We start from the raw sequence: 111601 nt of genomic DNA on the forward strand, positions 1-111601 counted from the left end.
CAGCGGGTTGAGCACGATGTCGACGCTGGTGCCGTCCTCCAGGTAGGGCATGTCCTCGATCGGCAGGATCTTGGAGATGACCCCCTTGTTGCCGTGACGGCCGGCCATCTTGTCGCCCGGCTGCAGCTTGCGCTTCACCGCGACGAACACCTTGACCATCTTCATCACGCCAGGCGGCAGTTCGTCACCGCGCTGCAGCTTGTCGACCTTGTCCTCGAAGCGACGGTCGAGACGTTTGCGGGCGTCGTCGAACTGCTTGCGCAGCGCTTCGAGTTCGCCCATCGCCTTCTCGTCCTCGAGGGCGATCTGCCACCACAGGCCGGGCTGGATCTCCTCCAGCTTCTCGGCGCTGATCTCGCCGCGGCCCAGGCCCTTCGGGCCGGAGACGGCGACCTTGCCGACGAGCAGCTGGCGCAGGCGGCCCTGCATGTTGCGGTTCAGGATCGCGAACTCGTCGTCGCGGTCCTTGCCCAGGCGGTCGATCTCGGCGCGTTCGATGGCGAGCGCGCGTTCGTCCTTGTCCACCCCGTGACGGTTGAAGACGCGGACCTCGACGATGGTGCCCGAGACGCCCGGCGGCAGCCGCAGCGAGGTGTCGCGCACGTCGGAGGCCTTTTCGCCGAAGATGGCGCGCAGCAGCTTCTCTTCCGGCGTCATCGGGCTTTCGCCCTTCGGCGTGACCTTGCCGACCAGGATGTCGCCCGGCTGGACCTCGGCGCCGATCGCCACGATGCCCGCTTCGTCGAGGTTGCGCAGGGCTTCCTCGCCGACATTGGGGATGTCGCGGGTGATCTCTTCCGGACCCAGCTTGGTGTCGCGGGCCATGACCTCGAACTCCTCGATGTGGATCGAGGTGAAGACGTCATCGCGCACGATCCGCTCGGAGATCAGGATCGAGTCTTCGAAGTTGTAGCCGTTCCAGGGCATGAACGCGACGAGGGCGTTGCGGCCCAGCGCCAGTTCGCCCAGCTCGGTCGACGGGCCGTCGGCGATCACGTCGCCTTCGCGGATCCGGTCGCCCACGCGCACCAGCGGGCGCTGGTTGATGCAGGTCGAGGTGTTGGACCGCTGGAACTTCTGCAGGCGGTAGATGTCGACGCCCGGCTTGGAAGGATCGGTCTCCTCGGTCGCGCGGATGACGATACGGGTGCCGTCGATCTGCTCGACGACGCCGGTCCGGCGGGCCACCACGACGGCGCCGGAGTCGACCGCCACGACACTCTCCATGCCGGTGCCGACCAGCGGCGCATCCGACTGGACGAGCGGCACGGCCTGCTTCTGCATGTTCGAGCCCATGAGGGCGCGGTTGGCGTCGTCGTTCTCGAGGAACGGGATCAACGAGGCGGCGACCGAAACGACCTGCTTCGGCGACACGTCCATCAGGTCGACCTGGTCCTTCGGCAGCAGCGAGGGCTCGCCGTTGACCCGGCCGGGGACGAGATCCTCGACGATCTCGCCGCCTTCCAGCTTGATGTTGGCCTGGGCGATGACGTGCTTCGCCTCTTCCATGGCCGACATGTAGACCACCTCGTCGGTGGTCTTGCCGTCCTTGATCCGCCGGTACGGGCTCTCGATGAAGCCGTACTTGTTCACCACCGCGTGCGTGGCGAGGCTGTTGATCAGGCCGATGTTCGGACCTTCCGGCGTCTCGATCGGGCAGATCCGGCCGTAGTGCGTCGGGTGCACGTCGCGCACCTCGAAGCCCGCCCGCTCGCGGGTGAGGCCGCCCGGGCCAAGGGCCGACAGGCGGCGCTTGTGGGTGATCTCGCTGAGCGGGTTGGTCTGGTCCATGAACTGCGAGAGCTGCGAGGAGCCGAAGAACTCCCGCACGGCCGCGGCGGCCGGCTTCGCATTGATCAGGTCGTGCGGCATGACCGTGTCGATGTCGACCGAGCTCATGCGCTCCTTGATCGCGCGCTCCATGCGCAGCAGGCCGACGCGGTACTGGTTCTCCAGCAGTTCGCCCACCGAACGCACCCGGCGGTTGCCGAGGTTGTCGATGTCGTCGATCTCGCCGCGGCCGTCGCGCAGGCCGACCAGCGTCTGCAGCACGGCGATCACGTCGTCCTTGCGGATCACGCGCATGTCGTCGGGGCAGTCGAGCTCCAGGCGCATGTTCATCTTCACGCGGCCGACCGAGCTCAGGTCGTAGCGCTCGCCGTCGAAGAACAGGCTCTTGAACATGGCCTCGGCGGCTTCCACCGTCGGCGGCTCGCCCGGACGCATGACGCGGTAGATGTCGAACAGCGCATCCTCGCGCGCCGAGTTCTTGTCCACGCGGAGGGTGTTGCGCATGTAGGCGCCGACCGTCACCTCATCGACATCGAGGACGTCGAGGGTGGTGAAGCCCTGCTCTTCAAGGCTGGCCAGCATGGCGGCGTCCAGTTCGTCGCCGGCTTCGGCGTAGATCTCACCGGTCTCGAAGTTGACCAGTTCGCGCGCCAGATAGCGGCCCGACAGGGCCTCGGGCGCGAGCAGCAGGGTCTTGAGGCCGGCGTCGGCGAGCTTCTTGGCGTTGCGGGCCGAGAGCTTCTGGCCGGCCGGCGCCACTTCCTCGCCGGTGTCGGCGTCGATCAGCGGGAATTCCGGCTTCGCGCCGCGCCAGCGCTCGGGCTTGTAGGGCGTGGCCCAGCCTTCGCCCTTCTTCTCGTAGGGCACGGAGTCATAGAAGGTGGAGAGGATCTCCTCCCCGTCCATGCCCAGGGCCATGAGGAAGGTGGTGGCCGGCAGCTTCCGGCGGCGGTCGATGCGGACGTAGACGATGTCCTTGGCGTCGAACTCGAAGTCGAGCCACGAGCCGCGGTACGGGATCACGCGCGCGGCGAAGAGCAGCTTGCCCGAGGCGTGGGTCTTGCCCTTGTCGTGGTCGAAGAAGACGCCCGGCGAGCGGTGCATCTGGGAGACGATGACGCGCTGGGTCCCGTTGACGATGAAGGTGCCCTTCTCCGTCATGAGCGGGATGTCGCCCATGTAGACGTCCTGCTCCTTGATGTCCTTCACGGAGCGGGCGCCGGTTTCCTCGTCGGTCTCGAAGACGATGAGGCGCAGCTTGACCTTCAGCGGCGCGGCGTAGGTCATGTCGCGCTGGACGCATTCCTCGACGTCGTACTTCGGCTCCTCGAACTCGTAGGAGACGTATTCGAGCACCGCGCGCTCGTTGAAGTCCTTGATCGGGAAGACGGACTTGAAGACCGCCTCGATGCCCTCGTCTCGCCGGTCACCCGAGCGCACTTCGCGCTGCAGGAACTGTTCGTAGGACGAGCGCTGAACCTCGATGAGGTTCGGCATCGCCACAGCTTCGGGGATGCGGCCGAAAGACTTCCGGATCCGCTTCTTGCCGGTGAAGGATTGCGCCATCTTGATCCCTTGAGGGCGCCGGGAGGGACTCCGGGCGCCGAATGTCTGCATCCTGCGTCCGCCCTACGGACTCCCTTGCGGAAGCCGGACGCTGGAATGCTCCCCGTGTCGTCGGGAGCGCCCCTTCGCATGGTCTAAGGGCGACGGACCATGCCTCGAGGCCTGCACGCGCGAAGGCCGCACCGAAGATGTGAATCGGGAATTTGTTCGCGAACGGCGGCAAATAAGCGCTTTCGAGCCGCTTGTGAAGCCCCTCCCCGCTCAAAAACGCATCGGCGGCGCGGAGCCGTGTCTCCGCGCCGCCTTTGGGGTTTGCTCCGGGGTGTGTCCCCGGCTGCTGTGCGATCTATGGGCTCGCGCCGGACCAACCCGCAGTGCGCACCGAAAGTTCCGCATCGCCGACGCGTCAGGCGGCGGCTTCCTGGCGGCCGAAGAGATCGTCGAAAAGGGGCGGCAGGCGGTCGGGCAGGCCCAGCAGCGGACCGGACGACAGGAGCAGCACCACCTCATTTCCGGACAATCGGCTGAGCGCCGCGACCGCCGCGTCGGCCGTCTCGACGCCCTCGGTCGCCACGCCCGTCTTCGCCACCCGATCGAGGATCTCGCCGAAGCTCGACTGGTGGTGGCTGGCCTCGCCGTGGTGCGGCGGCGGAACGATCAGCACGCGATCGGCGCCGGCGAACACCGTATCGTACCAGTGGAGCGTCTCCTCGTTCCGCCAGGAGAAGGCGTGGGGCTCGAAGACCACGACGAGCGGCCGCTCGGGATAGTGCAGGCGCATCGCCTCGATCGCCGAACGGGCCTTCTCGTAGGACGATCCGAAGCCCTCGATGACCGGCGCGCTCGAGCGATGCGTCAGGCGGTCGAGCCGACGGCGGATTCCGGCGAAGCTGGCCACGCCGCGGGCCAGGCCGGCTTCGTCGACGAGGCCGCGCTCCAGCAGATAGGCCGAGACGCCGACGATGTTCTCGATGTTGTGGGCGCCGAGCAGCGTGGTGGCCATCGCCACCCGCCGGCCGCCGGGCCCGGCCAACGTGAAGCGCGTGGTCTCGCCGAAGACCACGTCGTGGGCGCTCCATTCGGCGCCAGGCTCGCGGGCGTACCAGACGACGCGCGCCCGGGCCGCGGGCGCGATGGCGCGCACGGCCGGATGGTCGCGCATCACCAGCAGGCCTTCGGCCGGGACCGCCGCCACCAGCCGCTGGAACGGCGCGACATAGTCGGCCAGGGTCGGGAACACGTTGACGTGGTCGTGGATCAGCGACGTCAGCAGGACGTCGCGCGGGTGGTAGAGGTCGAACTTCGAGCGGCGGTCGGCCGGCCCCACGATGTATTCATCGCCCTCCAGCACCACTTCGTCGGCGGAACCCCAGTGGCCGGTGTCGGGCAGCGATGGCGAGATCGCGCCAACCATCCACCCGGCGTCCCGGCCGGCCTCGCGCAAGACGTGGGCCATCAAGGCTGTGCAGGTCGACTTGCCGAACGAACCCGCCACCACCGTGTTGCGCCGCGCCAGGGTCACCTCACCCACGAGGTCTGGAAAGCTGGTGACGCGCACGCCCCGCGCGCGGGCCGCGCGCACTTCGGGATTGGTCTCGCCGCCCAGCTTCGCGCTGGCGCCCAGGACCAGCACGTCCAGCTCCGGCGGCAGGTTGGCCGAATCGAATCGGCGGAAGAACGGGAAGCCCAACCCCTCCACGTAGGTCGACATGGGCGGAAAGACGTCCTCGTCCGAGCCCGAGACGACGTGACCGGCCTCGCGCATCATCAGCGCCGCCGCCGCCATGCCCGCGCCCGCCAGCCCCGTGAAGTGGATGCGCATCCGCCCTCTTTTCAACCGCTTGGGTCCTGGTGATCGACTGATCCGCGGCGTCCGTCCAGCCTCGGCGGCGCACCCCGCGAGCCGGCGCGACGCGGCCTCGCCGGCGCAAGCTTCACATTAAGACAGCCTTAACCACAGAGGTTGAGACTCTGTTCGTCTTCTTTGAAGACACCCCACCATCACCGAACTTCATAAAGCCCGGCGCTCGCGTCGGGCTCTTTTTTCAGAGGCCCTGCGGCAAGTCGCCGGGCGGCCTTGATAAGCCCGGCGGGGCGCCGTATACGCCCGCCCTCTCGCTGGCCTGATCCCCGATAGCTCAGCTGGTAGAGCAGTCGGCTGTTAACCGACTTGTCGCAGGTTCGAGTCCTGCTCGGGGAGCCATCGAAGCCAGGCCAGGGGCACGCCAGACGACTACCAGGTCCCCACGTTGGGCATTGACGCCCAGGGTTCGGCCGGGGCGAGCGCCGGCCCCGCCTGGAGCAGCTCCACCGAGATGTTGTCTGGCGAGCGGACGAAGGCCATCCGCCCGTCCCGCGGCGGCCGGTTGATCACCACCCCGGCGTCCTTCAGCCGCTGGCAGACCGCGTAGATGTCGTCGACGGCATAGGCCAGGTGGCCGAAGTTGCGGCCGCCCTCATAGGCCTCGGGATCCCAGTTGTGGGTGAGTTCGATCGTGGGCGCCCGCTTCTCGCGCGCCGCCTCTTCGTCCCCGGGCGCGCAGAGGAACACGAGCGTAAAGCGCCCGGCCTCGTTGTCGATCCGCGAGACTTCCTTAAGACCCAGCTTGTCACAGTAGAAGGCCAGTGATTCGTCGAGATCGGTCACTCGGACCATCGTGTGGAGGTATCTCACTGGCGAACCTTCCTTTTACGTAGTAAAAATCTTGATCGGGGACGCGCCCGCTCGGGGCGTCTCCGGGAACCTGCGACGCTGGCCTGCGGAGGCCAATTAGACCTCCGCATTTGGTGACCGCAATTTCATTTGCGCTCGCATAACGGCGGCATCACAAGCAGGGACAAGCCGGGACACATCGGCGAGTACGCGTGGGGCGATGGGCGCGCGTTGCTAGGATTCGGGGATAACGCCTAATGCGCTTGAAGCCGCAGTACGTTTTCATTCTGGTCGTGATCGGCGCCTTCGCCGTGTACTTCCTTGTGCGCTCGATCTTCGGCGGCGACGGGGACAAGGCCGAGGCCAAGGCGACGCCGAGCGGCCCGCCCAGCGTCCAGGCGAAGATGTCCACCGAGACCATCCGGCCGATCGAGGTGGTGATGCGCGGTCGCACCGAGGCGGCCCGCAGCGTCGTCGTCCGCTCCGAGACGTCCGGCCGCGTGGCCGCGGTGCCGGCGATCGAGGGCGCGGTCGTCAAAAAGGGCGAGGTGTTGTGCCGGCTCGAGGTCGACGCCCGCCAGGCCAGCCTGGACCAGGCGCGCGCGGCGCTGAAATCGCGCCAGCTCCAGCGTCAGGCCGCCGCCCAGCTCGCCGAAAAGGGCTTCCGGTCCGAAACCCAGGTGCTGGAGGCCCAGGCTAACCTCGACGCGGCCCAGGCCCAGGTGCGCGCCGCCGAGATCGCGCTGCATCAGGTGGAGATGCGCGCGCCCTTCACCGGCGTGTTCGACCACCGCGACGCCGAGGTGGGCAGCTACCTCTCGCCGGGGCAGCCCTGCGGGACGGTGATCGAACTCAATCCCCTGCTGGTGGTGGGCGACGCGCCCGAGACCGAAGCGTCGAAGGTGCATGTCGGCGCCTCGGCGGACGCGCGGCTGATTTCGGGCGGCACCCTGCGCGGCCGGGTCCGCTACATCGCCCATGACGCCGACCCGGCGACCCGCACCTACCACCTCGAGGTGGCGGTGGAGAATCCGAAGCTCGACATCCGGTCGGGCCTGTCGGCCGACCTGCGGATCGGCGCCGGCAGCGGGCCTGCGCACCTCGTGCCCGTATCGTCCCTGGTGCTGGATTCGGCCGGCCGTCAGGGCGTGCGCTACGTTCAGGCCGACAACCGCGTTGCGTTCGCGCCGGTGACGGTGATCGAGGAAACGCCGCAGGGCGTCTGGGTGCGCGGGCTGTCAGGCTCGGTGAACGTCATCACCGTCGGCCAGTCGTTCGTGTCCGAAGGCCAGGCGGTCAAGGTCGCGCAGGTCCGGTAAGGCAAGGTCAGGGAGCGAAACGAGATGATCGGTCCGCTGATCGACGGAGCCATAAAGCGGCGCAAGGTCGTGCTGGGCGTGACCCTGATCGCCGCGATCTTCGGCTTCTTCTCCTATCTGTCGATGCCGCGGGAATCGAACCCCGACATCGACCTGCCCTACATCTCGGTGGTCGTGCCCTACCCCGGCGTGAGCCCGGAGGATTCCGAGCGCCTGCTGGTCAAGCCGCTGGAGGTCGAGCTCCAGACGATCCAGGGCATCAAGCACATGAACTCGGTCGCGCGGCAGAACACCGCGATCGTGACCCTGGAGTTCGAGCCGAACTTCAACAAGGACAAGGCCCTCAACGACGTCCGCGCCAAGGTCGACCTGGCGCGCGGCAAGTTCCCACCCGACGCCGAGCCGCCGATCATCGAGGAGCAGAATTTCTCGGGCCAACCGGTGATCGGCATCGTCCTCTACGGCGGCGCGCCCGAGCGCGAGCTCTATTCCATCACCCAGTCGCTGAAGGACCGCCTGGAAGGCACGCCCGGCGTGCTCGAGGTCTACATGAGCGGCGCCCGCGAGGAGGTGCTGGAAGTCACCGTCGATCCGGTGCGGATGGAGGCCTACAACGTCACCACCTCCGAGATCGCCCAGGTCATCGGCCGCAACAACCAGCTCGTGCCCGCCGGCAACCTGCGCTCCGGCGCCGGCCAGTTCGCGGTGAAGGTGCCGGGGGTCGTCGAGCGCCCCGAGGACATCCTGGCCCTGCCGATCAAGAAGAACGGCGACCGCCTGGTGACGATGGGCGACATCGGCGAGGTGCGGCGCACCTTCAAGGAGCCCACCTCGATCAGCCGCTACAATGGCCAGCCCGCCTTCGGGCTGGAGGTGTCGAAGCGCGGCGGCGCCAACATCCTCGACACCGTCAAGGCGGTGAAGGCGGTCGTGGCCCAAGAGGAGAAGCATTGGCCGTCGACCGTGCGGGTCGATTACACCTTCGACGAGTCGGACTTCATCGCGCGCACTCTCAACGTCCTCGAGGGCGGGCTGATCACCGCCAGCCTGCTGGTGATGATGATCATCGTCGGCAGCCTGGGCATCCGTCAGGGTCTGATGGTGGGCGCGGCGATCCCGGCCTGCTTCATGCTGGCCTTCCTGATGATCAACGGCATGGGCGTCACCCTGAACCAGATGGTGATGTTCGGCATGGTTCTGGCCGTCGGCATCCTGGTCGACGGCGGCATCGTCGTCGTGGAGTACGCCGACCGGAAGATGGCCGAGGGCCTGCCCAAAGAGGAGGCCTTCGCCGCCGCCGGCAAGCGGATGTTCTGGCCCGTCGTGAACGGCACGCTCACGACCCTCTGCGCCTTCCTGCCCTTCATGTTCTGGAACTCGATCGCCGGGAAGTTCATGAGCTTCCTGCCGCTGACCCTGTTCTTCGTGCTCGGCGCCTCGATCTTCGTAGCCCTGATCTTCACCCCGGCGCTCGGCTCGATCTTCGGACGCAAGACCGCGATCGACGAGGACCACCTGGCCGAGATCATGAAGTCCGAGCACGGCGATCCCACGCAGATGTCGGGCTTCATGGGCTGGTACGCCCGTATGGTCACGACGCTGGGCGCGCGCCCGACCCGGACCATGGCTGTGGCGCTGGCCATCGTGGTGGCGATCTTCTTCTGGTTCCGCATGACGCCGCACCGCACCGAGTTCTTCCTCGACCAGGATCCGGAGTGGGTCGCCGTCTATGCGATCGCCCGGGGCAACCTGTCGCCCGAGGCGCAGGACCAGCTCACCCGTCAAGTCGAGCAGCGCCTCGTGGGCGTGAAGGGCGTGAAGGCCATGTACGTCCGCTCGGGCGGCTTCACGACCATCGGCGGCCCCAACTCGGTGCCCAACGACACCGTCGGCCGCATCCGCGTGGACTTCGTGGACTACGACCACCGCAAGGCCCTCGGCCTGCGCGGCGCCGACATCGCCGCCGAGATCCGCAAGCGCGTGGCCGACATGCCCGGCATGCAGACCGAAGTGCGCGAGCCCCAGGGCGGCCCGCCCGTCGGCAAGGACGTCCAGGTTCAACTCCAGAGCCACGATCCCGTGGCCCTGAACCGCGCGGCCAGCATCGTGCGCGCCAAGCTGGCGTCCGATCCCCAGCTCATCGAGTTGGAGGACAACCGCACCTCGCCGGGCATCGAATACAACCTCGTCGTCGACCGTGAGGCGGCGGGCCGCTACGGCGTCGACGTGCTCTCGGTGGGCCAGGCCATCCAGTTCCTGACCGGCGGCGTGCTGATGGGCCGCTTCCGCCCCGACGACGCCGAGGACGAGTTGGACATCCGCGTCCGCTTCCCCGCCGAGGACCGCACGGTCGCGGCCCTCAACGACCTGAAGATCACCACGCCCCAGGGCCCGGTGCCGGCCAGCTATTTCATCAAGCAGGCGCCCGCCCAGCAGATCAACCAGATCCAGCGCCGCGAAGGCCAGCGGCTGATCATCGTGCAGGCCAACACCGTCAAGGGCGTGGCGGGCAACCTGAAGATCCAGCAGCTCCGGCCCTGGCTGGAGAAGGCCCCGATCGATCCGTCGGTGACCTGGAAGTTCGTCGGCGCCGACGAGGAGGGCCAGAAGGCGGCGCAGTTCTTCGTCGCGGCCATCGCGGCCACGATCTGCATGATGTTCGTGATCCTCCTCTGGCAGTTCAACAGCTTCTACGGCGTGCTGGTGACGCTCTCGGCTGTGGTGCTGTCGACCACAGGCGTGCTTTTGGGCGTGCAGATCAATTTCCTGCACACCTTCGACTACATCTCGGTGATCATGCTCGGCACCGGCATCGTGGCCTTGTTCGGCGTCGTGGTCGGCCACAACATCGTGCTCGTGGACACCTACTATCAGCTTCGCCGCAACGGCTACCTGGCCGACGAGGCGGCGGTTCGGGCCGCAACGCAGCGCTTCCGGCCCGTGATGCTGACCACGCTGGTGACGGTGGTGGGCCTGCTGCCGCTGATGTTCCAGATCCACCCCAACTACCACAACGGTCACATCGAATACCGTGCGCCCGGTTCGGAGTGGTGGGTGCAGCTCTCGGCGGCCGTGGTCTGGGGCCTGTCGTTCGCCACCCTGCTGACGCTGGTGCTGACCCCGGTGATGCTGGCCGCGCCCAAGGTCTATTCGCGGCGCTTCGCATGGCTGTTCGAGCGCATCACCGGCCGGAACCGCAAACGCGCCGTCGAGGCCCGCCCGCCCACCGACCTGCCCCGAGCCGCGGAGTAGCATGGCCGCGGCCGAGGGTCTGAGCCACCGCCTGGCGGACGAAGCCGACATCCCCGCCCTCTCGGCGGTGATGGACGCGGCCATCGCCGAGTTGCAGAAGGGCTTCCTCGACGCCGACCAGATCACGTCCAGCCGCATGATCATGGGCCTCGATCGGCAGCTGGTGGCCGACCGCACCTACTTCGTGGTCGAGAGCGGCGGCCGTGTCGCGGGCTGCGGCGGCTGGAGCCGCCGGGCCACCCTCTACGGCGGCGATCACACGCCGGGGCGCGACGCCGCCCTGCTCGACCCGGCCGTCGAGGCCGCCCGCGTGCGGGCCATGTACACCCACCCCGACTTCGCCCGACGTGGCGTCGGCCGCCTGATCCTGCAGCTCTGCGAGGAGGCCGCGCGCGCCGAGGGTTTCCGGCGCCTCGAACTGATGGCGACGCTGTCGGGCCGCGCGCTCTACTCCCAGTGCGGCTACGTGGATATCGAGACCATCGCCGACGATCGGGGCGGCGCGGCGGTCCCGCTGGTCCGCATGGGCAAGGCGATCGGCTGATCCTTCGCGTTTGACGCTTGGTTGACCCTAGGCAATTCGGCTAGCTCTGAGCGCGAAGGGCGACAAACCGAACAGCCCAAGGGGCGAGGAAACATGATCAGGACGCGCATCACCGAGATGTTCGGGGTCGAGACCCCCATCGTCATGGGCGGGATGACCGGGGTCGGCTATGCGCCGCTGGTGGCCGCCGTGGCCAACGCCGGCGCGCTCGGCTTCATCACCGCACACCATTCCAAGTCGGCCGAGGAGCTCCACGCGGAGATCAAGCGCTGCCGCGACCTGACCGACAAGCCGTTCGGCGTGAACCTCACGCTGCTGCCGTCGCTGAACCCGATCCCCTACGATGAATACCGCGAGGCGATCATCGAGAGCGGCGTGAAGATCGTGGAGACCGCCGGCCGCGCGCCGGTCGACCATCTGCCCGCCTTCAAGGCCGCCGGCGTCAAGGTGATCCACAAGTGCACCTCGGTCCGCCACTCGGTTTCGGCCGTGAAGCACGGCGTCGACGTGATCTCGATCGACGGCTTCGAGTGCGCCGGCCACCCCGGCGAGGACGACATCGGCCTGGTGGTGCTGCTGCCGGCGACGGCCGACGCGGTGAACGTGCCAATCATCGCCTCGGGCGGCATGGCCGACGGACGCAGCCTCGCCGCCGCCCTGGCGCTCGGCGCGGACGGCGTCAACATGGGCACGCGCTTCATGGCGTCCCAGGAATGCGCCATCCACGAGAACGTGAAGCGGAAGATCGTCGAGAACACCGAGCGTGACACGCTGCTGACCAACCGCACCCTGCGCAACACCAGCCGGGTGGCGCGCAACGCCGTCTCGGAAGAGGTCGTGAAGATCCAGCAGGATCCGACCAAGACCATCGAGGACGTCCGCCATCTCGTGGCCGGCGTGCGCGGCCGCACCAACGTGATGGGCGCCGGCGACACCGACGGCGGCATCTGGACCGTCGGCCAGAGCCAGGGGCTGATCCACGACATCCCGACCTGCAAGGAGATCGTGGCCAACATCATGCGCCAGGCCGAGGCGATCCTCGAACGCGACGCCAAGCGCGTGGTCGTGACGGCCTAGCTTTCGCGGGTCTGGCGCCGCCACAGGGCGGCGTACTCGCCCTGGTTCTCCAAGAGCCGGGCGTGCGTCCCCTGCTCCACGATCCGGCCCCGGCGCAGGACCAGGATCTGGTCGGCGTCGACGATGGTCGAGAGCCTGTGCGCGATCACCAGCGTGGTCCGCCCGGCCTTCACCTTGCGCAGCGTCTCCTGGATCGCCGCCTCGGTGGGGCCGTCCAGGGCGCTGGTGGCCTCGTCGAGGATCAGCAGCCGGGGGTCGGCCAGCAGGGCGCGCGCGATGCCCACCCGCTGACGCTCGCCGCCGGAGAGCTTCAGGCCCCGCTCGCCCACGCGGGTCTGCATGCCGTTCGGCAGGCCGTCGATGAAGGGCCCCAACTCGGCGGCTTCGGCGGCCGCGCGCACCTCGGCGTCGCCCGCGTCGGGCCGGGCGAAGGCGATGTTGGCGTAGAGCGTGTCGTTGAACAGCGCCACGTCCTGGGGAACCAGCGCCACGGCGCGCCGCACCTCGGCCTGACGGAGCTTGCGCATGTCGACGCCGTCCAAGGTCACGCGGCCCTCCTGCGGATCGATCAGGCGCATGGCCAGGCGAACCGCCGTGGTCTTTCCGGCTCCCGACGGGCCGACCAGCGCCACGGTCTGGCCGGGCCGGGCCTCGAAGCTCACGCCCAGGAGGCCGGACGAGCGCGCGTCATGGCGGAAGCTCACGTCCTCGAAGGCGAGCGCGGCGCCCTTCCCGCTCGCCGGCGGCAGGGCGCGGGCGTCGGGCGCGTCGGTGATGTCGGGGGCGATGGCCTTCAGCGAAACCATCTGCTCCATGTCGATCAGTCCCTGGCGGATCTCGCGATACTGGAAGCCCAGCATGCCCAGGGGCGCATAGAGGCCGGAGAGCAGGAAGATGGCGGTGGTGATGTCGCCGATCTTGAGATGCCCGCCCGCCACCTCGGCGCCCGCCATCACGGTCATCGCGGCGAGACCCACGTTGAGGATCAGGGACTGGGCCCCGTTCAGCAGGTTGAGCGAGGCGTTGGCGCGGGCGCTGGCGTCGACGTAGTCGTTCATCGCCTGGCCGTAGGCGCCGACCAGCCTGTCCTCCGCGCCGAAGGCCTTCAGGGTCTCGTAGTTCATCAGCGCGTCCGACGAGAGGCCGGCGGCGCGGTTGTCGGCCTCGTTGAGGTCGCGCCGGTGCGAGAGCCGCCAGTCGGTGATCCGGAAGGTCACCGCGGCGTAGATCAACAGGGTCGCGAAGGCGGTGAGGGCGAAGCGCCAGTCCAGGCGCACCACCATCACCCCCATGGCCAGGATCAGTTCCACGAAGGTGGGGCCCAGGCTGAAGATCAGGCTGCGGATCAGGAAGTCGGTCGACCGGGCGCCACGGTCGATGATCCGCGAGAGCGTCCCGGACTGCTTGGTCTGGTGGAAGTCCAGCGACAGCGACAGGGCGTGGCCGAAGCTCTCCACCGCCGCCCGCGCCATGGTCGACTGCGAGACCCGGGTGAAGATCGCGTCGCGCGCGTAGGGCGCGCAGGCCGCCACGAGGCGCAGGCCCGCGAACGCGACGGCCAGCCCCACGAAGTTCGCGCCGAGGATCAAGGCGCCGCCCGCCGACGGGCTGATCGCATTGATGGCGTCCCCCAGCATCACCGGCGCGATCACGCCGCAGAGCTTGCCGACCAACACCAGCACCAGCGCCGCGCCGATGCGCAGGCGCAGCTGCGGCGCGCCCGAGCGCATCACCAGGGCGGCCAGATCGCCCATGGAGGCCCAGAAGGCGAACTTCGTCTCGCGGGGGGCGACGGCGCCAGGGCCGGAGAAGCGGCCGCGCGCGACGTGGGCGTGGACCAATGCGCTAGGCCTCGCTTGGCGCGGCGAGGCGGCGCGCGGTCGAGGTGATCACTGACAACTTCACGGCTTGCTTGAAACTCCTTAACCCTAGCAATAGCTAGTTGGGCTTGCGTGGCGCTGAAGCAAGCGCCCAAGCTGTTTCCTCTTGGAGTATGCGTGATGCGGCGTGAGAGCCAGCGCCTGGAATCGGCCTGCGTGTTCTGCGGTTCGTCGGATGACGCCGACCCGCAGTTCCTGGCGGCTGCCCGGACGATCGGCAAGGGCCTGGCCGACGCCGGCGTCAAGCTGGTCTACGGCGGCGGGGGCGTGGGCCTCATGGGCGCGGTGGCGCGTGCGGCCCACGAGGCGAACGGCGACGTCCTGGGCATCATCCCGACCTTCCTGGTGGGCAAGGAACGCGCCCTGGAGACGGTGGAGCACATCATCGTCGACAACATGCACGAGCGGAAAATGCTCATGTTCCAGCGGTCGGACAGCTTCATCATCCTGCCCGGCGGCATCGGCACGCTGGAGGAAGTGGTGGAACTGCTCTCGTGGCGGCGGCTCGATCTGCACGCCAAGCCGGTGGTCTTCTACAATCCGCGCGGCTTCTGGGAGCCGCTGTTCAAGCTGTTCCAGCATACCGTCGACGAGCGCCTGACCCCGCCCGAGTTCATGCAGGCGTGGGTTTCCGTGGAAGCGGCCGAGGACGTGGTGCCGGCCCTGCTCGGCCAGGGACGCGAGCGCTACCCGTCGGAAGCCGCCGTCGGCCGCCGGGGCTGAACCCGACCTGCTGTCACCCCGGCGGAACGGCCTCCCCCGGAGGCGGGAACCGCGCGTTGATCGCCTGAGCCGCGGGATCGGTCTCGACCTGCTCGCGCAGCCAGTCGCGGAACGCCGCGATCTTGCGCGTGCGCCGCCGATCGCTCGGGTAGACCAGCCAGTAGCCGCCGCCCACGCCGATATGGAGGTCGAAAGGCTGGATCAGGCGCCCCTCGGCGATCTCGCGGGCGAACATCACCGGCGAGCCGAACGCGGCCTCGTCGCGAGCCATGCCCGCGGCCACCTCGATGATCTGGTTGTCCGCGGCCAGCCGGGGCGGGCCGCCCCGCCGCCCGGCCGGGGACGCGACGCCGGCGGCGGCGAAGAAGGCGGCCCACTCCGAGTCGGAACCGACGCGGGGCGCATCCAGTAGGGCGGAAGGGCTCGGCGACGGCCCCAGCGCGGCGAGCGCCCGGGGCGTCATCAGGACCGTCTGGGCCGAGGAGAAGAGGTAGACGACCTCCAGGCCGGGCCATTCGCGCCTGTCCGAAGCCCGGATCGCGACGTCGGCGTCCTCGCGCAGCAGGTCGACGACCCTGGAGCTGGTGTCTAGCCGCACCGCAATGGACGGGTGCGCGAGCTGGAAGGCCCCCAGGCGCGGGGCGAGCCATTGGTTGGCCAAGGTCTGCAGGGTGGTGATCGACAGGACGCCCGCATCGACGCCGGCCAAGTCGGCGAAGGCCGAGCGCAGGGCGGTCATCGCCTCGCCCGCCGCCCGCGCCAGCCGCTCGCCGGCCGGGGTCAGCACCACCTCTCGCGGCAGCCGTCGGAAGAGCGGCTGCTCCAGTCGCCGCTCCAGCGCCTTCACCTGCCAGCTCACCGCCGCCTGGGTCATGCCGAGTTCCTCGGCCGCGCGCGTGAACCCGCCCAAACGGGCGGCCGCCTCGAACACCCGGATCGCGCTCAGCGGGATCGACGCCAGCGGATCAGACATAAGCAGGCCTTATGAAAACAACAGGAGAACGCGTTTGTGACTCTGCACCTTGAAGACCATCTTCCCAAGCGACAAACAAGTCCCTCCCCCGGAGCCCGCCATGGAAGAACTGCACAAGATTCACAAAGACGTCCCTTATGGATATTGGGTGCTCTGGATCGTCCCCGCCTTCAAGGCCCTGAGCAGCCGCTGGCGCGGTCCGGGCCCAAAGCGCGCCCTGCCGCCCGGCCTCGACCAGCTTTCCGCGCCACACTGACGGCCGTCGGCGCGCAGTGTCACCGACTAGGCCCTCCCCGCTCGGGAGGGCTTCTTCTTAAGGGACGTTGGCTTCCAGCTCGTCCAGCCAGACCCGCGCCGTCCCGTCGCTGGGCGCGCGCCAGTCGCCGCGCGGGCTGAGCGCCCCGCCCGAGATCACCTTGGGCCCGTTCGGCAGGGCCGAGCGCTTGAACTGGCTGATCTCGAAGAAGCGGAACAGGAACACGCCCAGCCACTTCTTGATCGTCTCCAGGTCGTAGGCGTTGCGCGCCTCGGGCGGGAAGTTCTCGGGCCATAGGCCCCGCGCCGCGTCATGCCACGCATGCCATGCCAGGAACGCCACCTTCGAGGGTCGCAGGCCGAAGCGGGTGATGTGGAAGAGGTTGAAGTCCTGCAACTCGTAGGGCCCCACCTTGGCCTGGGTGCTCTGGATCGCGCCCGTGGCGTCGGCCGGGACCAGTTCCGGCGAAATCTCGGTGTCGAGGATCGAGAGCAGCGTCCGGTTGGCGTCGTCCGGGAACTGGCCCGTCTTCACCACCCAGCGGATCAGGTGCTGGATCAGCGTCTTCGCGACGCCGGAATTGACGTTGTAGTGGCTCATCTGGTCGCCGACGCCATAGGTGCACCAGCCCAGCGCCAGCTCGGAAAGGTCGCCCGTGCCGACCACGAAGCCGTTGTTCTGGTTGGCGAGGCGAAACAGGTAGTCGGTCCGGAGGCCCGCCTGCACGTTCTCGAAGGTGATGTCATAGACCGGCTCGCCGCCCGCGAACGGATGGCCGATCTCCTGCAGCATCAGCCGCGCGGTGGGCTGGATGTCGATCTCCTGGCCGGTGACGCCCAGTCCCTTCATCAGCGCCCAGGCATTGGCCTTGGTGCCGTCGCTGGTGGCGAAGCCCGGCAGGGTGAAGGCCAGGATGTTCTCGCGCGGCAGGCCGACGGCGTCGAACGCCTTGGCGGTCACGATCAGGGCGTGGGTGGAATCGAGCCCGCCCGAGACGCCGATGACGGCGTGCTTCGTCCCCGTCGCCTGGATGCGCTTGGTCAGGCCCTGGACCTGGATGTTGAACGCCTCGTAGCAGTCCTGGTCCAGCCGGGCCGGATCGTCGGGCACGAAGGGGAAGCGGTCCAGCGGCCGGATCAGGCCCACGTCGTCGAAGTGCGGCTCATGGGCGAAGCGCACGCGGCGGAACGACCGTTCCGGGTGGCCGGCGGCCGCGGCGGCGTCGTTGAAGGTGGGCGTGCGCATCCGCTCCAGGCGCAGCCGTTCCACATCAATGTCGGCCACCGCCATCTCCGAGGCCGCCGGAAAGCGGTCGGTCTGGGCCAGCCGGCGGCCAAGTTCGTGGATCGAGGCCTGGCCGTCCCAGGCCAGGTCCGTGGTGCTCTCGCCCGGCCCAGCGGCGGAATAGAGATAGGCCGCCTGACAACGCGTGGATTGCGAGGCGCACAGGATCTCGCGATCGTCGGCCTTGCCCACCACGATGTTCGAGGCCGACAGGTTGCAGAGGATCAGCGCGCCGGCCAGCGCACCCTGGGTCGACGGCGGCTGCGGCGCCCAGAAGTCCTCGCAGATCTCCAGATGGAAGACGAAGTCGGCCAGATCCTCGGCCTCGAAGACCAGGTCCGTGCCGAACGGCGCGCTCTGGCCCGCGATGGTCGTCTCCAGGCCGGTCACGCCGACGCCCGGCGCGAACCAGCGCTTCTCGTAATATTCCCGATAGTTCGGCAGGAAACTCTTCGGCACGACGCCGAGGATGCGACCCCGCGAAATCGCCACGGCGCAGTTGTAGAGCCGCCCGTTGTGGATCACCGGCGCGCCCACGATCAGCACCGGCTTCAGGCGCCTGCTGGCCTCGGCCAGCGCCCCGATCTCCGCCTCCACCCGCTTCACCAGGGCGTCCTGCAGGAACAGGTCGTCGATGGCGTAGGCCGACAGTCCCAGCTCGGGGAAAAGCATCAGGTCGCAGCTCTCGACATCGCCCTCACGGGCGAGCCGGAGCGTCTCAGCGGCGTTGAAGCCGGGGTCGCCAGGCCGCACCGAAGGCGTGCAGACCGCGGCGCGGACGAAGCCGTGCGTGTGGATCGAGTGGAACGCCTCAGTCACGGTCGGCTCCGTCCGGAGTAATGCTCATTTTGAGCATATATAGTCTGACGCCAATGTGCGAGCAAAGCGTCAACACCCCAGACTTGGCCGAAAGCGCGCCGCCCCGCTAGGCTCGGTCGCGGGAGGCGCCATGACCCGACAGATGCTCCGCGAGCGCGTGCAAGGCCATCACGCGAGGGTGACGACGGTCGAGCTGTTCTTCGACCTGGTGTTCGTCTTCGCCGTGACCCAGCTCTCCCACGCGCTCCTGGAACAGCACGGGCTCGCGGCCGTGCTTGAAACGCTGCTGCTCCTGCTCGCGGTCTGGTGGGCGTGGATCTATACGACCTGGGTCACCAACTGGCTCGACCCCGACAATCCGGTGGTCCGCAGCGCGCTCTTCGTGCTGATGGCGCTGGGCCTGCTCCTCTCGAGCTCGATTCCCGAGGCGTTCGGCGAACGGGCGCTGATCTTCGCGCTGGCCTTCACCGCCACACAGGTGGGGCGCACCCTCTTCATGGTCTGGGCGGTGCGCAGCGACGACTCGCTGCGCCGCAACTTCGTCCGGATGGCGATCTGGAAGAGCCTGTCGGCGGTCTTCTGGCTGTCAGGCGCGCTCGCCGGCGGCTGGCAGGCCGCCTTCTGGTCCGCGGCGCTCGCCATCGAATACGCTTCGGCCGCGCTGGGCTTCTGGACGCCGGGCATGGGCCGGACCAGCACCGACGAATGGACCGTCGAAGGCGCCCACATGGCCGAGCGCTGCGGTCTCTTCATCATCATCTGTCTCGGCGAATCGATCCTGATGACCGGCGCCACCTTCGCGGGCGGCCACTGGACGCCGGCCGACGCAGCGGCGTTCCTGATCGCCCTGCTGGGCTCGGTCGCCATGTGGTGGATCTATTTCAACGCCGCCGCCGAGGCGGCCAGCGAGGCCATCGCCAGTTCGCGCGACCCCGGCGCCATCGCGCGTCTCGCCTACACCTACGCCCACATCCCGATCGTGGCGGGGATCATCGTCGCGGCGGCCGGGGACGAGCTGGCCCTGGCCCATCCGCTGGGCGAACTGGAGCCGCGCGCGGCCTGGCTGATCCTGGGTGGGCCGGCGCTCTTCCTGGCAGGCGGCCTGTGGTTCAAGCATGCGGTGTTCAGGGTGATCTCGCCGTCGCGGGTGACGGGACTGGCGCTTCTGGGCGCCGCGGCCGTGGCCACGCCCCACCTGACGCCCATCGCGCTGCTCGGCGCGGCGACGACGGCGCTCGGGGTCACAGCGGCCTGGGAAACGTTCGTGCGCCGATCGCCCGGCCCTGCAGCCGAGGGCGTCGGCGGCTAACCGCCCGAAGGCCGGTCAATCGTCGCGGTGGACGCGCTCGCGGCGCTCGTGCCGCTCCTGGGCCTCAAGACTCAAGGTTGCGATCGGGCGGGCTTCCAGACGGGCCAGGCCAATCGGCTCGCCCGTCTCCTCGCAAAAGCCGTACGAGCCATCCTCGATGCGGCGGAGCGCCTCATCGATCTTGGAGATCAGCTTCCGCTGACGGTCGCGGGTGCGCAGCTCAAGTGCCCGATCAGTTTCCGAGGACGCCCGATCAGCTAAGTCGGGGTGGTTCTCGGTTTCCTTCTGAAGGTGCGACAAGGTCTCGCGAGATTCGCGAAGGATGTCCTCTTTCCACATGAGGAGCTTCTGCTTGAAGTACTCAAGCTGACGCTCGTTCATGAACTCCTCGTCCTCGGAAGGACGGTAGGCGGAATCCTCAGCCAGAACTGCGGCTGTCTTCATGAAAACCTCACGCCCCTGCGAAGCCTGAGACACGCGGCGGCTGTATACCAGAACAAGCCGCCGTTTCAACGCCGCCGGTTCGCCGCAGATCAAACCGCTGTGGATCACGCCGCACGGCTTGTGGACTCCAGCTTGGCGAGCTCAACCGCCGCGCGAGTCTCGATCTCGTCCAGCACCGCCTCCAGTTTCGGATCGTCCGTGAAGGCGCGCTCCTCCCGGATCGCTCGGCTGAGCGCGTCCAGCTGGGTCGGCCCCAGTTCCCCGCCCAGCAGCGCCACCTTGATGTCGTCCAGCTTGTCCAGGAGCTTGCCGGCGCGGCGCACCGACCGCCGCCGGCGCTCGATGGGAGTCTCCACCTGCTGCAGGGCGATGAGCGCCTCGACGCCCATCACGCCGCCTGCGCCCGCCACCGACGTGGCCGGCGCGGCCGCCGAGGCCGGCGCGGCGCCGGCGATCCGGAAGCCCGCGCCGTCCCCACCGCCGCCGCGCGCGGGCTTCGCGCCGGACGCCTGGGACGGACCGCCTGTTCCGGAGACCTTCATGGGAATGGACGCCTGGACCTCGACACTTCGACCGGCACCTTCCGCCCCCAAGCTTGCAACACGGTTAACGGGCGGCGCTTTCTGCCTAGTCGATCTTGCCGCCCCCCATGGCGGCCTGTTTGATATTATTGAGTTTTTCGCTTGGCACGCTTCTCGCCAGACGGGCGCTGAACATCTGCCCCCAAGGTAGCCATGCGTCCGATCCGTCTCCTCGCCGCCCTCACCCTCGCCGCCGCGGCCGCTTTCGCCTCCCCGGCGATGGCCAAGTCGCGCATCAAGGACATCGTCGAGTTCGAGGGGGTGCGCGAGAACCAGCTCATCGGCTACGGGATCGTCGTCGGGCTGAACGGCACCGGCGATGCGCTGCGGAACGCGCCCTTCACCAAGCAGAGCCTCGAGGCGATGCTGGAACGCTTGGGCGTGAACGTCCGCGACGCGAATCTCAACACCAAGAACGTCGCCGCCGTGATGGTGACGGCCAAGCTGCCGGCCTTCGCTGCGCCGGGCGCCAGGATCGACGCCACCGTCTCCGCGCTGGGCGACGCCAAGAGCCTGCTGGGCGGCACCCTGCTGGTCACGCCGCTGCTCGGCGCGGATGGCCAGGCCTACGCCGTCGCGCAAGGGACCGTGCAGACGGGCGCGATCAGCGCCGGCGGCGCCTCGGGCTCGACCGTGCTCAAGGGCGTTCCGACCGCCGGCCGCATCGCCAGCGGGGCGACGGTCGAGCGCGAAGTCGCTTTCCAGATGGCCAGCATGGGCCAACTCCGGATGACGCTGCGCAATCCCGACTTCACGACCGCGAGGCGCATCGCCGACGTGGTCAACACCGCCTATCCCGGCACCGCCTACGCCGAGAACCCGACCATCGTCGCGGTCCGACCGCCGAACGGCCAGGACATGACCGCCTTCATGGCGCAGGTGGAGAACCTCTCGGTGGAGCCCGACGCCCCGGCCCGGGTGGTCATCGACGAGGTCGCCGGCGTGATCGTGATGGGTGACGCGGTCCGCGTCTCCACCGTGGCGATCCAACAGGGCAACCTGACCATCACCGTGCGCGAGCAGCCGGCCGTGAGCCAGCCCACGCCCTTCTCCCGCGGCGGCCAGACGGCGGTCGTCCCACAGAGCGACGTTTCGGTCGAGGAGGAGAAGGGCCGCCAGTTCCTCACCGTCCAGTCGGGCGCCTCGCTCGCCACGCTGGTGGGAGGCCTGAACGCGCTGGGCGTCACGCCGCGCGACATGATCTCCATCCTCCAGACCATCAAGGCCGCGGGCGCGCTGCAGGCCGAGATCGAGGTGATGTGATGACCGACCTGATCTCCCCCGTCGCCCTTTCGCCGAGCCTGCTCTCGCCCACGGCGACGCCGACGAGCACGGCCGACCTCGCCCACTCCAAGGCCAAGGACGCGGCGCAGAAGTTCGAGGGCCAGTTCCTCTCGATGATGTTCCAGCAGATGTTCGCCGGCGTGAAGACCGACGGCCCGTTCGGCGGCGGCTTCGGCGAAGAGATGTTCCGCTCGGTGCTCACCGACGCCATGGGCAAGGAGATGACCCGCGCCGGCGGCATCGGGCTCTCCGACACGATCCAGCGCGAAATCCTCAAGATGCAGGGGCTGACCTGATGGCTATCGCCGCGAACGACGCTACCGATCGGGTCGAACAGCTCCTCATCCTGACCGACAGGCTGACCGCCCTGATCGCCGAGCAGGCCAAGGCGTTCGAGGAGCGCCGGCCGCAGGAGGCGGCGGCGTTGATGGAGGAGACCTCCCGCCTCGCCAACCTCTACCGCCACGAAAGCATGCGGGTTCGCGCCGAACCCAGCCTGATTTCCGGCGCGCCGCTCGAGCTTCGCACGCGCCTGACCCGCGCCACCGAAGCGTTCGACGCCGTGCTCGCCCGCCAGGGCCGCGCCATCGAAGCCGCCAAAATCGTGACCGAGGGCCTGGTCAAGTGCATCGCCGACGAAGTCGCGCGCCAGCGCAGCCAGGTCAGCGTCTACGGCGCCAGCGGCCAGCAGAGCGGCGGCCCCGGGACGGCCACGGCGATCACGCTCAACAAGCGGGCCTGAGCCGGCTCAGAGCCTGAGCGCCCGGGCCAGCGCCCGCCGATTGGCCGCCATGTCGGCCACGGTGTAGCCGTCGAGCACATCGAGATAGGCCTTCAGCGCCTCGTCCAGACGCCGTTGCAGCAAGCAAACCGGCATGAGCGGGCAGGTGTTGGTCTCGGGATTGAAGCACTCGACCATCTCGCCGAGGTCCTCGGTGCGGCGGACCACCTCCCCGATCGGGATTTCGCCTGGCGGCCGCGCCAGCCGCACGCCGCCGCCCCGCCCGCGGACCGTCTCCACGTAGCCAAGCGCACGGAGCCGCTGGAGCACCTTCACGAGGTGGTTCTTGGAGATCCCGTAGGCCGTGGCGATGTCGCCCGCCGTGACCGCCGGCGCGTCCGTCGCGGTCAGGTAGATCAGCGCCCGCAGCGCATAGTCGGTGTGAAGGCTCAAACGCATCCTGTCGCTCACTTGGGTCGTAGCTTGTGGCGGCCCTTAAACTGGTATATTTGGCGCCACTTCTAAAACTGGCATTTTCAATACCACTTCTGGAGGACATGTGACCACGCTCTACGAACGCATCGGCGGGACGGCCGCGGTGAAGGCCGCCGTCGACATCTTCTACGGCAAGGTGCTGGCCGACGCCCGCATCGCGCACTTCTTCGAGGGCGTCGACATGACCGCCCAGAACGCCAAGCAGCGGGCGTTCCTGATCATGGCCTTCGGCGGCCCCAACACCTATTCGGGCGCGGACATGCGCCGCGGCCACGCCCATCTGGTCGCCCGTGGCCTGAACGACAGCCACTTCGACGCCGTGGTGGAGAACCTCGCGGCGACGCTGACAGAGCTCGGCGTCGGCCAGGCCGAGATCGCCGAGGTGGCCGCGGTCGCCGAGAGCGTGCGCGACGACGTCCTGGGCCGCAGCTCGGCCGAAGCGGCCTGAGCCGCCACGTTCAAACGCTTGTTTGGCGCGAATGATCGTGCCTATCCTGTGCGCGCCGTCGGATGTTCCGGCGGTCTGCGTTCTCAGGGCGGGGTGAAACTCCCCACCGGCGGTAATGCCTCCAGCGATGGAGGACGAGCCCGCGGGCACCTGGCTTCTCCGCCATACGGAAGGTCAGGGACGAGCAGACCCGGTGCGATCCCGGGGCCGACGGTCATAGTCCGGTTATGAGAACGGTCGAGCCGCGAGGGGCGGATACCGCCCCACGTGCGCCCGGCCTCTCCCTGAGTCGTGGTCCTTTGAACCCGGTCAGGGAGAAGAGCCATGACCCACCCCACCGCCCAAGCCACGAGCGAGGCCCCCGGCGATCGCCCCGGCGTCAATGCCGCCTTCCGCCACGGGTTCGCCGCCGAGACGGTGATCTCGGCGCCGTCGCTGGCGCAACCCGCGAGCGCGGGGTGACGCCATGGACGCCAGAGTGATCGTCCCCGACGGCTTCGTGCGGCACGACCGCCGGAGCGCCGTCACCGACCCCTGGGAGCCGCTCTACCGGCGCCTCTCGGGCGACATGGTGGTGCTGGGCCTGCGCGCGGGTCCGGCCCACTGCAATGGCCGGGGCTTCGTCCATGGCGGCCTGATCTCGGCGCTGGCCGACAACGCCATGGGACTCTCGTGCGTGCGGCGGATGGGCGGCCTCTCCAGCCTGGTCACGGTGAACCTGTCGGTCGACTTCCTGGCGTCGGCCCTCACCGGCCAGTGGCTGGAGTTCGACACCATGTTCGTGAAGCCCGGCGGCACGCTGGCCTTCGCCCAGGCCTTCGTCACCGCCGACGGCCAGGCCTGCGCGCGGGCCAACGCCGTATTCCGCGTCGTGAAGAAGGCCGCGGCATGACCTGCTATGTCGTCGGCCGCATCGCGATCCACGACCGCGAACGCTACGGCCGCTATGTGGCGGGCTTCATGCCCGTGCTGCAGGCGCACGGCGGGCGGCTGCTGGTGTCGGACGAGGCCCCCGAGCCGCTGGAAGGCGAATGGGACGGACGAAAGCTCGTCCTGCTGGCCTTCGAGACGCGCGACGCCGCCCTGGCCTGGGCCAATTCGCCCGAGTACCGCGAGATCGCCGAGCACCGGCTCGCCGCCGCCGACACCATCGCGCTGCTGTCCGAGGGGTTCGGCTAGAGCCGGATCTCCCGCCCGATCCCGATGGCGTCCAGGAAGTCGCGGTCGTGGCTCACGACCAGCAAGGCGCCGTCATAGCCCGCCAGCGCCGCCTCGACCGCCGCGATCGAGTCGAGGTCGAGGTGGTTGGTCGGCTCGTCGAGGATCAGCAGGCCCGGCGGCGCGTCGCCCAGCAGCAGGCAGGCGAGCGCCGCCCGCAGGCGCTCGCCGCCGCTCAGCGCGGCCACCGGCTTCTCGGCCGCCGCGTTGCGGAACAGGAAGCGCGCCAACGCGGCGCGGGCGGCGTTCTCGCTCGCGCGCGGGTTCAACCGGCGGAAGGCCGCGACAAGACTGGACGCATCGCCCAGCAACGCGGTCTGCTGATCGAGGAAGGCGGGCGCCACGCCGCGAACGACCCGTCCGGCGGCGGGCTCCAGCTCGCCGGCCGCCAGCCGCAGCAGGGTGGTCTTGCCGGCGCCGTTCGGGCCCGTGATCGCCACCCGCTCCGGCCCGACGACGCGCAGCCCGACCCGATCCAGCACCGGCGCGGCGCCCGGATGGGCGAAGGTCACCTCGTCGAAGGCCAGCACGGCCTTTCCGGCGGCGAGGCCGGACGGCGGCAGGTCGAACGCCAGCACACGCGCCCGCTCGACCCGCGCCTGCGCCGCCGTCAGGGCGTCGGCCGCCTGGGCCGTCTGCCGCTCGGCCAGCCGGCGGATGCGCCCGCCCGTGCCCTCGGCGCGCTCCGCGCGGGCGTCCAGCAGCATCTTCGGCGCATCGCCCTTGGCCCGGGCGCGCTTGCCCGCCGCGTCGCGACGCGCCTGGCGCTCCAGCGCGGCCTGGGCCTCCCGCGCGGCCTGGGCGGCGGTCTTCTCGGCGTCGGCCAGGCTCCGCGCCGCCGCCGCCTCGGCGAGGGCCCTCCGCTCGACGTAGAGATCATAGCCGCCGCCATAGACCTGCGCGCCCAGGTCCGAGAGCTCCACGATCCGGTCCATCCGCCGCAACAGCTCGCGATCGTGGCTGACCACGATCGCCCCGCCCTTCCAACGTCCCAGCGCGTCGGTCACGAGGCCGCGGGCCTCGGCGTCGAGGTTGTTGGTCGGCTCATCGAGGATCATGAGATCAGGCTCGGCCGCCATGAGACCCGCCAGCGTGGCCCGCGTCGCCTCGCCGCCGCTGAGGCTCGCGGCGGACCGGGCGAGGTCGAGGCCGGCCAGGCCCGTTTCCGCCAGCGCCGCGTCCAGGCGGGCGGGCAGCATCCAGTCGGCGTCGGCGAGATCGTCGGGGCTCCCCTGCCCCGCCTCGATCCGGCCGAGGCGGTCCAGGGCCTCGGCCACGCCCATCAGGTCGGCCGCCGTCGCACCGGGCGGCGGGGCCAGCGCCTGGCGCAGCACGCCCAGACGGCCACGCACGGCGACGCTTCCGGCCGCGGGCGCGAGGTCGCCCAGGATCAGCCGGATCAGGGTGGACTTGCCCACGCCATTGCGGCCCACGAGGCCGGTGCGTTCGGCCCCGAAGGAGAGTGTCAGGTTGTCGAAGAGCTGGCGGCCGTCAGGACTGGCGTAGGAAAGCCCGTCGAGGGTGGCGAAGGTCGGCATGGGGGCGGCTCGTCATGGCGTGGACGTCTCGGGCGGTCGGGATGTCCAGCGTCAGCCGCATCGGCCTCTCCTTCGGATGAGGCCTCGTATCTAGGCCGCAGAGGCCGCGCCCGCAATCCCGGCGCGCCTTGCCGCCCGCCGCCATCTCGGCCAGTCTCGGCGCGGTCGGAGTGGGGCGCACGCATGGCGAGCTATCGGCGCCGCCTCGAGGCGGACCTGGAAACCTGGATCGCCGCCGGCCTTGTCGCCGCCGAGAATCGCGACCCGATCCTCGCCACGGTGAAGGCCGATCGCCGCCTCGACGCGGCGACGGCGCTGGCGGCCATCGGCGCCTTCCTGGCCGGCGCCGCGGTCATCGCCTTCATCGCGGCGAACTGGGGGGCGATTCCCCGGCTCGTCCGGTTCGGGATGATCATGTCGGCCTTCCTCGGCTCGGCGTTCGGCGCCGCGTGGGCTGCGGCGCGGGGACGCGAGGTGACCAAGAACCTCCTCCTGGCGCTCTCGGCCCTGGTCTTCGCGGCGGCGATCGGCCTTACGGGCCAGATCTTCGACATCGCCGGCGATCCGGCGACCGCGCTGCGCGCGGCGGGCCTCGGCGCGGCCCTCCTGGCGGTCGCAGGCCGCTCGCCCTGGACGGGCGCCGCCGCCATCGCCCTGCTGCTCCTGGGCGACGGGGCGACGCTGAGGGGGTCGCTTCGCGGTGGCGACGCCCCGGTCTGGTGGGCGACGCTCGCCGCGCCGGCCGGAGCGGCGCTGGCGCTGCTGTGGCGGTCGCGCCCGCTCGCCCACGCCGCGGGCGTCGCCGCGGTCATGGCGGTGTTTTCGCCGCCTTGGGCCGGCGAGGAGGCGATGCGCGGCCGCTTCCTCCTTGCGGCCGTCGTCCTCGCCGGCCTCGCCGCCGCCGCGCGGGCGGGTCGCGTCCGCTACGGCGCCGTGAGCGCCGACCTCTATGGTTGGGCGACGGCCGGCGGGCTCATCGGCTTCGCCGCCTGGGGCCTGGGAAGCGAGGCGTTCGGCGTGGCGCACGCCGTCATGTGGCTGGCGCTCTCGGGCGCTGTGGTCGCGCTCGGCCGCAACGATTCGGAGGGCCGGATCACGGCGCTTGGCGTACTGAGCCTGCTGGCCGCAGGCGCGGCCCTCCTCTTCAACCTGGGCGTGGGCCTCCTGACGACGGCGGCGGTGTTCGCCGGCTGCAGCGTCGTCGCCCTGGTCGTCGCCTTCCTGCTGCGCCGGGGGCGGCCGGCGTGAGGTTCGGACCGCCCGCCCGGATCGTCGCCGCCAGCCTCGTCCTGGCGCTCGCGCTCGGCGGCGTGGTCGCCCGCGAGGGCCTCGCCCTGGCCCACGGCCAGGAGGTCTCGCTGGCCATCAACATGTACGATCCGCGCAGCCTGCTGAGCGGCCACTATCTCCAGTTCCAGCTCCGCGATTTTCCGCCAGCGGGCTCGGGCTGTCCGCCTGGAACCGTGTCGAGCGATGGACCGCCGCCCGACTGGGTCGCGCTGTCGCCGGCCGGCGGGCGTCATCGCGTCACGGGCGCGGCGGCCACACGTGAGCAGGCGGCGAAGCTCGGCGAGATCGTGGTCCGCGGCCAGGCCTTCTGCTCCGCCCCCCGGGAAGACCGGCGCCCGGCGGTCACGCTCGAGATCGGCGTCGACCGTATCCACGCCAGCCAGGCCGAGGCGGAAGCCATTGCGGAGCGGATGGGCGACGACGATCCCGACCATCCGTCGGCGGTGGCGATCGTCTCCATCGGACGCGATGGCAAGGCCCGCCTGAAGGGCCTGATCGCCGGCGATCGCCGCATCGACCTCAACTGGTTCTAGCGGACTTCGGCCGCGTGATCCGGCGGACGGATTGAACCCGCCGCCCGACCGGCGATCCTGCGCTCATGGAACACGATCTCGACGCCTATGGCTGCGCCGTCCTGCCTGGCCTTCTCTCGGCCGACGCCTGCGCCAAGGTCGCCGGCTGGTACGACGATCCAGCCCGCTTCCGTTCGACCGTCGTGATGGCTCGCCATGGGTTCGGCCGGGGCGAGTACCGCTACTTCGCCTATCCGCTCCCCGACCCGATCCAGGCGTTGCGCACGGCGCTCTATCCGGCGCTGGCGGCCGTCGCCAACCGCTGGAACGCGACCCTGGGCGAGAGCGTCCGCTTCCCCGAGACGCATCAGGCCCTTCTCGATCGCTGCCACGCGGACGGGCAGACGCGCCCCACGCCGCTGCTGCTGCGCTATGGGCCGGGCGACTACAACTGCCTGCACCAGGACCTGTACGGCGAACACGTCTTTCCCCTGCAGGCAGCGATCCTCCTGTCGGAGCCCGGGCGCGATTTCGAGGGCGGCGAATTCGTGCTGACCGAGCAGCGGCCGCGGATGCAGTCGCGGGCCGAGGTGGTTCCGCTGCGCCAGGGCGACGCCGTCGTCTTCCCGGTCCGCCACCGTCCCGTGCGGGGAACGCGCGGCGTCTATCGCGTGAACCTGCGCCATGGCGTCAGTCGGCTTCGCAGCGGGCGGCGCCACACCCTGGGGATCATCTTCCACGACGCGCGCTGAGGCGGCCAAGATTTCATTTTAGTTAGACTCACACAAAATCTTTGCGATCGCCGTTATTCGTGTTAATGGCGCTCTCATGAAAATTGACACGCCTGAGACCGACGCCCGGCGCCCGTACCGCCAGACCGCCCGCGCCGCCGCCGCGGAGGCGACGGCCCAGCGCATCGTGGCCGCCTTCCGCGCACGCCTCGAACACATGTGGTTCGACGAGATCCGACTGGAGGACGTGGCCCAGGAAGCGGAGGTCACCGTGCAGACGATCATCCGCCGGTTCGGGAGCAAGGAGGGGCTGCTCGAAAGCGCCGCGGAAGCGATCGGCGAGGAAGTGCACGCCGCCCGCGCCATTCCGAACCCCGATCCCCTCTCCGTGGCCCGCGCGGTGATCCAGGACTACGAGCGCACGGGCGACACCGTCATGCGGGTCCTGGCCCAGGAAGATCGCCTCCCACCCCTTCGCCACTTCGCCGATATGGGCCGGGCCGAGCACCGGGGCTGGGTGGCTCGCGTGTTCGCCGGCGCTCTGGAAGGTCTCGCCCCCGACGCCGCCCAGCGCCGGCTCGACGCCCTCGTCGTCGCCACCGACCTCTACATCTGGAAGCTCATCCGCCGCGACATGCAGCGGCCGATCTCCGAGCTCCAGGCCCTCATGGCGCGGCTCATTGAAGCCGCCCTCGCCGACCCCGCGTAAAGCGTTTCCGACAACTCCATCCGGACCACCCCCATGACCAAGACCCCGAAATCGTTTCTGTTCACCCTCTGGGAAGGCGGCGGCAACGTCGCCCCCGCGCTCACCGTCGCGCGCAAGCTGGTCGCCCGCGGCCACCGCGTCCGCGTGCTGGGCGACGCCTGCAACCGGCCCGAGGCCGAGGCCTCCGGCGCGACTTTCATCTCCTGGACCCGCGCGCCCAGCCGTCCGGATCGCACGCCGGCGACCGACGCCTCTCGCGACTGGGCGTACGAAGGGCCTGAAGGCTTCGTCCAGGTGATCTCCGAGGTGTGGGCCGGTCCGGCGCTGGCCTATGCCGAGGATCTGATGGAGGAACTGGCGCGCGAGCCGGCCGACCTGGTGGTGACCAGCGAATTCCTGTTCGGCGTGCCCGTCGGCTGCGAGGCCGTGGGCCAGCCGTTCGCCATTCTCCAGGCCAACATCAGCCTGTCGCCGATCCCGGGCGTGCCGCCGGTGGGGCCGGGCCTGCCCCCCGCCCGCACCGAGGCCGAGCGCGCTCAGCACGCCGAGATCGCCGCCATGCTGGTCGAGGTGTTCGACAGCGGCCTGCCCGCCGTCAACGCCGCCCGCGCCGCGCTGGGCCTGAAGCCGCTGACGCATCTGGTCGACCAGGACAAGGCCGCCGTCGCCAACCTGCTGGCCACGGCCCGGGCGTTCGACTTCGCGCCCGAGACCTTGCCGCCCAGCTATAAGTATGTCGGGCCCCAGCTCGACCAGCCGGCCTGGGCCAAGCCCTGGACCTCGCCATGGGACGCCGGCGACACGCGGCCGCTCGTCATGGTCGGCTTCTCGACCACCTTCCAGAACCATGCGGCCGTCCTGCAGCGGGTGATGGACGCCGCGGCGGACCTGCCCGTCCGGGTGCTCGTCACGCTCGGCGGCAGCATCCCCGCCGAGGCGCTGGACCCGCCCGCCAACGCCCGCCTCGTCGAAAGCGCGCCGCACGACCTCGTCATGCGGGAAGCCGCGGTCGTGGTCACCCACGGCGGACACGGCACGGTCACCCGCGCCCTCACGCATCGGCGCCCGCTGCTGGTCGTCCCCCACGGCCGCGACCAGAACGACAACGCCGTGCGCGTCGCCGAGCGGGGCGCCGGCCTGTCGCTGCCGCCGACGGCGAGCACGGAGGAGATCGCCAAGGCGCTCCGTCGCCTCCTCCGCGAACCGGCCTTCGCCGCGGCCGCCGTGCGCCTGGGCGAAGCGGTCGCCCGCGAAGCGCGCGAGTCCCCGGTGGTCGAAGTGCTGGAAGCCGCCGCGGCCGAGGCCGTCCGAAGGGAGCCTTGCCTGGCCTAGCCTAGCCTCCGGGCTCGCGGCTTTCGGACATGTGTTGGGATGGCCACATTGGCCTCGCGCGGCGGTCGATCGATGTTCCTGGCCACAGGAGGCCAGCCATGTCGTTCACCGTTACCGGGCTCGGAGTCGAGCCGTTCCAGCCCCTGTTCGGCCTATCGGACGAGGCGCTCGCCGAACGCGGAATCCTGCGCCACACCGCGACCTCGGACCAGGGTTTCCCGTGCCGCATCACGCTGGAGGACGCCCCCAGGGGCGAGACCCTGCTGCTGATGAACTACGAGCATCAGCCGGCCGACACGCCCTTCCGCGCGAGCCACGCCATCTACGTGCGCGAGTGCGCCCGCGAGACCCGACGCACTGTCGACGAGATTCCGCCAGCCCTGGCTGTCCGGCCGCACATCTCCCTGCGCGCCTTCGACGATCACGGGATGATGATCGACGCGGAGGTCGCGCCGGGATCGGCCCTGGCCGAGCCGATCGAACGCCTCCTGGCGGTTCCCGGCGTCGCCTACATCCAAGCGCACTACGCTGGCATGGGATGCTATGCCGCCCGCATCGAACGGGCCTGAGGCGCATTCTCCGTGATCCAGGCCCCGAATTAACGGGGCGCCTGAAGGAAGCTGAAACCAAAGTCATATTAGACCGTTGCATGAGAGCAACCCCAATCGGAGGACACTCTCTTGCCCCGCTCGGCGCGGCGCATCGCCGCCGCTTTCGCCCTGACGCTCGCCGCCACCCCCGCTCTCGCGGGCGGGCTTCCATCGCAGGCGGCCAAGCAGCCCGACCGGACGAGCGCGCAGACGGAAAAGCCGGCGGTGAGACTGGCGAAAATCCCCGAGCCGCACGCACCGCTGCGCCAGCCGCTGCAGATGCGTCGCAGCGGCGCTTTCGAGGGCGGCGCGCGGCTCGACAGCCAAATCCCCGCCAAGGACGACTGGTTCGACGATCAGGGCCTCAGCCTCGACGCCAACGGTCTCGCCTACAAGATCAGGTTCTAGCCGCCCCCACGCCTTGAGCCGCGCCGGAACTCGGGGTCTAACAGGCTCCAGCGGTTGGCTTCCTGGAGTTGGGCTGAATGACGGCTTTGGCGGCGGAAGGCTCGGCCCGAAGGGTGGAGCTCACGGTCCGGGGCGTTCTGCTCGGCATCCTGATAACCCTCGTGTTCACGGCGGCCAACGTCTACTTGGGCCTCAAGGTCGGCCTGACCGTCGCCACCTCGATCCCCGCCGCGATCATCTCCATGGCCCTGCTGCGCGGGTTCAAGGACGCGACGATCTGGGAAAACAACATCGTCCAGACGGTGGCCTCGGCCGCCGGCGCCATGGCGGCGGTGATCTTCGTCCTGCCCGGCCTGGTGATCCTGGGCGCATGGACCGGCTTTCCCTTCTGGACCACCTTCGGCCTCTGCGCGATCGGCGGGGTGCTGGGCGTGATGTACACGGTGCCGCTGCGTCGCGCGCTGGTGACGCAATCGCCGCTGCCCTACCCCGAAGGCGTCGCCGCCGCCGAAGTCCTCAAGGTGGGCTCGGGCGTGCGCGGCGACAGCGCCGAAGCGGCCGCTGACGGCCAGCTGGGGCTGGCGGCGATCATCCTGGGATCGGTCGGCTCCGCGCTCTATGCGCTGGCGGTCGGCACGCGGGCGCTGGCGGGCGAGGTGGCGGGCTATTTCCGCTTCGGCGCGGGCGGCGCGACGGGCGCGGGGCTCTCCATGTCGCTGGCCCTGGTGGGCGCCGGCCACCTGATGGGCGTCGCGGTGGGCATGGCGATGCTCGCCGGCGTGATCATCGCCTGGGGCGTGCTCGTGCCCATCCTCACCAGCCTGCATCCCGACCTCGCCGCCTCGGCCGCCGACGCGGCGGGCGCCATCTGGACCAGCAAGGTCCGCTTCATCGGCGCGGGCGCCATCGGCGTCTCGGCGATCTGGACGCTCGCCAAGCTGGCCGCCCCCGTCTGGCGCGGCCTCCTCGGCGCCCTGGCCGCCCAGAGCGCCCGGGCGGGCGGCCAGGGCGTGGCGCGCGCCGAACAGGACATCCCGATCGGCGTCGTGGGCGCGGTCTCGGCGCTGTGCCTGATCCCGATGGGCCTGCTGATCGCCAACTTCCTGGGCCAGGGACCGCTGGCGCCCCTGACGGTCCCCCTGACCATCGCGGCGCTGGCCTATATCGCCGTCGCCGGGTTCCTGGTGGCCGGGGTGTGCGGCTACATGGCGGGGCTCATCGGATCGTCCAACAGTCCCGTCTCGGGCATGGCCATCCTCTCGGTGCTGGGCGCCGCCCTCATCGTGGCCGCCATCGGCGCCGGGCTCACCCTGGGCGATCCGCAGCCGTTGACCGCCTTCGCCCTCCTGATCACCGGCGCGCTCATCGCCGTCGCGGTCAGCGCCAACGACAACCTCCAGGATCTCAAGACCGGCCAACTCGTCGACGCCACGCCCTGGCGGCAGCAGGCGGCCCTGGTGGTGGGGGTGATCGCCGGCTCGGCCGTGATCCCGCCGATCCTGGACCTGCTGAACCGCTCGAACGGCTTCGCGGGCGCGGCCATGCAGGGCATCGCCAACGACCCCCTGCCGGCGCCGCAGGCCACCCTGATCTCCACCATCGCCAAGGGGGTCATCGGCGGCGACCTCGACTGGAGCCTGATCGGGATCGGCGGCCTGATCGGCGTGGGGCTCGTGATCGTCGACGAGCTTCTGCGCCGCACGAAGAAATACAGCCTGCCGCCGCTGGGCGTGGGCATGGCGATCTACCTGCCCGCCACCCTGACCCTGCCGGTGGTGTTGGGCGCCGTCGCGGGCTGGCTCTACGACCGCCGCGTCGGCAAGCGCCCCGACGGCGAGTCCGCGCGCCGCCTCGGCGTGCTGGCCGTCTCGGGCCTGATCGTGGGCGAGAGCCTGTTCAATGTCGCGCTGTCGGGCCTGATCGTGGCGACCAACAAGGGCGCGCCCCTGGCCCTGGTTCCCGAGAACTTCCCGGCCGCGCCGATCCTGGCCCTGCTGGCCTACGCGGGCGTGATGGCTCTGCTCTATGGCTGGGCGGGACGGCGGCGGGCCTAACCCGTTCCCCCTGCTGACAACGTGGTGTCAGCAGGCCGCCCTCGCGCAAGGGGCCGTCGCTTTGTTCCCTATGCGTTCCCGTGTTATGCGTGAGTCCCGTCACCTACATTAGGCGGTCTCGCCGAAGGACCCTTCGCGAGCCTTCCGTGTTTCCGGGACAGCATGGCCGACCACCAGAACTTCATCCGCGTGCGGGGCGCGCGCGAGCACAACCTCAAGGACGTCAGCGTCGACATCCCGCGCGGCGAGCTGGTGGTGCTGACCGGACTGTCGGGCTCGGGCAAGAGCTCGCTCGCCTTCGACACGATCTACGCCGAGGGCCAGCGGCGCTACGTGGAGAGCCTGTCGGCCTACGCGCGCCAGTTCCTGGAGCTGATGAGCAAGCCCGACGTAGACCTGATCGAGGGCCTGTCGCCGGCCATCTCCATCGAGCAGAAGACCACCAGCCGCAATCCGCGCTCCACCGTCGGCACGGTCACCGAGATCCACGACTACATGCGCCTGCTCTGGGCGCGGGTCGGCGTGCCCTACTCGCCCGCCACCGGCCTGCCGATCGAGAGCCAGACCGTCAGCCAGATGGTCGACAAGCTGAACGCCCTGCCCGAGGGCGTGCGGATCTACCTGCTGGCGCCCGTCGTGCGCGGCCGCAAGGGCGAGTACCGCAAGGAATTCGCCGAGTGGCAGAAGGCGGGCTTCCAGCGGGTGAAGGTCAACGGCGAGTTCTTCCCTATCGAGGACGCGCCGACCCTCGACAAGAAGTTCAAGCACGACATCGACATCGTCGTGGACCGCCTCGTCACCCGCGACGGCCTCGAGAGCCGCTACGCCGACAGCCTCGAGACGGCGCTACGCCTCGCCGACGGCATCGCCGTGGCCGAATGGGCCGACAAGGACCCGGGCGAGGAGGAGCCGCGGCGGATCATCTTCTCCGAGAAGTTCGCCTGCCCGGTCTCGGGCTTCACGATCAGCGAGATCGAACCGCGGCTGTTCTCGTTCAACAATCCCTACGGCGCCTGCCCCGTGTGCGACGGCCTGGGCGCGAAGCTGGCCTTCGACGCCGACCTGATCGTGCCCGACAAGGACAAGAGCCTGCACAGGGGCGCCATCGCCCCCTGGGCCAAGGGCCCCTCGCCGCTCTACACCCAGACGCTGCAGGCGCTGGCGCGCCACTACGGCTTCTCGATGGACGAGCCGTTCTGGAAGCTGCCCGAACAGGCCAGGCAGGTGGTGATCCACGGCTCGGGCGACGAGAAGATCCGCTTCGTCTACGAGGACAACGCCCGCAAGTACGAGGTCAACAAGACCTTCGAGGGGGTGCTGCCCAACCTGGAACGGCGCTGGCGCGAGACCGACTCGTCCTGGGTGCGCGAGGAACTGGGCCGCTACCAGTCCGAGACGCCGTGCACGGCCTGCGAGGGCTTCCGCCTGAAGCCGGAGGCGCTGGCCGTGAAGATCGCCGCCCGGCACATCGGCGAGATCTCGCGCCTCTCCATCAAGCACGCCCAGGAATGGTTCGAGGGGCTGGAGGGCCAGCTCACCGATAAGCAGATGGAAATCGCCCGGCGGATCCTGAAGGAGATCAACGACCGGCTGCGGTTCCTGGTGAACGTGGGCCTCGACTATCTCAACCTGTCGCGCAACTCGGGCACGCTGAGCGGCGGCGAAAGCCAGCGCATCCGGCTGGCCAGCCAGATCGGCTCGGGCCTGACGGGCGTGCTCTATGTGCTGGACGAACCGTCGATCGGCCTGCACCAGCGCGACAACACCCGCCTGCTGGTGAGCCTCAAGGGCCTGCGCGACCTGGGCAATTCGGTGCTGGTGGTCGAGCACGACGAGGAGGCGATCCTCACGGCCGATCACGTGATCGACATGGGCCCCGCCGCGGGCGTCCACGGCGGCCACGTGATCGCCGAGGGCAAGCCGGCCGACATCATGGCCAATCCCAAGAGCATCACCGGCCAGTACCTTTCGGGCGCCCGAGAGATCGCCGTGCCCGAGAATCGCCGGCCGATCTCGAAGAAGAAGGTGCTGCGCGTCATCGGCGCCACGGGCAACAATCTGAAGAACGTCACCGCCGAGATTCCGGTCGGGACCTTCACCTGCATCACGGGCGTCTCGGGCGGCGGCAAGTCGACCTTCACGATCGAGACTCTCTACAAGGCCGCCGCGCGGCGCCTGCACAACGCCTCGGACGGCCCGGCGCCGCACGAGCGGATCGAGGGGCTGGAGCACTTCGACAAGGTCATCGACATCGACCAGAGCCCGATCGGGCGCACCCCGCGATCGAATCCGGCCACCTACACCGGCGCCTTCCAGCCGATCCGCGACTGGTTCGCCGGCCTGCCGGAGGCCAAGGCGCGAGGCTACGGCCCTGGACGCTTCAGCTTCAACGTCAAGGGCGGCCGCTGCGAGGCCTGCCAGGGCGACGGGCTCATCAAGATCGAGATGCACTTCCTGCCGGACGTCTACGTCACCTGCGACGTCTGCCACGGCCGGCGCTACAACCGCGAAACCCTGGAGATCCTCTTCAAGGGCAAGAACATCGCCGATGTGCTTGATATGACGGTGGAAGAGGCCGCCGACTTCTTCAAGGCCGTCCCACCGATCCGCGAGAAGATGGAGACGCTGAAGCAGGTGGGGCTCGGCTACATCAAGGTGGGCCAGCAGGCGACCACGCTGTCGGGCGGCGAGGCCCAACGGGTGAAGCTCAGCAAGGAGTTGTCGCGGCGGGCGACCGGCAAGACGCTCTACATCCTCGACGAACCTACCACCGGCTTGCACTTCGAGGACGTGAAGAAGCTGCTGGAGGTGCTCCACGAACTGGCCGACCAAGGCAACACCGTCGTTGTCATCGAGCACAACCTCGACGTCGTGAAGACGGCCGACTGGCTGGTCGACTTCGGTCCCGAGGGCGGCGACGGCGGGGGCGAGATCGTGGCCCAGGGCTCGCCCGAGGACGTCTCGGTCAACCCCAGGAGCTGGACCGGCCGCTATCTGGCCGAGCTGCTGGAGCGGCAGCGCAAGCGCAGCGGCGCGAGGAAGAAGGAACTCGCGAGCGCCTAACCCGCCACCCGCGCCAGGGCCTCCATCGGTACGGGCCCGGCGCGCAGCACGGCCTCGTGGTAGTCGCGCACGTCGAAGGCCGCGCCCAGCCGCTGGCGCGCCGCCTCGCGCACCCGCAGCAATTCCAGCCGCCCGACCATGAAGGCGCAGGCCTGGCCGGGATAGACGCAGTAGCGGTCGATCTCCCGCTGGGCCGAAGCGGGCTGTTCGCCGGCGTTTTCCACCATCCAGCGGGTCGCCTCGGCGCGGCTCCAGCGCTGGTGGTGCAGGCCGGTGTCGACCACGATCCGGGCCGCGCGGAACAGCGCCGACTGCACCGCCCCGATCCGGCCGAACGGGTCGTCCTCGTAGGCGCCCATCTCGACCGCCACCTGTTCGGCGTAGAGCGCCCAGCCCTCCACGTACGACGAGAACTCGGCGAAGTGCTTGTAGAGCGGCGCATCCGCGCCCGCCGCCTTGCGGAACACCGCCGCCTGCAGGTGGTGGCCCGGGTCGCCCTCGTGGCACAGCAGGGTCTTGAGCCGCCAGGTGGGCCATTCGGCCGTGGTCTTCAGGTTGATGGAGATGACGCCGGGCCGCGAGCCGTCGGCCGGCGGAGCGTCGTAGAAGGCGCCCGGCGCCCCCGCCTCGATGGCCGTCGGCGTCCGCTGTACGACAATGTCGCGATCCGGCAGGGTGCGGAACGCCCGCGGCAGCAGGTCCTGGACGTGGGTGAGCTGGGCGCGAGCGTACTGCAGCACCCTGGCGCGGCCAGCGTCGTCGTCGGGCATGAGCAGGCGCGGATCGTGATCGAGCGCCTTCACCCGTTCCGCCACGGTTCCCGCGGTGAACCCCTGCGCCCGCAGCAAACCGTCCAGCTCGGCGCTCAGCTCGGAGAAGGTCGCCAGACCCAGCTGGTGCATCGCGGCCGGCGGCGTCGCCACGGTGGTGTTGGAGCGCAGCGCCAGCGCGTACCAGGCCTCGCCATCGGGCAGCCGCCAGACGCCGGCCTCGGACGTCGCGCCGGGCTGGAGCACCGCCAGCGCCGCCATCTGCCGCGCTATGGCGGGCGCGACCTCGGCCTGGAGGATCTTCCGGGCCCCCGCCCCGACCGCGTCCGCCTCCGCCCCGGCGCGGCCCGCCGGGCCGTCGGCCAAGGTCGCAGCCATCCCCTCGCGCAGGTCCGCGAGCTGGCCGAGCGTGCGGGCCAGGATGAAGTCGGGCGGCGCCACGCCGGCGGCGGCGTCGATCCGGATGCGCGCCGTCTCGCCGTCCAGGGCGCCCGCGAAGGCCGAAAGACGCGAGAGATAGGCCTCAGCGTCGGCGCGGCTTTCGATCCGGGCGCGCCCGAAGTCCTGCGGCAGCCAGTAGTAGGCGCCCGACATCTGGCTCACCACGTACGGCCCCGGCCGCAACGCGTGGTCCTGGAAGCCGTACAGCGGCGACATCCGCGCCAGCATCTCGCAGGCGAAGGCGGCGCAGTCGAAATCGGTCTGCATGGCCGGCGACAGCGCCGCGCGGTCGACCGCCGCCAGCTCGCCCCGCCACCGCCGGGCCGCGTCGGCGGCGGCCGCCTTGCCGGCCGGCGAACGGTCGTCCAGCTTCGCCCGCGCCGCCTCGCCGCGCGCGCCGGTCAGCAGATTGGCCGCCGCCTCAGGCGACAGCGCCAGATATTCGTCCATCTGCCGGGCCAGCAGCGCGGCGAGCCGGGCGTCGGCGTCGGGCGTCGCCGCCCGGACACCCGTGGCCGCCACGGCCGCGGCGCCCAGGCCGGAAAGGACGGAACGGCGGCTGGGCATGGCGAACTCCGGACTGGTCACTTGAAGGTCCTGCTCATAGCCTAGCCCCGTCCGCCAATCGACCGGAGCCCCGCATGATCCTCTATGGCGCGCCGAACCCGGCGCCGAACCCGCGGCGTGTGCGCATCTTCCTGGCGGAGAAGGGGATCGACCTGCCCGAAACGCCGGTCGACCTCATGAAGCGCGAGCACAAGAGCCCTGAGCACCGGGCGCGCAACTCGCTGGGCCAGGTGCCGACCCTCGTCCTCGACGACGGCGCGGCGATTTCCGAGACGGTGGCCATCTGCCGCTATCTCGACGAGTTACATCCCGACCCGCCGATGTTCGGGGCCACGCCCGTCGAGCGCGCGCTGACCGACATGTGGATCCGGCGGATCGAGTTCGTGGTGATGAACCCGGTCGGCATGTTCTGGCGCCACGCCCACCCGCGCACCGCCGCGCTCATCAAGCAGCACAAGGACTTCGGGGAATCCAACCGGGAGAACTACGCGGGTGGGCTGAGCTGGCTGGACCGTGAGCTGGCCGAACGGCCGTTCGTCGGCGGCGAGGCCTACGGCATGGCCGACATCTGCGCGCTGACGACCGTGGACTTCGCCGACTGGATCGGCCTGCCCCTGCCCGAGAAATTCTCGAACGTGAAGGCCTGGCACGAACGGGTGAGCGCCAGACCCAGCGCGACCGCCTAAAAGGCCTCCGGGTCGGCCTCGCCGGTGATCTCGCGATAGGCCACCGCGGTCGGCGCATAGATCATGACGATCTGCAACACCTGCAGCAGGAACTGCATGATGAGGGTGAGCACCGCGGACAGCGCGGTCACCACATTGAGGTGGGTCATGTCCTGCAAGGCGTCGCCGCCGCCGGACACGGCCACGAGGATCACGCTGATCACCGCGAAAACGACCCAGACCATCACATAGCAGATGGCCGCCAGCAGCAGCATGCCCAGCAGCGGCCAGTAGTGGCCCTTGGTGCGGCCCCACGCGTCGGCCAGCGAGATCTTGCCGGTCTGGAACACGGTGGGCAGCAGCAGCGACAGGCGCACGCCGACCCAGAACACGAAAGCCAGGGCGCCCAGCACCACCACCGCCGTGGCGATCGGGCCCGACTGCCTGGCCGCCTGGTAGAGCACGATCCCCACGATGGCCGTCGCCACATAGATGCCGACGCAGAGCAGGTTGGCCAGCGTCAGGCGCAGTTCGTCGCGCCCGACCTTGAGGTGCGCGAAGCCGTGCTCGGACGGCCGCAGAACCAGCCGAAGAACCCCGGCCGTCATGATCGACCAGAGCAGCGCCGATAGCCCGAGCACCAGCAGGAACGCCGGCAGCGAGTGGGCGAGCAGTTCGCTGATGTCGTCGAGGTCGCCGCTGAAGAAGCCGTCCTTGCGCGCGACCGCGATGAACTCCGGCCCCAGGGTGGCGGTCATCACCAGGAAGATCAGCAGCAGGCCGCCGAAATAGACGGCGCTCCAGGCGAGCAGCATGCCGGGGTGGGTCCTGGACAGCCGGAACCCCTCAAGGGCGGCGTCACTCGGCGAAAAGCGGCTCATCCACATCCCCGGTCGGATCTGCGCACGCGACGATTCGGCGATCCGTATGAGTGCAATCTGCTACGGCTGCGCCGTCATTCAAGGCCCCGCTCGCGATCCCGCCCGTTCGTTGCTAGTTAGCCACGCATGTCGATGAAGCCTGTTCACGTGATCGGCGGCGGTCTGGCCGGCTCGGAAGCCGCCTGGCAGCTCGCCCGCGCCGGCGTCCCGGTGGTCCTCCATGAGATGCGGCCCGTGCGCGGCACCGACGCGCACAAGACCGACCAGCTCGCCGAACTGGTCTGTTCCAACTCGTTCCGCGCCGACGACTGGGCGGGCAACGCCGTGGGCCTGCTGCACGCCGAGATGCGCGCGCTCGACTCCGTCATCATGTCGGCCGGCGACGCCCACCAGGTGCCCGCGGGCGGCGCGCTGGCCGTGGATCGCGACGGCTTCTCGCTGGCCGTCACCGAGCGGCTGGAAGCCCATCCGCTGGTGGCCATCGAAAGGGGCGAGGTCGCAGGCCTGCCGCCGGCCGAGTGGGACAGCGTGATCGTGGCGACCGGCCCCCTCACCTCGCCGGCGCTGTCCGATGCGATCCTGGCGCTCACCGGCGAAGGCCAGCTCTCGTTCTTCGACGCCATCGCCCCGATCGTGAACTTCGACTCGGTCGACATGGACGTGGCCTGGCGCCAGTCGCGCTACGACAAGGAAGGCCCGGGCGGCGACGCGGCCGCCTACATCAACTGCCCGATGGACAGGGACCAGTACGAAGCGTTCATCGACGCCCTGCTCGCCGGTCCGAAGTCGGAGTTCAAAGACTGGGAGCACGTGCCCTACTTCGACGGTTGCCTGCCGATCGAGGTGATGGCCGAGCGCGGTCGCGAAACCCTGCGGCACGGTCCCATGAAGCCCGTGGGCCTGACCAACGCCCATAAGCCCGATGAAAAGCCCTGGGCGGTCGTTCAGCTGCGCCAGGACAATGCGCTGGGCACGCTTTGGAACATGGTCGGCTTCCAAACCAAGCTGAAGCACGGCGCCCAGAGCGAGATCTTCCGCATGATCCCGGGCCTGGAAAAGGCCGTGTTCGCCCGCCTGGGCGGCCTGCACCGCAACACCTTCATCAACTCGCCGCGCCTGCTCGACGCCTCGCTGCGGCTGAAAGCCGACCCGCGCCTGCGGTTCGCCGGCCAGGTCACCGGCGTCGAGGGCTATGTGGAAAGCGCCGCCGTGGGCCTGCTGGCCGGCCGCTTCGCCGCCGCCGAGCGCCTGGGCCGGCCGATCGAGGCGCCGCCCGCCACCACGGCCCTTGGCGGCCTGGTGGGCCACATCACTGGCGGGCACCTGGAAGGCGGTTCGGGCTCGTTCCAGCCGATGAACATCAACTACGGGCTCCTGCCGCCGATGGCCCCGCCCAAGCGCGACGCCGAGGGCCGCCGGCTGGGCGCCAAGGAGAAGACCCGGATCAAGAAACGGCTGATGGGCGAGCGCGCCCTGGCCGACCTGAAGGCCTGGGCCGAAGGCGCGCCGACGCTGGAGCCGGCCGAGTAGGTCAGATCTTCCCTCGCGCCACGGCGAGCGTGAGCCGCCAGCGCTTGGCGAATTCCGACGGGTTCGGCCGCCCGGCGAGCACCGCGTGCGCGACCGCCGGAAAGGCCTGGACCCCGATCATCCGCACCGCGGTCTTGGCGGTAGTCAGCACCTTGTCGAACGCCGGCCGCAGGTCGGGCTGATCGGGCAGCCGCCGCCCCAAAGCCCAGACCGCGCCGGGCGCGTGGGCCAGGTCCGCCTTGGCCGCGGGGTCCAGGATGCGGGCGGCGGCCTCGGCGGCCCGGCCGCCCGTGTCGCGCGCCCAGTCGAGCGCCTCGGTCTCGTTCATCGGCGTGGCGTCGAGCTCGCGGTAGCGGGCGTCGATCATCGCTTCCAGCGGCTCTCGCGGCAGGCCCCGGCGTTCGATCGCCGCCGCCAGCGCCTGGGCCGCGGGATGGTGGCGTACGTGGCGGCCCTCGTAGGTCTCGTCCAGCATCTCGCGCCACCACGTCAGCCGGATTTCGCCCAGCAGCGGGTTCGACGCCACGCGCGGCGCGCGGCCCAGCTCGTGGTCGTAGGCGTAGATCGCGATCACGTCGGCGCGCGTGGCCGCGTCCTCGACGAATCGGCTGGAGAGCCAGCGGTCGGGGTCCACGCGGCGGATCAGGTCGTCGAGATCGTCGTCCATGCTCTTCCAACGAAAAGGGCCCGCCATGGTGGCGGGCCCCTCCCAAGTCTCGGCGCGCCCGGCCTCAGCCGGCGAGCGTCTGGTTCAAGGTCATGCAGACCAGCATCGGCACCGACAACAGGGTGTTGGTGCGCGAGAACAGCATCGCCGTGCGGCCCGCCCGGGCCTTGGCGTCGGCGTCGCCCTCGACCAGCCCCAGCGCGATCTTCTGCGCCGGCCAGATGAACACCCACACGTTCAGGAACATGATGGTGCCCAGCCACATGCCGAGGCCGATGAAGGTGTGGCCCCAGTTGGCGAAGCCCTCGGTGGCGCCCAGGGTGTAGGCCTGGATCAGAAAGCCGCGGTCCCAGGCCAGGATCACGCCCATCAGCCAGGTGAAGAACGCGCCCCAGCGGAACCAGAACAGCGCCTCGGGAGCGATGTACTTGCTGACGCCCGGCTTCAGCTCGGCGGGGATCTCCGGCATTTTCCGGATCTGCACGAAGTTGAAGTAGTAGAGCAGACCGATCCACATGATGCCGGCCAGCACGTGCAGCCAGCGGAAGATGGCCTGCCAGAATATGGCGTCCGTCGCGCCGTAGTGAACCCGGTAGCCCGCGATGATGACCAGCGCCAACAGGAAGCTGACGATCATCGTATTTCGGAGATTGGCGAGTAACCCAGCCATTGAACTTGCCCTCTATGTCTCCTGCCCTACGGCAGAGGTATAGGGTGTTTCGTTTCAGGCTGGAAGCGAGCCGGCTTGACCCTCAGACGGCGATCAGGGCCGCAGCCAGCCGGCGGCCTTCCGAGGTGAGCAGGTTGTAGAGCCGGGCCGCCGAGGGCGTGTCCATGAACTCCAGCCCGATGCCCGCCGCGCGGAGCCCGTCGCGCAGCTCGCGCGGCGGCAGGGCGTTTCGGGCTCCCATGCCGATCAGCACGAATTCGACGTCAGCCGCGCCGGCCTCCAGGACCGGCGCCAGCGCCGCCAGATCGAGCTCGGCGACGTCCGACACCGCCCAGTCGCGCGGCTCGTCGCCCAGGATCAGCACCGAGCCGTCGCGCCACGCCCCCGACAGGCGGAAGCCGCCGTCGCCGTAAGCGTCGATCTGGGGCGCGTCACGGGCCACTTGGGCCTCCTAGGGCCGGGCGTTGGCGGGCTTCATCGGTTCGGCCGGCTCGTCGCTGCGCTTCACGCCCCACAGCATGATCACCGGGGCGGCCACGTAGATCGACGAATAGGTGCCGATCAGGATGCCGAACAGCATGATGATCGACAGGCCGAACAGGGTCGGGCCGCCGAAGGCCGCCAGGGCCACCAGCGCGATCACCGCGGTGAGGCTGGTGATGATCGTCCGCGTCAGCATCTCGTTGATCGACAGGTCGATCACATCGCGGAGCGGCATACGCTTGTACTTGCGCAGGTTCTCACGAAGGCGGTCGAAGACCACGACGGTGTCGTTCATCGAATAGCCGATGATGGTCAGGATGCCGGCGATGGCCTGGAGGTTGAACTCGATCCGCATGATCGCGATCAGCCCGAAGGTCAGGATCACGTCGTGGAACAGCGCCGCCACGGCGCCCAAGCCGAACTGAAGCTCGAACCGGAACCAGATGTAGACCAGCATCAGCAGGATCGCGAGCCCGAGGGCCAGCACGCCCTTCTGCAGCAGCTCGCCCGAGACCTTGGCGCCGACGGTGTCGGTGCGGACGAACTTCACGCCCGGCAGGACCTGCGCGAGCTTGGCCTTCACGGCCAGGGTCGTGGCGCCGTTCTGATCGTTCTCGGGGACCTGGTAGCGAACCACGGCCGACGAGGCCGCGCCGAACGCCTGCACCTGGACGTCGCCCAGCTTCAGCGTCGAGACCGCGCCCCGCGCGGCGTGCAGATCGACGGCCTTGGGCGCCGTGGTGATCTCGAGGACCGTGCCACCCTTGAAGTCGATGCCGCAAGCGAGACCGAAGCACGGCGGCTTGAGCGGATAGAGGGCCAGCGCGAGCGAGGCGATGACGGCGACAATCGAAGCGATCCCGCCGATGACGGCGAAGCGGACGAACTTCAGGTTCGTCTGGACCGGCAGGACCTTGATCAGGGGCCAGAACGTCATGGCGAGGCCCTTCCTAAGCGATCGGCAGTGTCTTCGGTCGGGTGGCGCGGAACCACCAGGCCAGAAGCACCTGGGTGACGAGGACGGCGCTGAACACCGTGGTGACCACGCCGACGGAGAGCGTCCAGGCGAAGCCCTTCACCGGCCCCGACCCGAACTGGAACATGATGAGCGCCGCCAGGATCGTGGTGATATTGGCGTCCATGATCGTTCCCATGGCGCGGGAGAAGCCTGAGTCCATGGCGGTGGCCACGGGACGCCCGGCGCGGATCTCGTCGCGCATCCGCTCGTAGATCAGCACGTTGGCGTCGACCGCCACGGCCAGAGTCAGGATCAGGCCCACGATGCCGGGCAGAGTCAGTGTCGCCTGGGTGACGCTCATCACCGCGATGATCAGGAGGCCGTTCACCAGAAGGCCGACCACCGAGACCCCACCGAACAGCAGGCCGTAGATCAGGATCATGAAGACGATGACGGCCGCGAGCCCGACGATCGCCGAGACGCTGCCGGCCTGGATGGCGTCGGCGCCCAGCTCGGCGCCCACCGTGCGCTGTTCTTCCACCTTCAGCGGGGCCGGCAGGGCGCCGGCGCGCAGCAGGATGGCGAGGTTGTTGGCGCTTTCGGTCGTGAAGTTGCCGCTGATCTGGCCGGATCCGCCCGTGATGGCGCTCTGGATGACCGGCGCCGAGATGACCTTCCCGTCCAGGATGATGGCGAAACGCTTGCCGATGTTCTGGCTGGTGGCGTCGCCGAAGCGGCGCGCGCCCTGGCTGTTGAAGCGGAAGCTCACCACCGGACGGCCCGTCTGCGGGTCGAACGTCGCCTGGGCGCCGGTCAGCATCTCGCCGGTCACCAGCGCGCGGCGCTTGACCACATAGGCCGGTGAATAGTTGTCGGTGGATGGCAGCATGACTTCGCCCGGCGGCACGCGACCGGTCTGGGCGGCGGCGAGGTCGGCGGTCTCGTCCACCATCTGGAAGGTCAGCTTGGCCGTCTGGCCGATGATCTCGCGCAGGCGGTCGGGATCGCTCTCGCCTGGCGCCTGGACGACGATGCGGTCCGTGCCCTGGCGGGTGATCGAGGGTTCGCGCGTGCCCAGTTCGTCGATCCGCCGGCGGATGATCTCGATCGACTGTTCGACCGCGCGCGAGGCCTCGGCGTCGAGCGCCTCGGCAACGAAGGTGATCCGGATACGCTGGTCGCCCTGCGTCTGGATGGCGACGTCCTTGCCGCCGATTGAGCCCGCGAGCGGCACGCCCAGGCCGTTGCGCAGGATGCGCGCGGCGCTGGAGACCTGTTCGGGATCGGTGATCCGCACGCTGGCCTCGCCGTTCACGGCCACCAGGTCGGTGAAGGCGATCTTCTCCTCACGCAGCAGCGTCCGGGCGTCTTCGATCGTATTGGTCAGCCGCTCCTTGCGGAGCGCCTCGGTGTCGACGCCCATCAGGAGATAGGAGCCGCCCTGGAGGTCGAGGCCCAGGTTGAGGGTCTTCTTGGGCAGGAAACCGGGCAGGTCGTCGCGCACGTTCTGAGGCAGCACGTTGGGCGCTGCGAACAGCAGCCCCAGAACCACCGCCAGGACGACGACAACGACCTTCCAGCGCGAGAGAATCAGCATCGGAAGGCGGCTTTCCCGGAAATCAGGCCTTGGAGTCGTTGGCCGGCGCCGGCTCGCCGCGCGCCCGCACATCGGAGATCATCGACTTCACGACCTTGACGGTGACGCCGGTGGAGACCTCGACGCCCACTTCCTTGTCCTCGACACGCACGATCTTGCCGATCATGCCCGAGGAAAGGACCACCGTGTCGCCGCGCTTGACCGCATTGATCATGGCGGCGTGCTGCTTGGCGCGGTTCTGCTGCGGCCGGATCATCAGGAAGTAGAACAGGACGACGATCGCGACGAGCGGCAGAAACTGGATGAGCATCGCCTCTGGGCCGCCGCCCGCGGCCGGCGCCGCCTGCGCCAGGACTAGATTGTCGAACATGGCCTCTCCGAAACAGGGCGCGGCGGGCCCAGCAACCTAGGGGGTCCGCCGAAAGTCGGCGGAAGCTATGCGCAGAGGCCTCCTTTTGCAATGGAACCGGGACCGCTCTATGGCGAAGACCCATGGAAAGCGACGCCCTACCGCTGCTCACCCGTATCGCCGAAGCCCTGGAGCGGCTGGCGCCGACGGCCCCCGCGCCCGTCTCGTTCGACGGCGCGCGAATGTTCCGCCACGAACCGCCAACCGGCGCGTTCCACCCCGCGCCGGACTATCCGCTCCCGCTGGAGAGCCTGGTCGGCGTCGACCGGCAAAAGGTCCGGTTCGTCGAGAACCTGGAGCGTTTCGCGGGCGGCCTGCCCTTCAATCACGCGCTGCTCTGGGGCGTGCGCGGGACGGGCAAGAGCTCACTCGCCAAGGCGGCGTTCATGGCCGTGGCCGCCGGGGCGTCCGATCTGAGGCTGGTCGAGGTGGACCGCGACGAGGTCACCGCCCTGCCCGGCCTGTTCGACGCGCTTCGCGTGCGGCCCGAACGCTTCCTGGTGCTGTGCGACGATCTTTCGTTCGAAGAAGGCGCCGCGGCGGCCAAGGCCCTGAAGTCGGCCCTCGAGGGCGGCGTCTCCGGCCCGCCCGCCAATGTGCTGTTCATCGCCACCTCGAACCGCCGTCACCTGATGCCGCGCGGCCATGCCGAGGACCGGGGGCTGGTTGCGGCCGCCGAGGACGCCGAGGAGGAGGTCAGCGTCTCCGACCGCTTCGGCCTATGGATCGGCTTCCCGCCGATGGACCAGCCCACCTACCTGGCCGCCGTGAAGGGCTACGCGGCGCGCTATGGCCTCGCCGCCCCCGATCTGGAGCGCAGGGCCCTGCAGTGGGCGCAGCTTCGCGGCTCGCGATCGGGGCGCGTGGCGTGGCAGTTCATCCGCGACCTGGCGGGCGAACTCGGCAAGCCTCTGCCGCTGTAGGCCGCCCTACTTCGGCAGCACCAGGGCCGGATCGACAGGCCGCGCGCGCTCCTGAGGCGTGGGGGCGTAACGGACCTCGAAGTGCAGCTGGGGCGCGGCGACGCCGCCTGTCGAGCCGGCCTGACCGATCTGCTGGCCCTGCTCGACCTTCTCCTGCATCCGCACGTCCACCCGGTCGAGGTGGCCATAGGCCGTCACCCAGCCGCCGGCGTGCTTGATGAGCACGAGGTTGCCGAAGCCCGGCACCTGGTCTCCGGCATAGACCACTTCGCCGCCGGCCGCGGCGCGCACCGGGTCGCCCGCGTTGGCGCCGATATCGACCCCGTCATTGCGTTGGCTGGTGCCCTTGGCGCCGAAGCCCGAGAGGATCTCGCCGCGCAGCGGCCAGATGAACAGCCCGCGGCCCATCTGGGCGATCTGGCCGTCGCTGGGGGTCGGGCTGGCCACGGGCGCGCCCGGCACCGGCCGGTAGGGCTGTGGCGACGGCGGCAGTCCCTGGGTGCTGCGCGGCGGCGGCAGGGTCTGGCCGACCGGCGGCGGCGCCTCGAACGACGAGTGCGGCCGTTCCGGCTCGGCGGCCGAGATCGGGCCCGTGTCCCGATAGCCGGACGGCAGCCGCAGGCGACGCCCCGGCGCCACGGTGGCGTTGCGGCGCAGCCCGTTGGCGGCTCGCAGCTGGTCGATGGTCACGCTGAAGCGCGCGGCGATCGCCTGCAGGGAGTCGCCGGAGACGACGACATAGGCCTTGGCCGATCCGCCCGGTCCCCGGATCGTCTGCCCCGGCTGGATGCGGTAGGGCTTCTTGAGGCGGTTGAGCCGCGCGAGCTCGGTTACGCTGCTGTCGAGACGGCCGGCGATTCCGGCCAGGGTGTCGCCGCGCTTGACCTTGTAGGCCTTGCCCGGGGTCGTGGTCGTCACCACCCGGCCCGCAGCCCGGCCCTTGAGGCCGCTCGGGGCGGCGGGGGCCTCGGCGGCCTTGGATGGCGGCGGCGGACTTGCCGCGCGCTCGACGGGCGCGGTCTCCTCGTCGGCCGCATCGGCGGTCTCCGCCGGCTCTCCGGCCCCGGGCAGCTTCAGCTTCTGCCCGGCCATGATCGAGGCGCGGCCGTCCATGCCGTTTGCCGCCTGCAAGGCCTCGACGCTGACGCCGTGGGCGCGGGCGATGCCGTAGAGCGTGTCGCCGGGCTTGACCGTGTAGGTCTCGCCGCCCGAGGCCTTGGCGGACGGCTTCGACGTCGCCGGCGTGGGCTTGGGCGCCTTGGGGTTCTTCAGCACCTGGCCCGGATGCAGCCGATAGGGCGCCTTGAGCCCATTGGCCTTGGCCAGGTCGCTGAGCCCCACGCCCAGCTTGTCGGCGATCCCGCCGAGCGTGTCGCCCTTCTTGACGGTGTAGGTGGCCGCCGGACCCTTGGCCCGGGTGCGGGCGAAGGCGTCCTGCGCGGTCGGCGTTTCCGCGGCGGCCATGGCCATGTCGGCCTCGCTCGGAGGCGGCGGCGGAGCCGGCGGCAGCGGCGCGAGCGCCTGGGTCTCGATCGCAGCGGCCGGGCCCGGCGCGACAGGCGCCGCCGATTCCGGCGCCGCGGCGGCCATGGCCGGAGCCGCCGCCACTGGCGCAACCGGCGCAGGCGTCGGCTGGGCGAGCGGCGCGACGATCGGGTACTGCGGCGCCGCACAGGCGGTGAGCGCGGTTCCCGCCAGGAGGATCAGGGCCGTTCGCTCGAAGAATTGGGTCATCGCCGCTCCGGAGTAGCGCTGAGAAGAATCATCGGGGCGTCAGTGGGCATGATGGCGGCGAGCCGGCGCCCCCGCCAACCCGCAATTCCGCCGCAGTGTCGAAACCTCAAAGTTCCTTGGCCACGCCGTCCAGGAGCGGCACGAAGCGCACGTCCAGCAGCTTCTCGACATGGAACCCGCCCTTGCCGTCACCGGTATAGCGAACCAGGCTCTGGACGGGCCCCTTGCCGATCGGCGCGACCAGGATCCCTGAGGGTTTCAGCTGTGAAAGCAAAGCCTTCGGCTCCTCCGGCGCCGCCGCCGTGACCATAATGCGGTCAAAAGGCGCCTGTTCCGGCCAACCATCGCCGCCGTCGCCGAAGCGGGTGATCACATTGGTGAGACCGAGTTCCTTGAACCGCGCTTCCGCCTCGCGCATCAGCGTGCGGTAGCGCTCCACGGTATAGACCAATCGGGCCAGCCTGGAGAGGATCGCGGTCTGGTAGCCGCTGCCGGTGCCGATCTCCAGCACCCGGTCGCGTCGGTCGATCTTCAGCGCCTGGCTCATGAGCCCGACGATGAAGGGTTGGCTGATGGTCTGGCCGCAGGCGATCGGCAGGGCCGAGTCCTCGTAGGCCCGATCGCGGAAAAGCTCCTGGGTGAACAGCGGCCGCGGCGTGGTCTCGATCGCGGCCAGCACCTTCGGATCGGTCACGCCCTGCGAGCGCAGCGCCAGGACCAGCTTGGCCATCTGGGTCTCGGGCGCGCCCTCGGCGCGGTCGTCGGGCTCCGGCATCCTCAGACCTTCGGCGGGACGCCGCCCAGGCGTCCCTTCAGGTCGTGGATCGCCGCCTGGTGGGTCAGGTCGATGTGCAGCGGCGTCACCGAGATGCGGCCCTCGTAGAGCGCGCGGAGGTCGGTGCCTTCCGGCGGGCTGGAGCGAAGCGGCTTGAAGCCAATCCAGTAGTAGTCCTTGCCGCGCAGGTCGGTCCGCTTCTCGGCGTGGCGCACCTGCACGTCGCGGAAGCCCTGGCGCGTCACCTCCACCGCCGTCACAGCGTCCGGCGAGCCGCTCGGGAAGTTGACGTTGATGACCACGTCCGATGGCCAGCCGGTCTCCATCAGCTGCCTGACGATGCCGGGCCCGAACGCCTCGGCCACCTCGAAGCTGGTCCCCTCCTCGTAGAAGCCCTGCTGCGACATGGCGATCGCCGGCACGCCGAGGGCCATCCCCTCGATGGCGCCGGCCACGGTGCCCGACATGGTGACGTCCTCGGCGAGGTTGGCGCCGCGGTTGACGCCCGAAAGCACGAGGTCGGGCCTGGCGCCCTTCACCAGCTCGTGCACGCCCAGCATCACGCAGTCGGTGGGCGTCCCGGTGGTGGAGAACTTGCGCTCCGAGACCTGCCGCACGCGGATGGGCTCCGACAGGGTCAGCGCCCGGCTCGCGCCCGACTGCTCGTACTCGGGGGCGACCACCCAGATGTCGTCCGACAGCTTGGCGGCGATGCGTTCGAGCGCCTCCAGCCCGTCGGCGTGGATGCCGTCGTCGTTGGTGAGGAGGATCCTCACGCCTCACCCCCGATGTGGGTGACCCCCGGCATGTAGGGATGCAGCGCCTGCGGCACGGCGATACGCCCCCCCTCGTCCTGATAGTTCTCCATGATCGCCACGAGCGTGCGGCCGACCGCGAGGCCCGAGCCGTTCAGGGTGTGGACGAACCGCGTGCCCTTCTCGCCGGCCTTCTTGGCGCGGGCGTCCATGCGCCGGGCCTGGAAATCGCCGCAGTTGGAGCACGAGCTGATCTCGCGGTAGCGACCCTCCGACGGCAGCCAGACCTCGAGGTCGTACGTCTTGCGCGCCGAGAAGCCCATGTCGCCGTTGCAGAGCATCATGGTGCGGAACGGCAGCTCCAGGCGCTTCAGGACGGCTTCGGCGCAGCCGACCATCCGCTCGTGCTCGTCGTCCGACTGCTCGGGGGCCGTGATCGAGACCAGCTCCACCTTCTGGAACTGGTGCTGGCGGATGATGCCGCGGGTGTCGCGCCCCGAGGCGCCGGCCTCGGCCCGGAAGCAGTGGGTGAGCGCCGTCAGTCGCAGCGGCAGCTCCTCCTCGGGCGTGATCTGCTCGCGCACGAGGTTGGTGAGCGAGACCTCGGCGGTGGGGATCAGCCAGCGGATTTCGGGCGCCTCGCCCGCTTCGGCGACGGCGCGGGTGTTCTCCAGGCCCGGGAAGGCCACGAACTGGTCGTCCGAGAACTTGGGCAGCTGGCCGGTGCCGAACATGGTCTCGCTGCGCACCAGCAGCGGCGGGGCCACCTCGGTGTAGCCGTGCTCACGGGTCTGCAGGTCCAGCATGAACTGGCCGATGGCGCGTTCCAGCCGGGCCAGCTGGCCCTTCAGCACCACGAAGCGCGCGCCGCTCATCCGGGCGGCCGCCTCGAAGTCCATCAGGCGCATGGCCTCGCCCAGCGAGGCGTGGTCCTTGGCCGCGCCGATCGCGAAGGGTTCGCCCCAGCGACGGACCTCGACGTTGTCGTTCTCGTCCGCGCCCCAGGGCACGTCCGCGGCCGGCACATTGGGCAGGCTGGAGAGGATGGCCCGCAGGTGCTCGCCCGCCAGCCGCTCCATCTCGGCATGGTTGGCGAGGTCGGTCTTCAGCGCCTCGACCTCGGCCATCAGGCGGTTCGCCTCGGCCTCGTCCTTGCGCGCCTTGGCCTGGCCGATCTTCTTGGAGGCCTCGTTGCGCGCCGCCTGAGCCGCCTGCCCCGCCGTCTGCGCCGCGCGCAGGCGCGTGTCGAGGTCGAGGAGCTCCATCACCTTGCCGGAGGAGCCTTTCGCCGCCCACGCCTTCTCGTAGACGTCGGGGGTTTCGCGAATGGCTCGGATGTCGTGCATGGCGGCTGCTGCGTTGAAGGGAGCGGCCTTCTCTAGAGCGCGTCGATGGGGGCGCCAACCTCCCCCGCGGCGATCAGGCGTCCTCTTCGGCGTTCCGCCGCCTCTCGATCAGCTTCACGCAGCCGATGGAGATGAAATAGAGCGCGACGATGGGCCCTGAGAGCAGGAGTTGGCTGATCGGGTCGGGCGGGGTGACGATGGCGGCCACCACCACCACGGCGAACACCGCATAGCGCCAGCCCTTCCACAGCATGGCCGAGTTGACGATGCCCGCCATGCCCAGCAGCGACAGGACGACCGGAAGCTGGAAGCAGAGGCCGAAGGCGAGCAGCAGGGTCGTCACCAGCGTCAGGTAGTCCGACACCTTCGGCAGCAGCTGCACCTGGATGCCGGTGGCGCCCACGATCTGCTGCGAGAGCGAGAACCACAGCACGAACGGCAGGATGATGAAGTAGACCAGCGCCGCCCCCATCAGGAACAGCACCGGCGCGGCCAGCAGGAACGGCAGGAACGCGCGGCGCTCGCGCTTGTAGAGACCCGGGGCGACGAAGGCGTAGGTCTGCCACGCCAGCACCGGGAACGTCAGCACCACCGCACCGAAGCCCGCGAGCTTCAGCTTGGTGAAGAAAAACTCCAGCGGCGCGGTGAAGACCAGCTTCAGGCTCTCGCCGGTCACCGCCGACACGCTTTTGAGGCCTAGGAGCACGAAGAGCAGGTCGAAGGGGCCATGCGCTTCGCCCTTCTGCTGGGCGGCGAAAATCTGGCCCGCCAGTTCGAACGGGCGCAGCAGCGCCTCGTAGAGCGGGGCGGCGAAGGCGAAGCAGATCGCGAAGCCCACCAGGATGGCGGCCACGCAGACGATCAGCCGCTGGCGCAGCTCCAGCAGATGGTCGAGCAGAGGCGCGCGGGAGGCCTCGATGTCGGCTTCGTCGGCGTTGTGGTCGCTCAAGAGCCGGCCTCGACGATCTTCCCGGCGCCGCGCGCCTTCTTGGGCCCGCCTTCCGCCACCGGCTTCGGCTTGGGTTTGGACTTGGCCTTGGGCTTGGGCTTCGCCGCCGAGGGCGTTTCGGCCTTCGGCTTGCGGGTCCGCGCCTTCGCCGCCGGCTTGGGCGGGGTCTCGGAGACCTCCACGGACGGCGCGGACTCGGGCGCCGGGTACTGGTGGCTCATCGGCGGGTGCAGCTGCACGCCCACGTCGGACAGGCTCTGCTCGATCTCGCTGACGGTCGAGCGCATCTCGGCCTCGCCGGTGTGCGAGGCGATGTCGGCGATCTGGCCGCGGCGCATGGCCTCGACTTCCTTGCGCAGGTCGTCCAGCTCGGACTGGCGCGCCATCTCATCGAAGCTGGCGCGGAACTCCGCCGCCATGCCGCGCATCCGCGCCACGAACTGGCCGAGGCGGCGCAACATGATGGGCAGGTCCTTCGGACCCACCACGACGAGGGCGACCACCGCGATGATCAGCCATTCGAGACCGCCGACTTCCGGGAGCATGGACGAGGCCTAAACAGAAGCGCCGGCCGCGATCAAGGCGGGCCGGCGCGAAACGGAGGTTGGGGCCGCCGGCGATCAGCCGCGCGCGCCGTCCTTCTCATCCTTGGGCAGCGGCTTGGCCGCCTCTTCGGGTGCGTCGTCGCCCTTCAGGCCTTCGCGGAAGGCGCGGATGCCCTTGGCCGTATCGCCCATGATGCCGGAGATCTTGCCGCGTCCGCCGAACAGCACCAGCGCCACGGCCGCGATCAAGAGAATGTGCCAGATGCTCAGAGCGCCCATGCGCCGAAATCTCCTTCAGGCCATCTCGCGGCCCTTGCGCCGCCAGCCCGTTGTCTCACGCCCTATATAGTCCGACCGTCGCGGCCAAGCCAACGCGGCGAAAGGCCGTTCAGTCCTCACTGAGGAAATCGACGTGGAATTCGGGCGCCTCCGAGGCGTCCAGCGGATCCTCGTCCATGGCCGGCGCGTTCGGGTCGGGCACGACGAAGTCGGGGGGCAGGTCCAACGACAGCAGGCCCGCGGCCTTCATCTCGGCCATGCCGGGCAGGTCAGCAAGGCTGGCCAGGCCATAGTGTTCGAGGAAGGCGTCGGTGGTGCCGTAGGTCACCGGCCGGCCCGGCGTGCGGCGCCGGCCCCGCATGCGCACCAGCCCCAGCTCCAGCAGCACGTCCAGCGTCCCGCGGCTGGCCTGGACGCCGCGGACCGCCTCGATCTCGGCGCGGGTCACCGGCTGGTGGTAGGCGATGATGGCGAGCGTTTCCTGGGCGGCCTTCGACAGCCGGCGCGGCTCGTCGCGCTCCTCGGTCATGAGCCAGGCGAGGTCCTCGGCGGTCTGGAAGCGCCAGCCGCCGGCCACCTGGGCCAGCACCACGCCGCGCCCCTCGTAGCGCGCCGTCAGCTCCTCGATCGCGCCGGCCACGTCGGCGCCTTCCGGCAGCCGCCGCGCCAGATCGGCCTCGGTCAGCGGACCCGCGGCGGCGAACAGCAGCGCCTCGATCTCGCGGGCGGTCTCCATCCGATCGCTCATGCGGTCTGCTCCCCTGCCCCGGGCCGGGCCCGCAGGTAGATGTCGGCGAACGCTTCCAGCTGGCGCGCCTCCAGCTCGCCGCCCTTCACCAGCTCCAGGCTCGCCGAGAGCGTGGAGGCCACGTAGGAGGCGCGGCTGGGACCGGCCGTCGGCGAACCCATCGGCGCCACCCCGGCCAGCGGCGTCCAGCGGTCCAGATCGGGCAGCAGGCGGCGCAGCCGGTCGCGGGCGTCCTCCAGCGGATAGGCCTGCGGCGCGGCGGGCGTGTAGTGGCGCTGCGTCTCCTTCTGGCGCTGAGCGATGTAGGCGCTCATCAGTCCGTAGAGGTCGCCTTCGATCCGGCCCGACGGGACTACCCGGATGGCTTCGGGGTCGCCGCGGCCGAAGACGTCGCGGCCGAGCTGCGGGCCGACGCGCAGGGCTTCGGCGGCCTCGCGCATGGCTTCCAGCTTGGCGAGGCGGAACGCCAGCCGCGCCGCCATCTCCTCGGCCGGCGGCTCCTCGGCCCTCGCCTGTTCGGGCTTCGGCAGCAGCAGTCGCGACTTCAGGTAGGCGAGCCACGAGGCCATCACGAGATAGTCGGCCGCCAGCGAGAAGCGCCGCCGCCGCGCCTCCTGCACGAAGGCCAGGTACTGTTCGGCCAGCTTGAGCACCGATAGCTTCAGGAGGTCGACCTTCTGGCTGCGGGCCAGCGCCAACAGCACGTGCAGCGGCCCTTCGTAGCCTTCGACGTCGACGATCAGCGCCTCGCCGTCCTCGGCGGCCGTGGCCGCCGCGGCGAAGTCCAGGCTGGGCTGATAGGTGCGGCTCATGCGGCCCATCGTCCTTCGAAAGCCGCGTCGAAGCGAGCGCGGCCCTGCACCGCGTCGAACGGCTCGACGGTCTTCGGCAACCGGCCCAGCGCCGCGGCGGCGCGCCGCGCCGCATGGCCGGACAGGCGCCGCGTCCCGGCCATCACGGTCTGCATCTCGGCCATGTCGCCGTTGCAGTGCAGGACCACGTCGCAGCCGGCGCGGAACGAGGCCTCGGCCCGCTCGCGCAGGCCGCCGGTGAGCGCCTTCATCGACAGGTCATCGCTCATGACCAGCCCGTCGAAGCCGATCGCGCCGCGGATCACGCGTCGCATGACCGGCCGGGACGTCGTGGCCGGCCGTTTCCCGTCGACGGCGGCGTAGATCACGTGGGCGGTCATCGCCATCGGCATGTCGGACAGCGCCTTGAAGGGCGCGAAGTCGCGGGCGTCGAGTTCGTCGAACGTGGCGTCGACCACTGGCAGCTCGAGGTGACTGTCGGCCCTGGCCCGGCCGTGCCCGGGGATGTGCTTGATGATCGGCAGGACGCCGCCGGCGATCAGTCCCTCGGCCGCCGCCCGCCCGAGAACGGCCACCTCGTCGGGCGTGTCGCCATAGGCGCGGTCGCCGATGATCTCGTGGCCCTGCGGATCCGGCACGTCGAGCACCGGCACGCAATCGACGTTGACGCCGAGCGCCGCCAGGTCGTGCGCCAGCAGGCGCGCGCCCAGCCGGGTGATCTCACGCCGCAGCAGCGGGTCGTTGCCGGCGACGTCGCCGTAGGCCCGGCCCGGCGGGAAGCGCCGCCAGTGCGGCGGCCCCAGGCGCTGCACGCGCCCGCCTTCCTGGTCGATGAGGATCGGCGCGTCCGGCCGCCCGACCGTCTCGCGAAGCGCGGCGGTCAGGCTCTTCACCTGCTCGGGACTCTCGACATTGCGGGCGAAGAGGATGAAGCCCCAGGGCTGGACCTCGACGAAGAAAGCCCGCTCCGCTGCGGTCAGCTCCGGTCCCGAACAGCCGAGGATGCAGGCGGCGGTCACCGGACGAAGCAGGCCTTTCCGGCGGCCTTGAGCTTGTCGCAGAACGCCTGCGCGTCGGCCCGCGAGGCGAAGCCGGTCACGGCCGTGCGGTAGAGGGAGCCGCCGTTCTTCTCGATCTTCTCGATGCTCTTGCCCTTGCCGGCGGCCAGGCCGGGGGCGATGGCGACCGCATCGCTCCAAGCCCGGTCGGCCAGCGCGGTGGACGACAGGGCGCCGATCTGGACCACGGCCCCGCCGGCGGCGGGTTTGGCCGGGGCGGGTTTGGCGGGCGCGGGGGCCGGAGCTTCGGCCTTCGCGACGGGCGCCGCCTTGGGCGCGGGGGCTTCGGCCTTGGCCGCGGGCGGCGGAGCCGCGGCCGGGATGGCGGGACGCAGGGCCTCGGCCGTCTGCGCCGTCGTGGTCGCCTTGGCCGGCGGGGCGGCCGTCGTGACCACCGGCGTGGTCGGGCGCGCCTGGGGCTGTTCGGGCGGGGGCGCGAACTTCGGCTGGCCGACCTCCATCGGCTGGCCCGACTCCGCCTGGTAGACCTGCAGGCCGGCGGCCGGATCCTGGGGCTGGGCCTCGGGCGGCGCGGCGGTGGTCATGGCGCCCACGGGCTGACCCACGGTCCGCGGAGCCTCGCCGGCCTTGCGCACGCCCTGCTGGTAGAAGACGAAGATCGCCGCGACGACGGCGGCCAGCACCAGCACCGTCAGCACCAGCGTGAACGGGATCGGCCGGGCGCCGCGCTCGGGCTGGCGGGGATCGAAACTCAGGGGCGCGTCGGTCGGAGGCGTGTAGGCGCCGCGCTCGTGGTCGGACATCGAAGGCTCCCCAGGTCGGGACGAATCGCCAGCAGAAGCCGCCAGTCTACCGGAGGCGGAGCGTTGCGGGGCGACGGATGACCGCGATTCCTGTGGGCGGGCCGCGGCGGAATTGGGACCGCGTCAGTTCCAGATGTCGAGGTGGAAGAGCTTGCGGTGCTCCTCGATCGCGAACCGGTCGGTCATGCCGGCGATATAATCGCACACGACCCGGGCGCGGCCGGCCTCGTCACGGCCCTCGGCGCGGGCGAACCACTCGGCGGGAAGCACGTCGGGTTCGGCCATGAACAGCTGGAACATCTCGGCCAGGATGCGGCGAGCCTGGCTGCGGGTGCGATTGACCTTCCAGTGGCGGTACATCCGATCCATGAGGAAGCGCCGGAGCTGGCCGAGGTCCTCCACCATGTCGCGCGAGAAGGCCACCAGCGCGTGGCCCAGCATTCGCACCTCTTCCGGCGACCTCACGTTGTCGGCCGCCGCGCGCCGGGCGGTCTCGGCCAGCACGTCGTCGACCATGGCGCCGATCATGCGCCGCACCGCCTCGAGCCGCAGGATGCCGGGATCGCACCCGGGGAAGTCGGCGCGCGCGCTCTTCACGTGCGGCCCGATCAGCGGCACCTCGGCCAGTTCGGCGAGGTTGAACAGGCCGGCCAGCACCCCGTCGTCGACGTCGTGGTTGTTGTAGGCGATGTCGTCGGAGAGCGCGGCGACCTGGGCTTCGGCCGACGCCCAGGTGTCGAGGCGCAGGTCGTACTCGGCGTCGAACTCCTTGATGGCGGCCCACGAGGGCTTGGCGAGCTGGTCGGTGACTGGGCCGTTGTGCTTGATGACCCCTTCCAGCGTCTCCCAGGTCAGGTTCAGGCCCTCGAAGCGCGGGTAGCGCCGCTCAAGCTTGGTCACGACCCGGAAGGTCTGGACATTGTGGTCGAAGCCGCCGAACGACTGCATCTGGACCTGCAGTTCGTCCTCGCCGGCGTGGCCGAAGGGCGGATGGCCCAGGTCGTGAGCGAGCGCGATGGTCTCGGCGAGGTCGGGGTCGAGCCCCAGGGCCGTCGCCAGCGAGCGGGCGATCTGCGCCACCTCCAGGCTGTGAGTGAGCCGGGTGCGGAAGTGGTCGCCTTCGTGGGCCACGAAGACCTGGGTTTTCTCCTTGAGTCTTCGGAACGCCGTGGAATGGATGATGCGGTCGCGGTCGCGGGCGAAATCGGTCCGCGTGCGGCTGTGCGGCTCGGCGATCTTGCGTCCGCGCGACGTGGCGGGCGTTTCGGCGAAGGGCGCGCGAGGCGGAGGAGAAGAGGCCATTGGTTCGTTCAAGCTGTTGGCCCCTTGGTCGAAGCCTGCAAGGCCCTCATATAGTGGAGGCCCGATAATCGTCTAACAGCGCATGAACACGCCGGACATCACTCTCTCGCCCGCCGCCGCCCGGCGGATCCAAGCCATCGGGGCCACGGAAGGCCGCGAGGTGATGCTGCGCGTGGCGGTGGAAGGCGGCGGCTGCTCGGGCTTCCAGTACCAGTTCGAACTCGTCGACGAGGCTCAGCCCGACGATCTGAAGGTCGAGCGTGACGGCGCCGCGGCCCTGGTGGACGTGGTCTCCCTCGCCCTGCTGAAGGGTTCGGAGATCGATTTCGTGGACGAACTGGCCGGCGCGGAGTTCCGGGTGCGCAACCCGAACGCCCGGTCGAGCTGCGGCTGCGGGGTCAGCTTCTCAATCTAGCGGCGTAGGGGCAGGCCCCGTCTCCGTCAGCTTCACATTGGGCGGCGCGATGAACAGCTGTGGCCGGTCGGGCAGATCGTTGCGGTAGTCGTCGTAGCGGATCACCAGCACCGGCTTGCCGGCCCGCAAGTAGCTGACCATCAGCGGGACGTTGCGCCGCTGGTCCATCAGGATCGCGACCCGGTGCTCGCCTTCGCTGTGGGAATGCAGCGCCGCCCGCGTTCCGCCCCAGGGGACCACCCGCTCCTCGCGTGGCGCGAACGTGGCCACGTACTCGGGCTCGCAGCCGTACTCCAGGGCCCTCATCGACGGCGGCAGGCCTCGCGGCGGCAGGATCGGCGCGCGAACCTCCAGCTCCGGCCCGGCGTCAACGGCGTGACGGCCCTCCCGGTTGGCGAGATTGATCACCCAGATGTCGGGCTCGGAGATGATCACCAGCGGCTGGGCGCCCGTCGTGGGGTCGGCCGACTCCTGGCTGCGCAGGAAGAACGCGTCCCGTCGCCATAGCTCGCGCGGCTGCGCGGCCCGGTCGGACGCGGCCAGTCCCGGACTGATGTTGCGGGTCACGATGTGGACGAGCTTGGCCGGGGCGCAGCGGAAGGCCGGCGCCGGCGCAGCCTCCGGGGCCTGCGGCGCGGCTTCGGGAGGCTCGGCCGGTTGCGCACGCGTCGCGCCCGCCGTGGCGATCGCCGCCGCGATCGCCACGCATCGAAGAAGCGTCCGGTTGGTCATGGTCAGCTGCGGCGCAGGGGTCCACGCCGAGGCGCCGCGGTCAAGGCGGCGGGGCTCACTTCGTTGTTCCGGCCTCGACGAAGACGACGCCCTCGGGCGGGACGAACAGCTTCGGATCCTCCGGCAGCCCCGCCTCGAAGGCGTCGTAGGCCACCGACATCAGGATCTGCCCGCCCTTGCGCAGGCTGGCTTCCGCCGGCCGCCCCCTGGGGTCGAGCACCACGCGAAGGAGGTAGTCGCCCTGCCGCAGGACGTGGGCGGAGAGCCGCCTTCCGCCGCCGGCGTCATGCTCGGTCTCGGGCATGTGCGCCCGCACGAACTCCGCCTCGCAGCCGAATTCGATGTCCGCGATCGGCCGCGGCAGGCCAGCGCCGGCGAAGATCGGCATATGGACCTCGAACGTCGGACCGGTGTCGACGACGTGGCGGCCAGACCCGTCCTCCCGGTTCGCGAACCAGACGTCCGGCTCGTCGATGACCACGAGCATGTGGACGCCCTGCACCTTGTCGGGCGCCTCTTCCACCCGCGCCTTTCCGACGCCCAGGCGGTAGAGCGTCTTGGGCAGACGGGCGAAGTGGGCCGGCGGAAGCTGGGGCGTCACCTCGCGGGTGACGACTCGGGTGAGGGTCTTGGGCGCGCAGACCTCGGCCTGCGCCGCCGACGCGCACAAGGCCAGGGCAAGCCCCCACATCAGCCCGCGCATCTGCCCTCCATCGTGAACGCCGAGCCTTGAGGCCGGCCCGCCGCGCAGGCTAGCGTCGGGCCGCAATCCGGAGCCGTCAATGCGTATCGCCACCTGGAACGTGAACTCGGTCAACGCCCGCCTCGAAACGGTGGTGCGCTGGTTCGAGGAGGCGAAGCCGGACGTGGCCTGCCTGCAGGAAATCAAGTGCGTCGACGAGAAGTTTCCGGCCGAAACCTTTGAACGTCTTGGCTATAACGTCGCCGTCCACGGGCAGAAGACCTACAATGGCGTGGCCCTGCTCTCGAAGTCTCCGCTGGAGGATGTCCACAAGGGCCTGCCGGGCGACGACACCGACGAACAGGCGCGCTACGTCGAGGCGCTGGTCTCCGGGCCCCAGCCGGTGCGGGTGGCGTCGATCTACCTGCCGAACGGCAATCCGGTGGCCAGCGAGAAGTTCGCCTACAAGCTGGCGTGGATGGCGCGGCTGAACGCGCGTGCGCGCGAGCTGCTGTCGTGGGAGGAGCCCTTCGCCCTGCTCGGCGACTACAACGTCATCCCTGAGCCGCGCGACGCCGAATTCCCGGAGAACTGGAAGGACGACGCCCTTTTCCAGCCGGAAAGCCGGGCCGCCTTCCGGGCGCTGAAGAACCTGGGCCTCACCGAAGCCTATCTGCAGGCCGACGGCGCGCCCGGCGCCTACACCTTCTGGGACTACCAGGCCGGCGCCTGGCAGCGGAACAACGGCATCCGCATCGACCACGCGCTCCTGTCGCCACAGGCGGCCGACCGGCTGGCGGGCGTCTCGATCCACCGCGACGTCCGCGCGTGGGAGAAGCCTTCCGACCACGTTCCGCTGGTGGTCGAGCTGGACGTCTGACGAGCCATGCTGAGCGACGGCTTCCACGACGTTCCCGACGGCCACATCGCCGCGGTGGTCACTTCGCTCGAGATGACCGAGCGCCCGCCGCCGAGGGCGGAAGTCATGGCCGCGCCCTGGTCCATCCGCCGCCTGACCGACCTCTCGCCCGAAGCCTATCTCGATCTCTACCGGGCGGTGGGCCGCGACTGGCTGTGGTTCACGCGCCTCGTGACGCCGCGCGACGATCTGGTCGCCGAGATCGGCGATCCGCGGGTCGAGGTGTACCGGCTTGAGGGAGCCGGCGACGACACGGCGATCCTGGAGTTGGACTTCCGGGAGCCGGACACTTGTGAGCTCACCTACTTCGGCGTGACCCCCGGCCTCATCGGCGGCGGCGCGGCCCGCTGGCTGATGAACCGGGCGATCGAGCGGGCGTGGTCGCAGCCCATTCGGCGATTCTGGGTCCATACCTGCACGCTGGACCACCCCTCCGCCCCGGCCTTCTACATGCGCTCCGGCTTCCGGCCGTTCCGCCGGCAGATCGAGGTGGCCCCCGACCCACGGCTCGCCGGCCTCGCGCCCCTGGACTCGGCGCCCCACGTGCCGGTCATCCGACAGCATGCTTAGCCGACAACATGCTTAGCCGACTCAGGCAAACGGCGTAGCGTCGTTCCATGGACGAGGTGGCACGGCTTCTCGCGCTGCTGGCGCTGGTCGGCGCCGCCCTCACGCTGGCCGGCGCCGCGTGGGTCTGGCTCACCGACGAGACGCGGCGGATGCGCCGCACGCTGACCAAGGCGCTGGGCGTCGCGCCGCAGCCGATTCTGGCGGTCCGCGGCCGTGGCGTGGGCCTGGGCTTCGACCTCGCCGCCGGCCTGATCGCCGTCACCTGGGACCGCGGCGGGTGGAGCCTCACCTATCGGCTTGAGGAACTGATCGGCGCCGAACTCGTGATCGATCGCCAGGTGGCCGCCCGCGCCTTCCGCGGCGAGGCCCGGCGGGCGCTGGACCAGCTGGCCACGCCCGAGGCGCGGGTGCGCCTGCGCCTCCTGTTCGACGACCCGTCGCACCCCGACTTCCAGCTCGACCTCTGGCTGCCGGAAGACGACGGCGTCCGCGGCCGGCTCGACGCCGAGGACGCCCTGGCCGAGGGCAACCGCTGGATGGCGCGCCTGGAAGCGCTCCTGCGCCGCACGCCTTCGCCCCGGCCCCGAGCCGCCGTTGCGCCCGCCACGGCCGCCCACACGCGGGCCGCCCCTCCGCCCGACGACGATGAGATCGAGGACGAGCCGGAAGACATCATAACTTGACGATGTAAATTTATCGGGCAGTCTCCCGCGAAGGAGGATCGCGCCATGCCGAACCTGATCGCCGCCGCCGCCTTCTTCGTCCTGATCCACCTGCTGGTCGCTGGAACCCGCGTCCGCGATGCGGTCACCCGCCGGATCGGCGAAGGCGCCTACATGGGCCTCTTCTCACTGGCCTCGATCGCCGGCCTCGCCTGGCTGATCGTGGGCTTCGGCCAGGCGCGGACCGAAGCCTGGAACCTCGCCTATTGGAACCTGACGCCGGCGACCCGACACCTCCAGATCGGCCTGCAGTTGGTCGCGATGCTGCTCATCGTGCCCGGGCTGACGACGCCCAATCCCACCAGCGTGCGGCAGGAGGGCGCCCTGGACCGGCCCGACGTGATCAAGGGGATGCTGCGGATCACCCGCCATCCGTTCCTGTGGGGCGTGGCGATCTGGGCGGCCGGCCACCTGCTGGTGAACGGCGACCGCGCCAGCATCGTGCTGTTCGGGTCGCTCCTCGCGCTCGCGCTGTTCGGCACGGCCAGCATCGACGCCAAGCGCAAGCGGGCCCTGGGCGACAAGTGGAACGCCTTCGCGAACCAGACCTCGAACGCGCCCTTCGGGGCCATCCTCTCCGGGCGCCAGAAGCTGAGCCTGGGCGAGATCGGCTGGTGGCGGATCGTGCTGGCCGTGGCGGTCTGGGCTGGCCTCCTTTGGGGGCACCCCTACCTGTTCGGCGTCGCCGCCCTGCCCTAGAGCCCGCCTGGGCGGGCTCTATACCTTTGAAAATCGAGCCTTCTTGTTCGGATCAAGTGATCCCGCTTGATCCCGGAAGGCTCGGGTCGAGTGCAGATTCGACCGCGGCCTCGCAGTGGACGATGGCGGTGTCGACCACCGGGACGTCGATGTCGCGGGGGCTCAGCAGCAAGCCCACCTCGGTGCAGCCGAAGATCACGCCGTCGGCGCCGGCGGCGCGGCCCTTGGCCACCATCTCCAGCGCGCGCGCCTTCGATCCGGCGTCGATCACGCCCTGGCAGAGCTCATCGTAGATGATCGATTGCAGCCGCGCCCGGTCGGGCGCGTCGGGGATCAGGGGCTCCAGGCCAGCGGCCTTCAGCCGGTCCTTGTAGAAGTCCTTCTCCATGGTGAAGCGCGTGGCGAGCAGCAGCGGACGGCTCACGCCGCGCGCCTTCAGGACCGCCGCCGTGGCGTCGCCGATATGCAGGAACGGAACCGAGATCGCCTGGCGGATGGCGTCAGCGTTCAGGTGCATGGTGTTGGTGGCGAGGATCACCAGGTCCGCGCCGGCCATCTCGAGCCGGCGCGCCGCCTCCGCCAGGATCGCACCCGTCTCGTCCCAGCGGTCGGCGGCCTGGAGTTCGGCGATGGGCGCGAAATCGACCGAGCGGATCAGGAGCTCGGCCGAGTGCAGCCCGCCCAGCCGTTCGCGGACTAGGCGGTTGAGCTCGCGGTAGTAGACCGCCGTGGACTCGGCGCTCATGCCGCCCAGCACGCCGATGGTGCGCATCTCCGCGCCCGTCCGCGGCGTCAGGGCAGCCGGCTGACGTCGCGCACCGCGCCGCGGGCGGCGCTGGTGGTGAACGCCGCATAGGCCTTGAGCGCCGACGACACCTTGCGGCTGCGCGGCGCGGCGGGCTCGAAGCCCTTGGCGGCCTGAGCCGCCTGGCGCGCGTCCAGCACCTCCTGCGGAACGGCGAGTTCGATGGTGCGTCCCGGGATGTTGATGCGGATCAGGTCGCCGTCTTCCACCAGCGCGATCATCCCGCCTTCGGCCGCCTCGGGCGAGACGTGGCCGATAGAGAGCCCCGAGGTGCCGCCCGAGAAGCGGCCGTCGGTGATCAGGGCGCAGGCTTTGCCCAGGCCCTTCGATTTCAGATAGCTGGTGGGATACAGCATCTCCTGCATCCCCGGGCCCCCGCGCGGGCCCTCGTAGCGGATCACCACCACGTCGCCGGCGACCACCTTGCCGGTCAGAATGGCGGAGACGGCCGCGTCCTGGCTCTCGTAGACCTTGGCCGGCCCTTCGAAGACCAGGATGGAATCATCCACGCCGGCGGTCTTCACGATGCAGCCGTCCAGCGCCAGGTTGCCGCTCAGCACCGCCAGGCCGCCATCCTTGGAGAAGGCGTGCTCGGCGTCGCGGATGACGCCGGCTTCGCGGTCGAGGTCCAGATCGTCCCACCGGCGGGACTGGCTGAAGGCCGTCTGGGTCGGCACGCCGCCGGGGGCGGCCTTGTAGAAGGTCGCCACGGTGTCGCTGTTGGTCTGGCGGATGTCCCAGCGGGCGATGGCTTCGCCGAGGCTGGGCGTATGCACCGTGGGCACGTCGGCGTGCAGCAGGCCCGCGCGGCCGAGCTCGCCCAGGATCGCCATGATCCCGCCCGCGCGGTGGACGTCCTCCATGTGGACGTCGTTCTTGGCCGGCGCGACCTTGCACAGGCACGGCACGCGGCGCGACAGCCGGTCGATGTCCTCCATGGTGAAAGGCACCTCGCCCTCGGCGGCGGCGGCCAGCAGGTGGAGGACCGTGTTGGTGGATCCCCCCATGGCGATATCCAGGCTCATGGCGTTCTCGAACGCCTCGAAGCTGGCGATCGCGCGCGGCAGCACGCTCGCGTCGTCCTGCTCGTAGTGGCGGCGGGCCAGGTCGACGATGAGGTGACCGGCCTCGAGGAACAGGCGCTCCCGGTCCGCATGCGTCGCCAGCACTGAGCCGTTGCCAGGCAGCGACAGCCCCAGCGCTTCCGTCAGGCAGTTCATCGAATTGGCCGTGAACATGCCCGAACACGAGCCGCAGGTCGGGCAGGCCGACCGTTCGATCGCCTTCACGTCCTCTTCGGACACCCGCTCGTCCGCCGCCGCGACCATGGCGTCGATCAGGTCGAGGGCGACTTCCTTGCCGCCCAGCACCACCTTGCCCGCTTCCATCGGCCCGCCCGAGACGAACACCGAGGGGATGTTCACCCGCATGGCGGCCATCAGCATGCCGGGGGTGATCTTGTCGCAGTTCGAGATGCAGACCATGGCGTCGGCGCAGTGGGCGTTGACCATGTACTCGACGCTGTCGGCGATCAGCTCGCGCGACGGCAGGCTGTAGAGCATGCCGTCGTGGCCCATGGCGATACCGTCATCCACCGCGATGGTGTTGAATTCCTTGGCCACGCCACCGGCGCGCTCGATTTCGCGCGCCACGAGCTGCCCGAGATCCTTGAGATGGACATGGCCGGGCACGAACTGGGTGAACGAGTTCACCACCGCGATGATCGGCTTGCCGAAGTCCGCGTCCTTCATGCCCGTGGCGCGCCACAGGCCGCGGGCGCCGGCCATGTTGCGGCCGTGAGTGGAGGTTCGGGAGCGATACGCGGGCATGGTCAATCCTGGCGTCGATCTGGCGAAGCGGGGTTCCCATACGCCGCCCGGCCGGCGGTGGCCAGATCGGTGGCGCGCGCCAAGGCCCCTCCGGGAGTCCCCGGCGGCCGCCGAGCGAAGGACCCGGCGCCCGCCCCGCTCTACCTATGCGAGCGTCACGCATCTCGAAATATTTCGACTTCGCAACGCAACAACGTTGCTCGGCGAACGCTGAGATTTCCTTTGCGGAGTTGGGAACGCCGCCATCTCGCATCTGCACGCGCATTCGTTTGAAGCGCGAAATTCAGCTTGCGAAAGAAAAAAGGCGCGCCAAGTGGCGCGCCTTCAGGTTGTTATTGGGATGAACAAAGTCCAATGGCGCTTACGTTCACCCGAATGCCGTCTCATGACAACCCCAATAAAGTACCAGAATCCCCATTGGATTCGAATACATGATATACGCCGTCAGTTATCATAGATAACTCAGCGGGATTCCGTTGACGACTTGCCCCGCCTACTTCAGCCTCCCGTTGAGGCGCAGCAGATAAGCGCCCGCAAGCTGCGGGGAGGCAGTTCCAATGGGGTTCAAGCCAAGTCTGTTCGCGTCCAGCGCCCTGCTGGCCGCGGTGGTCGCGACGTCCGCGAATGCGCAGAGCGCGCGACCTCAGAGTTCCGCCAACGTCGCCACGATCCAGGAACTGGTCGTGACGGCCGAAAAGCGGGAACAGAGCCTGCAGGACGTGCCGGTCGCGGTGTCGGCCTTCACCGACGAACGGCGCGAGCTGGTCGGGATCAACTCGATCCAGGACATGACCAACTTCACGCCGGGCCTCGTCTACAACAGCTCGACCGACCGGATCTCGCTGCGTGGCGTGGGCCGCCTCACGAACGTGCTGACCGGCGACGCCGCGGTGGCGAACTACAACGACGGCGTCTACGAGACGTTCGCCGTGCAAGCCGGCCGCTCGACCCTGTTCCTGGATCGCGTCGAGGTGCTGCGCGGGCCGCAAGGCACGCTCTACGGCCGCAACTCGATCGGCGGGGCGATCAACGAGATCTCGAAGAAGCCAACCGAAGACTGGTTCGGCGAGGTCCGCGCCCGCTATCAGAACTACGACTTCGGCACGCTCGAAGGCGCGGTCTCAGGCCCGACTTTCATTCCCAACGTCCAGTTCCGGCTGGCGGGCAACTGGGAGCGTCAGACCAAGGGCTGGGTCGACAACATCGTGCCCGGCATGCCCGGCGAGGGCGGGGTCATCAACCAGTGGTTCGTGGAAGCCCAGCTGCAGGGCAAGTTCTTCGACGACAAGCTCGACGTCTGGATGAAGTACGGCCAGGGCGTGTGGCACAACGGCGCCGGCGGCCCGGGCAGCCAGTCGGAGGGCTGGACCAACGCCCCCTTCCCCACCTGGGAGTTCGGACCGAACGGCATTCAGCTCAACTCGGGCTACGGCTGCAGCACCGGCTTCGGCGTGGGCAATGTGGTCAACGTCTCGCCGCTGGGCTGCACCAACCCGGGCTACGATCCCGACGGACGTTCGAAGAGCGCGGCGCGGACGATCGCGCGGGCGATCAACTATCGGGTCCGCCTGCCCGTCTACAATACCGAGGCGCTCCACCTCACCTGGCACGCCAAGGACTTCGACATCAAATACGTCACCGGCGGCGTGAACTACCACTACCGGCTCAGCGGGCCGACCAACACGGCCGGCGGCAATCTGGGCAACGCATCGGCGACCCCGGTCACGTTCTACACCCTGGCCAGCGGACAGCGGGTGTTCCCGCAGGAGAGCTTCCTCTATCGCGAGTACAACCAGTTCTGGAGCCACGAACTCAACATCATCTCCACCTGGGACAGCCCATTCCAGTACGTGGTCGGCGCCTACTACTTCAACCAGCACATCAACCAGCCCGTCTATACCGAGTTCGCCCAGCAGTCGGAATGGACGGGGCCGTTCCTGGCGCCGGGCGTCTTCTGCGCCAACACAGGCGGGACATGCCCGCCCAGCCTTCCGCGCCGCTACGACAACCGGCCGCGTTCGGAAGCAACCTCGTACGCGTTCTTCAGCCAGATCGACTGGAACATCACGCCCGAGTGGAAGACCACGCTGGGCCTCCGCTACAGCCACGACCGCAAGCAGGGCACGGAGCAGGTCCGCATCCTGTGCTGGGCGGCGGCCACCTGCTACGGCGTGCCTGGCGAGGTGTTCGGCTCGGCCGTCCCGGTGACCGACATCACGGGCTTCTCGGTCTTCATCCCGGCGGCCGGCGACCCCCTGCCGCCCGGGATCACCACGCCCGTCAGCTTCGACCCCAAAACCGGCTTCGCCCAGCGCAGCTACGACGCGACGTGGCAGGCCACCACCGGCACCGCGGGGATCGAGTGGCAACCCGACCCCTCCACCAACGCCTATTTCAAGTACAGCCGTGGCTACAAGTCGGGCGGCTTCTACGTGGGGATCTTCACCTTCCTCGCGCCGAACGCCTATGCCCAGAAGGAGACGGTGGACTCGTTCGAGATCGGCCTGAAGAAGGACATCGGCCCGAACCTCCAGGCCAACCTGGCCGCCTATTACTACCGGTACGACAACCTCCAGGTGCCGATCTCGGTGTTCTCCGGCTTCGGCCAGGTCTCGACCAATTTCTACAACGTGCCGAAATCGATCTCGAAGGGCTTCGAGGCCGAGATCACCTGGTTGCCGATCGACAACCTGCAGCTCCTGCTGAGCTACTCGTACAACGACGCCTACGTGAAGACCGGCACGGCGCTCGACACCGCCGACCCCGCCGCGATCGAGCCGGGCGCCCAGCCGATCGGCGCGCTGGCGACCTGCACGCCCACCTATGCGGGCGGCGCGCCGTGCGATCCCTGGGTGGTCGCCGGCATCGGCGTCATGCAGCGCAGCCAGGACCTCCATGGCCAGCGCCTGCCGAACGCGCCCAAGAACAAGCTGGCGCTGAACGCCAGCTACACCTGGCATGAGGTGATGGGCGGCAATCTGGTCGGCTCGGTGAGCTACATCTACCGCGACGTCCAGTACGGCGCCCTCTTCACCCGCAGCTACAACAAGGCTCCAGATTGGAGCCAGGTGGATGCGCGGCTGACCTGGACCTCGGAAAGCCAGAAGGATCGCGTGATCGTCTTCGTGAAGAACCTCTTCAACGACCTGACCTATGACGCGGGCGCGTTCGGCAACCGCTTCGTCGGCACGAGCGTCGATCCGGCGACGCTGGCGCCGGTGCGGGTCAACGGGGGGATCTTCAGCACCTACTCGATCGCGCCGCCGCGTACATACGGGATCGAGGTGCAGCACAAGTTCTTCTAGGGCCTGGATTCAGCGGGCGCGCGGCCCCCGGCGCGCCCTCAAAGGTTTTCCCGGAAGAAATTACAAGTCTTGGTAGCTTCCCGCGATCCCGAGTTCGGCTCGCCCGTTCGTTGAGTGCTGCCATCACAAGGTGTCCGACGTTCAGGGACGCCCACCGTTTCATGGCATTTCGCTTATCAACGTTCATCATTTGCGTTGACGTCCCGGCAGGCCTGCTTCAGCCTCTTTTCCGAAGCGCAACAAATAGCGCTCAACAAAATGCTGCGGGGAGGCAGTTTCATGAAGTTCCAGCATTATTTGCTGGCGTCCAGCGCGTTGCTGGGCGCCCTCGTTAGCGCATCCGCTCATGCGCAGACGAGTTCCGGATCAGTCAGCACAATCCAAGAGTTGGTGGTGACCGCCGAAAAGCGGGAACAGAGCCTGCAGGACGTCCCGGTCGCCATTTCGGCCTTCACGGCCGAGAAGCGCGACCTGGTCGGGATCAACACCGTCCAGGACATGACCAACTTTACGCCAGGCCTGCAATATTCCACGCAGACCGACCGCATCTCGCTGCGGGGCGTCGGACGCCTGAACAACTCACACGCCGCCGATTCCTCGGTGGCCGTGTACTCGGACGGAATCTACTCGACATCGACGGTGCAGGCCGGCGAGACGCCGATCTTCATCGACCGCCTCGAGGTGCTGCGCGGCCCGCAAGGCACGCTCTACGGCCGCAACTCCATCGGCGGCGCGATCAACGTCGTCTCGCGCAAGCCCACCGAGGACTGGTACGCCGAGGTGCGCGGCACCTATGCGAACTACAACCGCCATCTGCTGGAAGGCGCGATCTCCGGTCCGATCACCGACTGGATGCAGTTCCGGGTCGTCGGCAACTGGGACAAGCAGACCAAGGGCTGGTTCAACAACGTCAGCACCACCGGCACGCCTGACGACGGCGGGGTCATCGACACGACCTTCTTCGAGGGCCAGCTGCAATTCCAGTTCAGCGAGCGCTTCGACGCCTGGATGAAGGTCAGCCTGATCCACTGGAACAACGGCGGCGGCGGTCCCGGTTCACGTTCGAGCTGGGAGCCCTGGAACTACACGGTCGCCCAGCAGTCTCAGCGGGACAATCTCGTGCCGCAGGCCGGCTTCGCCTACAGCGGCCTGGCGACCAACGTCGTCACAGGCTGCCCGGCCACCAACCCGGCGCTGAAGGATGTCCGGACGGAGTGCTTCAACACGCCCGGCACGGTGAGACTGACCAACACGGTCATCTTCGCCAGCCAGTTCAACTATCACTTCGACAACTTCGACGTGAAGTACATCGCCGGCGGCACGAAGTACCACTACTTCCTGACCGGCGATCAGGACCGGACCGGCGTGGTCTCGTACTCGACCTGCTACACCCTGCCGGCCGCGGCGATCCCGGGCTGCCTGGCGGGGACGACGGCGCCGATCACCTATCCCACGACCTACGCGTTCGACTATCAGGAGCGCGAGCGGTGGTGGAGCCACGAGGTGAACATCATCTCGACGGGCGACGGACCGTTCCAATACGTGATCGGGGCGTTCCTCTACCACGAAGACTACGACCAGCCGGTGTTCACCCAGCTGCCGGGCGAAACCCGCTATGACGGGATCGTCGCCAGCGCCGCCGGCGGCCTTGCGCCCTCGACGAGCCTGCGCCGCCCGTACGACGACCGGCCGCACTTCAACATCGAGTCGAAGGCGATCTTCACGCAGATCGACTGGCAGTTCACGCCGCAATGGAAGACCACCATCGGCCTGCGCTACGGCGAGGACCACAAGCACGGCTATGAGAAGACGCGGATCATCTTCGCGCCCGGCACCCTGCATCCGACCCTTCCGATCGACGTGACGCCGGTCATCGGCCTGGTGGGCGGCGACGGCGTGGTCTCCACGACCTACGATCCGGTCACCGGCTTCAAGACCCGCCTCTATGACGACACCTGGAAGGCGATGACCGGCACGTTCGGGCTCCAGTACGATCCGAACGACGACATGATGATCTACGCCAAGTACAGCCGCGGCTATAAGGCCGGGGGCTTCCGTATCGGCATCGACACCTCGCTCGGCGCCGACCCGCGGACCGAGAAGGAGACGCTCGACTCCTACGAGATCGGGTTCAAGGCCAACATCGGCCGCACGTTCCAGATCAACGGCGACGTCTTCTACTACGACTACAAGAACGCCCAGGTGCCGCTGTCGCAGCCGTCGGCCACCGCCGGCGCGACCTCGAACTCGATCCTGTTCAACGTGCCCAAGGCGCGTTCGATGGGCCTCGAGCTGGAGACGATCTGGCAGCCGATCGAGAACCTGCAGATCCTGGCGAACTACTCCTATCTCAACGCCGAAGTGCGCAAGGGGCAGGCCATCGACCCGGCCGACTCCTGCGCGCTGCAGCCGGGCGCTCGGCAGACCAGGCTGGCGGGGGTCACCGACAGCTTCTGCGCCGGGCCGCAGTACTTCCAGGATCTGAAGGGCTACAGCCTGCCGAACTCGGCCAAGAACCGGGTGACGGTGAGCGGCAACTACACCTGGAACTTCGAGCCGGGCAGCCTGACGGCCACCGCCACCTATGTGTGGCGCGACGCCCAGTACGGCAGCATCTTCGACCGCTCGTACTACAAGGCTCCGTCGTTCGATCAGGTCGACGCCCGTCTGACCTGGCGCGACGCCGACAACAAGTACACGGTCATCGCGTTCGCCAAGAACATCTTCAACACCGAGGGCTACGCCAACGGCACCGGGGCGACGCGCAGCGCTGGCCTGACGCCCGGCCAGCCTGGGTTCTCGGGCGTGTTCGGCGTGAACTCGACCTACGAACTGAACCCGCCGCGCACCTACGGCATCGAGGTGCAGTACCGCTTCTTCTAGGCGCGGCGGATCCACTGACGATCGGGGCGCCCTGCCGCAAGGCGGGGCGCCCTTTTCATTTGGTGACGGCGAGCACGGTGGCGATCTGCCGGGTCCAGGCGGCGTCGAACGCATCGGTCCATTCCACGCCCAGCGCCTCGCGGCAGGTGTCGCGCACGATGTCGAAGAAGCGGTCGAACTCGTGGCTCGGCGTGCCGAAGCCGTCGTGGTTCACACGCTCCGTCTTCACCAGGTTCGCCTGATAGGGCCCGTCAGGATCCATCAGCACGCCGAACACCATCGCCAGCATCTCGCCGCGAACCGCGCCGGTGACGTCCCGGGCGAACCGCTCCTCGGCGTCGGGGAACTCGGCGAAGAGCCTGGCGAACACCTGCGGCGCAGGATCGCCGATCCGCTCGGCCACGAGTTCCAGCGAGTTCGCCACCAACTCCGCGGCTTCCGACATCTGCGCCTCCCTCGCTCCGTCCCACGGCCTATAGTCTCGCCCAAAAGCACCAAGGGGAAGCGCCGCCATGGACTTCGAGGACATTCTCTACGAGGCCGGGGACGGCCTGGGGATCATCACCCTGAACCGGCCCAAGTACCGCAACGCCCAGAGCTGGCGGATGCTGGACGAAATCGACCGGGCTTTCGATCTGGCCCGCGACGACACCGAGGTCCGTGTGGTGGTGATCCGCGGCGCCGGGGGCGTGTTTTCCACGGGCCACGACCTGGGCACGCCCGAGGGGGCCGCGTTCCGGGCTCAGCAGATCGGCGACGGCGGCGTGCGCTATTACGACGCCTTCAAGAAGTACAACCTCGACCTGCTCCTGAAGTGGCGCAACTTCGAGAAGCCCACCCTGGCGGTGGTCGAGGGCTACTGCATCTACGCCGGCTGGATGCTGGCCGCCGCCATGGACGTGGTGTTCGCCGCCGACGACGCCCAGTTCCTGGCCGGCTATGTCGAGTACATGTCGATCCCCTGGGACATCGGCGTCCGCCGCGCCAAGGAGCTCGTCTTCGAAAGCCGCTTCATCTCGGCCGACGAGGCCCAGGCGTACGGCCTGGTCAATCGCGTCCTGCCGCCGGGCGACCTGGAGCGCGAGGCGCTGGCCTGGGCGCGCCGCGTGGCCGAGAACGGCCCGGAATATCTGCGCCTCGCCAAGCTGCACATGAACAAGGCGCAGGACCATCAGGGGTTCACCAATGCGGTGGAGGACTCCCTCGGCGACTACATGGCCATGATGTGGATGCCGGGCCACGACATGCGCGTGCCCGGCGAACGTCGCCTGTTGACCGTCGACCTCGCCGTCCGGCATCGCCGGGGCGAACGCTTCGGCCTGACGCCCGCCGCCAAGAAGGAAGACGCCTGATGCCCGACCAATTCCGCGCGCTGCGCCTGCACAAGACCGAGGCCGGCCAGGAGGCCAGGTTCGAGGACCTGACCCCGGACGACCTGATGGACGGCGACGTCACCGTGCGGGTCGAATACTCCACGATGAACTTCAAGGACGGCCTGGCGCTCACCGGCCGGTCGCCCGTCGTACGGGTCTGGCCGCTGATCCCGGGCATCGACTTCGCCGGCGTGGTCGAGTCGTCGTCCCACGCGGGCTTCCATCCCGGCGACCGCGTGATCCTGAACGGCTGGGGCGTGGGCGAGGCCCACCACGGCGGCTATTCGCAGGTGGCGCGGGTGAAGGGCGACTGGCTGGTGAAGGCGCCCGAGGGCCTCTCCAGCGCCCAGGCCATGGCCATCGGCACGGCCGGCTACACGGCGATGCTCTGCGTCCTGGCGCTGGAGCGCCTGGGCGTCGGGCCCGACAAGGGCGAGGTGCTGGTCACGGGCGCCGCCGGCGGGGTGGGCAGCGTCGCCATCGCCCTGCTTTCGAAGCTGGGCTACCGGGTCGTCGCCTCGTCGCGACGGGCGGGGGCCGAGGGCGACTACCTCAAGGGCCTCGGCGCAGCGGAGGTGATCGATGCGGCCGGCCTCCAAGGCCCCGCCCGGCCGCTCGCCAAGGAGCGCTGGGCCGGCGCCGTGGATTCCGTCGGCAGCCACACCCTGGCCAATGTGCTCTCGCAGATGCGCTACGGCGGAACCGTCGCCGCCTGCGGGCTGGCCCAGGGCATGGATCTGCCGGGCTCGGTCGCGCCCTTCATCCTGCGCGGCGTGACGCTGGCGGGGATCGACAGCGTGATGCGCCCCGCCCCCGACCGCGTGGAGGCCTGGTCACGCCTGGCCCGCGACCTCGATCTTTCGAAGCTGGAGGCGATGACCGTCAGCGCGGGCCTGTCCGACCTGCCACGCCTGGGCGCCGAGATCCTCGACGGCAAGGTCCGCGGCCGCGTGGTCGTCGACGTCAATAACTAAAGCGCGGCCTCGATCGCTTTGATCAGGCCTTCGTCCTGCGGCTCGGTCCGGGGTCCGAAGGCCTGAAGGGCCTCGCCGTTCTTGCCCACCAGGATCTTGTGGAAGTTCCACACCGGAACGGCGGGCTCGCCCAGCTCCTGTTCGGCCCAGGCGTAGAACGGGTGCCGCCCCGCTTCCTTCACCTCGACCTTGGCGGTCATCGGGAAGTCGATCCCGAAGGTGGTGGAGCAGAAGGTCTGGATCTCGGCCTCGGTCCCGGGCTCCTGGCCCATGAACTGGTTGCAGGGCACGCCCAGGACCACCAGCCCCTTGTCCTTGTAGTCGGAGTAGAGCGTCTCCAGCCCGTTGTACTGGGGGGTCAGGCCGCACTTGCTGGCGGTGTTCACCACCAGCACCACCTTGTCCTTGAAGGTCGTCATCGGCAGCGGGCCGCCGTCGATCTTGTCGAACGAATAGTCGTAGGCGCTGGACATGGCGGGCTCCCTGAATTTGTGGGGGAGGCTAGCCCGCTTACGCGGCGTCCTCCAACGCCTGTTCCACCGCGATCGCCAGATCGAGGGCCGCGATCGCCTCGTCCAGCGTGACCACCGGCCGCGGAGCCTCGCCGCGCACCGCCATCAGGAAACTCTCCACGCTGACGCCCAGCGGATCGCGGGCGGCCGGCGTCTCGGCGTAGTCGGCGTTGAGCGCGAACGGCGTGGTGTTGCGGAAGGTCCGGGCCACGAAGTCGATCTCCACCTCGCCCGAGGGGTAGACGACCCGCATGACACGCCGCCGCGCCTCGGCCATGCGCGAGACATCGAAGCGCGCCGTGCAGCCGCCGTCGAAGGTCACTTCGGCCGCCACCTTGTCCCAGACCCCATCCGGCCCGCGCGCGCCATCCGCCTCGGCCGTCACCGGTTCGCCCGCCGCGAGCCGCAGCGCCAGGTCGAGGTCGTGGATCATCAGGTCCAGCACGGCGGTCACATCGCGGCTGCGCTCGGACGGCGGACCATGGCGCAGCGCCTCAAGGAACAGCGGCTGTTCCGGAACATCCAGCAGGCCCATGGCCTGGAACATCACCCGCTCCTGGTGGCCGCAGGCGACCACCACGCCCTGCCGCGCAGCCGCGGCGCGCAACCTCTCGCCGTCGGCCACGCTGACCGCCACGGGCTTCTCGATATAGACCGGCTTGCCCGCCGCGATCGCAGCCAGCGCCTGTTCGGCGTGGAAGACCGCGGGCGAGGCCACGGTGACCACGTCGACGGCCGCCAGGAAGGCGTCCAAATCGGCAAAGGCCCGCCCCCCCAGGGGCATCGCCGCCGCCGCGGCGCGCTCGGGGTGCGGATCGAAGACGGCCGACAGGGTCACGCCCGGCAGGCGCGCGTACTGCCTTGCATGATAGCCGCCGAAAACGCCGGCGCCGATCACGCCGCCTCGCAGGGTCTCAGCCATGGGCTCTCCAAGTCGGCGCGGCCCTATCACACCCCGCGGCCTCGACGCCACCCGGCGAGGGTCTTACAAGCGTTTGAACCAATGATCCTGGAGGGACGCCCATGACCGCCGTACGCGAGATCCGCCTGAAGAGCCGTCCGAGCGGTTTGCCGAAGGCCGACAATTTCGAAATGGCCACGGTCGAGCTCCCCGCCCCCGCCGCCGGCGAGGTGCAGGTGAAGAACCTCTGGATGACCGTCGACCCCTACATGCGCGGGCGCATGAACGACGTGAAGAGCTATGTGCCGCCGTTCCAGCTCGGCAAGGCGCTGGAAGGCGGGGCCATCGGCGAGGTCACCGCCTCGAGCGATCCGAATCTGAAGCCGGGCGACCTCGTGCAGTCGAACTTCGGGTGGCGGGAAGGCTTCAACGCCCCGGCGGCCGCGGTGCAGAAGCTGGACCCAGCTGGCCTGCCGCCCCAGACGTTCCTGGGCGCCGCCGGGATGCCGGGCCTGACCGCCTACGCGGGCCTGCTCAAGATCGCGGGACTCAAGGACGGCGACATCGTCTTCGTCTCCGGCGCGGCGGGCGCCGTCGGCTCGATGGTCGCCCAGATCGCCAAGGCCAAGGGCCACACCGTGATCGGTTCGGCCGGCGGCGCCGACAAGGTGGCGTTCCTGAAGGAGATCGGCGTCGACCAGGTGATCGACTACAAGGCCGAGAAGGACCTGACCGCGGCCCTGATGCGCGCCGCGCCCGACGGCATCGACGTCTATTTCGACAATGTCGGCGGCGAACACCTGGAGGCGGCCCTCGCCGCGGCCCGGCCGTTCGGCCGCTTCGCGCTCTGCGGTGCGATCTCGATGTACAACGCCACCGAGCCGCCGCCTGGGCCCCGCAACCTCGTGCAGATGGTGGGCAAGCAGCTGCGGATGGAAGGCTTCATCGTCTCCAGCCACTGGGACATGATGGCGCCCTTCCAGCGCGACCTCGCCCAGTGGGTTCGCGAGGGCAAAGTCACCTGGAAGGAGACGGTGTTCGAGGGGATCGGCAAGGCCCCCGAGGCCTTCGTCGGCCTGTTCCAGGGCGCCAATCTCGGAAAGATGCTGGTCAAGCTCGCCTGAGCGTTGGACCGTCCGCGCCGAGGGCGTAGAACCCTCGGCGTCTTCCCTATCTCGAACCTCAGCGGAGCTGTTCGTGCCGCGCCTTTTCAGCGCCTATGTGATCGTCGACTGGAGCGCGGCTGCGAAGCCGACCACCGGCGCCGACTCCGTCTGGATCGGCGTGCTGAAGCGCGACATCCGCTTCCGCATGGCCTTCGAGAGCTTCAACCCGGCGACCCGGGCCGAAGCCGAAACGCGGCTTAACGCCATCCTCGACGACCTGAAGAAGCGCAGCGAGCGCGCGCTGGTGGGCTTCGACTTCCCGCTGGGCTTCCCTCGCGGGTTCGCCTCGGCGCTGAACCTGCCGGGCGAGACCCCATGGCAGGCGACGTGGGATCAGCTCGCCAAGATGGTCAAGGACAAGGCCGACAACACCAACAACCGCTTCGGCGTGGGCTCGGAGATCAACCGGCGCCTGACCGGCGGCCCCTTCCCGTTCTGGGGCTGCCCGCCCAAGGACGCGCTCACCACGCTGCAACCCAAGCGCACCCGCCCGCATGGCCCCGACGACCTGCCGGAGTTCCGCCACGCCGACGTCGCCGCCAAGGGGGCCGCCTCGATCTGGAAGCTCTACTACAACGGCTCGGTGGGCGGTCAGGCGATCCTGGGCATCCCGTTCGTGCGGCGGCTCAAACAGGCGCGCGGCGAAGCCTTCAGGGTCTGGCCGTTCGAGACGGGCTTCAAGCCGCTGACCGAGGCCGATCTCGATGGCGTCGACGTGGTGGCGGCCGAAGTCTATCCGTCGCTGCTGAAGGCCCAGGGCGCGCCGGGCGAGGTGAAGGACCTGACCCAGGTGCGCACCACCGCCGAGCACTTCGCGCGGCTGGACGAGGCGAACCGGCTGGGCGCGCTGTTCGGCCCGGACAAGGCGGCCCCGGCCGACGCCGTGCTCGACGCCGAACGCGAAGAGGGCTGGATATTGGGCGCGGGCGCCTAGCGAGGGCTCCCCCGCGCGTCCCGGCGGCTCCACCGGTTGTCCCAAACAGCTTGGTCTTGGTCTAGGCTGCGCGCGTCCTGGGGCGATCCCCGATCTGCACCGCGAGCCCACCATGACATCTTCCCTCCGCGTCGCCCTGCTCGGCGTCTGCCTGAGCGGCCTCGCCGCCTGCGGCCAGCCGGCGAGCAATGCGCCCGTCGCCCGCGCCCCCGACACCGACTGGCGCCACTACGGTGGCGACGCCGGCGGTCAGCGGTTTTCCACCGCCGCCCAGATCACCCCGCAGAACGTTAAGGACCTGCAGGTCGCCTGGACCTATTCCACCGGAGAGGCGGCGCGCCACGGCGCGGAGCTTGAGCACACGTCGTTCGAGGACACGCCGATCCTCGTCGACGGCCGCCTCTACGTCTGCTCCCAGTTCAACGCCGTCTCGGCCCTGGACCCGGGCACGGGCAAGCCGCTCTGGACCTACGATCCCAAGGTGGATCCGACGACCCACTATCCGAACAAGAACGTCTGCCGCGGCGTCACCGCGTGGCGCGATCCTCAGGCCCCGGCGGACGCGCCTTGCGCGTCCCGAATCTTCCTGCCGACGGACGACCGCCGGCTGATCGCGCTGGACGCCGCCAGCGGCGCGCTGTGCAAGGGCTTCGGCCAGGATGGGACGGTCGATGTCGGGGCCGGCCTGAAGCTGAAGTGGCCCGGCCAGATGCAGATCACCTCGCCGCCCGTCGTCGTGCGCGGCGTGGTCGTGGTGGGCTCGTCCCTGGACGACAACCAGCGGGTTCACGAGCTGCCCGGCACGGTGCGGGCCTACGATGCGCGGACCGGCGAACTGAAGTGGGGCTTCGACCCCCTGGCCAATGCGGGCCCGGGCTTCCAGGCCGGCGCGGCCAACGTATGGGCCCCCATGTCGGGCGACGAGGCGCGGGGCCTGGTCTTCCTGCCCACCTCCAGCGCCAGCCCGGACTTCTTCGGCGGCCTGCGCCCCGGCGCGGGCGGCTACGCCAATTCCGTGGTGGCCCTCGACGCCGAAACCGGCACGCCCGCCTGGAGCTTCCAGACCACCCACCACGACGTCTGGGACTACGACATCCCCGCCCAGCCAACCCTCGCCGAGGTCGACTACGGCGGGACGAAGACCCCGGCGGTCATCCAGGCCACCAAGCAGGGCCTGATCTTCACCCTGGCTCGCGACACCGGAACCCCGGTGGTCCCGGTGGAGGAGCGGCCGGTCCCGCAAGGCGGCGCGCCGGGCGAGACGCTCTCGCCCACCCAGCCGTTCCCCGTCGCGCCCAAGCCGCTCAGCCCGATCCGCATCTCGGAGAAGGACGCCTACGGCCTCACGCCCTGGGATCGCGGCAAGTGCCGCGACCTCATCGCCGGCGCCCGGCATGACGGCATCTACGCCCCACCCTCGCTCCAAGGGACGCTGCTCTACCCGTTCACGGGCGGCGGCGTGAACTGGGGCGGGCTGGCCTTCGACGCCGGCCGGCAGGTGGCCTACGTCAACACCTCCAGCATGATCCATAAGGTCACCCTTATCCCCGCCGGCAAGGTCAAGGCCACCCAGCAGGCGGAGCGCGGCAAGGAGGTCTCGCCGCAGGAGGGTGCGCCGTTCGGCATGAAGCGCGAGGTGCTGCTCTCGCCGCTCGGCCTGCCCTGCAACCCGCCGCCGTGGGGCCAGCTCCACGCCATCGACATGAAGACCGGCAAAGTCCTCTGGGAGGTTCCGCTCGGCACCACACGCGACATGGCGCCGGGCTCGCAGCTCTTCCTTGGCACGATCGGCGTGCCCAACATGGGCGGCCCGATCGCCACCGGCTCGGGCCTCGTCTTCATCGGCGCGGCCATGGACGACTACCTGCGCGCCTTCGACGCCGCGAGCGGCAAGGAGCTGTGGAAGGGCCGGCTGCCGGCCGGCGGCCAGGCGACGCCGATGACCTACGTCTGGAAGGGCCGGCAGTACGTGGTCATCGCCGCAGGCGGCCACGGCATGGGCGGCACCAAGCGGGGCGACACGGTGGTGGCCTACGCCCTGCCCGGCCCGCTGCAGTAACAGCCGTCATCCCGGATCGCGGGGCGCGCAGCGACCTGCGATCCGGGATGACGGGAGACTTGCGGCCCGGCGGTTCTTCACGCCGCCAGCCGATCCCGCCGCGCCAGCATCGCGAACCGGCCCAGCAGCAGGCCGCCCGACAGGAAGCTCGCCGCGATCACCGCCCAGACCAGGCCCATCACGCCCATGCCCTGCGGGATCGCCAGCCACCAGGCCAGCGGCATCATCACCACCACGTAGCTGGTCATGTGGGTCATGGTCGGCAGCCAGACGTCGCCGCGGGCCCTGAGCGCCTGGGCGGTCACCACCTGCAGGGCGTCGGGGGTCAGGAACACGCAGGTCAGCGCCAGCGCCGGCGCGGCCATGGCGATGGTCGCCGCGTCGCGCGTATAGCCCTGGCTGATCAGCCCCGCCGCCGGCCAGATCGCCAGCGAGACGAGCACGCCGAAGATGGCCGTCACCGCGAACGCAACCACGCCTGCTCGCACCACGCCCGCCGGATCGCGCGCGCCATAGGCGCTGCCGACCATCACCGCCGCGCCGGTCGCCAGCCCCAGCGGCGCCATGAAGACGATGGCGGCCACGTTCAGCACGATGGTCCAGGCGGCCACCGCCAGGGCGCTGATCCAGCCGGCGATGATGTTCATGCTGGCGAAGGCCGCCACCTCGAAGAAGTTCGATATGCCCGCGCCGTAGCCGATCCGCCGCTGCTCGATTTCGGCCGGCCGGTCGCGCTCGGGCCGCGTGAACACCCCCAGCGCACGCGCCTCGGGCATCCGGGCGATGTAGATCAACATCACCAGGGCCAGGAACGTCCGCGCCCCGGCCGTAGCCCAGCCGCCGCCGACGGCGCCCAGGGCGGGCAGCCCGAACCGCCCCGGCACCAGCAGCAGGTCCAGGCCCAGGTTGACGATATTGGCCGCCCACATCGCCCAGGCCACCGGACCTGGCCGCGACAGTCCCTCCAGCCATGAGCCGGCGGCCACGCTGATCGTGTAGCCCGGCAGCGACAGCGAGAAGATGATCAGCGGCCAGGTCGCGCCCTCGGCGAGGTCGCGCGACAGCCCGATCGAATGCAGGAAGGCCGGCCCCAGCGCCAGCAGCACCGCCGTCGACACAACCCCGATCCACAGCCCGTAGACCAGGCCCCGACGCAGCACCGCGCCGGTCAGATCGCGCCGCCCCTCGCCGATCCGCCGCGCGGTCATCACCTGCACGCCGGTCAGCAGGCCCACAGCCATGGTCACCACCACGCTGGTCGGGGCCCAGGCCATGGCGTGGTAGCCGAGCTGGCGGGCCGAGTAGTTCCCCACCACCAGTGCGTCGGTCAGGCCCATGGCCATGATGCCCAGGCGCGACGCCACCACCGGCCCCGACAGCGTCAGCAGCTGGGCCAGATCACGGCGGACGGGACTGTCGCGCCCGCCGGGCAGGACGGGCGGCTGGGCCGCGGCGCGGTCCATGACGCAAACCTCGTTTTCAAAGAGGCGCGGACACTGGCGCCGTCGTCAAAAATGGGCAAGGCGAAGCTCGCCGCAAGGCGCCCGCGCGCGCCGGGCGTTGCGGCGCGGGCACAAGCCACCGGCCTTCGCTAGATGCTCGCGGCCACCCGTTGGGCCAGATCGACCCGGTCGTCCTTGAGCTTCTCGGCCACCAGGAACGCCAGTTCCAGCGCCTGTTCGCCGTTGAGGCGCGGGTCGCAGTGGGTGTGGTAGCGATCGGCCAGGTCGCCCTCGGCCACGGCCCGCGCGCCGCCCAGGCACTCGGTGACGTTCTGACCGGTCATCTCCAGGTGGACGCCGCCGGGGTGGGTCCCCTCGGCGTTGCAGATGTCGACGAAGCTCTTCACCTCCGACAGGATCCGGTCGAAGGGCCGGGTCTTGTAGCCGGTGGCGGCGGTGAGCGTGTTGCCGTGCATCGGGTCGATGGCCCACACCACGTTGCGGCCCTTGGTGGCGCGCAGCAGGCCCGGCAGGCGGTCGGCGATCTTGTCGTAGCCGAAGCGCCCGTAAAGCGTCAGCCGACCCGCCTCGTCCCTGGGATTGAGCGCGTCGATCAACCGGTTGAGTTCGTCGCCCTCCATCGTCGGTCCCACCTTGGCGCCGATGGGGTTGCGGATTCCGCGGAAGAACTCGACGTGCGCGCCGTCGAGCTGGCGGGTGCGCTCGCCGATCCAGAGAAGGTGGGCCGAGGTGTCGTACCACTCGCCCGAGGTGCTATCGACGCGGGTCATGGCCTCCTCGAAGCCCAGCAACAGGCCCTCGTGGGAGGTGAAGAACTCGACCTGATGGATGGTGGGGTGGGTCTGGGAGTTGATGCCCAGCGCCGCCATGAAGCTCAGGGATTCCGAGATCTTCTCCGAGAGCTCGTGATAGCGCGCGCCCTGCGGGCTGCCCTCGACGAAGCCCAGGGTCCAGCGGTGGATATTGTAGAGGTCGGCGTAGCCGCCGCCCGCGAAGGCGCGCAGCAGGTTCAGCGTGGCCGAGGACTGGGCATAGGCCTGCAGCAGGCGTTGCGGATCCGGCGCGCGGGACTCCGGCGAGAACTCCATGCCGTTGATGTTGTCGCCACGGTACGAGGGCAGTTCCACGTCGCCGAGCTTCTCCACGGGCGACGAGCGCGGCTTGCCGAACTGGCCCGCCATCCGGCCCACCTTCACCACCGGCTTGCCGCCGGCGAAGGTCAGCACCACCGCCATCTGCAGGATCAGCCGGAAGGTGTCGCGGATGTTGTCGGCGTGGAATTCCTTGAAGCTCTCGGCGCAGTCGCCCCCCTGGAGCAGGAACGCCTTGCCCGCCGCCACGTCGCCCAGCAGCGCCTTGAGGCGCCGCGCCTCGCCGGCGAACACCAGCGGCGGCATCTTGCGCAGCGTCGTCTCCACCCGGCTCAGCTCGGCCATGTCGGGATAGTCGGTCGGGATGTGCTTGGCGGGCTTTCCCCGCCAGGAGGCTGGCGTCCAGGGCTCGGTCATCTGTTCAACTCGGAACCGCCGCTGTTTCGGCGGGCCGGGCGTTTTACTCGGAAAGCACCGGAGCGTCGATGGGGCGGGAACCGGCCATGCGCGGCTCGGCCAGGGCGACGATCGTCGCCGCCAGTGCGCCAAGGGCCAACCACCACTCCTGCCAGACGCCGAAGCTGACCGAGCCGAAGAAGAGATAGACCGCCGCCGACCCCGCCGCCGCGGGCGCGAGCAGGCTCCGGTCGTCCCGCGCGAGCCGCCGGAAGGTCTGGACCCAGACCAGGGCGAGCAGGGCCGCGCCGGGCAGGCCGAGTTCGAGCCAGACCTGGAGCGAGCCGTTGTGCGGGTGGAGCTGGATGTGCGGGCTGAAGGACCGGCTGGCGTCCAGGCCCCATCCCGTCCAGGGCCGTTCGGCGATGCGGCCGATGGCGTACGACCAGTAGCCGACCCGCTGAGCCCAGGACTCCGGCAGGCGTTCGCCGGAGGCGGCAAGGGCCAGGGCGAGCAGCGGCATCAGGAGAACGAGGCCGGCCGCACCCACCCCCAGCGCCTTGGGCGCGGAATTCGGCCAGACCCAGACGACCACCGCGATACAGGCCACGACGCCAACGGCCAGCACCGGCGCATCCGACAGGAAGAGCTGGGCCAGCAGCGCCGAGCCGGCCGCCATCGGCAGCGCGAGCCAGGGCGAGGCCCCCGCCCGCGCCCCGGCCGCGGCGGCGACGGGCCACAGCAGGGCCAGGGCGAAGCTGCCCTGGGCCAGGTTCTTGCGCCCGAGATCGGGCCGGATCGGGTCGCCGATCGCCTGGCGCAGCGACAGGTAGATCGCCCCCCCGGTCACCGCCTCGACCAGCATCACCGCGCCCAGTACGGCGAGGCTCCAGGCGAACCACCGCGCCGCCCGGCCGGCGACGATGGGATCTGCGCGTCGCGCAGCGCACCAGGCGCTCCAGTAGAGCGGCGCCTGCAGGGCGAGCTTGAGCCCGGTCATATCCTCCAGCTCGCGCGGCCGCACCGGGCTCCACAGGATGGAGAGGGCCGCCCAGCCCACGGCCAGGATCAGCAGGAGGGCCAGCGGCGCGTCACGCGGGCCGATCCGTACGGCCGGCAGGCAGAGCAGGCCCACGAGGCTGACGAGCGGCGCGAAGGCCAAGGGACCCAGCCAGGCAAGCAGCGGCGTGAGGATGGCGGCGGCGCACAGCACCCAGCCGCACCAGACCCCCAGGCGGTCGCCCTGCCCCGTCGTCGCGTTCATGCTTCCGCGGTCAATACGAGGCTTTCACGGATTCGTCGCGTCCTCGCTCGCGCCCGGCGCCTCAGGCGACCTGGCCGAGCGCCGGCGCGGCGTACTTCTCGCGCATGGTCACCAGTTCCTCGGCCAGGGTCGGGTGGACCGCGCAGGTGGCGTCCCACTGGGGCTTGGTCACGCCCATCTTGAGCGCGATCGCCGCCATCTGGACGATCTCGGGACCATCGGGGGCCACGACGTGGCAGCCGAGGATGCGCTCGCTGCCCTGCTCGACCACGAGCTTGATAAGGGCCCGCTGCTGGCCGCCGTAGAAGGTCTCCTTCATCGGGCGGAACTTCGACAGGTAGATGTCGACCTTGCCGTGCTTGCGGCGGGCCTCGGCCTCGGAGAGCCCCACCACGCCGATCTGCGGCTGGGTGAAGACCGCCGAGGCGACCATGTCGTGGTCGAAACTCGTCGGATTGTCGAAGAACTCGGTCTGGGCGAACGCCGCGCCCTCGCGGATGGCCACGGGCGTCAGGTTGATGCGGTCGGTGACGTCGCCCACCGCCCAGATGTTGTCGACGCTGGAGCGCGAGAACTCATCGACCTTCACCGCGCCGTTCTCTCCGATTTCGACGCCCGCGGCCTCCAGGCCCAGGCCCTCCGTGTAGGGCTCGCGGCCGAGGGCGAACATGACGACGTCGGATTCCAGCACGTGGTTGTCGGCGCAAGTGCTGGCGAGACCGGACGCCGTCTTCTCGATGTTCGCGATCCGCGAACCCAGGCGGATCTTGAGGCCGCGCTTCTCCATCTCCTCGGTGACGAACGAACGGACGTCGTCGTCGAAGCCGCGCAGGATGTTGGGGCCCCGGTGCACCAGCGTGGTGTCGACGCCCAGGCCGTTGAAGATGCAGGCGAACTCGGCGGCGATGTAGCCACCGCCGGCGATCACGATGCGCTTGGGCAACTCCGTGAGATGGAACGCCTCGTTGGAGCTGATCGCGTGCTCGATCCCGGGCACGTCGGCGGGCATCCAGGGCCGTCCGCCCGTGGCGATCAGGATCTTGGCCGCCGTGCGGACGCCGCAGCCATCGACCTCGACGGTGTGGCGGTCCTTCAGGCGCGCCTTGCCGTGGACCAGTTCGGCCCCGGCGTTCTGCAGGTTCTTGACGTAGATGCCCGAGAGCCGCGCGATCTCGTCGTCCTTCGCCATCAGGAACTTCGGCCAGTCGAACGAGGTCTCGCCGAGGTTCCAGCCATAGCCGCGCGCCGTCTCGAAACTCTTCGAATATTCCGAGGCGTAGACCATGAACTTCTTCGGCACGCAGCCGCGGATGACGCAGGTGCCGCCGACCCTATGCTCCTCGGCCACCGCCACCCGGGCGCCGGACATGGCCGCCAGCCGCGCGGCGCGCACGCCGCCCGAACCGGCGCCGATGACGAAAAGATCGTAGTCGTAGTCCGCCACGGCGGCCTCCTTATGGGTCGAGCTCGACGACTCCATCGGGGCCGCCGATCAGGGCGCGGTCGGCGAGATCGAGAAACAGGCCGTGGTCCACGACACCGGTGACGCTCTTCAGCGCCGCCGCCAGGACCGCCGGCTCCTCGATCCGCCCGCAGGGTGCGTCATAGATAAGGTTTCCGCCGTCGGTTCTTACAGGCTCGCCGTCCCTTCGGCGAAGTATGGGAGCCATGCCGATTTCGCATTCCGCCAGGGCGTCGCAGATGCGCGCGGCCGTGGTCTTGTGCCCAAACGCCACCACCTCGATCGGCAGAGCGAATTTTCCCAGCGTTTTCACGTTCTTGGCGGCGTCGGCGATCACGACGCACGACTTGGAGGCTTCCCACACCAGCTTCTCGCGCAGCAATGCGCCGCCGCCGCCCTTGATGAGCGAAAGGCCGGGCCCGATCTCGTCGGCGCCGTCGACGGTGAGGTCGATCGTCCGCGTCTCGCCCAGTTCGCCCAGCCGGATGCCGAGGCCCGCGGCCAGGTCCGCCGTGGCCTGCGATGTGGGCACGCCGAGGATATCGAGCTTGCGCGCGGCCAGGGCGCGGACGAACCAGGCCGCCGTCGAGCCCGTGCCCAGCCCCACGACCATACCGCTCTCGACAAGGCGGGCGGCGGCCTCGCCGGCCGCCCGCTTCTGAGCTTCCGCGTCGCTCACGCCCCCACCTTCGCTCTCTTCGCCTTCTTCTCGCTCATCTTCTTGCGGAACCGCGCCGCCCAGCCAGGCTTCTCCGCCTGCTGCCCGCGCTCCAGCGCCAGGGCGTCGGCCGCCACGTCGCGCGTGATCACCGAGCCGGAGCCGGTATAGGCCCCCTCGCCCACACGCACCGGCGCCACCAGCGCGGTGTTCGACCCTATGAAGGCGTTCTCGCCCACGTGGGTCTCGTATTTGAAGAAGCCGTCGTAGTTGCAGAAGATCGTGCCGGCGCCGATGTTGGCGCCCGCGCCCACCGAACCGTCGCCCAGATAGCTCAGGTGATTGGCCTTGGCGCCGGCGCCCACCTTCACGTTCTTCACCTCGACGAAGTTGCCGATGTGGGCGTCCGCGCCGATGACGGCGCCCGGCCGCAGGCGCGCATAGGGGCCGACCAGCGCGCCCGACGCCACCGCGGCGCCCTCCAGGTGGCTGAACGCCCGGATCACGGCGCCCGCGGCCACCTTCACCCCCGGCGCGAAGACCACATAGGGCTCGATGCTGGCGCCGGGCGCGATCTCGGTGTCCCACGCGAAGAAGACCGTCTCGGGCGCCGTCATCGCCACGCCCTGGGCCAGGAAGAACTCGCGTCGGCGCGCCTGGAACACCGCCTCGGCCTGGGAGAGCTGCATCGGCGTGTCCGCGCCCATCACGGCGGTCTCGGGCGCGACGTGGGCCCGCACCAGGGCGTCCTCGTGGGTCGCCTCGGCGATGATCCCGGTGAGGAAGTACTCGCCCTTGGGGTTGTCGTTGCCGACCCGCGAGAGCCATCGGAAGAGGTCGAGGCGGCCGGCGAGGTACATGCCGGCGTTGCAGAGCCGGACCGCCTTTTCCTCCTCGCTCGCCTGGCTGGGTTCGACGACGCGGATCACGTGGCCGTCCGCCCCGCGCAGGATGCGGCCATAGAGCAAGGCGTCGGCGGGCTCGAACCCCATGATCGCCAGCGCCGCGCCCTTGGCGCGCAGGCTGAACAGGTGCTCGAGGTCCTCCGCCTGGAGCAGTGGGCAGTCTCCGTTGATCACCAGCACGTCGCCGCCGAAATCGGCCAAGGCATCGGCGGCGCACAGCACGGCGTGACCGGTTCCGAGAGGCGGGTCCTGGATGACGACGCCCCCCGGGCCCAGCCGGGCCTCGACATGCGCGCGCACTGGCCCGGCAGGGCCCACCACCACGTGGATGCGCTCGCAGCCGGCGGCCTGGACGGTGTCGATCACCCGGTCGATGAGGGCCCGGCCGCCCACCTTGTGCAGGACCTTCGGCACGGCCGATTTCATCCGCGTGCCATGGCCGGCGGCCATGATGACGGCGGCTCTGGCGCTCATGCGTCTCTCCCCTGGGCGGACGTGAGTCCCGGCATGGCCCACGGCTTAGCAAGCCTTGTGGCGCGGCGCGAGAAGCGGGTAGCGTCGCGCCCGGTTCGTCGGGGAGTTCACATGTCCAGATCATCGCGTATCGCCGCCCTCGCCTGCGCCGGGGCGCTGGCCGCCCTCGCGCCCGCCGCGCAAGCCGGAGCCGACAAGGCGCTGGAAGCGAAGTTCGACGGGATGATCGATCCGGCCGAGATGGGCGGCTGGCTCAAGACCATGGCCGCCGAGCCGAACCAGGTGGGCGGCGCGCACGACAAGGCCAATGCGGAGATGACGCTGGCCCAGTTCAAGGCGTGGGGCTGGGACGCCAAGATCGAGACCTTCTGGGTGCTTTATCCGACGCCCAAGGAGGTGGCGCTGGAGCTCATGGCCGGCGCCGGCGCGCCGTTCCAGGCCACGCTCACCGAGCGGCCCGTGCCCGGCGACGAGAGCTCCTCGCGCACCAAGGACGAACTGCCGGCCTATGTGGCCTACCAGGGCGACGGCGACGTCACCGCCCCGCTGGTCTACGTCAACTACGGCATGCCGGCCGACTACGACGCCCTCGAACGGCTGGGCGTCTCGGTGAAGGGCAAGATCGTCGTCACCCGCTACGGCGGCGGCTGGCGCGGCCTGAAGCCCAAGCTGGCGCAGGAGCACGGCGCGGTCGGCTGCATCATCTATTCCGACCCCCACGACGACGGTTATGCGGTGGACGACGTCTATCCGGACGGCGCGGCGCGGCCGCCCCAGGGCTTTCAGCGCGGCTCGGTCGCCGACATGACCACCTTCCCGGGCGATCCGACGACGCCCGGCTACGGCTCCACCAAGGACGCCAAGCGGCTGACCCGCGAAGAGTCGCCGGTCGTGCTGAAGATCCCCGTCCTGCCGATCTCCTACGGCGACGCCCAGGTGTTCCTGAAGGCGCTGGACGGGCCGGTGGCGCCGTCTTCGTTCCGCGGCGCGCTGCCGATCACCTATCACGTGGGCGGGGGCGAAGGGGCCAAGGCCCACCTGAAGGTCGTCTCCGACTGGAGCCTGAAGCCGGCCTACGACGTGATCGCCACCCTAAAGGGCCAGAACCCCAACGAATGGATCGTCCGCGGCAATCACCGCGACGGCTGGGTGTTCGGCGCCAGCGACCCGCTGTCGGGCCACGTGGCCATGATGGGCGAGGCCAAGGCGCTGGGCGCGCTCTACAAGTCGGGCTGGAAGCCCAAGCGGACGATCGTCTACGCCAGCTGGGACGCCGAGGAGCCGATGCTGCTGGGCTCCACCGAATGGGCCGAGACGCACGCCGCCGAGCTCAAGGCCAAGGCGGTCGCCTACATCAACTCCGACGGCAACGGCCGCGGCTTCCTGGGCGTGGGCGGCAGTCACGCCTTCCAGCACTTCGTCAACGAGGTGGCGGCCGACGTCACCGACCCGCAGACCGGCGTCTCGGTCGCCACGCGAGCGCGGGCGCGGATTTTGGTGACGGCCGAGGAGGAGCCCGGTAACGCGCGCGCCGTCGCCCAGGCCAAGGCGGTCGCCGATCCGAAGAGCGACCTGCCGATCCAGGCCCTGGGCTCGGGCTCGGACTATTCCGCCTTCCTGCAGAACCTGGGCCTGGCCTCGTTCAACGTCGGCTTCGGCGGCGAGGGCTCGTCGGGCGGCGTCTACCACTCGGCCTACGACACCTACGAGCACCACAGCCGCTTCGTGGACCCCGGCCACGCCTACGCCGGCGCGCTGGCCAAGCTGTCCGGGCGCATGGTGATGCGGCTGGCCGACGCCGACCTGCCGGTCCAGCGCTACGGCGACTTCGCCGACACGGTGAGCGGCTATCTCGACGAGGTGAAGAAGCTGGCCGACACGACGGCCGAGAAGGCCTCGGCCCGCGCCCGCCTGCTGGCGGCCGGCGACTACAAGCTGGCGGACGATCCGACGATCTCGCGCGCCGATCCCGAGCCGCTGGCCGCCTCGCCCAAGCTCGACTTCGCGCCGATGGACGTGGCGGTGGCCAAGCTCAAGGTGGCGGCCAAGACCTTCGACATGGCCCTGGCCGACAAGGGCGGGTCGCTGAGCCCGGCGCAGAAGGGCAAGCTGGACGCCGCCCTCCTGCCCCTGGAGCAGCGCCTGCTGCGCGACAAGGGGCTGCCCTTCCGGCCCTGGTACAAGAACATGATCTACGCGCCCGGACGCTTCACCGGCTACGGCGCCAAGACGCTTCCGGGCATCCGCGAAGCGATCGAGGAGCGCCGCTTCGACGATGCGACGGCCTATATCGGCCTGACCGCCGAGGCGCTCACCGACTATGCGGCGGGGCTGGATGCGGCGACAGCGGTGATGAATGGCGGGTGACGCGCTCGCGGGGGCGACGATCGCCTTCGACCTCGACGGCACGCTGGTCGACACCGCGCCCGATCTGATCGGCACGCTCAACGCCCTGCTGCGCGACGAGGGCCTGCCCGCCCTGCCCCTTATCGAGGCGCGCCCCTTCATCGGCCACGGCGCGCGCCGGCTGATCGAGCGCGGGTTCGCCGCAGCCGGCGAGCCGCTGGCGCCCGAACGGGCCCAGGCGCTGTTCGACCGCTTCATCCCCCACTATCTGGGCCGGATCGCCGAGGAGAGCCGCCCCTTCCCGGGCTGCGAGGCCGCGCTGGAGGCGCTGGCGGCGGCCGGGGCGACGCTGGCGGTCTGCACCAACAAGCCCACCAACCTGTCCGTGGCGCTGCTGGACGGCCTGGGCCTCTCCGGCCATTTCGCCGCGATCGTCGGCCCCGACGCGGCCCCGGCCGCCAAGCCGGACCCGCGGCATCTGCAGGCGGCGGTCGAGGCGGCCGGCGGGACGATGGCGCAGGCGATCCTGGTGGGCGACTCGGCCACCGACGCCGGGGCGGCCCGCGCCGCCGGAGCGGGCCTGATCCTGGTCAGCTTCGGCTACACCGACACGCCGGCGGCGGAGATGGGCCCCGACGCCCTGATCGACGCCTACGCCCAACTTCCCGACGCGTGCCTACGGCTGCTGGGTGCTTGCGGCGGCCGGGCCGAGACGCTATAGCCCCCGCCTTCCTGCAAGGCGGATGCGTAGCTCAGCGGGAGAGCACCTCGTTCACACCGAGGGGGTCACAGGTTCAATCCCTGTCGCATCCACCATTCCCCGCTTCCTGAAACTTCGCGGACAAGCCCGGCTCGCGCGGGCCCGACTCGCCTGTGAGGCGATTCAGGCGCCCTGTTGCGCGCTCCGCGCTTCTGCCTCGCGGCCTTTCGTGCAACACTTTTCAAACAGTGACGGACTCGCCGTTTGCGAGCACCGCCATGCATTGGAGATCGGGTTCGGCCGCTTGAGAGGGGAAGCAGAGCGTCTGCTGCTCGGCGTGGGGGAGCGAACGGGTCCTTTCGGCCCCGTCGTGAGGCGGCCGAGGTGACGGAACCGGATAAAGCCGAGAAGGCGGTCCGCGCGGCGTTGGCGCGTGGCGATCTGCTGGGCGCCTACGACATGGTCGTGCGGCGCGCCGACGTGAGCCATCAGGGCCTGAACTATCTGGAGGTGCTGACGCTCGCGCGGCTGGGCGACGTCGAGCGGGGCCTGCGGCTCTACGACGAGTACGACCTCGCGGCAGGGGGCGACGCCGACACCCTCTCCCTCAAGGCCCGCCTGCTCAAGGACCAGGCGTTCGCCCACGGCGGCGAGCCCGATCCCGTGAAGCTGAAGGAGGCGTGCGACCTCTACGCCGACATCTACCGGCGCACGAAGTCGAGCTATCCCGCCATCAACGCCGCCACCCTGGCGCGGATCGGCGGCCGGGCTCGACTGGCCAACGAGCTGGCCCGGGCGGTGATCGCGGAAGCCGACGCGGAAGGCCACGACGACTATTATTCGCTGGCCGCCGTCGCCGAAGCGAAGGTGGTGCTCGGCGACCTCGAGGGCGCACATGCGGCGCTCAGCAAGGCCATCCGGGCGTCGGACGCCGACGTCGGCGCCCGCTCGACCACGGTCCTCCAACTCCAGCGCCTCCGCGACGCCACCAAGGACGTGGCGGGCCTCGACAGCCTGCTGGACCTGATCAGCCCGCCCAAGGTGGCGATGTTCTGCGGCAACATCTTCCTCGCGAACGCCGAGCTGGAAGCCCGACTCGCGGCCGAGATGATGGCGGCGATCCAACGCGAGAACGTCGGCTTCGCCTACGGCGCCCTGGCGGCCGGGAGCGACATCCTGATCGCCGAGCAGCTGCTGAAGGCCAAGGCCGAGGTGCACGTGGTCCTGCCGTTCGCCGAGGCGGACTTCCTGCGCGAGTCGGTCGCGCCCGGGGGCGAGGAGTGGGTGCGCCGTTACGAGGCCTGCAAGGCCGGCGCGACCGAAGTGAGCTTCGCCAGCAACATGAGCTATGTGGGCGAGAACGGGCAGTTCTCCTACAGCTCCAAGGTGACCATGGGCATGGCGCGGCTCCGCGCCCGCCAGCTGCATGGCGAGGCGATCCAATTAGTGATCGTGGAGGAGCGCGGCGAGAAGACGCTGAGCGGCTCGGACACCACCGCCTGGCGCGAGACGGGCGGGCGTTCGGTGGTCGTCACCACCGAGAAGCTCGTGCGTCCCACCATGCCGCCGCCGCCGCCGCGCTCCGACGTGCTGCGCGGCACCTACGGGATCATGTTCACCGACTATCCGGGGTTCTCGCGGCTGGACGAGCGCGTGCTGCCGGTCTTCTGGGACGAGGTGATGGTCCGGGCGGCCGGCGTGCTGGAGAGCTATTCCGACGCCATCAAGCAGGGCAACACCTGGGGCGACGCGCTCTTCGTCGTCTTCGAGAACGCCAACGCCGCGGCCGCGGCCGCGCTCGATCTCTGCGACCGGTTCAACGAAGTGGACTGCAAGGCCTTGGGCGTGCGCGAAGGCACCGCCATGCGGATCGCCCTGCACTATGGCCCGACCTATTCGGGCCATGACCCGGTGAGCCGCCGGACCACCTACTACGGCACCGAGGTGTCACGCGCGGCGCGGATCGAGCCCGTGACGCCTTCGGGCAGCGTGTATGTCACCGAGCCGTTCGCGGCCGTGCTGGAGATGGACACCGACCATCCGTTCGTCTGCAACTATGTGGGCAAGATCGCCCTGCCCAAGGGCTACGGCACCTATCCGCTCTACCGGCTGCGGCGGCAGAACTAGTTGCGGGCGACGGCGTTGGCCGGCGGCGGCGCGAGGCCCTGGCAGGTCGTGGCCATGCTCTTGGTGAAGCTGGCCTGGGCGCCCAGCGTCTGGTCCAGGATTTCTATGCCCTTGGCGCAGTCGGCCCGCGCCTCGGCCGTGCGGCCGGCGCGCGCCAGGACCACCGCCCGATTGACCAGCAGATCGCCGTGGTTGGGGTGAATCTTGCCGTAGCTGGCGTCATAGTTGCGTTTGGCGTCGTCGAGCGTCGCCAGGGCGGCCTCCGTATCGCCTCGCCGCGACTCGATGAGGCCCAGATAGACCTCGGCGATTCCGATCAGATAGTGCGGGCCCTTGAAGGCTTTCCGGTAGATCGCCACCGCTTCGCGCAACGCGGTCTCGGCCTCCGAGAGCTTGCCAAGCCCCTCGAGGATCTGGCCCTGCATCGACAGCGTGTCGGCGATGATCGGGTTGTCGGCGTCCAGCACCATACGCTCGATGGAGAGCGCCTTGTCGATGCGCTGCTCGGCCAGCGGCAGCTTGCCGGCGTTGAATGAGTTCTGCGCCAGGGCGAACCAGGCCTTCCCGGTCGACAGGTGGCTTTCGCCCAGCGTCTTCCGGTAGACGCCGAGCGACTCGGAGAGCGAGGCCTCCGCAGCGGCGAACTGGCCGTCATCCGACAGCAGGAGCCCGCGATTGTTCAGCGCCGTGGCGAGCGCGACCGGCGGCGGGTCCTTCATGGCCCGATAGTAGGTGAGCGCCCGATCGAACGCGGCGACCCCCGCCCGAACGTCGGAGGCCGAGGTGAGGACGCGCCCTTCCGTCACGGCGGCCTGCGCCCGCAGGTTCAGGTTCTCCTTCTGGTCGGGACCGAGCTGGGCCTCGGCCTTGCGAACCAGGGCCCTGGCCCGGTCGAGATCGCCCTGCCGCGCATAGATGGCCGCCAGCACGAGCATCGCTTCCGCGCCGTCGGCCCCGGTCCGCTCCATCTCGGGCAGCGAAGGCTCCAGCGCGGCCCGGGCCTCGGAGAGCAGGCCGAGGTTGTTGTAGGCGCGTCCCAGCGTGGCCAGCAGCCGCACCTGGATGTCGGGCTGATCGGCCAGTTCGGTCCGCGCGCGGTCGGCGCTTCGCCCGAGGATGGTCAGGGCCGTGATGGTGCGCGGGTTTTCGGTCGCGGGATTCGAGAGCTCGAAGGTGCCGACGAGATAGTCCGACGCCGCCCGGGCGGCGGCGGCCTCGTGCTGGGCGATCACCCGCTGGGTGTTGGCTTCGATCCGACGGGCGTTGGCGTAGAAGGCGAGACCGCCGGTCACCACCATGCCGGCCACAGCCGCCGAGGTGAGCATCGCCATCCGCTGGAACCGGCGCTGGGTCTCGCGCTTGACCAGTTCGTCCAGTTTCACGCCGGTAAGCCCGGCGATCAGCTTCTGGGTGGCCAGCCGCCGGCCGTCGGCCTCGCGCCGGATATCGGCGGCGATGGGCTCGGCCAGCACGTCGGAGAGCTCGCCGTCCTCGCCCATTCGATAGCGGAGGGTCGGCGGGAAGCACTCCTCGTGCTCGCGGCCCGGGAGCTCGGAAGCGTGCGGCTCGCCGTCCACCACCAGGGCCAGGACGCGCCCGTCACCGTGCTCGCGCTTGAACTGGAGAATCTCCTGATTGACCCACTCCGACCGCGCCGAGCTCGGGGAGCAGATGACGATCAGGAACATCGACTGGCGAATGGCCTCGCGCAGTTCGCTGCCGAGGTCGGCCGAAGCCGGCAACTCCTCGCGGTCACGGAAGATCCGGCCGAGCTTTCGCGGCACCTTGCCGACAGCGGTCATCCGCCCGATCAGCTTGGGCGGCAACCGGTGGGATTCGAGCACACGATGCAGGCGTTTCACGAACGCCTGGTCGCGGTGGCTGTAGCTGATGAACGCCCGATAGGCGTAGGATCTGGCGGCGACGCCGAAGTCTTCGCCGTCCGCCATCAGATCAGGCGTGGGCGGGCGCCCGCCGACGCCTCAGCGCCGCCCCGAGGGATCCGAAGCCCAACAGCATCAGCGCCCAGGTCGCAGGCTCGGGCACGGCGCCGCTCGCGATCCGGAAAGGCTGGAACTGAACTGGGTCGAACACGATGCCCGTGATCCCTGGAGTCTGGTTGTACAGCTGGAAGCTACGCTTCGCGCCGTAGCTTACAACCGACTCCACGCCGCCGCCACGCCCAATGGGGTCTCCGAAGGCGGAATAGGTGACGAGGCAGGTGGTCGGGTTGATGCAGCCGACGTGGCTCTCGCTGAACACCGTGGCCGTGTAGGTCAGCGTGCGGATTTCGGTCGGCTCCACGATCGACTGGAGGGCCACCTCGAAATCGGTGGCGTCCCAGGCGTAGCCGAGCGCCGAATTGCTGTTCAGCGGCGTGACCCGGGTGAAGCCGTTGAGGAATTCGCTGGCGGCGGCGAGGCCGGAGTCGTCGATCACCACCTCGCCGTCGATGTAGCTCATCGTCAGCATGCCGGAGAGGCTGAAGAGCTGGTTGTCGCCGTCGTAGATCGTGAAATCGAAGCCCGACAGCGCGAACGGCTGGCCGTCAGCGTAACCCGCCGCCGGCACGAGGTCGGAGAAGCTGTAGGCGCCGAGCGTCTCCGGGCAGCCGGTGTAGACGTTGCCGCCACAGCCGCCGCTGCGATCCTGAAGGTAGAAGCCGAGGCCCGCCGGAATGATCGTCGACTCGAGGACCGGCGTGTAGGCCTCGCCCGTGTCGTTCAGATAGTAGACGTCGACGCTGCTGGTCGCGCTGGTGGCCGAGGAGGGCCCGGCGTTCGCCGCGCCGCTTTCGAAGCTCACATAGTCGGGCGTGACATCGACCTGCGTCTCGAAGGTCGTGCCGCTGCCCGTGTTGACATGCGTCATCGTGTTCGACCAAAGGCCGTCGAACGTCGCGGACGAGCCATCCAGGTTGAAACTGACGGAGCCGCCGCCCGTCGCATTCACGAGCTGAGCATGGGCGGATGTTGCGCACAGCAGCGCGCTCGACGCGATAACCAAACCCCAGCGGCCCATGGCCTATCCCCCAACGTTCGCGCGGCCGAAGTCCGGCCAAGCTTCGACTACCCGAGCGTAGTCATCGCAGAAGCTATCACACGGCCAGGAGGCGGCGATGCGATTCGTGTGTGAGTTGAGCGATACTTCTCAGCTGGTTTGCGGACGTCATCAGCGCCAATGAACGCCCACCACTAGTTCAGAGGTAATATTCAGTCGTTTGCGCCGACGATTTCATTTTCTCGCGCGTCGATCTATTCGCCAGAAATGCGCATAATAGGGGAATTTTACCCCGCGCGGGCGTCGGCGCAACCGAGTCACAGATCCGCGGTCCGCCGCGACATGAGATGCCCACGGCGCGCCATTGCGATGGCCAGGTCGTACGGCAGCGCCGCGCATTCCCGCAGTCCCATCCGCACGCGATGACCGAGGCTGGCCGCATAGGGACCCGTCGGGCGCGGACCGGTCCGCGACCTCGCCCCGAGCGCCGACAGCGTCACGCGGATGCGGGGCACGTGATAGGCGTCGCTGCACACGAGGACCATCGCCGCGCGCTCACGCGCCAGGCGCGCCACCGCCACGACGCTCTGGAGGGTGTCGAGGCTGACCTCGTCCAGGATCAGGCGGTCGGGCGCGATGTCGCGGCGCGTCAGCACCTGGGCCATGACCGACGCCTCGGAGGGACCGTAGCGCCCCACGCCGCCCGAGCAGAAGATCTGGGCGTCCGGATGGAGGCGCGCGGCCTCGAAGCCGGCGTGGATGCGCCTCAGCAGCGCCGCCGACGGCCGTCCGCTCGGGCCCACGGCGGCGCCGAAGATCGCGATGAGCGGCGGCGCGTCCACGCGGCGAGCATGGGCGCGACCGTTCAGCCGTTCAATGGCGGGTGATAGTGTTCGATGAGGTCCTGGCGCTCGGCCTCGCGCACGGCGCGGGTGACGTTGAGGCGCGTGAGGACCGTGGCGGCGTTGTATCGGCGCCGGGCACGGTCGAGATCGGCGCGCCAGGTCTGGTTGGCGAGATTGTCGGTTTCGCCGGCGAAGATGATGTTGGCGCCCTCCTCCGAGAGTTCGGCGATCACATAGTTCGCCCCGGCAGGCGGCAGGAAGCGCTCCTCGTCGATCGCTGCGTAGCGGTAGTGTGCGCCGGACGCCCCGGCGAGATCGATCTTGCGGGTCACGCGTCTTCAACTCCTACGCAAGCGAGTTTGATCCAAGGGGGGGCCATGGTTAGGCGGCGGAGTGGGACCAAAACTTGGCCGAGCTGGGCCTTAGGCCCCGACGGGCGCTGAAGCCACCGAAACCGCCCCGGCAGACGCCTCGGGGACGGCGGTCCCGGAGGGCGCCGGAGCCCGAGGATGAACAATCTCGGCCGCCAAGGCTGGACAGCCGCGCCGTGGGCCGGGACAACCCTCCTATGGAGACGCCCGCCGACTTCCATCTCGAGTCCGTGGAGGAGCGCCCGAAAGCGACTCTCAGCGGCGATTGGACGACCGACCGACTGGGGGACGCCGGCGCGGCGCTCGCCCGGGCGCTGGCGGACCGCTCGGACATCGACCTCGATCTGAGCGGGGTCGAGCGGATGGACACCTTCGGCGCCTACGCCGTGGTGCGCGCCGTCGGCCCGTCGTTCAACGCCGATAGGGTCAGCGGTCGGCCCGAATCGCGGCGCCTGCTCCAGCTGGTCGACCAGGCCGTGAGGGTCGAACCCGTCGTTCGCCGGGAGCCGCGAGGCTTCCACGAGCTGATGATCCGCATCGGCCGCAATGTGATGGCCCTGGGCTACGAGTTCATCGACACCATGGCCTTCCTCGGCCACCTGCTGGTGGTCACGGTCCAGACGGCCTTCAAGCTCGTGACCTCCCCCCGCCGGGTTCGCTGGGCGCCGATCGTCGGCCAAATGGAACGCGCCGGCCTGGACGCGATCCCCATCGTCGCCGTCACCACCTTCTTCATCGGCGCCGTCGTCGCGCTGCTCGGCGTCAACATGCTGCGCCAGTTCGGCGCCGAGGTGTTCGTCGTCGAGCTGATCGGCGTGGCGGTGCTGCGCGAGTTCAACATCGTTATCACGGCCGTGCTGCTGGCCGGCCGGTCGGCCTCGGCGTTCGCCGCGGAACTCGGCTCGATGAAGATGAACCAGGAGGTCGACGCCATGCAGGTGATGGGCGTCGACCCCTTCGAAGCGCTGGTGCTGCCGCGGTTCGCGGCCCTCGTGATCACGATCCCGCTGCTCACCTTCGTGGCCACGCTGGCGGGCCTGTTCGGCGGGCTGATGGTGACCTGGACCACCCTGGGCCTCGGCCCGGCCTTCTTCCTGCAACGGATCCTCGACAACGTGGGGCCGAACCACTTCTACATCGCCCTTTCGAAGGCGCCTGTGATGGCCGCCGTAGTCGCGAGCATCGGATGCCGGCAAGGCCTGCTGGTCGGCGGCGACGTCGAGTCGCTCGGACGACGGGTCACCGCCGCGGTGGTGCACGCCATCTTCGCGATCATCATGCTCGATGCCGCGTTCGCCCTGCTCTACATGGAACTCGACCTGTGAGGCGGCGGGGACGCACCGTCGCAACCGCCGAGCCCGATCGCGATGGTCCGGCCATCGAGGTCAGCGGCCTGTGCACGGCGTTCGGCGACCACGTCGTGCACGACAACCTCGACTTGAATGTGCGCCGCGGCGAGGTGTTGGGGGTCGTGGGCGGCTCCGGTTCGGGCAAGTCGGTGCTGCTCAACACGATCATCGGGCTGCGCCGGCCCCAGGCCGGGACCGTGAAGGTCTTCGGACACGAGTTGCAGACGACCTCGCGGCGCGGCTGGAGCGAACTGGAGCGCGCATGGGGCGTACTCTTCCAGAGCGGGGCCCTGTTCTCGAACCTGACGGTGCGCGAGAACGTGGCGGCGCCCATGTACGAACATAGCGCGTTGTCGCGGCAGGAGATCGAGGAACTGGCCGATATCAAGATCGCCATGGTCGGACTGCGGTCGGACGCCGGCTCGCTGAAGCCCGCCGAGCTGTCTGGCGGCATGAAGAAGCGGGCCGGGCTGGCGCGCGCGCTGGCGCTGGACCCGGAACTCCTTTTCCTGGACGAACCCACATCGGGTCTCGACCCCATCGGCGCGGGCGCGTTCGACGAGCTGATCCGCGACCTTTCCGACAGCCTGAGCCTGACGGTGTTCATGATCACCCACGACCTCGACAGCCTCTACGCCATCACCGACCGCGTCGCGGTGCTGGCCGACCACAGGGTGGTGGCCACCGCACCGGTCCACGAGCTGGAGAGTTCGGACCATCCCTGGATCCGCGAGTATTTCCTGGGTCCGCGCGGACGCGCCGCGCGCGCCGCCGAAGCCCGGACCAAGTCCTGATGGAAAAGAACGCCAACTACGCCCTGGTCGGGCTCTCGACCCTGATCCTGACGGTCGCCGCCGTCCTGTTCGTCATCTGGCTGGCGCGTCTGTCCTTCGCCCGGGACTTCGACCTCTACGACATCGTCTTCGAGGGCCCGGTGCGCGGCCTCAACGAGGGCGGCGAGGTCCATTTCAACGGGATCAAGGTGGGCGAGGTCACCAAGATCGCCCTCGACAAGTCGAACCCTAACAACGTGATCGCCCGGGTTCGGGTGACCGAGGACGTGCCGATCCGCACGGACTCCTACGCGACGCTGGAGCCCCAGGGGATCACGGGCCTGAACTACATCCAGATCACCGCGGGGACGTCGAGCAAGCAGCTGCTGAAGGACTATACCGCCGCCCACTGCGAGCGGCTGAGCGGCGGCTGCATCCCCATCGTGCACAGCCAGCGCAGCACCATCTCCGACCTGCTGGCCGGCGGCGGGACCGTGCTCACGCGCACGATCGAGGCGCTCGACCGGGTTAACCGGGTCCTGTCGGACAAGAACATCAAGACCTTCTCCGCGTCCCTGGCCGATATCCAGTCGGTCACCGCCGAGCTGCGGGAGCGCAAGGCGATCATCGCCGACGCCCAGAGCGCGGTGCAGCGGATCGATGAGGCGTCGAAGGAGATCGCCGAGCTGTCGCGCACGACCCGCGAAGTCATGAACGGCGACGGCCGTCGGGCGGTGAAGAATCTGGCCGACGCCGCCGACGAGGCCCGCGCCACGGCCGCGGACGCCCGGGCCATGATCGACCAGCTCCAGGGGCCCACCGCCGACTTCGCCACCAACGGCCTGCCGCAGATCACGGCGGCCGTGATCCAGCTTCAGAGCGCGGCCGAGGCGCTGGAGCGTCTCGTCAACGAGGTCCAGGCCAGCCCCACGGGCGCGCTAGGCCGCGGCCAGTCCGAGGAAATGAAGGTGCACCAATGACGCGTCCGTCCGCCCTCCTCCGCCTCGCGCTGGCCGCCGCGGCGGCCGTGGTTCTGTCGGGCTGCGTTTCACTGCTGCCGAAGGCGAAGCCGGTCCACCTCTACCGGTTCGGCGCCGACGCCGCCGCGCCGGCCGACGCGACGACGGGGTCGGTCGGCGTGCTCCGCGCCAATGGCAGCTTCCAGCGCGAAGCGGCGGGCGACCGGCTGCTCACCGTCACCGACGGCAAGGTCGCCTACGTGGCCGAGACACGATGGGCGGCGCCGGCGGCGGCGCTCTGGGACGAGGCCGTGGCGGGCGCGTTCGACGCCGATCCCGGACCGACGCGCCTGATCGCGCGCGGCGAGCGGGGGGCCCCCGACTACGCCCTGCGCCTGGACGTGCGCGCCTTCGAGACGCGGTACGACCATGGCCCCAAGGCCGCGCCGACCGTCGTCGTGCGCGTGCGCGCCGTACTCACGCGCAACAGCGACCGCAGCCTGGTGGCCGAGAAGATCTTCGAGGCGCGCGCCGAGGCTGCGCGGAATCGCGTCCGGGCCATCGTGCCGGCCTACGACCGCGCCGTCGCCGAGGTGCTGGACGGCCTCGTGGCCTGGACCAACGCGCAAGTGACTCCCGCTTGAGCCACATCAAGGACCAGGCCTCGGCGCTGCGTCCAAATCCATCCTCGAACGGAGGGTGGAACGATGGACATCGATGTTGCGGACCTGGCCCGGATCACGCGGACCGAGGCTGGCTATCGCTGCGAGTTCGGCCGTGACTTCGACCACGCGCCGCAGGTGATCTGGGCGGCGCTGACCGAACCGGCGAAGCTGGCGCAGTGGCTCGCGCCCGGGACGATCGAACAGCGGATCGGCGGCCGCGCGCGGCTCGACTTCCAGGACAGCGGCATCGTGATCGATTCCGACGTCAGCCTGTGCGAGCCCGACCATCTGCTGGAATACGGCTGGAGCGGGCCCGGCGAGCCGGACCGGCGCCTCACCTGGACGCTGACGGCGCTGCAGGACGGCTGCCGCCTTTCGCTGGTGCTGCGGCTGCCCGACGGCGACGACGTGGCCCGCAGCTGCGCCGGATGGGACGCCCACCTCGACATGCTGGCGGCGACCCTGGAAGGCGTCTCGGTGAAGTTCCCGTTCGAAGTCTTCAAGGCCGCGCGGGAGGCCTACAAGGCCCGTTTGGCAGCCTAGGCTTCGAGCCCCGCCTGCCGCTTGGCGGCGGTGAGCGTGTTCTGCAGCAGGCAGACCACCGTCATGGGGCCGACGCCCTTGGGCACCGGGGTGATGGCGCCGGCCACCTCGAGCGCTTCCTTGTAGTTCACGTCGCCCACGATCTTGGTCTTGCCGGCGGCCGCCTTCTCGGGATTGTCGAAGGGCACGCGGTTGATGCCCACGTCGATGACCGTCGCGCCGGGCTTGATCCAGTCGCCCCGGATCATCCGGGGCCGGCCCACGGCGGCCACCAGGATGTCGGCCGTGCGGCAGACCGCCGGCAGGTCGCGCGTCTTGGAATGGGCGATCGTGACGGTGCAGTCGGCGGCCAGCAGCAGCTGGGCGATGGGCTTGCCCACCAGCAGCGAGCGGCCGACCACGACCGCGTTGAGGCCGGCCAAGTCGCCCAGGGTGGCGCGCAGCAGGACCATGCAGCCCACCGGCGTGCAGGCCGTGAGCGCCGGCAGGCCGGCGACTAGGCGCCCGGCGTTGATCACATGCAGGCCGTCGACGTCCTTGTCGGGATCGATGGCGGAGACCACCGCCTTCTCGTCAAGGTGCTTCGGCAACGGCAGCTGGACGAGGATGCCGTGGATCAGCGGGTCGGCGTTGAGGTCCGCGACGAGCCGGAGCAGTTCGTCCTGCTGGGTGTCGGCCGGCAGCCGATGGGTGACCGAGTGCATGCCGGCGGCCAGCGACTGCTCCCCCTTCGACTTCACGTAGGACTGGGAGGCCGGATCGTCGCCCACCAGCACGACGGCCAGTCCTGGCTGCAGATCGTGGTCGGCGCGCAGGCGCGCGACCTCGGCGGTGACTTCGGCCCGCAGCCGCTCGGCCACGGGCGCGCCCTCGATGATTCTGGCCGTCATGGCCGGGCTGCTAGCGCTTCAGGGCCCCGCGCGCAATCTCAGCCATGCGGCGACCGCCCATGCATGCGACTCCCGATCGAGCCGAACGAGCGCCGATTGCGGCTCCATCCAGGTCAGGGTGTGGTCGTCCTCGATCTTCAGGGCGGGGTCCTCGGCGAGGACGCGGCCCGAGAAGAACGCGCCCCGGCTGTTGCGCACGACGCCGTCGCTGTGGAGGTAGTAGTGGTCGGCGCGGACGAACGGTTCGGCGTCGAGCGCCACCGCGAGCCCCGCCTCTTCCCCGCACTCGCGGATCGCCGCCTGGATCTCGCTCTCGCCGGGATCGACGCCACCGCCGGGCAGGTCGAGCACCAGGCCCCACTGGCGCGGCACCTCCACGAGCGCGATCAGCCCGTCCCGTTCGATCACGGCGAAGGCGACCGGGCGGTCCGGATGGGCGACACCCGGCTGCGGCTTGCCGAACTGAGGCCCCGCCATCAGTCGATCCCGTAGAGCGCCGGGTAGGGATCGACCTTGCCGGCGATCACGTCCTTCACCGCCACCGGCTTCCAGCCCACCGAGCGGTCAAGGCTGGCCTGCCACGCCTCGACGATCAGGTCGCGCAGCTCCGAAGCGCCGGCCGCCATCCGCTCGACCGCGAACTGGGTCCCGCGCGGATCGCCGGCCGCCAGGCCGCCCGCCTTCTCCATCTCGTAGAACGGGATCACGTAGCCCGACGTGGTGGTGAGGTAGGCGGCCACCTGCTGGTCGATGGGATCGCTGGAGACGTGCAGCGGCGCGAGCTTCGCCGTCACGGCCTGGGGCGTGACCGTGTCGCGCACGAGGTCGCTCTCGAAGGGGCCATGCACCCGGGCGGTCGTGTAGCCGTTGGGGTTCGGATAGTCGCCCCAGCCGTTGTAGTGGTCGGTGACGTGCAGCGGCTGGCTGCCGTCGCCGACGAAGTGGGACAGCTCGCCGATCCCCTTCAGGATCAGGGCCTCGCGGCGCACGCGATCCTGGACGAACCAGGCGCGGTTGGCCTTCCACTTCGGGTTCGCCTCGGCGGCCTTCAGCACACGCCAGTAGGCGAGATCGGTGGTGAGCTGCTGCCAGCGGTCGACGATCGAATACGGCAGGTAGCCGGCCTTCCACTGGTCGAGCCCCGCCGCGCGCAGCTGGGCTTCGTAGTCGGCGCGGGTGGCGGCCAGCGGGACCATCGGTGGGCCGCCCAGCACCTTGCCGGCGTCGTCCAGGTCGATGAAATGGCCGGGATCGCGGTCGGCGTCGTGCAGCTTGCCCGAGCCCTTGGAGCGGTCGGGCTCGCGGGACAGTTCGCCCACGTCCCGGGCGGCCTGCGGGGTGCGCAGGAACGCCGGCAGGTCCTTCGGCAGGGCCCGGATGGCCACTTCGCCGATAATGCGGTGACCGGAAGATCCCCAGGCCAGGAGCGAACTGGGAACGGCGGCGAGGGCCACGGCGACGGCGATGGCGGGGAGACGCTTCATGCCCCCGGTTTGAGCGCGCGGCCGGCCGAACGCAAGCCGCCTCAGGCGATGCCGAGCGCCTGCTCCACCCGCGCCACCCAGGCGCGCACGGCGGGATAGGCCTCCAGCCCGAAGCCGCCCTCGTGGCTCACACGCGTGTAGGCCACCAGCGCCACGTCGGCGAGGCTGACGCGGTCGCCGACGAGGAACGGCGTTTGCCCCAGTTGCAGCTCCAGCCGCGCCAGGGCCGCCGCGCCGCGCTCCAGGATGCGGGGCTCCAACTCCGCGACCGCCTTGCCGAGATACTTCACCTGGAAGCGCGCGACGGCGATGTAGGGCTCGTGGCTGTACTGCTCCCAGAACATCCACTCCAGCATCCGGCCCCGGTCGTAGGCGTCCGCCGGGATCAGCGCCGATCCCTCGGCGAGATGGAAGATGATCGCGTTCGACTGGGCCAGCGGGCGGCCATCGTCGAGGATGACCGCGGGCACCTGTCCCGCCGGATTCATCGCCAGAAAATCGGCCGTGCGGGATTGGCTCTGGAGGACGTCGGTTTCGATCCACTCGTAGCCGCGGCCCAGAAAATCGGCCGTCCACTTCACCTTCAGGCAGTTGCCCGAGATGCTGTCCCCATAGATTTTCATGCGCCGGCTCCCTGGTTCCGGGGGTGGCCTGTGCCGACATTCCCGAGAGCGCGCAAGCGACAGGCTCTAACTCCGGATGTTAGGGAAACTAACCGCCCTTGCGGAGGCGTCGCTGAAGGGTTGCTCTGGCGTGGCGGGATGGCTAGGAGTCGCGCCACCAGATCAACGACGAAGGAGGACGCCGTCCATGCGACGCCGCCTCGCCGCCCTGGCGCTGATTTCCACCCTGGTCGCCGCGCCGAACGCGCAGGCGGAGACCAAGGATCCGGTGGGCGACATGATCGCGTCGCTGCTGTCGGGCGCATTGCCTGGCGCCGGCGTCTTCAATCTGAAGGCCACGCTCTATCACGCGGGCGTCAAGGGCGTGAACTCGCTGGACAGCCTGGGCTGCCGCGTCGTGCCGATGCGGACGCTCGCCGTCGACCGCAAGGTGATCCCGCGCCACACTGTCCTGTTCATCAAGGAGACGGTGGGCCTGCAAATGCCGGATGGCAGCCCTCACGACGGCTACTGGTACGCCTCGGACGTGGGCGGCGCGATCAAGGGCGAGCGTGTCGACCTCTACACCGGCAATGGCGCCGCCTCGATGAAGCCGCTCATGAAGCTGAACCTGTCGAAGGTGACCGCCGTGAAGGTCGGCCGCTTCGAGGGCTGCCCGCCGCCGTAGGCCGCCCAACCGGCCGCGAATCTCCCCGACCGTCTCTCGAACGCCGCGCCGCGGCGCGGTTTCGCTTGGCTGGGGAGAGCCCATGATCGTCCACAAGCCCAACTTCCACGTCTTCACCGGCGGCCCCGGCGTGGGGAAGACCACCCTGCTCCGCCACCTGGCCTCTCGGGGCGAACGCGTCGTCCAAGAGAACGCCCGCGCCGTGATCCGCGAGGAGGCGGCGTCTGGCGGCGGCGGCACGCCCTGGCAGGACAATCGACGCTTCTGCGACCTGACCACCGCCCGCGACTTGGCCGACTTCGACCGCCTGGCCGGCGAGACCGGGCGGGTCTTCTTCGACCGCGGGATCATGGACATGTGGGGAGCCAACGGGACGCCGCCCTCCCCCGCCCTGCAAGAGGCCGTGCGCACGCGCCGCTACAACAGCCGGGTGTTCGTCTTCCCGCCCTGGCGCGAAATCTACGGGACCGACGCCGAGCGGCGCCAGGACTGGGCCGAGGCCGAAGCGACCTTCAAGCGGATCGTGCGGATGCTGGCCGAACTCGACTACGAGCCGGTCGTCGTGCCGAAAGCCGCCATTCAGGATCGCGCCGCGTTCGTGCTGGCGCGAGTCGCCTAGGTCTCGACGAACGCCCGCTCGAGCACGAAGTCGCCCGGCTGGCTGACCGAACCCTCGACATAGCCCATGTCCAGAAGCTGCTGCTTCAGGTCGGCCAGCACCGAGGGGCCGCCGCAGAGCATCACCCGGTCGACCGCGGGGTCGAAGGGCGGGTTGCCCAGGTCGCGGAACAGCTGGCCCGAGGCGATCAGGTCGGTGATGCGCCCCTGGGTGCGGAACGGCTCGCGCGTGACGGTCGGGTAGTAGCGCAGCTTGTCGCCGATCAGTTCGCCGAGAATCTCGTCGCCCGGCAGCTCCTTCTCGAAGAGCTCGGCGTAGTTCAGGTCGGCCACCTCGCGCACGGTGTGGGTGACGACCACCTGCTCGAAGCGATCATAGACCTCCGGATCGCGGGCCAGCGACAGCCAGGGCGCCAGCCCCGTGCCGGTGCCCAGCATGTAGAGGCGCTTGCCGGGCTTCAGGCCATCCAGCACCAGCGTGCCGGTCGGCTTGCGGCCGATCAGCACCTGGTCGCCCACCTTCAGGTGCTGCAAGCGCGAGGTCAGCGGGCCGTCGGGCACCTTGATCGAGTAGAACTCGAGCTCCTCGTGCCAGGACGGCGAGGCGATGGAATAGGCGCGCACCAGCGGCTTGCCGTCCTCCTTCATCAGCCCGACCATCACGAATTGGCCGCTCTGGAAGCGGAAGCCCGGATCGCGGGTCGTGCGGAACGAGAACAGGGTGTCGGTCCAGTGGTGGACCCAGGTCACGGTCTCGACGAAGAAGGCGCCGGACGCCTTCATCTCGCCGGGGGCCTTGGGAGCCGGCGGGGCCAAAGTCACATCGTTCATCCCGAAAAACCTTAGATGTCGCCGCCGACGTTGTTCGGCGTCCCCGGCGCACGCGCCACATGGATACCGCACTCGGTCTTGTCCATCCCTTTCCAGCGGCCGGCGCGGACATCTTCGCCGTCCTCCACGGGATGGGTGCACGGCCAGCAGCCGATTGAGGGGAAGCCCTGAGCCACCAGCGGATGGGCCGGAAGGTCGTGCTCGGCGGCGTAGGCGTCGAGGTCGGCCTTGTCCCAGTTGGCCAGGGGATTGAACTTCACCTTGCCGTCGGCGTGCTCGACCACCGGCAGGTTCATACGATCGCCGCCATGGAAGCGCTTGCGGCCGGTGATCCAGGCCTCGAAGTCCGCGAGGGCGCGGTCGAGCGGCAGCACCTTGCGGATATGGCAGCAGGCGTCGGTGTCGCTCTGCCACAGCTTCGCTTCAGGATCGCTGACGGCCAGGTCGTTGAACGCCGGCCGCAGGTCGCGCACGCCGGTCAGGCCGAGCCGGTCGGCGAGGCTCTTGCGGTAGTCGAGCGTCTGGCCGAACAGCATGCCGGTGTCGAGGAACAGCACCGGGATGTCGGGCTTCACCTGGGCGGCGAGGTGCAGCAGCACCGCCGATTCCGCCCCGAACGACGACACCAGCGCCAGCCGGTCGCCGAAGCTCTCGACCGCCGCTTCCAGGATGGTCCGCGGATGGGCGCGCCGCAGCTCCGCATCGAGGCGGCTCGCCGAGGCGCCCGCCCGGTCAAATGTGTCGTAAGCCAAACTCATCACTCCCGCTCCAGAAAGGCCGGAGTCCGGCCGTCAGCGGCCCTTTGGTAGACATGGCGGTAGCGGCCGAGCGCGGCCTGCCACTCATTGGCGCTGGCCGCGTCGGCCGGCTCGAAGGCGTCGAAGCCACAGCGCAGCATGAAGAAGGCCTGCTCGCGCAGCACCTCACCCACGGCGCGGACCTGGCCCTTGAAGCCGAACCGTTCGCGCAGCAGGCGCGCGTTGGTGTAGGCGCGACCGTCGCGGTACTTGGGGAATTCCAGCGCCACCACCGAGATACGGGGCAGGTCGTAGGCCAGCGCCTCGACCTCCTCGTCACTGCGGAGGCGCACGCCCACGCGCCGGCCTTCGGAGAGCAGCGCGTCGCCCTCGGTCTCGAAGCGCGCCAGCGACAGGATCACATCGCCCGCGGCCAGATCCTCGTCGTCGGCGACGTGGGTGAAGCCGTCGTCCGCCGTGCGCGCGAGGCTATCGGTCAGCTCAATGAGCGTCGGCATAGACGGCCTCCTTGAAGGGCGCGACGCCCGTGCGGCGGAAGGTGTCGAGGAAGCGCTCGCCGTCCTTGCGTTCGCGCAGATAGACCTCAACCAGGGTGTCGACGGCGCCGGCCACGCGGTCGTACGGCAGCGCCGGGCCCAGGATGGTCCCGAGCGAGGCGTCCTCGGCGCCCGAGCCGCCCAGCGTGAGCTGGTAGAACTCCTCACCCTTCTTATCGACGCCCAGGATGCCGATGTGGCCCACGTGGTGGTGGCCGCAGGCGTTGATGCAGCCGCTGATCTTGATCTTCAGCTCGCCCACTTCCTCCGCGCGGTCGGGATCGGCGAAGGTCTCGGCGATGTGCTGGGCGATCGGGATCGCCCGCGCATTGGCCAGCGCGCAGTAGTCCAGCCCCGGGCAGGCGATGATGTCGCTGACCAGGTTGATGTTGGGCGTCGCCAGCCCGGCCGCGTCGAGCGCCGCCCAGACCACGGGCAGGTCGTCGAGCTTCACATGCGGCAGGACCAGGTTCTGCTCGTGGGTCACCCGGATGTCGCCCAGGCCGTAGCGCTCGGCGACGTCGGCGACGACCTCCATCTGCTCGGCCGTGGCGTCGCCTGGGGTCTCGCCGATCGCCTTCAGGCTGACCTCGACGATGGCGTAGCCGGGGATCTTGTGCGGCTTGACGTTGTTGCGGACGAAGCGGGCGAAGGCGGGATCGCCGGCCCTGGCCGTCTCGAAAGCCTCGGACCGGGCCGGAAGCGTCTCGAAGCCGGTCGCCGCGAAGGCCGCGCGGATGCGCGCCAGCTCGGTGTCGGGCAGGTCGGCGCCCCCCTCTCCCGCATCTTGGCCGATCCGCTCCCACTCGGCCTCGACCTGCCGGCCGAACTCCTCGACGCCCAGGGCCGAGACCAGGATCTTGATGCGGGCCTTGTAGATGTTGTCGCGGCGACCGTGGCGATTGTACACGCGCAGGATCGCCTCGAGGTACGAGACCAGCCGGTTCGCGGGCAGGAACTCGCGCACCGTCGGGCCGATGTAGGGCGTGCGGCCCATGCCGCCGCCGACGATCACCTCGAAGCCCAGCGCCCCGGCGCGGTCGCGCTTCAGCACGAGGCCGATGTCGTGGACGCGCGCGGCCGTGCGGTCCTTCGGCGCTCCGGTGACCGCAATCTTGAACTTGCGCGGCAGGAACGAGAATTCGGGATGGAACGTCGACCACTGGCGGATGGCCTCGGCCCAGACCCGCGGATCGTCGATCTCCTCGGCCGTGGCGCCCGCATAGGGGTCCGTCGTGGTGTTGCGGATGCAGTTCCCGGACGTCTGGATGGCGTGCATGTCCACCTTGGCCAGCTCGTCCAGAATGTCGGGCGTGTCCTTCAGCTTGATCCAGTGGAACTGGATGTTCGTGCGCGTCGTGAAGTGGCCGTAGCCCTTGTCGTAGGTGCGCGCGATCCAGGCCAGCTTGCGCAGCTGGGCCGGGTTCATCGAGCCGTAGGGCACGGCCACCCGCAGCATGTAGGCGTGGAGCTGAAGGTAGAGCCCGTTCATCAGCCGCAGCGTCTTGAACTGGTCTTCCGAAAGCTCGCCCGCGAGGCGGCGCGCCACCTGGCCGCGGAACTCGGCGGAGCGATCCGCCAGCATCTGCCTGTCGAGGGAATCGTACTCGTACATCGGGCCTACTTCCGCTTGATCAGGTTCACGCGCCCGGTGGAGCGCGCCGCCCCGTGGGCGTGCTGCAGCGCCTGGACGACCGCGCCGCCCTCGGCCTGCTTGCCGTGGTGGAGATGGTTGGTGGGGCCCAGCGCACGGATGCGCTCGCGATAGCTGAGCGGCGCCCACAGGCCCTCGGACTCCACGAGGTCGATCAGATAGGCGTCGATCACCACCGTGGGCTGGCTGCGCCCGGCGGCCTCCGCTTCGGCGGCGTCCGGATCGTCGTCGGCCCAGAGCTCGGCGTCGGCGAAGCGCTCGACCCACTGGCCGGACTTCCAGAAGACGACGTCGCCGTCGGACAGGCGGTTGGCGGTGAGCGCCTTCATGCGCGGGCCTCGCGGATCAGGGTTTCGACGTCGGCGCGGCCTTCGCCGGCCTGGGCGAGCGCCATGGCCTCGCCGACGATCAGCAGGGCCGGGCCGCTGAGCGCGGCGGCCGCATCGGGAAGGCCGGCCAGGGTGGTCACGATGCGGCGTTCGTCGGGCCGGCTGGCGTTCTCAACCAGCAGGGCGGGCGTCGCGCCATCGCGGCCGGCGGCCAGCAGGCGCGCGGCGATCGGGGCGGCCATCGACAGACCCATGTAGATCACGACCGTCTGGTTGGGCCGCGCCAGGCTGTCCCAGTCGAGGTTGGGCTCGCCGCCCTTGGCCGCGTGGCCCGTGACGAAGGTGACGGCCTGGGCCGAGCCCCGGTGGGTGAGCGGCGCGCCCGCCGAGGCGCCGGCGGCCAGGGCCGCGGTGACGCCCGGCACGATCAGGCATTCGACGCCGGCCTCGCGGCAGGCTTCCAGCTCCTCGCCGCCACGGCCGAAGATGAAGGGATCGCCGCCCTTCAGGCGCACGACCTCCAGGCCTTCCAACGCGAAGGCCGTCAGCATGCGGTTGATCTCGTCCTGGCTGTAGGAATGACGCGACTTGCGCTTGGCCACCGAGATGCGCCGGGCCGAAGCGGGCGCCAGCGCCAGGATCTCGTCCGAAACCAGTCCGTCGTGAACCACCACCTCGGCGGCCTCGAGCGCCTTGAGAGCCTTGATCGTCAGGAGTTCGGGATCACCGGGCCCCGCGCCGACCAGCCAGACCCGCCCCGGGCCACGCCCGCCGCGGCGGGCGCCCAGCACGACGAGGCGGTCGGCCTGTCCTGTCCTGTCTCGGCGATGGCCCATCTTTAGCTTCTCTAACGACGCGCCGGCCCTGCGCTGGCTCCTGAATCATGGCGGGGCGGACCCGAGGCCCGCCCCGCCGACGGCCTGCCGATGAAAAGGGCCGATACATCAGCGGGCGCTTGCAATAAGTGCGTCGAGGGCCCAATTCGCAACCCAAGGACTTCTGCCCGGGGTTTCAGGAATTCTCCAATGGAGCGCACGCCACAGCGACGCCGGCTGCCGCCGCTCAATGCGCTTAGGGCCTTCGAGGCGGCCGCGCGCCACCTCAACTTCAGCCGGGCCGCCGACGAACTGGCGGTGACGCCCGGCGCGGTCAGCCAGCAGATCCAGAACCTCGAGGACTACGTCGGCGCGGCGCTGTTCAAACGCACGCCGAAGGGCCTGTTGCTCACCGATGCGGCCCAGACGGCGCTGCCGGCCCTGCGCGAGGCCTTCGACCGGCTGGCCGAGGCCGCGAGCCTGCTCACCGCGGCGGTCGACGGGCGACGCCTCACCATCACCGCCCCGCCTTCGTTCGCCGCCAAATGGCTGGTGCCGCGGCTGGGCGCCTTCGAGCGCGCGCACCCTCAGGTGGACGTGTGGCTGCAGGCCGGAATGGAGCTCGTGGACCTCAACGCCGGCGAGGTGGACCTCGCCATCCGCTATGGCGCGGGCCGCTATCCGGGACTGGAGGTGCGCCGGATCGTCAGCGAGATGGTGATTCCCGTGCTCAGCCCCGACCTCCTGAAGGAGGTCCCGCTCGAAAAGCCCGAAGACCTCGTCAAGCACACGCTGCTGCACGACGGTTCGCCCGAGATCGACGACAGCTGCCCGGACTGGTCCATGTGGCTGCAGGCCCGCGGCCTGCGCGGCGTCGACGGCCAGCGGGGCCCGCGCTTCAACCAGTCGAGCCTGGTGATCGAGGCGGCCATGAACGGGCGCGGCGTGGCCCTGGCCAAGCGCACGCTGGCCCAGGCGGACCTGGAGGCCGGGCGGCTTGTGGCGCCCTTGCCCATCGCCACGGCGGTCGACT

106 protein-coding genes, 2 tRNA genes and 1 riboswitch (1 of these 109 cut by a window edge) are annotated in these 111601 nt (G+C 69.6%); of the genes, 51 read left to right on the plus strand and 57 right to left on the minus strand.

The genetic code is table 11. The features are described from left to right. A partial coding sequence (gene rpoB, locus GC203_RS01880) for a DNA-directed RNA polymerase subunit beta (RefSeq protein WP_293450763.1) occupies positions 1-3357 on the minus strand: 3357 nt, incomplete at its 3' end. Between the two features lie 406 nt (positions 3358-3763). Next, on the minus strand, positions 3764-5179 hold the full coding sequence (locus GC203_RS01885; protein ID WP_293450765.1) for a Mur ligase family protein: 1416 nt from the start codon (positions 5177-5179) through the stop codon (positions 3764-3766). A gap of 305 nt (positions 5180-5484) precedes the next feature. Between GC203_RS01885 and GC203_RS01890 the strand changes: the two genes are divergently transcribed. Continuing rightward, a tRNA-Asn gene (locus GC203_RS01890) sits at positions 5485-5560 on the plus strand. A 30-nt stretch (positions 5561-5590) separates the two neighbouring features. Here the strand turns inward: GC203_RS01890 and GC203_RS01895 are convergent. Further along, positions 5591-6031: a VOC family protein gene (locus GC203_RS01895; protein ID WP_293450767.1), complete on the minus strand. Its 441-nt coding sequence runs from the start codon at positions 6029-6031 to the stop codon at positions 5591-5593. A gap of 236 nt (positions 6032-6267) precedes the next feature. Here GC203_RS01895 and GC203_RS01900 point away from each other — a divergent pair, with 236 nt between their 5' ends. From GC203_RS01900 to GC203_RS01915, 4 genes are all read left to right on the plus strand, one after another. Beyond that, the gene (locus GC203_RS01900; RefSeq protein ID WP_293450769.1) at positions 6268-7329 is read left to right on the plus strand and encodes an efflux RND transporter periplasmic adaptor subunit; all 1062 of its coding nucleotides are present in this window, start codon (positions 6268-6270) and stop codon (positions 7327-7329) included. A 24-nt stretch (positions 7330-7353) separates the two neighbouring features. Beyond that, positions 7354-10581, plus strand: coding sequence for an efflux RND transporter permease subunit (locus tag GC203_RS01905; protein ID WP_293450771.1), 3228 nt, complete (start codon positions 7354-7356; stop codon positions 10579-10581). A 1-nt stretch (position 10582) separates the two neighbouring features. Next, entirely contained in the window at positions 10583-11125 is a 543-nt protein-coding gene (locus tag GC203_RS01910) for a GNAT family N-acetyltransferase (RefSeq protein ID WP_293450773.1), read from the plus strand. Positions 11126-11218: 93 nt separating this feature from the next. After that, entirely contained in the window at positions 11219-12202 is a 984-nt protein-coding gene (locus tag GC203_RS01915) for a nitronate monooxygenase family protein (protein ID WP_293450775.1), read from the plus strand. Here GC203_RS01915 and GC203_RS01920 read toward each other — a convergent pair. After that, positions 12199-13956, minus strand: a complete 1758-nt coding sequence (locus GC203_RS01920) for an ABC transporter ATP-binding protein/permease (protein WP_293451228.1) — start codon at positions 13954-13956, stop codon at positions 12199-12201. The genes GC203_RS01915 and GC203_RS01920 overlap by 4 nt on opposite strands. 246 nt (positions 13957-14202) lie before the next feature. Here GC203_RS01920 and GC203_RS01925 point away from each other — a divergent pair, with 246 nt between their 5' ends. Further along, positions 14203-14805, plus strand: coding sequence for a TIGR00730 family Rossman fold protein (locus GC203_RS01925; RefSeq protein ID WP_293450777.1), 603 nt, complete (start codon positions 14203-14205; stop codon positions 14803-14805). Positions 14806-14818: 13 nt separating this feature from the next. Here GC203_RS01925 and GC203_RS01930 read toward each other — a convergent pair whose 3' ends face one another. Continuing rightward, on the minus strand, positions 14819-15778 hold the full coding sequence (locus GC203_RS01930) for a LysR substrate-binding domain-containing protein (RefSeq protein ID WP_293450779.1): 960 nt from the start codon (positions 15776-15778) through the stop codon (positions 14819-14821). 100 nt (positions 15779-15878) lie between these two features. On the opposite strand from GC203_RS01930, the gene GC203_RS01935 reads away from it, so the two are divergent. Then, positions 15879-16034, plus strand: a complete 156-nt coding sequence (locus GC203_RS01935; protein ID WP_293450781.1) for a hypothetical protein — start codon at positions 15879-15881, stop codon at positions 16032-16034. Positions 16035-16091: 57 nt separating this feature from the next. Here the strand turns inward: GC203_RS01935 and GC203_RS01940 are convergent, their stop codons facing one another. After that, positions 16092-18137 (minus strand): NAD(+) synthase, encoded by a 2046-nt coding sequence (locus tag GC203_RS01940; protein ID WP_293450783.1) that lies wholly within the window; start codon positions 18135-18137, stop codon positions 16092-16094. A gap of 130 nt (positions 18138-18267) precedes the next feature. Between GC203_RS01940 and GC203_RS01945 the strand changes: the two genes are divergently transcribed. Further along, complete coding sequence (locus GC203_RS01945) at positions 18268-19446, plus strand: low temperature requirement protein A (RefSeq protein ID WP_293450785.1); 1179 nt, start codon at positions 18268-18270, stop codon at positions 19444-19446. Between the two features lie 15 nt (positions 19447-19461). Here the strand turns inward: GC203_RS01945 and dksA are convergent, their stop codons facing one another. Continuing rightward, positions 19462-19890, minus strand: coding sequence for an RNA polymerase-binding protein DksA (gene dksA / locus GC203_RS01950; protein WP_293450787.1), 429 nt, complete (start codon positions 19888-19890; stop codon positions 19462-19464). A gap of 104 nt (positions 19891-19994) precedes the next feature. Then, entirely contained in the window at positions 19995-20432 is a 438-nt protein-coding gene (locus GC203_RS01955) for a flagellar assembly protein FliX (RefSeq protein ID WP_293450789.1), read from the minus strand. A 192-nt stretch (positions 20433-20624) separates the two neighbouring features. Between GC203_RS01955 and GC203_RS01960 the strand changes: the two genes are divergently transcribed. The 3 genes from GC203_RS01960 to GC203_RS01970 are packed head-to-tail and all read left to right on the plus strand — an operon-like array spanning position 20625 to position 22497. Next, complete coding sequence (locus GC203_RS01960; RefSeq protein ID WP_293450791.1) at positions 20625-21734, plus strand: flagellar basal body P-ring protein FlgI; 1110 nt, start codon at positions 20625-20627, stop codon at positions 21732-21734. Beyond that, complete coding sequence (locus tag GC203_RS01965; RefSeq protein WP_366501318.1) at positions 21734-22051, plus strand: rod-binding protein; 318 nt, start codon at positions 21734-21736, stop codon at positions 22049-22051. The genes GC203_RS01960 and GC203_RS01965 overlap by 1 nt, the downstream gene beginning before the upstream one ends. Beyond that, on the plus strand, positions 22051-22497 hold the full coding sequence (locus tag GC203_RS01970) for a flagellar basal body protein (protein ID WP_293450793.1): 447 nt from the start codon (positions 22051-22053) through the stop codon (positions 22495-22497). The genes GC203_RS01965 and GC203_RS01970 overlap by 1 nt, the downstream gene beginning before the upstream one ends. Before the next feature lie 6 nt (positions 22498-22503). Here GC203_RS01970 and GC203_RS01975 read toward each other — a convergent pair whose 3' ends face one another. Continuing rightward, the gene (locus GC203_RS01975) at positions 22504-22935 is read right to left on the minus strand and encodes an Rrf2 family transcriptional regulator (protein ID WP_293450795.1); all 432 of its coding nucleotides are present in this window, start codon (positions 22933-22935) and stop codon (positions 22504-22506) included. A 100-nt stretch (positions 22936-23035) separates the two neighbouring features. Here GC203_RS01975 and GC203_RS01980 point away from each other — a divergent pair, with 100 nt between their 5' ends. From GC203_RS01980 to GC203_RS01995, 4 genes are all read left to right on the plus strand, one after another. Beyond that, positions 23036-23419: a group 1 truncated hemoglobin gene (locus tag GC203_RS01980; RefSeq protein WP_293450797.1), complete on the plus strand. Its 384-nt coding sequence runs from the start codon at positions 23036-23038 to the stop codon at positions 23417-23419. Positions 23420-23494: 75 nt separating this feature from the next. After that, positions 23495-23658, plus strand: a riboswitch (FMN riboswitch). An 85-nt stretch (positions 23659-23743) separates the two neighbouring features. Continuing rightward, the gene (locus tag GC203_RS01985) at positions 23744-23881 is read left to right on the plus strand and encodes a hypothetical protein (RefSeq protein WP_293450799.1); all 138 of its coding nucleotides are present in this window, start codon (positions 23744-23746) and stop codon (positions 23879-23881) included. Between the two features lie 4 nt (positions 23882-23885). Continuing rightward, complete coding sequence (locus GC203_RS01990) at positions 23886-24311, plus strand: PaaI family thioesterase (protein WP_293450801.1); 426 nt, start codon at positions 23886-23888, stop codon at positions 24309-24311. Further along, positions 24308-24598, plus strand: a complete 291-nt coding sequence (locus tag GC203_RS01995) for a DUF1330 domain-containing protein (RefSeq protein ID WP_293450803.1) — start codon at positions 24308-24310, stop codon at positions 24596-24598. The genes GC203_RS01990 and GC203_RS01995 overlap by 4 nt, the downstream gene beginning before the upstream one ends. Here GC203_RS01995 and GC203_RS02000 read toward each other — a convergent pair. Continuing rightward, the gene (locus GC203_RS02000) at positions 24595-26175 is read right to left on the minus strand and encodes an ABC-F family ATP-binding cassette domain-containing protein (RefSeq protein WP_293450805.1); all 1581 of its coding nucleotides are present in this window, start codon (positions 26173-26175) and stop codon (positions 24595-24597) included. The two genes, GC203_RS01995 and GC203_RS02000, sit on opposite strands and share 4 nt — an antisense overlap. Before the next feature lie 183 nt (positions 26176-26358). On the opposite strand from GC203_RS02000, the gene GC203_RS02005 reads away from it, so the two are divergent. The 9 genes from GC203_RS02005 (at position 26359) to uvrA (ending at position 36864) form a co-directional block, all read left to right on the plus strand. Beyond that, positions 26359-27423, plus strand: coding sequence for a DUF2157 domain-containing protein (locus GC203_RS02005; RefSeq protein WP_293450807.1), 1065 nt, complete (start codon positions 26359-26361; stop codon positions 27421-27423). After that, positions 27420-27998 carry a GDYXXLXY domain-containing protein gene (locus tag GC203_RS02010; RefSeq protein WP_293450809.1) on the plus strand — a complete coding sequence of 193 codons (579 nt, stop codon included), beginning with the start codon at positions 27420-27422 and terminating at the stop codon, positions 27996-27998. Before GC203_RS02005 ends, GC203_RS02010 begins: the two co-directional genes overlap by 4 nt. A gap of 65 nt (positions 27999-28063) precedes the next feature. Further along, the gene (locus tag GC203_RS02015) at positions 28064-28729 is read left to right on the plus strand and encodes a 2OG-Fe(II) oxygenase (protein WP_293450811.1); all 666 of its coding nucleotides are present in this window, start codon (positions 28064-28066) and stop codon (positions 28727-28729) included. A gap of 76 nt (positions 28730-28805) precedes the next feature. Further along, positions 28806-29417, plus strand: coding sequence for a TetR/AcrR family transcriptional regulator (locus GC203_RS02020; RefSeq protein WP_293450813.1), 612 nt, complete (start codon positions 28806-28808; stop codon positions 29415-29417). Between the two features lie 33 nt (positions 29418-29450). Next, positions 29451-30749, plus strand: coding sequence for a glycosyltransferase (locus GC203_RS02025; RefSeq protein WP_293450815.1), 1299 nt, complete (start codon positions 29451-29453; stop codon positions 30747-30749). A gap of 98 nt (positions 30750-30847) precedes the next feature. Next, positions 30848-31318 (plus strand): DUF1203 domain-containing protein, encoded by a 471-nt coding sequence (locus GC203_RS02030; RefSeq protein WP_293450817.1) that lies wholly within the window; start codon positions 30848-30850, stop codon positions 31316-31318. Positions 31319-31429: 111 nt separating this feature from the next. Further along, positions 31430-31747 (plus strand): hypothetical protein, encoded by a 318-nt coding sequence (locus GC203_RS02035; protein ID WP_293450819.1) that lies wholly within the window; start codon positions 31430-31432, stop codon positions 31745-31747. Between the two features lie 77 nt (positions 31748-31824). After that, positions 31825-33801 (plus strand): oligopeptide transporter, OPT family, encoded by a 1977-nt coding sequence (locus GC203_RS02040; RefSeq protein WP_293450821.1) that lies wholly within the window; start codon positions 31825-31827, stop codon positions 33799-33801. 162 nt (positions 33802-33963) lie between these two features. Next, on the plus strand, positions 33964-36864 hold the full coding sequence (uvrA, locus tag GC203_RS02045) for an excinuclease ABC subunit UvrA (protein ID WP_293450823.1): 2901 nt from the start codon (positions 33964-33966) through the stop codon (positions 36862-36864). Here the strand turns inward: uvrA and GC203_RS02050 are convergent. After that, a complete protein-coding gene (locus GC203_RS02050; protein WP_293450825.1) occupies positions 36861-38663 on the minus strand; it encodes a DUF885 family protein in 1803 nt (600 codons plus the stop codon). The two genes, uvrA and GC203_RS02050, sit on opposite strands and share 4 nt — an antisense overlap. 53 nt (positions 38664-38716) lie before the next feature. On the opposite strand from GC203_RS02050, the gene GC203_RS02055 reads away from it, so the two are divergent. Next, the gene (locus GC203_RS02055) at positions 38717-39328 is read left to right on the plus strand and encodes a glutathione S-transferase family protein (protein ID WP_293450827.1); all 612 of its coding nucleotides are present in this window, start codon (positions 38717-38719) and stop codon (positions 39326-39328) included. Here the strand turns inward: GC203_RS02055 and GC203_RS02060 are convergent. Then, entirely contained in the window at positions 39325-40188 is an 864-nt protein-coding gene (locus tag GC203_RS02060; RefSeq protein ID WP_293450829.1) for a hypothetical protein, read from the minus strand. The genes GC203_RS02055 and GC203_RS02060 overlap by 4 nt on opposite strands. Positions 40189-40314: 126 nt before the next feature. Here GC203_RS02060 and trmFO point away from each other — a divergent pair, with 126 nt between their 5' ends. Beyond that, positions 40315-41718, plus strand: a complete 1404-nt coding sequence (trmFO, locus tag GC203_RS02065; protein ID WP_293450831.1) for a methylenetetrahydrofolate--tRNA-(uracil(54)-C(5))-methyltransferase (FADH(2)-oxidizing) TrmFO — start codon at positions 40315-40317, stop codon at positions 41716-41718. A gap of 1 nt (position 41719) precedes the next feature. On the opposite strand, the gene GC203_RS02070 is transcribed toward trmFO, so the two are convergent. The 6 genes from GC203_RS02070 to yajC form a co-directional block, all read right to left on the minus strand. Then, a complete protein-coding gene (locus GC203_RS02070) occupies positions 41720-42385 on the minus strand; it encodes a squalene/phytoene synthase family protein (RefSeq protein ID WP_293450833.1) in 666 nt (221 codons plus the stop codon). 64 nt (positions 42386-42449) lie between these two features. After that, complete coding sequence (locus GC203_RS02075; RefSeq protein ID WP_293450835.1) at positions 42450-43055, minus strand: urate hydroxylase PuuD; 606 nt, start codon at positions 43053-43055, stop codon at positions 42450-42452. An 82-nt stretch (positions 43056-43137) separates the two neighbouring features. Beyond that, a complete protein-coding gene (locus GC203_RS02080) occupies positions 43138-43497 on the minus strand; it encodes an Mth938-like domain-containing protein (protein ID WP_293450837.1) in 360 nt (119 codons plus the stop codon). A gap of 9 nt (positions 43498-43506) precedes the next feature. Then, entirely contained in the window at positions 43507-44475 is a 969-nt protein-coding gene (gene secF, locus GC203_RS02085; protein WP_293450839.1) for a protein translocase subunit SecF, read from the minus strand. Positions 44476-44488: 13 nt separating this feature from the next. Beyond that, the gene (gene secD, locus GC203_RS02090; protein WP_293450841.1) at positions 44489-46093 is read right to left on the minus strand and encodes a protein translocase subunit SecD; all 1605 of its coding nucleotides are present in this window, start codon (positions 46091-46093) and stop codon (positions 44489-44491) included. A gap of 22 nt (positions 46094-46115) precedes the next feature. Further along, positions 46116-46463 carry a preprotein translocase subunit YajC gene (yajC, locus tag GC203_RS02095; protein ID WP_293450843.1) on the minus strand — a complete coding sequence of 116 codons (348 nt, stop codon included), beginning with the start codon at positions 46461-46463 and terminating at the stop codon, positions 46116-46118. Positions 46464-46585: 122 nt separating this feature from the next. Between yajC and GC203_RS02100 the strand changes: the two genes are divergently transcribed. After that, complete coding sequence (locus GC203_RS02100) at positions 46586-47425, plus strand: ATP-binding protein (RefSeq protein ID WP_293450845.1); 840 nt, start codon at positions 46586-46588, stop codon at positions 47423-47425. Between the two features lie 6 nt (positions 47426-47431). Here GC203_RS02100 and GC203_RS02105 read toward each other — a convergent pair whose 3' ends face one another. The 12 genes from GC203_RS02105 to GC203_RS02160 all read right to left on the minus strand — a co-directional run bounded on the left by GC203_RS02105 (position 47432) and on the right by GC203_RS02160 (position 58492). Next, complete coding sequence (locus GC203_RS02105; RefSeq protein ID WP_293450847.1) at positions 47432-49159, minus strand: LysM peptidoglycan-binding domain-containing protein; 1728 nt, start codon at positions 49157-49159, stop codon at positions 47432-47434. A 106-nt stretch (positions 49160-49265) separates the two neighbouring features. Beyond that, positions 49266-49934: a protein-L-isoaspartate(D-aspartate) O-methyltransferase gene (locus tag GC203_RS02110; RefSeq protein ID WP_293450849.1), complete on the minus strand. Its 669-nt coding sequence runs from the start codon at positions 49932-49934 to the stop codon at positions 49266-49268. A gap of 2 nt (positions 49935-49936) precedes the next feature. After that, positions 49937-50710: a 5'/3'-nucleotidase SurE gene (gene surE, locus GC203_RS02115; RefSeq protein ID WP_293450851.1), complete on the minus strand. Its 774-nt coding sequence runs from the start codon at positions 50708-50710 to the stop codon at positions 49937-49939. After that, positions 50707-52035, minus strand: coding sequence for a serine--tRNA ligase (gene serS / locus GC203_RS02120; protein WP_293450853.1), 1329 nt, complete (start codon positions 52033-52035; stop codon positions 50707-50709). The genes surE and serS overlap by 4 nt, the downstream gene beginning before the upstream one ends. Before the next feature lie 73 nt (positions 52036-52108). After that, entirely contained in the window at positions 52109-52984 is an 876-nt protein-coding gene (gene tatC, locus GC203_RS02125) for a twin-arginine translocase subunit TatC (protein WP_293450855.1), read from the minus strand. Next, positions 52981-53529 (minus strand): Sec-independent protein translocase protein TatB, encoded by a 549-nt coding sequence (gene tatB, locus GC203_RS02130; RefSeq protein ID WP_293450857.1) that lies wholly within the window; start codon positions 53527-53529, stop codon positions 52981-52983. Before tatB ends, tatC begins: the two co-directional genes overlap by 4 nt. Before the next feature lie 75 nt (positions 53530-53604). Next, complete coding sequence (locus tag GC203_RS02135) at positions 53605-53808, minus strand: twin-arginine translocase TatA/TatE family subunit (protein WP_293450859.1); 204 nt, start codon at positions 53806-53808, stop codon at positions 53605-53607. 109 nt (positions 53809-53917) lie between these two features. After that, positions 53918-54556: an SMC-Scp complex subunit ScpB gene (gene scpB / locus GC203_RS02140; protein WP_293450861.1), complete on the minus strand. Its 639-nt coding sequence runs from the start codon at positions 54554-54556 to the stop codon at positions 53918-53920. Continuing rightward, on the minus strand, positions 54553-55368 hold the full coding sequence (locus GC203_RS02145; RefSeq protein ID WP_293450863.1) for a ScpA family protein: 816 nt from the start codon (positions 55366-55368) through the stop codon (positions 54553-54555). Before GC203_RS02145 ends, scpB begins: the two co-directional genes overlap by 4 nt. Beyond that, complete coding sequence (gene nagZ / locus GC203_RS02150) at positions 55365-56387, minus strand: beta-N-acetylhexosaminidase (RefSeq protein WP_293450865.1); 1023 nt, start codon at positions 56385-56387, stop codon at positions 55365-55367. The genes GC203_RS02145 and nagZ overlap by 4 nt, the downstream gene beginning before the upstream one ends. Next, positions 56384-57190, minus strand: coding sequence for an SPOR domain-containing protein (locus GC203_RS02155; RefSeq protein ID WP_293450867.1), 807 nt, complete (start codon positions 57188-57190; stop codon positions 56384-56386). The genes nagZ and GC203_RS02155 overlap by 4 nt, the downstream gene beginning before the upstream one ends. Before the next feature lie 123 nt (positions 57191-57313). Next, the gene (locus GC203_RS02160; protein ID WP_293450869.1) at positions 57314-58492 is read right to left on the minus strand and encodes a deoxyguanosinetriphosphate triphosphohydrolase; all 1179 of its coding nucleotides are present in this window, start codon (positions 58490-58492) and stop codon (positions 57314-57316) included. 82 nt (positions 58493-58574) lie between these two features. Here GC203_RS02160 and erpA point away from each other — a divergent pair, with 82 nt between their 5' ends. Continuing rightward, the gene (gene erpA, locus GC203_RS02165; RefSeq protein WP_293450871.1) at positions 58575-58907 is read left to right on the plus strand and encodes an iron-sulfur cluster insertion protein ErpA; all 333 of its coding nucleotides are present in this window, start codon (positions 58575-58577) and stop codon (positions 58905-58907) included. Here erpA and GC203_RS02170 read toward each other — a convergent pair. Both GC203_RS02170 and GC203_RS02175 read right to left on the minus strand, forming a co-directional pair. Beyond that, a complete protein-coding gene (locus GC203_RS02170; RefSeq protein WP_293450873.1) occupies positions 58899-59612 on the minus strand; it encodes a hypothetical protein in 714 nt (237 codons plus the stop codon). The two genes, erpA and GC203_RS02170, sit on opposite strands and share 9 nt — an antisense overlap. 82 nt (positions 59613-59694) lie before the next feature. Continuing rightward, positions 59695-60342, minus strand: coding sequence for a hypothetical protein (locus GC203_RS02175; protein ID WP_293450875.1), 648 nt, complete (start codon positions 60340-60342; stop codon positions 59695-59697). A 79-nt stretch (positions 60343-60421) separates the two neighbouring features. Between GC203_RS02175 and xth the strand changes: the two genes are divergently transcribed. From xth to GC203_RS02195, 4 genes are read left to right on the plus strand one after another with little or no spacing between them, the layout of a single operon-like run. Beyond that, entirely contained in the window at positions 60422-61201 is a 780-nt protein-coding gene (gene xth / locus GC203_RS02180) for an exodeoxyribonuclease III (RefSeq protein ID WP_293450877.1), read from the plus strand. Between the two features lie 6 nt (positions 61202-61207). Continuing rightward, positions 61208-61810 carry a GNAT family N-acetyltransferase gene (locus GC203_RS02185; protein WP_293450879.1) on the plus strand — a complete coding sequence of 201 codons (603 nt, stop codon included), beginning with the start codon at positions 61208-61210 and terminating at the stop codon, positions 61808-61810. A 47-nt stretch (positions 61811-61857) separates the two neighbouring features. Then, positions 61858-62493, plus strand: a complete 636-nt coding sequence (locus tag GC203_RS02190; RefSeq protein ID WP_293450881.1) for a hypothetical protein — start codon at positions 61858-61860, stop codon at positions 62491-62493. Positions 62494-62538: 45 nt separating this feature from the next. Next, positions 62539-63231, plus strand: a complete 693-nt coding sequence (locus GC203_RS02195) for an NnrU family protein (protein ID WP_293450883.1) — start codon at positions 62539-62541, stop codon at positions 63229-63231. Between the two features lie 52 nt (positions 63232-63283). On the opposite strand, the gene GC203_RS02200 is transcribed toward GC203_RS02195, so the two are convergent. After that, positions 63284-64003, minus strand: coding sequence for an aspartate/glutamate racemase family protein (locus GC203_RS02200; RefSeq protein ID WP_293450885.1), 720 nt, complete (start codon positions 64001-64003; stop codon positions 63284-63286). Between the two features lie 20 nt (positions 64004-64023). Next, positions 64024-65865 carry a dihydroxy-acid dehydratase gene (gene ilvD, locus GC203_RS02205; protein ID WP_293450887.1) on the minus strand — a complete coding sequence of 614 codons (1842 nt, stop codon included), beginning with the start codon at positions 65863-65865 and terminating at the stop codon, positions 64024-64026. Positions 65866-66422: 557 nt separating this feature from the next. Between ilvD and GC203_RS02210 the strand changes: the two genes are divergently transcribed. Next, a complete protein-coding gene (locus GC203_RS02210; RefSeq protein WP_293450889.1) occupies positions 66423-69170 on the plus strand; it encodes a TonB-dependent receptor in 2748 nt (915 codons plus the stop codon). 393 nt (positions 69171-69563) lie between these two features. Beyond that, positions 69564-72053 carry a TonB-dependent receptor gene (locus tag GC203_RS02215; RefSeq protein WP_293450891.1) on the plus strand — a complete coding sequence of 830 codons (2490 nt, stop codon included), beginning with the start codon at positions 69564-69566 and terminating at the stop codon, positions 72051-72053. Positions 72054-72108: 55 nt separating this feature from the next. Here the strand turns inward: GC203_RS02215 and GC203_RS02220 are convergent, their stop codons facing one another. Beyond that, the gene (locus GC203_RS02220) at positions 72109-72498 is read right to left on the minus strand and encodes a globin (RefSeq protein ID WP_293450893.1); all 390 of its coding nucleotides are present in this window, start codon (positions 72496-72498) and stop codon (positions 72109-72111) included. 67 nt (positions 72499-72565) lie between these two features. On the opposite strand from GC203_RS02220, the gene GC203_RS02225 reads away from it, so the two are divergent. Together GC203_RS02225 and GC203_RS02230 are read left to right on the plus strand one after the other, a co-directional pair. Continuing rightward, a complete protein-coding gene (locus GC203_RS02225; protein ID WP_293450895.1) occupies positions 72566-73405 on the plus strand; it encodes an enoyl-CoA hydratase-related protein in 840 nt (279 codons plus the stop codon). Continuing rightward, entirely contained in the window at positions 73405-74400 is a 996-nt protein-coding gene (locus GC203_RS02230) for an MDR family oxidoreductase (RefSeq protein ID WP_293450897.1), read from the plus strand. Before GC203_RS02225 ends, GC203_RS02230 begins: the two co-directional genes overlap by 1 nt. Here the strand turns inward: GC203_RS02230 and GC203_RS02235 are convergent. Next, a complete protein-coding gene (locus GC203_RS02235) occupies positions 74397-74873 on the minus strand; it encodes a glutathione peroxidase (protein ID WP_293450899.1) in 477 nt (158 codons plus the stop codon). The two genes, GC203_RS02230 and GC203_RS02235, sit on opposite strands and share 4 nt — an antisense overlap. Before the next feature lie 37 nt (positions 74874-74910). Next, positions 74911-75834 (minus strand): Gfo/Idh/MocA family oxidoreductase, encoded by a 924-nt coding sequence (locus tag GC203_RS02240; RefSeq protein WP_293450901.1) that lies wholly within the window; start codon positions 75832-75834, stop codon positions 74911-74913. Between the two features lie 101 nt (positions 75835-75935). Between GC203_RS02240 and GC203_RS02245 the strand changes: the two genes are divergently transcribed. From GC203_RS02245 to GC203_RS02255, 3 genes are all read left to right on the plus strand, one after another. Further along, the gene (locus GC203_RS02245) at positions 75936-76937 is read left to right on the plus strand and encodes an NADP-dependent oxidoreductase (RefSeq protein WP_293450903.1); all 1002 of its coding nucleotides are present in this window, start codon (positions 75936-75938) and stop codon (positions 76935-76937) included. Positions 76938-77010: 73 nt separating this feature from the next. Next, entirely contained in the window at positions 77011-77913 is a 903-nt protein-coding gene (locus tag GC203_RS02250; protein ID WP_293450905.1) for a cobalamin biosynthesis protein CbiG, read from the plus strand. A gap of 112 nt (positions 77914-78025) precedes the next feature. Continuing rightward, entirely contained in the window at positions 78026-79972 is a 1947-nt protein-coding gene (locus GC203_RS02255; RefSeq protein ID WP_293450907.1) for a pyrroloquinoline quinone-dependent dehydrogenase, read from the plus strand. A gap of 77 nt (positions 79973-80049) precedes the next feature. Here GC203_RS02255 and GC203_RS02260 read toward each other — a convergent pair whose 3' ends face one another. The 6 genes from GC203_RS02260 to glmU all read right to left on the minus strand — a co-directional run bounded on the left by GC203_RS02260 (position 80050) and on the right by glmU (position 87685). Beyond that, positions 80050-81435 carry an MATE family efflux transporter gene (locus GC203_RS02260; protein WP_366501336.1) on the minus strand — a complete coding sequence of 462 codons (1386 nt, stop codon included), beginning with the start codon at positions 81433-81435 and terminating at the stop codon, positions 80050-80052. Between the two features lie 128 nt (positions 81436-81563). Next, complete coding sequence (locus tag GC203_RS02265; protein ID WP_293450909.1) at positions 81564-82943, minus strand: class II 3-deoxy-7-phosphoheptulonate synthase; 1380 nt, start codon at positions 82941-82943, stop codon at positions 81564-81566. A gap of 43 nt (positions 82944-82986) precedes the next feature. Further along, complete coding sequence (locus GC203_RS02270) at positions 82987-84186, minus strand: O-antigen ligase family protein (RefSeq protein WP_293450911.1); 1200 nt, start codon at positions 84184-84186, stop codon at positions 82987-82989. Positions 84187-84247: 61 nt separating this feature from the next. Next, on the minus strand, positions 84248-85630 hold the full coding sequence (gene gor / locus GC203_RS02275; protein WP_293450913.1) for a glutathione-disulfide reductase: 1383 nt from the start codon (positions 85628-85630) through the stop codon (positions 84248-84250). Positions 85631-85640: 10 nt separating this feature from the next. Continuing rightward, on the minus strand, positions 85641-86327 hold the full coding sequence (gene rpiA, locus GC203_RS02280) for a ribose-5-phosphate isomerase RpiA (protein WP_293450915.1): 687 nt from the start codon (positions 86325-86327) through the stop codon (positions 85641-85643). Beyond that, the gene (glmU, locus tag GC203_RS02285; protein ID WP_293450917.1) at positions 86324-87685 is read right to left on the minus strand and encodes a bifunctional UDP-N-acetylglucosamine diphosphorylase/glucosamine-1-phosphate N-acetyltransferase GlmU; all 1362 of its coding nucleotides are present in this window, start codon (positions 87683-87685) and stop codon (positions 86324-86326) included. Before glmU ends, rpiA begins: the two co-directional genes overlap by 4 nt. A 111-nt stretch (positions 87686-87796) precedes the next feature. Here glmU and GC203_RS02290 point away from each other — a divergent pair, with 111 nt between their 5' ends. The 4 genes from GC203_RS02290 to GC203_RS02305 all read left to right on the plus strand — a co-directional run bounded on the left by GC203_RS02290 (position 87797) and on the right by GC203_RS02305 (position 92858). Continuing rightward, a complete protein-coding gene (locus tag GC203_RS02290) occupies positions 87797-90052 on the plus strand; it encodes a transferrin receptor-like dimerization domain-containing protein (protein WP_293450919.1) in 2256 nt (751 codons plus the stop codon). Next, the gene (gene gph, locus GC203_RS02295) at positions 90042-90752 is read left to right on the plus strand and encodes a phosphoglycolate phosphatase (protein ID WP_293450921.1); all 711 of its coding nucleotides are present in this window, start codon (positions 90042-90044) and stop codon (positions 90750-90752) included. Before GC203_RS02290 ends, gph begins: the two co-directional genes overlap by 11 nt. Before the next feature lie 20 nt (positions 90753-90772). Next, positions 90773-90847, plus strand: a tRNA-Val gene (locus GC203_RS02300). Between the two features lie 268 nt (positions 90848-91115). After that, positions 91116-92858, plus strand: coding sequence for an adenylate/guanylate cyclase domain-containing protein (locus GC203_RS02305; protein WP_293450922.1), 1743 nt, complete (start codon positions 91116-91118; stop codon positions 92856-92858). Here GC203_RS02305 and GC203_RS02310 read toward each other — a convergent pair. The 4 genes from GC203_RS02310 to GC203_RS02325 form a co-directional block, all read right to left on the minus strand. Further along, entirely contained in the window at positions 92855-94807 is a 1953-nt protein-coding gene (locus GC203_RS02310) for a tetratricopeptide repeat protein (RefSeq protein ID WP_293450924.1), read from the minus strand. The two genes, GC203_RS02305 and GC203_RS02310, sit on opposite strands and share 4 nt — an antisense overlap. Before the next feature lie 4 nt (positions 94808-94811). Continuing rightward, the gene (locus tag GC203_RS02315; protein WP_293450926.1) at positions 94812-95879 is read right to left on the minus strand and encodes a PEPxxWA-CTERM sorting domain-containing protein; all 1068 of its coding nucleotides are present in this window, start codon (positions 95877-95879) and stop codon (positions 94812-94814) included. Positions 95880-96175: 296 nt separating this feature from the next. Further along, positions 96176-96700 (minus strand): YdcF family protein, encoded by a 525-nt coding sequence (locus tag GC203_RS02320; RefSeq protein WP_293450928.1) that lies wholly within the window; start codon positions 96698-96700, stop codon positions 96176-96178. 23 nt (positions 96701-96723) lie between these two features. Then, a complete protein-coding gene (locus GC203_RS02325; protein ID WP_293450930.1) occupies positions 96724-97035 on the minus strand; it encodes a hypothetical protein in 312 nt (103 codons plus the stop codon). A gap of 236 nt (positions 97036-97271) precedes the next feature. Between GC203_RS02325 and GC203_RS02330 the strand changes: the two genes are divergently transcribed. From GC203_RS02330 to GC203_RS02350, 5 genes are all read left to right on the plus strand, one after another. After that, complete coding sequence (locus GC203_RS02330) at positions 97272-98399, plus strand: ABC transporter permease (RefSeq protein ID WP_293450932.1); 1128 nt, start codon at positions 97272-97274, stop codon at positions 98397-98399. After that, the gene (locus GC203_RS02335; protein ID WP_293450934.1) at positions 98396-99217 is read left to right on the plus strand and encodes an ATP-binding cassette domain-containing protein; all 822 of its coding nucleotides are present in this window, start codon (positions 98396-98398) and stop codon (positions 99215-99217) included. The genes GC203_RS02330 and GC203_RS02335 overlap by 4 nt, the downstream gene beginning before the upstream one ends. Beyond that, entirely contained in the window at positions 99217-100176 is a 960-nt protein-coding gene (locus GC203_RS02340) for an MlaD family protein (RefSeq protein WP_293450936.1), read from the plus strand. Before GC203_RS02335 ends, GC203_RS02340 begins: the two co-directional genes overlap by 1 nt. Continuing rightward, positions 100173-100799 (plus strand): ABC-type transport auxiliary lipoprotein family protein, encoded by a 627-nt coding sequence (locus GC203_RS02345; protein ID WP_293450938.1) that lies wholly within the window; start codon positions 100173-100175, stop codon positions 100797-100799. The genes GC203_RS02340 and GC203_RS02345 overlap by 4 nt, the downstream gene beginning before the upstream one ends. A gap of 63 nt (positions 100800-100862) precedes the next feature. Beyond that, positions 100863-101363 carry an SRPBCC family protein gene (locus GC203_RS02350; RefSeq protein WP_293450940.1) on the plus strand — a complete coding sequence of 167 codons (501 nt, stop codon included), beginning with the start codon at positions 100863-100865 and terminating at the stop codon, positions 101361-101363. Here the strand turns inward: GC203_RS02350 and folD are convergent. Genes folD through GC203_RS02370 form a run of 4 tightly spaced genes read right to left on the minus strand, consistent with a single transcriptional unit; the run spans position 101360 to position 104360 of the window. Further along, a complete protein-coding gene (gene folD / locus GC203_RS02355; protein ID WP_293450942.1) occupies positions 101360-102253 on the minus strand; it encodes a bifunctional methylenetetrahydrofolate dehydrogenase/methenyltetrahydrofolate cyclohydrolase FolD in 894 nt (297 codons plus the stop codon). The genes GC203_RS02350 and folD overlap by 4 nt on opposite strands. A gap of 18 nt (positions 102254-102271) precedes the next feature. Further along, positions 102272-102730 carry an NUDIX domain-containing protein gene (locus tag GC203_RS02360; RefSeq protein WP_293450944.1) on the minus strand — a complete coding sequence of 153 codons (459 nt, stop codon included), beginning with the start codon at positions 102728-102730 and terminating at the stop codon, positions 102272-102274. Continuing rightward, positions 102730-103737, minus strand: coding sequence for a S1/P1 Nuclease (locus GC203_RS02365; protein WP_293450946.1), 1008 nt, complete (start codon positions 103735-103737; stop codon positions 102730-102732). The genes GC203_RS02360 and GC203_RS02365 overlap by 1 nt, the downstream gene beginning before the upstream one ends. A 41-nt stretch (positions 103738-103778) precedes the next feature. Then, the gene (locus GC203_RS02370) at positions 103779-104360 is read right to left on the minus strand and encodes a glutathione S-transferase family protein (RefSeq protein ID WP_293450948.1); all 582 of its coding nucleotides are present in this window, start codon (positions 104358-104360) and stop codon (positions 103779-103781) included. A 187-nt stretch (positions 104361-104547) separates the two neighbouring features. Between GC203_RS02370 and GC203_RS02375 the strand changes: the two genes are divergently transcribed. Both GC203_RS02375 and GC203_RS02380 read left to right on the plus strand, forming a co-directional pair. Then, on the plus strand, positions 104548-105027 hold the full coding sequence (locus tag GC203_RS02375) for a 3D domain-containing protein (RefSeq protein WP_293450950.1): 480 nt from the start codon (positions 104548-104550) through the stop codon (positions 105025-105027). An 82-nt stretch (positions 105028-105109) separates the two neighbouring features. Further along, complete coding sequence (locus tag GC203_RS02380) at positions 105110-105646, plus strand: AAA family ATPase (RefSeq protein WP_293450952.1); 537 nt, start codon at positions 105110-105112, stop codon at positions 105644-105646. Here GC203_RS02380 and GC203_RS02385 read toward each other — a convergent pair. Genes GC203_RS02385 through cobA form a run of 6 tightly spaced genes read right to left on the minus strand, consistent with a single transcriptional unit; the run spans position 105643 to position 110589 of the window. Beyond that, positions 105643-106428, minus strand: coding sequence for a ferredoxin--NADP reductase (locus tag GC203_RS02385; protein ID WP_366501382.1), 786 nt, complete (start codon positions 106426-106428; stop codon positions 105643-105645). The two genes, GC203_RS02380 and GC203_RS02385, sit on opposite strands and share 4 nt — an antisense overlap. A gap of 59 nt (positions 106429-106487) precedes the next feature. Beyond that, positions 106488-107234: a phosphoadenylyl-sulfate reductase gene (locus GC203_RS02390; RefSeq protein ID WP_293450956.1), complete on the minus strand. Its 747-nt coding sequence runs from the start codon at positions 107232-107234 to the stop codon at positions 106488-106490. Next, positions 107234-107731 carry a DUF934 domain-containing protein gene (locus GC203_RS02395; RefSeq protein WP_293450958.1) on the minus strand — a complete coding sequence of 166 codons (498 nt, stop codon included), beginning with the start codon at positions 107729-107731 and terminating at the stop codon, positions 107234-107236. Before GC203_RS02395 ends, GC203_RS02390 begins: the two co-directional genes overlap by 1 nt. Beyond that, a complete protein-coding gene (locus tag GC203_RS02400) occupies positions 107715-109385 on the minus strand; it encodes a nitrite/sulfite reductase (RefSeq protein ID WP_293450960.1) in 1671 nt (556 codons plus the stop codon). Before GC203_RS02400 ends, GC203_RS02395 begins: the two co-directional genes overlap by 17 nt. A 5-nt stretch (positions 109386-109390) precedes the next feature. Next, positions 109391-109753, minus strand: coding sequence for a DUF2849 domain-containing protein (locus GC203_RS02405; protein ID WP_293450962.1), 363 nt, complete (start codon positions 109751-109753; stop codon positions 109391-109393). After that, complete coding sequence (gene cobA / locus GC203_RS02410; RefSeq protein ID WP_293450964.1) at positions 109750-110589, minus strand: uroporphyrinogen-III C-methyltransferase; 840 nt, start codon at positions 110587-110589, stop codon at positions 109750-109752. The genes GC203_RS02405 and cobA overlap by 4 nt, the downstream gene beginning before the upstream one ends. 189 nt (positions 110590-110778) lie before the next feature. Here cobA and gcvA point away from each other — a divergent pair, with 189 nt between their 5' ends. Further along, positions 110779-111601, plus strand: the 5' portion of a protein-coding gene (gene gcvA, locus GC203_RS02415) for a transcriptional regulator GcvA (RefSeq protein ID WP_293450966.1). It continues 134 nt past the right edge of the window; 823 of the gene's 957 nt are visible here — the first part of the coding sequence; its start codon is at positions 110779-110781; its stop codon lies beyond the right edge, outside the window.

This window comes from Phenylobacterium sp. (assembly GCF_016124325.1).
GTDB lineage: Bacteria > Pseudomonadota > Alphaproteobacteria > Caulobacterales > Caulobacteraceae > Phenylobacterium.

What these genes read in the sequence shown, in the direction of transcription:
- ilvD (WP_293450887.1), bottom strand. Translation starts at nt 65,865, where the DNA reads ATGCCCGCGTATCGCTCCCGAACCTCCACTCACGGCCGCAACATGGCC.
- GC203_RS02235 (WP_293450899.1), bottom strand. Translation starts at nt 74,873, where the DNA reads ATGTCCAGCGCCTACGACTATTCGTTCGACAAGATCGACGGCGGCCCG.
- GC203_RS02185 (WP_293450879.1), top strand. Translation starts at nt 61,208, where the DNA reads ATGCTGAGCGACGGCTTCCACGACGTTCCCGACGGCCACATCGCCGCG.
- xth (WP_293450877.1), top strand. Translation starts at nt 60,422, where the DNA reads ATGCGTATCGCCACCTGGAACGTGAACTCGGTCAACGCCCGCCTCGAA.
- GC203_RS01925 (WP_293450777.1), top strand. Translation starts at nt 14,203, where the DNA reads ATGCGGCGTGAGAGCCAGCGCCTGGAATCGGCCTGCGTGTTCTGCGGT.
- GC203_RS02405 (WP_293450962.1), bottom strand. Translation starts at nt 109,753, where the DNA reads ATGAAGGCGCTCACCGCCAACCGCCTGTCCGACGGCGACGTCGTCTTC.
- GC203_RS02220 (WP_293450893.1), bottom strand. Translation starts at nt 72,498, where the DNA reads ATGTCGGAAGCCGCGGAGTTGGTGGCGAACTCGCTGGAACTCGTGGCC.
- GC203_RS01970 (WP_293450793.1), top strand. Translation starts at nt 22,051, where the DNA reads ATGGCTATCGCCGCGAACGACGCTACCGATCGGGTCGAACAGCTCCTC.
- GC203_RS02330 (WP_293450932.1), top strand. Translation starts at nt 97,272, where the DNA reads ATGGAGACGCCCGCCGACTTCCATCTCGAGTCCGTGGAGGAGCGCCCG.
- GC203_RS01965 (WP_366501318.1), top strand. Translation starts at nt 21,734, where the DNA reads ATGACCGACCTGATCTCCCCCGTCGCCCTTTCGCCGAGCCTGCTCTCG.
- GC203_RS02110 (WP_293450849.1), bottom strand. Translation starts at nt 49,934, where the DNA reads ATGCCGGAGCCCGACGACCGCGCCGAGGGCGCGCCCGAGACCCAGATG.
- GC203_RS02005 (WP_293450807.1), top strand. Translation starts at nt 26,359, where the DNA reads ATGGCGAGCTATCGGCGCCGCCTCGAGGCGGACCTGGAAACCTGGATC.
- GC203_RS01920 (WP_293451228.1), bottom strand. Translation starts at nt 13,956, where the DNA reads ATGGGCGATCTGGCCGCCCTGGTGATGCGCTCGGGCGCGCCGCAGCTG.
- secD (WP_293450841.1), bottom strand. Translation starts at nt 46,093, where the DNA reads ATGCTGATTCTCTCGCGCTGGAAGGTCGTTGTCGTCGTCCTGGCGGTG.
- GC203_RS02395 (WP_293450958.1), bottom strand. Translation starts at nt 107,731, where the DNA reads ATGCCGACGCTCATTGAGCTGACCGATAGCCTCGCGCGCACGGCGGAC.
- GC203_RS01990 (WP_293450801.1), top strand. Translation starts at nt 23,886, where the DNA reads ATGGACGCCAGAGTGATCGTCCCCGACGGCTTCGTGCGGCACGACCGC.
- GC203_RS02270 (WP_293450911.1), bottom strand. Translation starts at nt 84,186, where the DNA reads ATGAACGCGACGACGGGGCAGGGCGACCGCCTGGGGGTCTGGTGCGGC.
- GC203_RS02400 (WP_293450960.1), bottom strand. Translation starts at nt 109,385, where the DNA reads ATGTACGAGTACGATTCCCTCGACAGGCAGATGCTGGCGGATCGCTCC.
- GC203_RS02230 (WP_293450897.1), top strand. Translation starts at nt 73,405, where the DNA reads ATGCCCGACCAATTCCGCGCGCTGCGCCTGCACAAGACCGAGGCCGGC.
- GC203_RS02255 (WP_293450907.1), top strand. Translation starts at nt 78,026, where the DNA reads ATGACATCTTCCCTCCGCGTCGCCCTGCTCGGCGTCTGCCTGAGCGGC.
- secF (WP_293450839.1), bottom strand. Translation starts at nt 44,475, where the DNA reads ATGACGTTCTGGCCCCTGATCAAGGTCCTGCCGGTCCAGACGAACCTG.
- GC203_RS02370 (WP_293450948.1), bottom strand. Translation starts at nt 104,360, where the DNA reads ATGAAAATCTATGGGGACAGCATCTCGGGCAACTGCCTGAAGGTGAAG.
- GC203_RS02390 (WP_293450956.1), bottom strand. Translation starts at nt 107,234, where the DNA reads ATGAGTTTGGCTTACGACACATTTGACCGGGCGGGCGCCTCGGCGAGC.
- GC203_RS02055 (WP_293450827.1), top strand. Translation starts at nt 38,717, where the DNA reads ATGATCCTCTATGGCGCGCCGAACCCGGCGCCGAACCCGCGGCGTGTG.
- GC203_RS02020 (WP_293450813.1), top strand. Translation starts at nt 28,806, where the DNA reads ATGAAAATTGACACGCCTGAGACCGACGCCCGGCGCCCGTACCGCCAG.
- GC203_RS02350 (WP_293450940.1), top strand. Translation starts at nt 100,863, where the DNA reads ATGGACATCGATGTTGCGGACCTGGCCCGGATCACGCGGACCGAGGCT.
- GC203_RS01900 (WP_293450769.1), top strand. Translation starts at nt 6,268, where the DNA reads ATGCGCTTGAAGCCGCAGTACGTTTTCATTCTGGTCGTGATCGGCGCC.
- scpB (WP_293450861.1), bottom strand. Translation starts at nt 54,556, where the DNA reads ATGAGCGATCGGATGGAGACCGCCCGCGAGATCGAGGCGCTGCTGTTC.
- GC203_RS02315 (WP_293450926.1), bottom strand. Translation starts at nt 95,879, where the DNA reads ATGGGCCGCTGGGGTTTGGTTATCGCGTCGAGCGCGCTGCTGTGCGCA.
- GC203_RS02100 (WP_293450845.1), top strand. Translation starts at nt 46,586, where the DNA reads ATGGAAAGCGACGCCCTACCGCTGCTCACCCGTATCGCCGAAGCCCTG.
- GC203_RS01935 (WP_293450781.1), top strand. Translation starts at nt 15,879, where the DNA reads ATGGAAGAACTGCACAAGATTCACAAAGACGTCCCTTATGGATATTGG.
- GC203_RS02160 (WP_293450869.1), bottom strand. Translation starts at nt 58,492, where the DNA reads ATGGCCTCTTCTCCTCCGCCTCGCGCGCCCTTCGCCGAAACGCCCGCC.
- GC203_RS02195 (WP_293450883.1), top strand. Translation starts at nt 62,539, where the DNA reads ATGCCGAACCTGATCGCCGCCGCCGCCTTCTTCGTCCTGATCCACCTG.
- GC203_RS02070 (WP_293450833.1), bottom strand. Translation starts at nt 42,385, where the DNA reads ATGGACGACGATCTCGACGACCTGATCCGCCGCGTGGACCCCGACCGC.
- GC203_RS01985 (WP_293450799.1), top strand. Translation starts at nt 23,744, where the DNA reads ATGACCCACCCCACCGCCCAAGCCACGAGCGAGGCCCCCGGCGATCGC.
- uvrA (WP_293450823.1), top strand. Translation starts at nt 33,964, where the DNA reads ATGGCCGACCACCAGAACTTCATCCGCGTGCGGGGCGCGCGCGAGCAC.
- GC203_RS02225 (WP_293450895.1), top strand. Translation starts at nt 72,566, where the DNA reads ATGGACTTCGAGGACATTCTCTACGAGGCCGGGGACGGCCTGGGGATC.
- GC203_RS02210 (WP_293450889.1), top strand. Translation starts at nt 66,423, where the DNA reads ATGGGGTTCAAGCCAAGTCTGTTCGCGTCCAGCGCCCTGCTGGCCGCG.
- GC203_RS02075 (WP_293450835.1), bottom strand. Translation starts at nt 43,055, where the DNA reads ATGGCTGGGTTACTCGCCAATCTCCGAAATACGATGATCGTCAGCTTC.
- GC203_RS01995 (WP_293450803.1), top strand. Translation starts at nt 24,308, where the DNA reads ATGACCTGCTATGTCGTCGGCCGCATCGCGATCCACGACCGCGAACGC.
- GC203_RS02030 (WP_293450817.1), top strand. Translation starts at nt 30,848, where the DNA reads ATGTCGTTCACCGTTACCGGGCTCGGAGTCGAGCCGTTCCAGCCCCTG.
- folD (WP_293450942.1), bottom strand. Translation starts at nt 102,253, where the DNA reads ATGACGGCCAGAATCATCGAGGGCGCGCCCGTGGCCGAGCGGCTGCGG.
- GC203_RS02015 (WP_293450811.1), top strand. Translation starts at nt 28,064, where the DNA reads ATGGAACACGATCTCGACGCCTATGGCTGCGCCGTCCTGCCTGGCCTT.
- GC203_RS02025 (WP_293450815.1), top strand. Translation starts at nt 29,451, where the DNA reads ATGACCAAGACCCCGAAATCGTTTCTGTTCACCCTCTGGGAAGGCGGC.
- GC203_RS02345 (WP_293450938.1), top strand. Translation starts at nt 100,173, where the DNA reads ATGACGCGTCCGTCCGCCCTCCTCCGCCTCGCGCTGGCCGCCGCGGCG.
- GC203_RS01975 (WP_293450795.1), bottom strand. Translation starts at nt 22,935, where the DNA reads ATGCGTTTGAGCCTTCACACCGACTATGCGCTGCGGGCGCTGATCTAC.
- cobA (WP_293450964.1), bottom strand. Translation starts at nt 110,589, where the DNA reads ATGGGCCATCGCCGAGACAGGACAGGACAGGCCGACCGCCTCGTCGTG.
- GC203_RS02145 (WP_293450863.1), bottom strand. Translation starts at nt 55,368, where the DNA reads ATGAGCCGCACCTATCAGCCCAGCCTGGACTTCGCCGCGGCGGCCACG.
- GC203_RS02200 (WP_293450885.1), bottom strand. Translation starts at nt 64,003, where the DNA reads ATGCGCACCATCGGCGTGCTGGGCGGCATGAGCGCCGAGTCCACGGCG.
- GC203_RS02135 (WP_293450859.1), bottom strand. Translation starts at nt 53,808, where the DNA reads ATGGGCGCTCTGAGCATCTGGCACATTCTCTTGATCGCGGCCGTGGCG.
- GC203_RS01885 (WP_293450765.1), bottom strand. Translation starts at nt 5,179, where the DNA reads ATGCGCATCCACTTCACGGGGCTGGCGGGCGCGGGCATGGCGGCGGCG.
- erpA (WP_293450871.1), top strand. Translation starts at nt 58,575, where the DNA reads ATGAACACGCCGGACATCACTCTCTCGCCCGCCGCCGCCCGGCGGATC.
- GC203_RS02000 (WP_293450805.1), bottom strand. Translation starts at nt 26,175, where the DNA reads ATGCCGACCTTCGCCACCCTCGACGGGCTTTCCTACGCCAGTCCTGAC.
- gph (WP_293450921.1), top strand. Translation starts at nt 90,042, where the DNA reads ATGGCGGGTGACGCGCTCGCGGGGGCGACGATCGCCTTCGACCTCGAC.
- GC203_RS02260 (WP_366501336.1), bottom strand. Translation starts at nt 81,435, where the DNA reads ATGGACCGCGCCGCGGCCCAGCCGCCCGTCCTGCCCGGCGGGCGCGAC.
- GC203_RS02340 (WP_293450936.1), top strand. Translation starts at nt 99,217, where the DNA reads ATGGAAAAGAACGCCAACTACGCCCTGGTCGGGCTCTCGACCCTGATC.
- GC203_RS02060 (WP_293450829.1), bottom strand. Translation starts at nt 40,188, where the DNA reads ATGAGCCGCTTTTCGCCGAGTGACGCCGCCCTTGAGGGGTTCCGGCTG.
- GC203_RS02290 (WP_293450919.1), top strand. Translation starts at nt 87,797, where the DNA reads ATGTCCAGATCATCGCGTATCGCCGCCCTCGCCTGCGCCGGGGCGCTG.
- GC203_RS01955 (WP_293450789.1), bottom strand. Translation starts at nt 20,432, where the DNA reads ATGAAGGTCTCCGGAACAGGCGGTCCGTCCCAGGCGTCCGGCGCGAAG.
- GC203_RS02265 (WP_293450909.1), bottom strand. Translation starts at nt 82,943, where the DNA reads ATGACCGAGCCCTGGACGCCAGCCTCCTGGCGGGGAAAGCCCGCCAAG.
- GC203_RS01910 (WP_293450773.1), top strand. Translation starts at nt 10,583, where the DNA reads ATGGCCGCGGCCGAGGGTCTGAGCCACCGCCTGGCGGACGAAGCCGAC.
- serS (WP_293450853.1), bottom strand. Translation starts at nt 52,035, where the DNA reads ATGCACGACATCCGAGCCATTCGCGAAACCCCCGACGTCTACGAGAAG.
- GC203_RS02105 (WP_293450847.1), bottom strand. Translation starts at nt 49,159, where the DNA reads ATGACCCAATTCTTCGAGCGAACGGCCCTGATCCTCCTGGCGGGAACC.
- GC203_RS02375 (WP_293450950.1), top strand. Translation starts at nt 104,548, where the DNA reads ATGCGACGCCGCCTCGCCGCCCTGGCGCTGATTTCCACCCTGGTCGCC.
- GC203_RS02155 (WP_293450867.1), bottom strand. Translation starts at nt 57,190, where the DNA reads ATGTCCGACCACGAGCGCGGCGCCTACACGCCTCCGACCGACGCGCCC.
- tatB (WP_293450857.1), bottom strand. Translation starts at nt 53,529, where the DNA reads ATGCTCCCGGAAGTCGGCGGTCTCGAATGGCTGATCATCGCGGTGGTC.
- yajC (WP_293450843.1), bottom strand. Translation starts at nt 46,463, where the DNA reads ATGTTCGACAATCTAGTCCTGGCGCAGGCGGCGCCGGCCGCGGGCGGC.
- dksA (WP_293450787.1), bottom strand. Translation starts at nt 19,890, where the DNA reads ATGAAGACAGCCGCAGTTCTGGCTGAGGATTCCGCCTACCGTCCTTCC.
- GC203_RS02380 (WP_293450952.1), top strand. Translation starts at nt 105,110, where the DNA reads ATGATCGTCCACAAGCCCAACTTCCACGTCTTCACCGGCGGCCCCGGC.
- GC203_RS02365 (WP_293450946.1), bottom strand. Translation starts at nt 103,737, where the DNA reads ATGAAGCGTCTCCCCGCCATCGCCGTCGCCGTGGCCCTCGCCGCCGTT.
- GC203_RS02175 (WP_293450875.1), bottom strand. Translation starts at nt 60,342, where the DNA reads ATGCGCGGGCTGATGTGGGGGCTTGCCCTGGCCTTGTGCGCGTCGGCG.
- GC203_RS01915 (WP_293450775.1), top strand. Translation starts at nt 11,219, where the DNA reads ATGATCAGGACGCGCATCACCGAGATGTTCGGGGTCGAGACCCCCATC.
- trmFO (WP_293450831.1), top strand. Translation starts at nt 40,315, where the DNA reads ATGTCGATGAAGCCTGTTCACGTGATCGGCGGCGGTCTGGCCGGCTCG.
- GC203_RS02360 (WP_293450944.1), bottom strand. Translation starts at nt 102,730, where the DNA reads ATGGCGGGGCCTCAGTTCGGCAAGCCGCAGCCGGGTGTCGCCCATCCG.
- GC203_RS02190 (WP_293450881.1), top strand. Translation starts at nt 61,858, where the DNA reads ATGGACGAGGTGGCACGGCTTCTCGCGCTGCTGGCGCTGGTCGGCGCC.
- GC203_RS02385 (WP_366501382.1), bottom strand. Translation starts at nt 106,428, where the DNA reads ATGAAGGCGTCCGGCGCCTTCTTCGTCGAGACCGTGACCTGGGTCCAC.
- GC203_RS01905 (WP_293450771.1), top strand. Translation starts at nt 7,354, where the DNA reads ATGATCGGTCCGCTGATCGACGGAGCCATAAAGCGGCGCAAGGTCGTG.
- GC203_RS02040 (WP_293450821.1), top strand. Translation starts at nt 31,825, where the DNA reads ATGACGGCTTTGGCGGCGGAAGGCTCGGCCCGAAGGGTGGAGCTCACG.
- GC203_RS02245 (WP_293450903.1), top strand. Translation starts at nt 75,936, where the DNA reads ATGACCGCCGTACGCGAGATCCGCCTGAAGAGCCGTCCGAGCGGTTTG.
- GC203_RS02310 (WP_293450924.1), bottom strand. Translation starts at nt 94,807, where the DNA reads ATGGCGGACGGCGAAGACTTCGGCGTCGCCGCCAGATCCTACGCCTAT.
- GC203_RS01930 (WP_293450779.1), bottom strand. Translation starts at nt 15,778, where the DNA reads ATGTCTGATCCGCTGGCGTCGATCCCGCTGAGCGCGATCCGGGTGTTC.
- GC203_RS02240 (WP_293450901.1), bottom strand. Translation starts at nt 75,834, where the DNA reads ATGGCTGAGACCCTGCGAGGCGGCGTGATCGGCGCCGGCGTTTTCGGC.
- GC203_RS01945 (WP_293450785.1), top strand. Translation starts at nt 18,268, where the DNA reads ATGACCCGACAGATGCTCCGCGAGCGCGTGCAAGGCCATCACGCGAGG.
- GC203_RS01960 (WP_293450791.1), top strand. Translation starts at nt 20,625, where the DNA reads ATGCGTCCGATCCGTCTCCTCGCCGCCCTCACCCTCGCCGCCGCGGCC.
- glmU (WP_293450917.1), bottom strand. Translation starts at nt 87,685, where the DNA reads ATGAGCGCCAGAGCCGCCGTCATCATGGCCGCCGGCCATGGCACGCGG.